Origin of the sequence: Athalassotoga sp. (assembly GCF_049965695.1) — a bacterium.
Classification (GTDB): Bacteria; Thermotogota; Thermotogae; order Mesoaciditogales; family Mesoaciditogaceae; genus Athalassotoga.
The window spans coordinates 1-115343 of the sequence record NZ_JBMFWB010000002.1; the positions used below are offsets into that span (position 1 = coordinate 1).

Consider the following 115343-nt stretch of genomic DNA (forward strand, 5'->3'; position numbering starts at 1 on the left):
AGACATCGAGTGTGGGGCACATGTCGGAGCGATGATTCGAAATTTGAATTTTGTTTGGTATATTTCTTTCAAAGAAGACTCCATCGTCTATACGACAGGGTAGATCACTTTTTTGCATATTTGTCACCTTAGGCAATACATGTTATAATCAGAAAAATTGAGGTGAGTTATGGGCACATTTGTCGCCATAATAGGCGGAAGTGGCGCAGGGAAAACGACAGTCGCTAATAAGATAATAGAAAGGTTTTCCAATAGATCGATATGTCTTAACATGGATAGTTATTACAGAGATCTCGAACCGGGAGTAGATCCAAGAAATGTCAACTTCGATGCTCCTGCCGCTTTTGATTTTGATCTTTTTCTTTCTCATCTTGTAGATTTGAAAAATGGCAAACCAATAGAAGTTCCAACTTACAGTTTTGTAACTTACAGGAGAGACACGTCAAGAACCATTCACGTTGATCCGAAAGAATTGACGATAGTCGAGGGAATTCTTGTCATATACAAAAAAGAGATAAGAAAACTTTTTGATCTGGCTATCTACGTTGATGAAGATGCAGACGAAAGACTTATAAGAAGGATAGAAAGAGACACCAAGGAACGTGGCAGATCTATCGAATCCATAATTTTTCAATACAGAAGATTCGTTGCTCCAGCATTTAGAAGTTTCATAGAGCCTCAAAAATACGATTGTGATATCATCCTGCCACGAGGAGGAGAAAATCACATCGGCCTTTCGATAATAAAAGAAGCACTTGAAAGGATGCTCCAGCAGTCATGATTTCAAATGAAGAAATGAAAATTGTAACCAATCAAATTGGAAGGGTACCTGAAAATGCGTTGAATGTCGCCAAATACTGCTCTTACGGGTTTCCGACGGTGATAAAGTCTTACCCGCTTTTGGACGGGAAACCATTTCCAACCCTTTATTGGCTTACCTGTCCTTTTTTAAGGGATGAAATTTCTAAAATGGAATCCGATGGCTGGATAAAAAGGTATGAAGAGATGATTTCTAAATCTTCCGAATTTTCGAATTTACAGATAAAAGCCCATGAACTTGCAAAAAAAGACGTGATAGATCTTTTACAAGATGATGATTTGAAGATAAAATTCACAGGAGGAATGGGAGGAATAAGAAATTTTAATCATGTGAAATGTCTTCACATGCACGTTGCTTATCATCTGGGTGGAATTGAAAATCCCGTAGGCAGATCGGTTTTATCCAAGATAAGTCAGACAGAATGTAAAAGCGGTATTTGTCTGGAATGGAGCATATAAAATGGAATATTTTTTGATTGTGGATGAAGGAACGACAAGTACAAGGGCTATGATCTTTGATGAAGATGGAAATTTAATTTCATCTTCTAACAGGCCTTTAAAAACGATTTATCCAATTTCAGGTTGGGTTGAACAAAGTGCGGAAGAAATCTTTTCTAAAACAATCGAAGCCATGGAAGACGCAATAGATCAGTGCGGGTGTACTCCCTCAACTGTCGGTATTACAAATCAAAGAGAAACGGTTGTTGCATGGGACTCGCAAAGTGGCCTGCCCCTTTACAACGCAATCGTCTGGCGTGATAAAAGAGGACAGGCGATGTGTGAAAGATTGAAATCGAACGGTTATGAACCTGTCGTAAGGGCAAAGACAGGATTGTTGATTGACCCTTATTTTTCGGCTTCAAAGATGTCTTGGTTGATCGATAACGTACCTGATGTTTCTGATAGCCTCAAAAAGTCTCGCCTTAAATTTGGAACAATAGACGCTTACCTGATCTGGAAACTCACCGGAAAACACCTTACGGAACCTTCAAACGCATCAAGAACCATGATCTACAATATAAATGAAATGAAATGGGACAAAGAACTTTCTGAAGTGTTTGGCATTCCAATGGATTCTATGCCGGAGGTCATCGATTCAAACGGTGACTTCGGCAATTCCAAATATGGGAAAATATCTTCGGTGCTTGGAGATCAACAATCTTCTTTACTTGGAAACATGTGTGTAAAAGTTGGAGATGTAAAATGTACTTATGGAACAGGGGCCTTTGTACTTGCCAATGCCGGTGGTTCAAAGAATCCTCCTTCAGACGGGCTTTTAAAAACAGTGGCATGGTCTGTAAGAGGAAAAACGGTTTACGCTTTTGAAGGATCGGTACTGTCAAGTGGTGAATCGGTAAATTGGCTTAAAAGAATTTCTTTGTTAAAAGATGAGGTTGAGATGGAAGCACTTTCAAATTTTGTAAAAAGTGACGGAATTTATTTCGTTCCGGCACTCGATGGTCTTGGTTCTCCAAGATGGCAGCCAAATGCGCGATCGCTTTTTTTGGGCATCAGTTCTTCTCATACGCGTTCGAATATCGTTAGAGCAGTTTTAGAATCGATGGCTTTTTCGGTTTCTGAAGTTATCGATACTTTTAAAAAAAGCGGTCTTGATGTTTCCAACATCAAAGTGGATGGAGGCGGATCGAAAAATTCACTTTTGATTCAGATACTTTCAAATTCGACAAAGACAAACGTGGAAAGATCTAAATTCCATGAAATGACCGCTTACGGTGCTTTTCTTATGGCAAGGATTAAAAATGAAATTGGAGAGATAGCAAACCTTAAAAAAGACTTTGAACTTTTTAGACCCAACGAAAACATAGATAAAATTTACCAGAGATGGAAAATGGCAGAAGAAATATCCATAAATTGGGCTAATTTGAAAGGAGATGATGGGTATGAAACTCTACCTTGATTCGGCAAAAATGGATGAGATAAAAAAGGCACTTGATCTCGGATATGTGCATGGAGTAACGACGAATCCCACCCTTTTGAAGAGAGCCGAGGTATGGAAAGAAAATAAAAGTCTTAAGTCATTTTATTCAAAGTTACTCGACATGTGTGACGGAGAGGTGTTCGCCCAAATTTCTTCCGCAAAGCCTGATGTCGTAATCGAAGCGCTTGAAAATCTCGATATGTCAAGGTTGGTGATAAAAGTGCCGTCTGTTCAAAATGGAGTCATGGCGGCAAAATCGCTCGTGGATCGCGGCTACAGTGTTTGTGCAACGGCGGTTTACACCCCATCTCAAGCGATAGTGTGGGCATCTTTGGATGTTGATTATGTGGCCATCTATTTCAATAGAATGGAAAGTTACGGAAATGCCGCTGAAAACGTTAAAGCCATCATGAATGTCTTATCAAAATCAAGAACAAAGGTACTCGCCGCCAGTGTCAAAACGCCAGAGCAGTTGAATTTTCTTATAGGCATAGGTATTGATTACATAACAATCGGATATGATTTGCTTGAAAAACTTATCGAATCCGATAGCAGTCAAAAGGATACAAAAACTTTCGACGAGGATATGTCGACAGTTATAAAGGCGTTTTCAAAATTAAATTGAAATAAGGTGATTTTTTACGGCAGAAGAAGTTGTTAAAGAAGAAAAAATCGATTATCAGAAGATGGAAATCGATGAGTTGGTTAAAAAACTTAACACAGACGTTAACAAAGGACTGTCGGCAAGTGAGGTTGAGACACGAATCAAGACTTACGGCTATAACGAAGTCCCTGAGAAAAAACCAAATCCATACCTGAGTTTCGGGAAAAAGTTTTGGGGATTGACGGCATGGATGTTAGAAGCCGTTATCGTGCTATCGGTTATACTTAACAAGATGATCGATATGTACGTCATCATAGCCTTGTTACTTTTGAACGCTGTACTTGGCTTTTTTCAAGAACAACGTGCTTCAAAGGCTGTTGATGCTTTAAAACAGCAATTGCGGGTAAATGCAAGAACCTTAAGAGACGGAAAATGGCAATTGATACCTGCACGCGAACTTGTGCCGGGTGATATAGTCAGGGTAAGGGCAGGTGATTTTGTCCCCGCGGATCTTAAACTTTTGGACGGTCAAATTGAAGTGGATCAATCTGCCTTAACTGGAGAATCTCTTACGGTTTCAAAGGCTAAATCCGATATGCTTTTTTCCGGTTCAATAGTTAAATCCGGAGAATCTAATTCACTCGTTGTGCTGACGGGAAATAAAACTTATTTCGGGAAGACAACCGAACTTGTTCAGGTTGCAAAACCACGGCTTCACACGGAAGATGTCATTTCGACGGTTGTAAAATGGCTTTTGATAATCGTTGGTGTAGCACTTGCGGTTGCATTTGTCGTCGCAATATTTTTGGGAATAGATCTTTTTGATGTCATCACTTTGGCCCTCGTACTTTTGGCATCGTCCATTCCTGTCGCATTGCCTGCGATGTTTACGATAAGTATGGCAATAGGATCTATGGAACTTGTGAAGCGCGGAGTGCTTGTCACCAGGTTAAGTGCATCTGAAGATGCCGCAACGATGGACACGCTTTGCTCCGATAAAACTGGTACGATAACGATGAACAAACTTTCTGTGGCCGGTATCATACCGATGAATGGTGTGGATGAGAACACGGCTTTGATGTACGGTGCACTTGCTTCTCAGGAAGCAAATCATGATGCGATAGATCTTGCCTTTCTCGGTGCCGCATCCGATCGCAAAATTTCATTTGATGGATTTAAACAAAAGTCTTTTACACCGTTCGATCCGAAGACAAGAAGAACAGAGGCGATGATAGAAAAAGACGGTAAAACTTTCAAAGTCGTGAAAGGAGCCGTTAACATAATAGCCGATCTCGTCGGCGCAGATGTAAATGCGTTAAACCAGCAGACCAACGAATACGCAATCAAAGGATACAGAACTCTTGCGGTGGCAATGGGAGAAGATGACAAATCTTTGAAAATTGTCGGTCTCGTCGCACTCTACGATATGCCAAGACCCGATGCGAAAAAATTGATAGGTGAATTGAAGAGTCTGGGGATATCCGTTAAAATGTTAACCGGCGACGCACTCCCAATAGCCAAAGAGACGGCAAGGCAGGTTGGACTTTCCGATTCCATAACCGCTTCAAAAGAATTTGAAAAATTAGTCGAAAGCGATCCGGAAAAAGCATCTGACATAGCCGAAAAAAGTGATGGCTTTGCCGAAATATATCCGCAGGACAAATATTCCATAGTTAAAAGTTTACAGAAGAGAGGCCACATAGTTGGGATGACGGGCGATGGTGTCAACGATGCTCCTTCTTTAAAACAGGCCGAAGTCGGTATAGCGGTGAACAGCGCAACGGATGTTGCAAAGGGCGCGGCAAGTGTCGTGCTGACCGGAGAAGGTTTGGGAAATATAGTCGATCTTGTCAAGGTCGGCAGGCAAATATATCAGAGAATTTTGACGTGGATCTTCAACAAGGTTGTTAAGACCTTTCAAATAGTTGTCTTTGTCGTTGTAGCCTTTTTACTGACAGGCCGTTTCATAGTTTCCGCCTTTGACGTCGTACTTTTGCTCTTTGTCATAGATTTTGTAACACTTTCAATATCAACAGACAACGCTCGATGGTCAAAAACACCGGATACATGGAATATAACAGGACTTGTGAAATCATCCATAATACTTGGTATACTCGTTGTACTTGAATCACTTGCCATTCTTTACATCGGACTTGGGCCTCTTGGAATTTCTAAAGATTACGAATTACTTAAAACTTTTTCTTTCAGCATACTCTTTTATTTTGGCATGATGACCGTCTTTGTGGTAAGAGAAAGAGGCCATTTTTGGAATTCATTTCCGAGCAAATCACTTTTCTACATAACTTTAATAGACATGATAGTTGTCGCTTTGCTCGTTACGTTTGGATTCCCTGGACTTAAGCCAATTCCAATAACCGATACGCTCATAGTTATAGGAATGTCGGCATTTTTCTCTTTTGTGATCAATGATTTTGTGAAATATTTTATTCTCAGAGGTAAAAAAGCATGAAAAAGCCCTACATATTGTTTGATGCCGGGGGCACGCTTGTGTTCCCGGATGTTGTATGGCTTTCAGATTTGATGAAAAGGTATGAGATAAACGTAACGACCCAGGATATATTGAAGCGTGTTTACGAGATCGATTATTTGATAGATAAAAGTATCAAAGATCGTGTTACCCTTTTAGAAGATGGTAATTTGCTGGAGGCACTTTTTAAAGCCTTTACAAATTCTGATGAAAAAGTTAAAGAACTAAAGATCAAAACTGACAATCGTGACAAAATTAAAAATCTATGGGCTTACACCTTTCCGTGGGTTATTCAAACAATTGAAAAACTTAAAAAAGCAGGTTATTCGATCTCCGTTATTTCAAATTCCGATGGCCGTGCATCTCAGGTACTCGAATCGATTGGACTTTCAAAATTTATGGATAAGATATACGATTCGCAAATTGTCGGCATCGAAAAGCCCGATGCCGGCATTTTCAAATTGGCATTAAAAGAATTATCACTTTCTCCTGAAGATGCCATTTTTATAGGTGATATGTTTTACACTGACATTTTAGGATCAAATCGTGCCGGAATTCCGGCGGTTCATCTTGATCCTTTTGATTTTTACAGGAATTGGCCGGGCATGAGGGTTAAAAATGTTAGCGCTGTTCCGGATTTGATCGAAAATTCGGATTTTCGTTCTAAAGACTTTTTCCCCTTCGTTTACGATCTTAAAGAAGTTTAGGATATTTTTGGTACAGATGATATAATTTTTTAAAACGAATTTGAGAGGAAGGTAGATAAGAAAGATGGCCACAAGTCAAGTGAAGGTATCAACGCCAAAACCCTCTATTTCCAAATTTGAGGAGTATATGCTTTATTTCATAACGCTGTTCATTCCAATCGTCACGATAGGACCCATAACCTACGAATACAGCACACAAAAATATGCGTTTTTCACCATATTGATCTTCATGCTGTTCATCGCGGTGATCATGGAGTTCAGAAGGCAAAAGCAGATAAACGTGAATATTCCATTGCCTGCTTTAGGATGGGGACTTTTCACCATCGCAACAGCACTGTCTTTGATAAGTGTTATGATAGAAAACATGCCTTATTTGAGATTCTCGGGCATGTGGGTGCTTTACTTTGCGATGACTTTTCTGTTTGTAATCTACCTTGCAAATCGAGTTAAAGACAAGAGAATAATGATAAATATCCTTGGAATGCTTTTGATAAGTGCGGCATTCATAGTAGTGGATTCTTTCTTGAATTTCTATGCTGGATGGGATATATGGCTCGGTCACATAGGAAATCCTTATTCAAGGGATAACGTAAGGGCAACAATAGGAAACCCTGACTTTGTTCCAGATTACTTGGGTGTTTTGCTTTTTGTTGCCATTTATTTCATTACCTCAAAAACACTCGGTTTTGACACTTCCAAAAACAAAGATAAAACTTACAGGCGTTTGGTGATAATCAAAACCCTTGCCACCATAGAAGCGATATCAATGGTGGCAGTCATAATATTCTCTCAAACACGTGGCGTCTTCATAGCGATTCCTTTGTCTCTTGTGTTTTTCGCTTTGCTTTACACTTATTACCAAAATTTCAAAGTTAAAAAAGAAAACATTTCAAAAAATGTTGATGAAATAGCGAAAAGATCTCAGAAACTTTCAATAATCTTGCTGATCGTCTTTGTGATAGCATCTTTGATCGAGATATTTCTTTACTCAATACCGGGGCCGTTTAACGGAAATTCCTTTTCTGTGACCGGTAGGGTTACTTCTTCAACATCGGCCCTTTCAAACGGTGGAACTGCCCAGCAAAGATTCCTTGCATGGTGGGCATCGGTTTATCAATGGAAGGATCATCCGATAATAGGTCAGGGGCTCGGTACTTACAGAATAGATTTCATACATTATCTTGGAGTTTCGATAGAGCACCATCCAAGTCTTATAGTTGCATGGAACAACTTCATGAAGGCACACAACGATTACGTTCAATTGCTTGGAGAAACAGGCATTGCCGGCATTTTGACTTTGGCTTTTGCCCTTGGCACGCTTTTGTGGTTTGTTTTAAGAGTTATAAAAAAGAAGGACTCCGACGATGCACTCTTGATGATGCTTATGGCAACAGGATCAATGGTCACTTTGATAACGAGTATGTATTCTTTTGCAGAACATCTTATGCCCGATTCGATGACACTTACCATATTGCTATCTTTTCTCGTATCAGATTACTTTAACAAAGATGGAGATCTTACATGGAAAGTGATCTTGAACAAAGCGAAATTCGTCGCTGCAGGCATTTCTTCTTTGATTGTCTCTGCAGGAGTGATGATTTTGATGAACATGTATTTTGTCAGTGAAGTTTATTTTCTTTACGGGAACACAAATTATCAATACATAAGCGCTTATCAAAACGCAGCATCGCAGGCAAACAATCAATTGAATTCCGTCAACACCGAAATAAACAATTTAAAATCATACAGTGGAAATTATTCGTATTTGAATCCGCAAACTTACGTTCAGTCAAAACTTCAACAGTTACTCGCTTCAAATCCAAATTTGAACCAAACTCAGGCCTCACTTCAACTTGAATCTCAAAGACAGCAAGAATATAACCAGATAATGAATCAGTTGAATTCGAATCTTCAAAGCATTCAGACGGCTATAAATCAATTCAACACTTACGAAACGACATCTTACGATGGGGCAAAGTACGATTTTCTCCATTCAGTTGAATGGGACAACACCTACGGTACGTCCGAATTTTACCTTGGCTTGCTTGCAACTTTCCCGCAAAGAGATCAAGAGATAATAAACCAGTTAAACAAGGCTCTTTCATCGGGATCCACATCGGCACAACTTAACGTTTTAAAAGATCTCTTTTACGGTAAAAATGATATAACCCAGTACATCCATCCTAACTTCAAAAATCTCAATTACAAGGGTGACTACGATCTCATAGCAAGTATGGTCAATTCGGGAATTCCACTTGTAGATCTCTGGAACACACTTAACATAAACCAGATTGTTCAAATGCAGATGTACCAGGACGGAATAGATTATCTCAAAACTTCTTTGCAATCCTTTGCCGAGAAGAATTCTTACAGACTTATAGGCCAATTCTCAGCACTTCTATCGAGCATGAACAGATCTCAGGCATCAACATATCAGGATGCAATGAGCAAGTATCCTCAATTCAAATCACAATTTGAATCTTTGATAAAGACCCACGATCAACTTGCACAGGATGCATTCAATCAAATGGAAAACTGGTACGATCAATTGATATTCATCCTGCCAGGTGGCTGGAACAGGTACTCCGGATGGAATCAAATTTACGCAGAATACATAAACAACGTTTTACAAAATGCGCCTCTTGATGCAACAACTTATGCCAAGATAAAAGAAATTGCCGGAAAATACGTCTGGATAGGATACTACATGCAAAAAACGTACTGGGCAATTCCTTTGAACACTATGGATATTTTCACCTCTTTGGCACAGGATTTCATAAACAAACAGATGTATTCCGAAGCACTGACAACCGTAAATGATACTTTGTCCATTTTCAAACCTGCTTACGAGTGGAATGTCGCAGATTTGAACAGATACAAAGGAGATACCAACACATACAACGAAGCGCAAAATTTCATAACTCAATATCAGGCACTTCAGACAAAACGTACCCAGTTCCTTTCGCAGTTAAAGGCAGTTTACGAATATGCCTTTACCAACCCGACTCAGCAGGCAACGGCACAAACATATCTTAACGATTGGAACCACAATATTCTTACGGGTGTTACAACAAATGCGTCAACATCTGATATAATATCTTCTATAACAAGTATGATTTCAACCTCAACGGTCAAATGATCGATCGTGAGGTATCAAAAAGGATACTTTTGTGTATAATAGATACGTATCCCAGAGAACATGAAACAAAAGATCCTTTTCAGGTTCTCATAGGTACGGTTCTAAGTCAGAGAACACGTGATGCAAACACAGCGGAAGCATCACATGCTCTCTTTAGGAGATTCCCAACGGCAAATGCCCTTTCAAAAGCGAAGATTTCAGATGTTGAAAGGCTCATAAAACCGGCGGGAATGTACAAACAAAAAGCGGAGCGGATAGTTCGTATCGCTCGTGAGATTGTTGAGCGTTGGAAAGGGAATGTTCCAGCGAATCTTGATGATCTCATAAAATTCAGCGGTGTTGGTAGGAAGACGGCTAATATCGTGTTGGCTGTTTCTTACGATCTTCCTGTTATTGCGGTGGATGTACATGTTCACAGAATCTCAAACAGGATAGGGATCGTAAAGACGAAGACTCCTTACGAAACTGAAATGGCCCTCATGGATCTTGTGCCGGAATCTTATCGTACGCGGTTGAATGGAGCGATGGTGAAATTCGGCCAGTCAGTTTGTCTGCCAAGAAATCCAAAATGTCAATCTTGCACCTTTAAGGAGGTGTGCGAGTACGGCCGAAGTAATATTAGCGGGAGCGAAGTTAAGCAATTTGGAAGAAAAAGAGGCTGAAATTTGTGATCTGACAACGTTTAAGATGTCAGGAAAAGTTAAGATCGTAAAGCCTCGTGACATTTTGCAATTTGAAGAACTCATACGTTATTTCCTCGAAAGCAAAAAGGATTTTAAGATCATCGGTGGCGGTTCGAACACGGTGATCAAAAGTAACCTTGAAACTCCTTTCGTTTTAACATCCGGCCTTAACAACTTCAAATTCGACGAAAAGTACGTTGTTGCAGAAAATGGCGTTAAACTTTCAGTGCTGCTTTCCGAAGCGATAAAAAGAGGAATGTCTGGACTGGAATTTTCAATTGGCATTCCTGGGACCATAGGAGGAGCATTGTACATGAACACCGGTGCTTTTGATGGGGAAATATCAAAATGCGTGGAAAGTGTCGAAGTCATCGATGAAAATGGAAGATTGTACGAATTAAATGCCGAAGATCTTGATTTTTCTTACAGACATTCTATTTTCCATCAAAAACGCATGTGGATCAAAAAATGCGTTCTAAAACTTGATTTTGCCCAGAGGAAAGAAGATGTACTTGAAAAAAGTTTGAGGAACTGGTCGAGAAAAAGAAGCACACAACCTATAACCTTTCCGAGTGTCGGATGCGTTTTCAAAAATCCACCCGGCGATTATGCCGCAAGGTTAATAGATGCAGCGAATTTGAAGGGGTATCGCGTTGGAGGGATCGAAGTTTCGAAGTTACATGCCGGTTTTTTTGTAAACGTTGGAGGTGCTACTTTTGAGGATTTCAAGGCTGTGTATTCTGAAGTCGTCACGAGGGTGAAAGAGAAATTCAGTGTTGATCTTGAACCGGAGATAACAATCGTAAGTTGAATTCGAGGTGTAAAAATTGAAAGTTTTATACGGCCTGTGCACGTGGGGTTTAGGGCACATGACGCGTAGTTTGCCTTTAATGAGAAGGCTTATCGATGATGGACATGATCTTGTGATATACACGTCAGATAGGCCATTGCTTGCTCTGAAAAAAGAATTCGGAGACAAATGCGAATACGTGGAAAGTGTTGAATATCCCAGCCCTTATGCTAAAAACGGCACATTCGCTTTAAGGTTGACCTTAATGATGCCTGCGATAATAAACGCGATAGTAAAAGAGCATAAAGAAATTTTGAAATTGTCACAAGATCTTGATGTGGATGTTTTAATATCCGATTCTGAATACGGTGTTTTCGATAAAACAAAGCCTTCATTTTTCATATTTCATCAACTAAGGTACGTTCCGCCTGATTTTTTGAGGATTTTGAAAAATCAAACTGAAAGATTCAATTATCATTTTAGAAATTCTTTCACAAAGTTCGTGGTGCCGGATTTTCCAAATGATGGCGGTCTAACGGGTAATCTTTCCCATAACCTTTCTTACATGTCTTCCGATCAGGTAAAGTACATCGGAATACTTTCGGATTATCAAAAGATGGATGTTGATCAAGACATAGATTATCTCATATCTCTCTCTGGAAGAGAACCAAGTAGAAGTATCCTTGAAAAAAAGATCGTAGATCAGATAAAAGTTTTAAAAGGTAACGTTGCGCTTGTAAGAGGAATGCCTGAAAATGCCGAAAAGATCAAAATACCAGGCGTTGAAGTTATAAATTATGCTGGAAAAGGTTTAAGAGACGAACTTATGAATAGATCCAAATTTGTGATAGCGAGATCAGGATATTCGACGATAATGGATATGGCTGAACTCGGTAAAAATGGTTTGCTTATACCCACGCCAGGTCAAACAGAACAGGAATATCTTTCCGAATATCTTTCTGAAAAATTGTACTTTCATTCGGTTAACGAAAATGATATAGATCTCGAAAAAGATATTGAAATTGCAAAGAGTTATAATGGATATAATCCGCCATGGAGAACAGCACAAAGTGTCGAAAAATTCATGGACATAATCAAGATCGCAGTTGGAGGTTAAATCTGTGAAAATCGTATCGATAGTAGGTGCAAGACCGCAATTCATAAAAGAATCTTTGGTTGGAAAAAAATTGAACGAATTTGGAATAAATGAAATACTCGTTCATTCGGGGCAACATTACGATTTCAACATGTCCGATATTTTTTTCAAAGTGCTGGAAATAAAAAATCCACAGTACAATCTCGGAATCGGTTCTGGAACACATGCGGAGCAAACGGGAAAGATCATGATCGAATTTGAAAAGATTTTGATGAAGGAAAAACCTTCACTTGTGCTTGTTTACGGTGATACAAACACAACTTTGGGAGGAGCGTTAACTGCTGCAAAATTGAAAATTCCCGTTGCCCATGTCGAAGCGGGGCTGAGACAGGAACCAAAGGATATGCCGGAAGAGATAAATAGAGTTTTGACAGATAGGATATCCCAATTTAAATTTTGCCCTTCTCAAAAAGCCGTTGAAAACCTTGCAATGGAAGGCATGAAAAGCGGAGTTTATTTCACCGGAGATGTCATGTTAGATGTTTTTTTGAAATTCAAAAAAGATGTCGATATGAAAACAGTACTTGAAAGATACGATCTTAAACCTAAAAGGTACGTCTTTTCAACGATTCACAGGGACTTCAACACGGATATCGAAACAAGGTTAGAATCTATCCTGAAGGGTCTTTCGAGGGTGGCCAAGCAGATGCCGGTCATCTTTCCGATTCATCCGAGAACCAAAAAGAGAATTTCTGAATTTGGTTTAGGAGATCTGCTAAAAACCTTAAAAGTTATCGATCCTGTTGGATATGATGAAAGCGTTGCTCTTACTTCCAATGCTTTCTCGATAGTCACGGATAGCGGCGGACTTCAAAAGGAATCTTATTTTGCGGGTATCCCGGGTGTCGTTGCGATGAAAGATACAGGTTGGATTGAACTCGTTGAATCCGGATGGAATGTACTTGCGGACGCAGATGAGGAAAAAATATATGATGGAGTCTTTCGTCATCCTGAACCTGATGACATCAAAGAAATATACGGGGACGGCAATGCCTCGGAGAAAATTGCGAACATCATAAGGAATATCAAAATATGAAAATAGCAGTTGTAGGTTTCGGTGCGGCAGCCATTGGGTTTATCAACGAAGTTAAGGACAAAGGTCATGAGATACACGTGATAGAAAAATCTCGAGACATATACAGTTCGAGCATCTCCGGAATAAGGTCCGACGGAAAACTTTTCATTTCATCAAGTATGGGCGGAGACATAGAAATACCGCTTGAAACACAAAAAGAAGTTGTCAACTTTTACCTTGATAAACTTGATGAATCAGAAAGGAAAGATGTAAGAACTGGTATCTCTTTCGACAGAAAATCGACATTTTTTGAAAAATTTTACTCAAAGGGATTTGAACCTGTCAACGCCTACTTCTATCATATAGGTACAGATCGGCTCAAAAATCTCCTTGAAAATATCTACAACGAATTCTCCTCTTACGAAAACATAAAATTTCATTTCGGCATAAAGGCTGAAAATGTAAGTTTCGATGGAAATAAGATAAAAATTACAGGATCGAATTTTGAAGATACGTTCGATTACGTTGTCATTTCAGTTGGCAGGAGTGGTCATGGACTTGTAAAATCCATGACGACAGATCACCCCGAAATAGTGACTTCTGGAAATATAGTTGACGTTGGAATAAGATACGAACTTCCGGATCACGCAGTTGAAGAACTCAACGAGGAAATGTACGAGTTCAAAGTCAGAATGAGGACAAAAACGGGTTACATGGTCAGAACCTTTTGTAACAATCCATCCGGTAAAGTTGTGCTTGAAGAATATGATGATTTCGTCACGGTCAATGGTCATTCAAATTCCAACGGAAACAGCGAGAACACGAATTTTGCCGTACTGTGCAGCACATCTTTTACCGAACCTTTCAACGATCCGATAGGTTATGGAACTTACATAAGCAAACTTGGGAATATCCTTGCAGGAGGAAGAAAGGTCATTTTGCAGACTTATGGAGAATTTTTAGAAAATAAAAGAACCAAAAGAATTGGAAGGGTAAAACCCACTTTGAGCGATGAAAGTTATATTTTGGGAGATATAAATCTCGTGCTTCCGCGAAGAATAGCCATATCACTTGCCGAATTTATAGAGAAATTAGGAGAAGTTGTACCGGCGATAGTCTATTCGGACAATCTCATGTATGCAGTTGAAGTCAAATTTTATTCAAAAAAGATAAACAACGAAAAATATAAAAATCTTAAATTCATAGGTGATTGCAGTGGCCATACAAGATCTATAACCTACGCTACATGCCACGGCAAAATGTTGGGAAGATCCATCGCGTGACCGTATCAAACCTTTATTTTAAAACTCAATTAGATCTTTGATCTTATCAACCGTTTTAGGCCCTATTCCATTTACTTTCATCAAATCGGCAGGCGTATGAAAAGGCCCGTGAGTTTCTCTGTAATCAACTATTTCACGGGCCTTAATTGGACCTATCGAAGGAAGGTTTTCTATTTCTTTAGCCGTTGCCTCATTTATCTTTATTTTACCACTTTTTACGTCATTCTTCGAGGTAGATGATGAAAAGCCTGTCACAACACTTGAAATTTTATCAAGTGTCGATTGACCTATTCCTGGGACGTTTAAAAGATCTTCTAACTCTTGAAATGGTCCAAACTTTTCTCTGTAATCGACAATTGCCTTTGCTTTAGTCATTCCTATGTTTGGAAGTTTATCAAGTTCTTGAACTGTTGCCGTATTGACATTTACAACCTTAAAGGTATTTGGTGATGCACTTCTGGTAATTTTATCGCTTTCCGCAAATGCCTCTTTCAAAGGTACAATCGCGGTCAAAAATATTCCAATCACGGAAACGAGAATGATGCTTCCTATTATGATTCTCGTTTGGGTTTTCATTTATCAAGGAATGGTTCTTATAAGCCAAGAAGAAACGGTTCCAATCATGGAAGTCACATTTGGATTGGAAGTTATTGAATTGGCATAATTAAGTGCCGGTGTGTAGCCCGTAAATACTCCTATGAAAAGTGCTGATTGCGTTGAATAATCTATTTTGAAAGCCGGGATTCCCAAATTCCTTAGTGATTTCACAAGTGCAAGCACCCTGTCTGGATAAGGAGAAGATAAAATTTGAATTGAATATGTAACGCCTTTTCCCGGATAAGCAACGTAATACAATCCGTTTTCCTGGGCAATTTCGTAAGTATTGATACCGGACAGCATGGCATTGACGGCGCTCAAACTTGTAGATGTCGTTGTCGTTAAAGTTACATTTGAACTTATGGATTGGGCTGAACTGGAGATCAAAGCCATGAAACCACTTTGACTTTGAGTTTGCGATGATGTTTGTGATGAAACAGGCTGAGATGTTTGTGAAGGTGCTGAAAGACTCTGTAAGTTGGAAATTAAACTTCCAACCTGATTTGTCAGAGAGGTGACGTTAGATTGAGTGTTGGCAATTTTTTGATCTTCCGAAGAGATCTTACCGGCAAGATCTGTGTACATATTTCTGACATAAGCGGTAAGCGATGCCACCGTTGCTTGTTGCGTTGCCATTGATCTTTCGAGTTTAGCCATCTGCATCGACAAAACAGAAGTCGTACTTGCCATATAAGACGTCATTGAAGCAACAGACGTTTGAGTTTCGGATATTTTCTGATCAAAACTCGAAATTTTCGCAGTCAAAACCCCAGCCCATATCAAAGCTATAAGACCTATTATTATTGCAGCAATCAGCAATATAAATCTCAGATCAAAATTTTCTTTTTCCATTTTGCACCTTCAAAAAATTACGGAATTGTCCTTACAAGCCACGATGAGGCTCCAGATCCAGTTATGGATGTGATATTTGGAGTTGAAATCGCATTTGCGTAATTAGATGCCGAGTTGTAATCCGGGAAAACCCCTATGAAAAGTCCCGATTGAGAAGCGTAATCTATCTTAAATGCCGGTACCCCGGCACTTCTCAGGGCTTTAACAAGTGATAACACCCTATCAGGGTAAGGAGAAGAAAGGATTTGAATTGAATATGTAACGCCACTTCCTGGATATGCAAAATAGTAAAGGTTATTTACCTGCGTTATCTCATAAGTTCCGGTTGTCGAAAGAATAGGCTTGAGAGAGTCAAGATTAGTTGCCGTTATCGTTGTTAGAGATAAACTTGAACTTAAAGATTCAGGTGCGTTTGTAAGCAGGAGTGGATAGGTTACAGATTGCAATGAGATGTAAGTCGATTGCAACGTTGGCAGATTTACCGATATCTGCGATGAAAGTCTTGTCACACTTAAAGACTTTAACTTAGTTATACTCGCCGTCAAAGAAGCAACGCGAGTCGTCAAAGAAGCAACGGCAGTTTGGGCACTTGAAGCTTTTTGCTCTACGGTACTTAACTTTCCACTTAAAGAGGCAACCCATATAAGGGCTCCAAGCGCAACGACTATAAACACGACAAGTAGAACCACTCTTATCATAGAGTACATATTCTGCTTATCCATTTTCAACCTCCCTTTATATCAACCCTTTTGAATGGGCCGAATAAATCATTTCTGTCAAGAAACCTGGAAAAATCTGATAATCCATCGTTTTACCGATCTTAACCGGCAGTTTCATCTTTAAAGGTTCTTCGTAAGCAGAGATTTGATCTACCGCACTTGAAAGATCGAAATGTACGTTGGAACATTTTTTCAAGATTGAGTATATTTTATCCATTTCATCTTCTGAAATAAAACCGAGTTTGTGAGAAACGAAAGATTCGATCATAACACCGTAGTAAGTGGCAACAAGGTATGGCATGTTCAACTGGGAAGCGCTCATCAGTGCTTTTGAACTTTCCTCTCCCACGATTTCCCAGTTGCTATTGGCTTTCATCCTGAGACTTTCAAAGATCACGTGAGATATGACTTCATAGTTACTCATGAGTTCTGAATCAAGTATTTTGTCTATCATATCGAAAAATTTTTTCGAATGTGACAACCCAAACGCAATTGCATGTACCATTGAAAGTCCTTTTTCCTCTATTACCTGAGTTTTGGTGAATTCAGTTATGTTTACAAGATGGTTTGGCTGAAATTTAACTTTCATGGCATCCTTAACCCTATCAAAATTAAGATAAACTTCATTTCTGAAAAAGCCTTCAATTTGAGCACTTAAAGTTGTAGGCACAAAAACAACGTCTAATTTCCTTTTGTAGGTACCAAAAGCAAAGCCACATGTGTCAAGCACCGTTCCACCGCCAACAACGACGATGACAGGATCGATAATTTCAGAATTCATGATCATATTTTGGACATCCATCATTCCTATAACGGATTTAGACCTTTCTCCTGCAAAGATAGGCGTGTTATCTATGTTGTAAGCAAAGTCTGTGTGAAAAAGTTTTATTTTTGAGTCGATTATGTACACAAAATGCCTTCCGGGATACAAAGAAACAAGAAAATCTGAAAAGTCATTTTTCTTGTCAAGAATATGGACTGACATCTTTTGCTGTTCACTTTGCGACGGTACAAAATCGGCTACTAACAAATCGTCCTCCTACTCGTTCTGTGTTTGTCCAAACCTAACTTTATCGTATTTTTCAATTAACACCTTACCGCCTCTTATGTAGGCTATAGCATTTTCGATAGGTTCACTTAAATGGATGACATGTTTGGCTATTTCTACGAGTTCTGGCGTCATCAACGTTGCATATATTATAGACCCTTCATCCCCTCTTGATCCAGCCCTTACAACTCCGCGTGCTTCACCTATTATGACAACGTTACCCGAAGAGATGATTTCTCCTCCATCGTTGAGATTTCCTATAAGCATGACATCACCATCATGAACTATTGCCTGACCCGATCTTACGGTCTTTTTTATGACTTTTGTCGGGTTTAACTGGTGCATGTTATTTTCATCTTCTACAAGGCTCAATTTTTCCTTGACGGAAATGGTATTCTGCTTTACTTTCTGATTCATCTCTCCAACGAGTATTTCTCCGACTTTAAACCCCATCTTTTCAACAAAAGAAACTATTTCGGTTATGTCTTTTGAATATTTATCTTTATCTTTGAGCATGATGGATATTTTATCATCCTCAGAGAAAAAACCGTTCAACTGGGAAAATTTGTTTGTTACTTGAACAAAAAGATCGTCAAGATCATCGTAATCCTCAACGTAAAGCACAACTCCTCTTTTCGTCATTCTCAAGTCAACATTTCCCATTACCCCACCTCTTGAATTAAATCATTTTTTCTTACCGTCAAGATAATGAACAACATCTCCAACCGTGACAAATTTTTCTAACTTATCATCTTCAATCTTAACACCGAATTCATCCTCAAGTGCCATGGCAAGGTCTACCACATCTAAAGAGTCAGCACCCAGATCATCTATAAAAGATGAACTTTCCGTGATTTTATCGGCTTCTACGCCGAGTTTGTCTGCAATCGTTTTTTTCACTTTTTCAAAGGTGTCTTCCATTTTTCTCTCTCCTTTCAAAAATCCTCGGGCATTTCATAACTTATTTTACCAAATTTTTCATGTGTTATTTCTCTGTGTAAGGTCAAAAGCGTTCTGTTGATATCTAAAACCCCGCCTTTTATTATAAATCCACGTTGCATTCCGTAACTTTCTATCCTTTTGACTATCGAATCGCCTTCACCTATTTTTTCTATCAGTTCTGGTTTTATCTTCGATAGAAGGTCAAGTTCGTAATATACCAAAGCCTCAAAATCTACCTGTTCAATGTCTATGACGTTGCAAAGACCAAGTTTTGCGTAGAGAGTCTCATTCGAAATTCTTGGATACGTTATTCCCGGTGTATCAAGCAGTTTCATTCTGTCATCTATTCTTATCCATTGAACGGACCTTGTTATACCCGGCTTATCACCTATGAGTGTTGCCCTTCTCTTTTTGATCATGTTCACAAGCGTTGATTTACCAACGTTAGGCATGCCTACCACTAAGATGTTGACTTCATGATCAGATCTGAAAGGATCAAAGATATCGTGAATATTCTGCATTTCTTTTATAGATCCGTAGAGTGTCTGACAATCTTTGGAAAACTTTTCAACCCATCTTTTGGTTACATCGTCTTCGGCGAGATCCGCTTTGTTAAGAAAGATCATTCGCTTTTTGTCTTTGAAATAAGGCTCCATGTCTAAAGGCCTTGTCGCCATTGGCGCACGTGCGTCAACAACTTCCACTATGCCACTGACGAGTTTTATAAGCGATTTTATAGCCCTTTTTGCTTTCTCAACATGAGACGGATACCAGACTTCCATTATTTCATCACTCCAAATCTGTTGAGAGGCCATATTCGTAAGAACGGGGTCCCTATCATGTTTGACATAGGCACAAATCCCCAGTATCTGCTGTCAAAGGAGTCTGTCGTGTTATCACCCATTGCAAAAAAATAGCCCGCTGGTACGTGTATCACTATATTTCCGGAAGCATCTTTTGTAACATAATTTCCCCACTTCGAAACCACAGAGTTGTAATATGTGTTATAGTCCATGTCTTCGTTGTAATAAAGCAAAAATTGATAGTCAGGGCTCGAAATGTATTTCTGCGGATTGGCAAGTTCATAGTAATAATTAGGATCGCTAAAAATCCCTACTTTGGTGTATAGATGATCTTTAAGCGCCGCCGGAATTTTGCCGTCAACTTCGACGTTGTAGAAATAGGGATGTCCTGCCGCCGGAACAAGTTGAACCGTATCTCCTCCGACCGCTACCAATCTTTTGACGTATTTCACGTGACCGGCATAATGCACAGGACTTAAGGCATCCATGAATTTATCGAATGGCCCTAACATTGCCAAAGAAGATTTATCAACAAAAGGCGTCCAAAAAACTATGATATCTCCTATTTTAAGATCTTTGTAATGCCATGATATCTGATCCACAAAGATCCTGTCTCCTGGCATTATCGTCGGAATCATGGAACCGGTAGGAACTATCATCGTATCGAGCACAAAAAGTTTTACCGGAATGACGATAAGGATGGCTATGACAATTGCCTTTATCCATTCCCATGATTCATGCTTTACCTTTTTCGAAAGATCGTTTTTTGGCTTTCTGACGTTGTTCGCCACTTTCAGCACCTTAAGCGTTTGGCAACTGGCGTTTTTCTTTCATTCTTGCTTTCTTCCCCTTCAACGCTCTTATGTAGTAAAGTTTAGCGCGCCTTATTTTGTTGTGTCTTACAACGGAAATTTCTTTTATTGAAGGTGTGTTGAAAGGAAAAATTCTTTCAACGCCAATGGCATTATGAGATATTTTCCTGACGGTAAAAGTACGCCCACCCGAAGATCCGGACATGGCTATAACCGTTCCTTCAAAAATTTGACCTCTTTCTTTTCCACCTTCAACAACAGAGGTGGTAACTTTCACAACATCTCCAATGGATATCTTTGGAAATTCTTTTCTATCTGGCATTTCAATCGCCCTTATGAGTTGATCCATTTTTAACTGCCTCCTTTTTGTACAAATTCTCCTATAACCCTATCTAAGGTTATCGCAACCGCTGATCTGACTGAAAGATGGTTGTAATCAGAATGTCCTCTGATTGATTCAAGAGACACATCGCAAGTTTCAAGAATTTCTTTTGGCATTCCTTGTCCTGTTCCAAAAAGAAACAAAATAGGCCTTTCTTCTCTTAAAACCATTTCTTTCATCTCATCGTAGGGAACCATGTTGGATCTTTTTTTTGCCGATGTAAAAACTTTTATCGGGCTGATTCCCTCTGCTTTTGTTATATCTTCGATCAGATCTTCGTAATAAGAAACCATTTTTACAAGTTCCAATGCTTCATACCTTGACGCATTGTAATTCTTGCCAAAATCGCTTCCCCAGAAATTCAAAACCCTTGTCACTATTTGCTTTTGAACGGGAAGGTTGTTAACAACGTAATACCTTTTGATCATGTAAGTTCTGCAAGTTCTCGCGATATCATGAACATCCATGTTGACAACCGCTGTGGTTAAAATCCTTCCATCTTTACCTGTTATCGGGTAATGCAAAACAGCCACGTATATTTTGTTCAACATTCTTTTTTCTCTCTGAGAAGTGCTATTATGGCGGCCTTTTCTTCAATACTTAAATCTCTTTTGAGAAAAAGGTCTGGCCTTTTTTCGATGGTCCTTTTTATGGCATCTTTAAGGAGATATTTGCCTATCTTGGCGTGATCTCCAGATCTAAGCACTTCTGGTACATCCATATCCCTGTAAGATTGGGGCCTTGTGTAATTCGCATGATCGAGAAGACCTGAAAAAAAAGAATCATTTTCAACCGAAACCTCTTTGCCCACAACACCAGGTATCATTCTTGCCATAGCCTCAACGAAGACCATCGTGATCGTTTCTCCTCCGCTTATAACAAAATCACCTATCGATATCTCCTCATCCACGATGGACATGATCCTTTCATCCACTCCTTCATACCTTCCGCAAATGAACATCACATCATCTTTTTGTGATAATTCGAAGGCTTTAGATTGATCAAATGTTTCTCCCTGCGGAGAGGGATAAACTATCCATGGCCTTTGATGGCTTTTTAAGTATTCATCGAACATTTCAAAAACAGGCTCAACCTTCATAACCATTCCGATGCCAGTTCCATACGCGTAATCATCTGTCGTTTTGTGCAAGTCATGGGCATAATTTCTTAGATTTATGACGTCAAAATTGATCTTACCCGTTTTTATGGCTCTTCCGACTATGCCGTATTCTTTGAACTGATCGAAAAGTTCTGGAATGGTCGTTACGACTTCGATGTTCAATCAAAACCACTCCATTTTTTTGACAACTATTTCGTTATTTTCAACATCGATCTTCACGATGTAATCTTTTATCACAGGTATGAGCACTTCGTCGTCTCCAACGACAAGCACATCATTTGATCCTGTCTGAATTACATCTTTAACCATCCCGACTTTTGATCCGTCTTCGTAATAGACAAAAGCATCGATAAGTTGGTAAAAGTAATATTCATCCTTTTTCAAAGCGGGTAAATCCGTTTCGTTGATGTACACCATCTGCCCTGCGATTTTTTTTGCTTTTTCGGCAGAGTCGAATCCTAAAAGGCCCATTACGTGATGGTTATTCATCTTAGTCACAAAATTTATCTTTACTTTGATAACCCTTTTCGAATTCTGCCCTATCCATACATCTCGATCCACAAAACTTGCAAGGTCGCGATCTTCAACGTAAGAATAAAATTTTACCTTACCATCCAAACCAAAGATCGAAAAAATTTTACCTATTGCGACAAGGTTCATCTGATCACCTTTAATTCAAAATCGCCTTCGCCATTTTTCAAAGATCTTAACGTTAAGTCTATTGATTTTATAGTTCGACCATCTTTACCTATGATTTGACCGATGTCATCATCCGAAGCAAATATCTCGTATATGATCTTTTTGCCTTCAAATTTTTCTTGAACTCTTACCAATTCAGGATCTTTACAAATAGATTTTACTACAAATTCAAGTGGTTCTTTGATGTCCACAATTCATTCCTTCACTTTCGCAAAGCGTTTTTCATGATACGTCTTCATGATCCCATTCTTCGAGAGTAAGGATTTAACGGTTTCTGTTGGTTGTGCTCCACATTGCAACCAATAAAGTGCCCTTTCGTCATCTATTTTGATTTCGAATGGCGATTTCATGGGGTTGTAATACCCCAGAGATTCTATGTAAGCACCATCCCTTGTTTTCGAAGATTCGACGACGATAATTCTGTAAAAAGGTTGACCTCTTTTGCCCATCCTCGTGAGTTTGATCTTAACCATCTTGCACCTCCTTGTTCATTTCATCTGAAATGGAAATTTTCCGATTTTACCTTTTTTATCCATTTTATTAAAACTCTTGATCATTTTTTTCATTTCATCGTAATTTTTCATCAATTTGTTTACCTCTGAAATTGGTCTGCCGCTTCCACGTGCTATTCTTTCTTTCCTTGAGAAATTCATGATCTCGGGATTGCTTCTTTCTTTTTTTGTCATTGAATTTATGATGGCTTCAACATGTCTAACCTGTTCGTCGTCAATTTTTAAATCCTTCATGTTTTGGGCGCCAGGTATCATTTCAAGTATCGAAGAAAGGGATCCCATCTTTTTTATCTGGTGAAGTTGATCAAGAAAATCATCGAATGTAAATTGCGCTTTTTTAAGCCTTTTTTCCATTTCCTCCATTTTTTTGCTGTCGAGGTCTTCTTGAACTTTTTCGACAAGCGATACTATGTCTCCCATTCCAAGAATTCTCGATACAATTCTATCCGGATAAAACAGATCAAACTGATCTAATTTTTCTCCCATACTTGAAAATTTTATCGGTTTTCCGGTTACATACTTCGTTGACAACGCTATACCGCCTCTCGCATCTCCGTCAAGTTTTGTCAGTATAAAACCGGTTAAAGAAAGACGTTTATCAAATTCAACGGCAGCATTTACGACATCTTGGCCAGCCATTGAATCAAGTGCCATGAGGATCTCGTCTGGTTTGACGATTTCTGTTATCGCTTCGGCCTCTTTCATCATTTCTTCATCTATTTGAAGCCTTCCTGCCGTATCAACTATCAGTACGTCGGCTCCTTTTTTGATCGAAAAGTCGAAAGCCTCTTTTGCTATCTTGTAAGGATCTTTTCTGTCTCCTGAAAAAACCGGCACATCTATGCTTTTACCCAGAGTCTCGAGTTGATCGATAGCCGCTGGTCTATGAACGTCATCGGCGACAAGTACGGGTGTTCTACCGTTCTTTTTTTTAAGCCACAAAGCAAGTTTGGCCGCGGCAGTAGTTTTTCCACTCCCCTGGAGTCCTGCAATCAATATGACAGCCGGCCTTGAATGCAAATCAAGGGACGGTTGATCGCCAAAAAGATTCAACAATTCATCATTCACGATCTTGATGAATTGTTGATCTGGCGATATACTTTGGATTACCTTTTCTCCAATCGCACGCTGAGAAATTTTTTCCGTCAAATCTTTGACGACTTTATAATTGACATCTGCTTCGAGCAAAGAAAGTTTAACTTGCTTGACGGCATCCTGAATGTTGTTTTCGGTTATCTTTCCTTTGCCTCTTAAAATTTTAAACGCTTCTGTCAACTTACCCTGTAAACTTTCGAACATTTACACACCTCTGGGGTAAGTATACTCTACGGATGCCTCTCAAGTCAATTAAGAAAAATGAAACAATTTGTGAATGAAGAAAGAAGAGTTACTTTAAATCCTTTGGGAATGTCACTCCGGCTTTTATCTCACCTACCAGTATTTCAACTGCTTTTTGGAATTGAGGATCTGACAAATTTATCTTTGCTGTACTTTGAGTGGACATAACCACACTCTGTATAAGTTGCTTGTAACTTTCCGCTTCCGTTGGCGTTGCACCGGATGAGACGACATAATCAGGTTCAATTCCCTTTAAATTTATATCCTGACCGTTTGGGGTAAAGTAATGATCTGTGACTAACAGGAGCAAACCTCCGTTGCTCAATTGAAATTCAGTCTGGACGGCTGCCTTTCCAAATGTTCTTTCACCGACGAGCACACCGATATCGTTATCTCTCAAGGCTGCCGATACTATTTCGGAAGAAGAAGCGGATCCATTGTTAACAAGCACAACAACTGGAATTTTAGGATCAAGTCCTCCGGCAGATTTAAATGGGTATTCGTATCCGTTTTTGTCTCTCATGGTAATTATAAGTTTACCTTGTGGGAGAAATTGGCTTGCAACGTCTAAAGCAGCGGTGAACAAACCTCCCGGATCATCCCGTAAGTCTAAAATTAAACCTTGAATATGCTGATTTAAAAGGGCTGCAAAAGCACTGTTGAAATCACTTGATGTTGTTTCGCTGAAATTCGTTATACGGATGTAACCGATTTTAGTTCCCGAGGCTTCAAACGTAGTTGACTTTACGGTTTTGAGTTCTATTATGGATCTTTTCAACATCAAAGTCATCGTTGCTTTATCAGAAGGCCTGTAAAGTTGAATTGTCACGGTCGATCCTGGTGTACCGCGCAAGGCATCCACGGCTTTAACGTAACCAAGTGCTTTAACACTTGTACCATCTATTGATGTTATGAGATCTCCGCTCTTTATGCCAGCCTTTTCTGCGGGTGAATCATACATTGGACTTATAACCTCGATAGCGTTACTCGTGGCGTTAAATGTCACTTCCGTACCTATGCCTCCGTACTGAGAAGAGGTTTGAATGCTGAATTCCTTTGCCTCGCTTGGAGAAAAATAGTAAGTAAAATGACCTCCGAGATTTGCTATTATTGCTTCTATTGCGGCATCTTGAAGTTTTTCAAAGTCAACTGATGATTCGTTGTAATAATAGGTTTTTATCAATTTAAGCACTTGACTTACGGTATCTGAGTTTGATTGTGCCAAATTCTCTGTGGCCCATGCAGCACTTACTATGGCGGCAATCAAAAAGAAAGAAACGATGATTTTTTGAAATTTTCTCATTTACTTTCTCCTTTCAACGATATTTGAAGATTGCCTTCAAAAGTGATTCAAGTTTTTCATTTCCGGTTGAAGAAAAATCTCTTAAACAATCGTAAGTATAATCTTTTGTGAGTATCCTTCCCACAGAATCAAGGGCAGACTTTATGGCCGAAATTTCAAGCAAAATGTCCGGACATGCCCTTTCATTCTCTACCATCGATTGAATGCCCCTTACCTGTCCTTCTATTCTTTTGAGCCTTTTTATAATTTTTTCCCTTTCCATCTTTTCCATGTTTTTCCTCCAACGAAAAATCTATGTTTCCCTTTGTTTTATCCGCGGATATTATTTTTGCCCTGAGTTTGTCTCCCATTCTAAAAACTCTTCCGTTTCTTCCCGTAAGGATATTCATTTTCTCATCATGAACGTAATAATCACTCAAGGTTGATAAGTGAATTAAACCGCTTATACTTTTGTCTGGTATTTCAACGAATATTCCAAAATCCGTCACACCCGTCACAACAACGTCAAAAGATTCTCCTATGTGATCTGCTGCATATTCAATTTTCTTTATGGAAATGAGATCTCTTTCTGCCTGATCCGCTACCACTTCTCTTTCAGAACTTTGCTTGGCAATAGACGGTAATAATTTAGAATAATTTTCGATCTCTTCTTTAGAAAATTTCCCATTTTCAATGTATATTTTCAGAAGTCTGTGGACCACGAGATCGGGATATCTTCTTATAGGACTTGTAAAATGAGTGTAATTCAAAGAAGCGAGGCCAAAATGACCAACGTTTGTTTCGGAATAAATAGCCTTTTTCATGGATCTGACGAGTAATCTTTGGATCACAGATTCGAGCGGATGCCCTTTTATCTGCTCCAAAATTCTTTGAAGCATTATCGGTTGGATATTTTCCGTTATTTTAAATTTTATTCCTATTGCCTTTAAATATTCTGAAAGTTCCGAAATCGTTTCAAAATCAGGCTTACCGTGGATCCTGTATATGAAAGGTAAACCGCTTCTATCGAAGAGTTCCGCCACAGACTCATTGGCACTTATCATGAATTCTTCAATCATGATTTCGGCGATATTTTGAACTCGCAAAGTTACGTCTTTGACTTTCCCGTCTTCAATTTCTATCTTCACTTCATCTGAAGTGAATTCTATGGAACCTCTTCCAAGCCTGCTTGTCTTTATGGTGTGGGCGAGTTCTCGCATGAGTTCAAGATCAGGCCTCAGAAAGCCTATTTCTTTTTCCGTTTCCTTGTCTGGATCTTCAAGAAGTTTCGTTACTTTGTTGTAGGTGAGCCTTTTAACGGATTTAATTACGCTCTTTGAAAAATTCTTTTTGATAATTCTTCCGTATTCGTCTATTTCCATTTCAACAGAAAGGGTTAACCTATCCTCGCCTTCCACAAGACTGCAAAGATCGTTCGACAATTCAAACGGTAGCATTGGAATCACGGTATCGATAAGGTAAACGCTCGTTCCTCTCCTAAAGGCTTCTTTGTCAATAGGATCTCCTTCTTTGACGTAATTGGAAACATCTGCTATATGAACTCCAAGCAAGTAATTACCATTTGGAAGTTTTTCTATTGAGCATGCATCGTCAAAATCTTTTGCATCCTCTCCATCTATTGTAAACACATGTTTAGATCTGAAATCTTTTCTTCCAACGATATCTTCCGGTGTAACCGTTTTGGGAAGAGATCTGACGGCTTTTCTGACCGATTTTGGAAATTCTTCTGGTTTTGGCAATTTATATTTTTCTATGATGCTTGGAAGATCTGATTCCGGGGAATCTGCTTTTCCTATTTTCTCGATTATTTCGACGATGCCCTCCGAATTTGAATCAGGATAGTGAGTTATACGGGCAACAACTTTGTCGCCGTCAACCGCTTCGATGGCATCTTTGGAGTAAACCCTGAATTCGTAAATAACTCGAGGATCATCCGGAATAACGTACCCAAAATTTGTCCAAGGCGATTTGTAAACCCCGACGATTCGATCCATAGATCTTTCTATTATCTTTAAGACCCTGCCATGGAGTATGTCATCTCCAACTTCGAAAACTTCGGCAAGCACTTTATCTCCGTTTAATGCCCAAAATGTGTCCGCAACTTCCACAAGGGCCTCTTTGCCGTTAGACGTTATAAAGGCTTTTTTACCGGATCTCGTGAATTTTATGATGCCCACCATCTCATTCGACCTTACACGATGCCATTTGCCGCTTTTCGTTTTGTAAATGAGGCCTTCTTCTTCAAACTGCTCGATTAAGTCAACGATTTCATCCGATTTGACCCCTAATTTTTCGGATATTTCCTTTGTCGTTGAAGGAACATAAGATTGAGAATTTAAATATTTTCCAAATTCTTCACGATTCATTCGATCATTCCTCTCATATTTTGACTTTTAACGATTTTCAAAATCTCGTCAAATTCTTCTTTCATGTAATGATCACCTTTTACGTCTTTGATTTTTGAATTTATAAGATCGACTACCGGCTCTAATTTTTTACCCGTCTTCAAAGGTCTGTGAACTCTCACCGCTTTTGATCCGATCATACCTTCTATCGCTATGATTTTGGAAGTGTTCTCAAAAACTCTTTTTGCCTTCATGGCTGCCGTTGTTCCCATAGACACATGATCTTCTTGATAGGCTGAGGTTGGAATAGAGTCAACGGAAGCGGGATGAGATAAAACCTTGTTCTCGCTAACTAAAGATGCCGCCGTGTATTGCCACATCATCAAACCTGAGTTAAGTCCCACCTTGCCTTCGGCAAGAAAAGGAGGAAGACCCGAAACAAGCGGGTTCACAAGCCTGTCTATTCGCCTTTCAGTTATGTTTCCAAGTTCACTGATGGCTATTGCGAAAAAATCGGCCACAAGTGCTATCGGTTCGCCATGAAAGTTCCCACCACTTAAAACGTCATTTTCGAAGATCAACGGATTGTCCGTTACCGAATTCATCTCGACTGAAAGAATTTTTTCAACGTAATCGAGAGAATCTTTAACGGCGCCAAGAACCTGTGGAGTTGCCCTCAGAGAATAAGCGTCCTGGACTTTTGAACAGTTTATGTGAGACGCTCTTATCTCGCTTCCTTCCATGTATTCGAGAATTTTAGCGGCAACATATTTCTGACCCTCGTAAGGTCTGAGTTCATGTATTCTGGGATCAAAAGGCGTTGTAGATCCCTTAAGTGCATCTATAGAAATGGCAGACGTGATCAAAGCGTTTTCAAAGAGTATCTTTGCATCGTACAGCGAAATGGCCATAACAGCCGTCATCGCCTGCGTGCCGTTGGTTAAAGCAAGTCCTTCTTTCGCTTCATATCTCAGTGGCTTTATTCCTTCCAGATCCAAAGCCTCTTTTGCATTGACGATCTTACCTTTATAAAAGACTTCTCCTTCTCCCATCATGGCAAGTGCAACGTGGGCAAGCGGAGCAAGATCGCCACTGGCGCCGACAGAGCCCTGGGATGGAACAACCGGTGTTATATTTTTGTTCAGAAAATCAGCAATCTGTTTTACGACCGCTACTCTCACCCCTGAATAACCTTTTGAAAGAGAAACGGCTCTGAGCAACATCATAGCCCTTACGCTTTCTTCATCGAGAACAGGCCCGACGCCCACCGAATGACTTCGGACAAGATTTGACTGAAGTTCGTTTATCTCATCTGGAGATATACTGACAGTAGCCATAGCACCAAAACCGGTATTTATTCCGTACATAGCCCGGTCTGAAGAAAGCAATCTTTCCACTATTTTCCTTGAATGGTTTATTCGTGCGTAAGCATCCTGTGATATTTCAACTTTTTCATGATCTCTCGAGACGGCAACGAGTTCTTCCAAACTTATCTTTTCATCTATCGAATACGTCATAACATTTCCTCCTCTAATTGTGTTTTTTCTGATTCGAGATCGTAAATTTTTCCTATTATCTCTTCGGCCTGCTTCTCAAATCCATCTTTATCCTGAACCATCTTCATGAGTTTTACATGATCCACTTCGTTCATCATCTGTAACTCTACTTTCTTTACGCTATTGTTGATATCGGATAATTGCTTTTCGAATTCTGCAATCTCAAGTTCTATTTTTTTTAATCTGTTTCTGACTTTTTTTCTTTTATCAACGTCAGCACCGGCATTTGATGCTTTTTTTCTCAAAATTACAGAACTTTTCAAAAAATCTTCTGCTTTTTGATAATCTTTGAAATGATGCAAACCATTTTCATCCATGACGATAAACCTATCCGCTATATGTTCTGCAAATTCGAGATCGTGAGTTGTAAAAAGTACCGCTCCTGCATATTCCGAAATGGTCTCTTCAAGAGATTCTATCATGTAAAGATCAAGATGGTTTGTTGGTTCATCCATTATAAGAAAATTTGGATTTTTTATCAGCGCTCTGGCAAGTTGATATCTCACGAATTCTCCGCCGCTAAGTGAATTTACACTTTTAAAAACATCTTCTCCTTCAAATCCAAATCTTCCTATGTACCTTCTGACCTCGTAATCTTTCCAAAGTGGCACAATTTCCCATATCTCTTCGATAACGCTTTTTTTAGATCTTTCCGAACCAACGGTATCCACATATGCCATAAAAGTATTCGGGCCAAATGACACGTGTGTTTTGTCTGATATAATTGTCTTCAAAAGGGAGGTCTTTCCAATGCCGTTTTTACCCAAAAGGGATATTTTCTCTCCATTATGAATTTCGAAAGAAAAGTTGCCGATTCGTTTTTGACCGGCAAAGACTTCAAGATCCGTGACTTTTAAAATCACATCCTCCGTGACATTTTCAACTTGAAAATGAAGTGTTTTAAAAACTTTTTGCCTCTCAAATTCGTAATTTGTCCTTTCTTTTTCCAACTTTGCAACGATTTTCTCTTTAGATTTAGCCTGTTTAACCGCTTTATCTCTTCCCCATTGTCTGTAACGATCTATCGATTTTTTAAGATTTACTATTTTCTTATCAAGATCACCGGTTCTATGTTCAATCGATCTAAGGAAATTTTCTTTTTGAATTAGAAAATCAGAATATTTACCGTCGTAAGATTTTATCGTTCCAAAATCTATTTCCCATATTTTATCGGGAACTTTTTCCATCATTTTTCTGTCATGGGTGGCTATTATAACCGCTCCCTTTAAAGAAACAAGCACTTCATTTAAAAATTCGAGGCCGTAAATGTCCAAGTAATTTCCTGGTTCATCTAAGATGATGAGTTCTGGATCCATTATAAGTACTTTTGCTATTTCAAGTTTTGTTATTTCACCTGCGCTAAGTGTCGATAACATTCTTCCAAAATCTTTTTCTTCAAAGCCGACGCCTTTAAGCATTTCTCTTACCCGTTTTTCAGAGGCGTAAATACCATATGCTTCTGCACTTGCAAGGGCATTATCGTATTCATCGATATCGTCTTTTATGGCACTATCGATGGCCAAATTGTAAAACGATATGGCTTTTTCAAAGGCCGATAATCCTTCTTCGTAAAGTGTTTTGTCTTCACCCATTCTGAACTGGTTGATAGATCCAATTTTGTGACCGTAAAACTCGATCCTTCCATCTGTTTGCTCAAGATCACCGTTTAAGACTTTTAAAAATGTCGTCTTTCCAGATCCATTTGGTCCGATTAGGATGATCTTTTCTCCCGCTTTAACCTGAAGATTGACATTTGAAAAAAGCACACGATCTCCAAATTGCATTTCGAGATTTTCAATCTTAAGAATCATCTTTTTCCTCCGGAAGAATTATATCATTCTTTGCTGCACCGATACAATTTATGGGAAAACCTTCAACTGTACTTGAAATGCAAAACATAATATTAGGTGATATCATCAGTTAAACAAAGAAATAACGTGAAAATAGTAGTAATAACATTTTTTTGGCTATTTTTGGCTAAAAATAGCCAAAAATCGGTATAAATTCCTGAATATGCTATATACATGGGTTACAAATAAAATGGTATATTAAAACATATAGGTAGAGCGCAAATTTACGTTTTGGAGGCTTTTTAGATGAAGTACATATTGAAAAGAGTGATGTTTTTTCTCATCACGGCATGGGCAGCGGTAACGATAAACTTCATTCTGCCAAGGCTTATGCCGGGCAATCCGGCCGAAGTCATGATAGCAAAGTTTCAAGGAAGGCTAAATCCTCAAGCAATAAGTGCCCTCGAAATTGCTTTTGGTATAAACACACATGAAAACATGTTTCTTCAATATTGGGATTATCTGGGCAGAATGTTAACTGGCAATTTTGGAATATCTGTGAGTTTTTATCCAACCACGGTGGGACAGGTGCTGTCGCAGGCCATACCTTGGACGTTGGGATTAGCGGGAATCTCCACCGTCATAGCCTTTATCATTGGAACATTGCTCGGCATAAGAGTTTCATGGAAAAGAAATTCGACATCAAGTAGTATAGCCGTTCCATTTGCTTTTTTTCTAAATTCAATGCCCTACTTTTGGTTTGCCTTAATAGTTGAATATGTTTTTGCTTTCATTTTTGGATGGTTTCCGTTGGGCGGTGCCTATTCATCCACATCAGGTCTTGGTGGATTAGCACTTGTATGGTCCGTTTTGTATCATGCCATACTTCCTGCCGGAACAATAGTCATAACGGCAATGGGAGGATGGATGTTGACGATGAGAAACAACATGATAAGCGTTCTATCTGATGACTACATAACTTTCGCTTTCGCTCAAGGCCTTCCCGAAAGTGAAATAGAGTTGAATTATGCCGCAAGAAACGCAATTTTGCCAAGTTTTACAGGCTTTGCCATGGCAATAGGCTTTGTCATAAGCGGTGTGCTTTTAACGGAAATTGTTTTTTCTTATCCTGGAGTTGGATATCTGCTTTATCAAGCGGTTTTAAATATAGACTACCCTTTGATGCAGGCCATATTCCTTTTCATAACGATAGCCGTGCTTATTGCGAACTTCATAGCAGACATAGTCTATGTTTTTCTTGATCCAAGAGCGAGATCGGGTGGTGAATGACATGAATTACGTAAAACTCTTCTTCAGCAATAGAAAGTCAACAATAGGAGTTATAATTTTTCTTTTCTTTGTGGCACTGGCCATTTTTGCTCCATTTATAGCGCCTTATTCTCCGAGTTCAATGGCCTTTACACCGCTCCAAGGACCAAGTTGGAAGCACTGGCTCGGTACAACTGCCGTTGGACAGGATATACTCTCGCAGGTTATATGGGGCACAAGGTTGTCTTTGATGGTTGGTCTCATAACGGGAGCCATAACGACGATTATATCGGTCATAATAGGACTTTCATCCGGGTATTTGAGTGGGCTGACGGATGACATATTGATGACGATAACGAACATTTTCCTTGTCATCCCTGGTCTTCCTCTCATAATCATAATAAGCGCTTTCATAGTTGTTAAAGGAGTATGGACGATAATCTTTGTCATATCCTTAACGGGATGGGCATGGGGGGCGAGGACTTTAAGATCACAGGTTTTAACTTTAAAAAGCAGAGATTATGTGAATGCTTCGGTTGTGGTCGGTGAAAGTTCCTCTCACATAATCTTTTCAGACATATTTCCAAACATGCTAAGTCTCGTAGTCGCAAATTTCTTTGGTGCGGCCGTCTATGCGGTTTTGAGTGAAGCAGGTCTCGAATTTTTAGGTCTCGGAGATTCAAGTGCCATATCTTGGGGTACAATTCTTTACTGGGCGCAGAACAATCAGGCCTTGCTCTTTGGATTATGGGAGTGGGCGGCAGTGCCGGGATTGCTTATAGCATTGCTTGGAATGTCTTTTGCCCTTATGAATTTTGCAGTTGACGAGATAACGAATCCAAGGTTGAGGAAGCGATAAGATGAGCGCATTACTTAAAGTTAAAGATTTGAATGCAGGATACGAATTCACCAAATTCAAGACATGGGCGGTAAGGAATGTGTCTTTTGAGTTAAATCAAGGAGAATTTCTTGGCATAGCGGGAGAATCAGGCTGCGGCAAATCGACATTAGCATTCGGAGTCATAAGGTTGCTTATGCCGCCCGGAAAGATTTTCTCAGGATCGATAGAATTCAACGGTATAGATTTGATGAAGGTCGACGACGAGAGTTTGAGAAAGATGAGATGGAAAGAATTCTCGATGGTCTTTCAGGCATCGATGAACGTTTTGAATCCGGTCTTAAAGGTAAGGACACAGATATACAATTCGATAAAGTATCATGCCAACATGACAGAGTCGGAACTTGAAAAGCGTGCCAAAGAATTGCTCAACTTGGTCAACGTTTCATCCAAATATTTGGACGCGTATCCACACCAGTTATCCGGAGGGATGAAACAAAGGGTTGTCATAGCGATGGCACTGGCACTTAACCCGAAACTCATAATCATGGATGAGCCGACGACGGCGTTGGATGTTGTCGTACAGAGAAGGATACTTCAAGAGGTCGATGAGTTGAGAAAGAAACTCGGCTTTGCGATAATTTTCATAACCCATGATCTGTCCTTGCTCGTTGAGATTTCAGATTCATTGGCCATAATGTACGCGGGACAGATAATAGAAAAGGCGCCGTCTGAAATGTTGTACGCAAAACAGATGCATCCATACACTTACGGTCTTATGCACTCATTCCCGCCTTTGGTCGGGAAAAGGCAAAAACTTCATGGGATAGCGGGACGTCCGCCGGATCTTTCGGGGGAAATAAAGGGATGTCCGTTCTACCCGAGATGCGAAAAGCGAATAAGCGGCGTGTGTGATGTTGAAAATCCAAAACTTGTGGAGATAGAGAGCGAACATTTTGTTGCATGCCATCTCTACGATGGGAAGTGATTTAGGTGGAGACGATGCAGGTTAAAAAAGCGACGAATATGAAAAGCGTCATAGAAGTAAAAAATCTCGTGAAAGAGTTTAGAATAGGATCACTTGGAAGGACAAGAGTGGTACATGCTATAAATGGAATAGATTTTGAAATAGGAGAAAAAGAAGTTTTGGGATTGGTCGGAGAATCCGGAAGCGGAAAGACGACAGTTGCAAGGGTTATAGTCAGGCTGTACGAGCCAACGTCCGGAAAGATACTGCTCAACGGCGAAGAAACTCCTTTAAGGATGAAACACAAAGAACTTGTCAGTTACAGAAAACATGTGCAGATGATCTTTCAAGATCCGTTTTCATCCCTTAATCCTTTGCATTCAGTTGGATATGGCCTGACAAGGCCTTTGAAGATACACAGAATAGTTGAGAAAGACAAGATAAAGAATAAAGTACTGGAAACACTCGAGGAAGCCGGCCTTATTCCGCCACAGCAGATATACGACAAATTTCCGTACGAATTGTCCGGAGGACAAAGACAAAGAGTAGGTATAGCGCGTGCGATAGCGGTTCAACCTCAATTGATACTTGCGGATGAACCGACATCCATGTTGGATGTATCGATAAGGCTTGACATAATGAACCAGATGTTGGAGTTGAAAGAAAAAGAAGGCGTGTCATATCTTTTCATAACACATGATTTGGCAGGGGCGCATTACATGTCGGACAGGATTGCGATAATGTATGCAGGCCATTTAGTCGAAATAGGTCCGTCTGACGATGTGATAAACGATCCGAAACATCCTTACACGCAATTGTTGAAAAGGGCGGCACCTAAACCGGAAGCGGGGTTAGAGCCGGAAAAGGTGGATGTCGGAGGAGAGGTGCCTGATCTGACGAATCTGCCTCCGGGGTGTCCGTTTGAGCCAAGATGCCCATTTGCAAAGCCTGAATGCAAAGAAAGAGTACCTGATATGGTAAAGATAGACGATGGACATTTTACAAGATGTATACTGTACAAAAATCGATCTGAACAAAATGAAATAAAAAAAGTCTAAAAAGTGAAATACCCCTTATCCCCCTTAATAAGACATTAGAACGAGCCGGAAGGCTCGTTCTTTGTTTCTACTCTCCGTTATGCTCGTCTGAGTTTTTGAAAAAATACCAATAGAGGATGGCGTTAACGAATTGAAAGCCAGCCGCAAACAAAATGGGCATTTCGATCAGCGATACATCTATTAAATAACCTCCAGCGACAGGACCAATCGATGATGTGATTTGCTGCGGAAGATTACTCAACGACGCAACGGTTGATCTTTCTTCGCTTTTAGCCTGCCCCATGACGAATGACTGCCTCAGCGGATTGCCAACGGCGATTACCAACATTCTGATGGTAAAAAAAACACCGGCAAGAAAAAAGGTGGGCATAAATGCCATTAAAATTAAACTTGCTACTCCGAATATCCTTGTTGCCACTATGGTTTTAATCGAACCGAATATTTTAGCCAAGGGCGCTGCCATTAAAAATGGTATTATGGCCATAAGATTTACGATTGTGTAAAGGATTCCTATTGCATCCGTTCCGGCGCCGTATTTCACAAAAAACCAATAAACAAGTATTGGCCCCAAGAAACCTATACCCAGACCATTTACGGCATTTGTGATCGAAAGTTTTCCAAGTAATTTCCATGAAAGTTGAAAGGCCTTTTGTCTCTTTGGCCTATCCTTTTTCTCTTTAATGGGTAAAGTGACAAATATCATAACAAAATAAATCAAAGATGCGAGAGCCATCAAAAAGAGATAACCGCCGCGCCATCCCATTCCGAAAAGATCGGGATCATGAGAAGGAATCAATGCCAAAATCGATCCGACGGCACTCCCGACAGTACCAAAAATAGAAAGGTAACTGAAAGCCTGATTTCTAAATGCTGGCTTAACACTGTCTGTTATCAAAGCCTGTTCTGCAGGATAAAAGGGACCAAATGCCCCGCCACTACCAGCCCCACCTCCGCGACCTATCGTACCGGCGGCTATTAAAACCATCAGAGCATAGTAATTCGTGGTGAAAAGAAAGCCAAAAGCACTTACAGCGCTTATGGCCGTCATAACTATGATGACAAGTTTTCTCCCATATCTATCGGCAAAAAATCCAACCAAAATGGCAAATATCAAAGAGACAACGATGGTAACGGTGAAAATAAATCCTATCTGTATGCCGGAAAATCCTATCCTTGAAAGATAAATTGTTACAATTACTATCAAAAATCCCTGTGCCATGCTTCTCAAAAATCGTCCAGCCATTAAAAGGTAAAGATTGCGATTAAGCCATGCTAATTTTTTCAATTGTTTTTTTCACCTGCCGGCTTTAGTTGTTCAAAAACGTTGATGAATTTCTCATATATCTGTATATTGTCTTTTATTTCCAGAGAAAGCGAATTTAGCAATTCAATGCCATCAGGAGTTATTTCATAGACATGTCTTGCCGGACCGGAACCTTGCGTATCCCATCTTGATGAAATATACCCTTTTTCTTCCAGATTTTTAAGCATCTTGTATATTGCCGTTTGATCCGGTAAGTACGATTCAAAACCAAATTCTTTTAGTTTGTCCATAAGTTCATAACCGTAAGAAGGTGCTTTGTAAAGCGCTAAAAGCAAAAATGGCCCTATAAACCTAACTCGCATTCCGCTTCTCGCATGTTTGTTGAATCCGTGACCATAACCATGCATTTAATCAACCTCCAATCAATGTTATTAGTAGTATATCATATATATGAATTATATATCCAATATGTACCCTTTTAAAAGTTCTAAAGAAAACATTTAAAAATATCGCTTGCTTTTCATCCGAAATGGTGGTAAAATTAAATTAGACTTAAATAGTATAGATTTATAAGGAGGCCATAAAATATGGAATTACTTAAAATTGTCGATCTTCATGTGTTGATAGGTGAAAAAGAAATTATAAAAGGAGTAAATGTAACGATCAATTCGAATGAAATTCATGCGATAATGGGGCCGAATGGAGCAGGCAAAACAACTCTCATAAACGTTATAATGGGTAATCCTAAATATAAAATATCATCTGGAGATATCCTTTTCAAAGGTAAAAGTATCCTTAACCTGAATGTGGATGAAAGGGCAAAACTCGGCATATTTCAGTCTTTTCAATATCCGGAAGAAATATCCGGTGTTACCTTTATGAATTTTCTTAAACTTGCTTATGAAAAGGTGCATCCGGAAAATCAGATGAAGGTACTTGAATTTGGCGACATGTTGCTCAAAACTGCCGACTCACTTAAGATCGATCGTGATTTTCTTAAGAGATACGTTAACCTTGGTTTTTCAGGCGGAGAAAGAAAAAAATCCGAAATACTTCAACTTAACGTTTTGAATCCTAAAATTGCTTTGCTCGATGAAACCGATTCAGGGCTTGATATAGATGCCCTCAGGGTGGTATCAAATGGCATAAACCATGCGTTTGAAAGGGGCATGTCAGTCTTACTCGTGACACATTATAAAAGGATATTGGATTATGTAAGGCCAAATTTCGTGCATGTATTTGTAGATGGTCGGATAGTCAAAACCGGTGGAATGGAAGTTGCCGAAGAACTTGAAAGAAATGGGTACGAGGAAGTGAGATCATGACAAAAAATTTCAACGTTATTTTGAAAACAGAACCCGGCTTAAGCAGAAAAATCATAGAAGAGATTTCTCAGGCAAAAGATGAACCTTCATGGATGAAGGAGTTAAGAATAAAATCTCTTGAATACTTTATGAACAGACCAAATCCGACATTTGGCGTCGATATATCTCCGCTCGATCTCAATTCAATAGTAAACTACGTAAGACCCGGAGCGCAAAATGAAAGATCGTGGGAAGATGTTCCCGAAGACATAAGAGAAAATTTTGAAAAACTTGGAATACCCGAGGCAGAACGAAAAGCACTTTCAGGTGTTGGAGCCCAGTATGATTCAGAAGTCGTTTATCACAACATGAAAGAATCTCTTTCGAAATTGGGAGTTATTTTTTTGGAAATGGGAATGGCTGTTAAAACATATCCCGATCTTGTCAAGAAATATTTCATGAAACTTATTCCTCCCAACGATCATAAGTTCGCTGCCCTTCACGGTGCAGTATGGAGCGGAGGCACCTTCATATACGTACCGCCCAACGTAAAAGTTCCGATGCCCATACAATCTTATTACCTTATGGGCTCTCCAGGTATGGGTCAATTCGAACATACTTTAATAGTCGTCGATAAGGGCGCAACACTTGAATTCATAGAGGGATGTTCCGGACAGAATTATTCTGTCAGCAACATGCATGCCGGTGCGGTTGAGATATACGTCGGAGAAGGATCTACCGTTAAATTTTCGACGATAGAGAACTGGGCAAAAAACACTTACAACCTTAACACAAAACGGGCGTCGGTCGATAAAGATGGAACAATAATATGGATATCCGGAACGATGGGTTCGGCAAAAACGATGTTATATCCATCGAGCATTTTAAAAGGCAAAGGTGCGAGAACTGAATATACAACTATAACTTACGCAGGTCCTGGCCAGCATCTCGATACCGGCACAAAGGTCTTTCACTTTGCACCTTACACGTCATCAAAAGTAGATTCAAGAAGTATAAGTTTTGGTGGTGGATATGCGTTTTACAGAGGACTCGTGAGAGTCTCGGAATCGGCTGTTCATTCAAAATCGTCCGTTGATTGTTCTGCTTTAATGGTAGATGATATATCCAAATCAGATACACTCCCTATAATAGAAGTTATGAACAACGAATCCGAAATCGGACATGAGGCCTACGTCGGAAAGATAAACGAAGATCAGATATATTATCTAATGAGCAGAGGACTCAGCGAAGAAGATGCACGTGCTTTGATAGTAAGAGGATTTCTCGAACCATTTATAAAGCAATTGCCATTTGAATATGCCGTCGAATTCAACAGACTCATAGATATGCATTTCAATTCAAAGATAGGGTGATGGATATGTTTGCAAGAGTTGAACCTAAAAGAGAAAATTTTAAAATATCTGATGATTATAAACTTGAAGACATAATCGAAAATGATGAATCGTTAAAGAAACTTTTCTTTGATTATTCACAATATGACTTTCCGAAATGGAAAAGACTTGAATTTTCCGATTTCAAAAAAATGCCTGTTAAAAAATACGTTGGAAACTTCGTAAAAGAAGGAAATGTTTCTTTGTCACGGGATGCCTTAAATGTACGAAAATACAAAGAATTTTTACTTGAAAAGTTCAATGGCGTTGATCCTAAATTCACGCTCATGGCTTTGACCTTTTTTAATTCGGGAATTTTTGGAGAGATTGACGGGAATTCAAAAATAACGCTTCAATACGATATGGGCAAAAATCAAAGTGTTATAGAAAATTCCGGCCTTATATTGCAACCGGATGCTTCCGTCGTACTCATAAGAGAATATAGATCTACCGGTAAATTCCTAAATTCAGCCTCTAAATTGTCTTTGAAAAGGGATTCAAAATTGAAAATATTCAACATCTTTTTTAATTCAAGGACAGATCTTGTGATTTCGTCAAATCTTTATGATCTTGAAGAAAACGCTCAAATTGAAATTTACGACGTTATATTTGGAGGACAAAAAACGGCTATAAATCATGATGCAAATTTAAATGGAAAAAATTCCAAAGCAACGTTCAAATCAGTTTATTTCGGGCGTGGAAAAGAAAGGCTTGATTTAAAATACGCAATCAATCATTTTGGCGAAAAAACCTACGGAAGGATCGAATCGAATGGCGTACTTAACGATGAATCTTATTCCGTGGTGAGGGGAAATATAGACATCAAAAAGACAGCCTACAATGCTGATTCCGAAGAAAAAAGTACGGTCACAAATTTATCTCCCAGGGCACGCGCTGATTCCATACCGTCTCTTTTTGTCGATAACAGTAATGTGGTTGCAAAGCATGGTGCATCTGTTGGAAATATAGACGAAAATAAGTTATACTACTTAATGTCAAGAGGTCTCGATGAAAGATCGGCAATCAAATTGATAATATCCGGCATCTTTGAGCCTTTTATCGATGAAATTCCCCCTGACAATTCGGAATTGAAGGGTGAGATTGAGGATGCGATATCGATTAGGATCTGATTTGAAAAAGGATTTCCCAATTCTTTCGACTGTTTTACCAAATGGCAAAAAGATAATTTATCTCGATAACGCCGCGACAACTCAAAAACCGTTATCTGTCATAGAAAGAATATCGAATTTCTACAAATTCCAAAATGCAAATGTCGCAAGAAGTGCTCATTATTTAGGAGAACAAACCACCATTGCGTACAACGGAGCAAGAAAAACCGTTGCAGATTTTATAAATGCAAGCGAGGATGAAATAATTTTCACTTCCGGAACGACTGAATCTATAAATATGATCGCTTATGGATGGGGAGATGCCAACATATCAGAAGGTGATGAAATAGTTGTCATGACAAGCGAACATCACAGCGATTTTGTGCCGTGGCAACAGTTGGCTATAAGAAAGAAAGGGAAATTCAAAGTTGCGCCGCTCAATTCAGATGGAACAATTAACATGAGTGAATTTAAAAAATCGGTTACTCCAAAAACAAAGATAGTTGCCTGCGCGAGAATGACGAATTCGTTCGGGGTTATAAATCCAGTTGAGGAAATTGGGAAAATAGCGCATGACAACGGTGCTATCTTTGTGGTAGATGGGGCTCAATCTGTTCCATCCATGCCAACCGATGTGAAAGAGATGGATGCCGATTTTCTTTCTTTTTCCGGACACAAAATGTTGGCTCCGATGGGCATAGGAGTGCTTTACGTGAAAAGCACCATCATAAAAGCGCTTGAACCATTTCTTACAGGTGGCGGCATGATAGACGAAGTTAAAACTGAATCCACCACATTTGCCTGTGCGCCGGATAGATATGAGGCCGGCACTCCAAACGTCGAAGGTGCTATTGGTCTTGCAAGTGCAATAGAATATCTCGAAGAAATAGGAATGGAAAATGTGCTCAAACACGAAAGAGAGATCTTAGAATACGCTTATTCAAAATTGGCAGGCGTTGATCGTGTCATACTCTACGGGCCAAAAGATTTTGAAAAAAGGGGAGGAATACTTTCTTTTAACATAAAAGGCATTCATCCTCATGATGTCGCCGCCGTTTTGGATTCAAATGGCGTTGCCATCAGAAGCGGTCATCATTGCGCTCAACCGATTCTGAGGTCTTTGAATATAGATTTCATGGCAACAGCACGCGCAAGTTTTTACATATACAACGATAAATCTGATATCGATGTGCTTGCGGATGCGATAGAAGACGCAAAGAGGCGATTTTGATGGATGATCTTTCAGATCTTTACGCCGAAGTGATAATGGATCATCAGCGACATCCAAGAAACTTTGGTAAACTCGAAAGTTTTGACAGGGAAGTTCAGATGACCAATTCCTCATGTGGAGATCAGATTTCACTTCAGGTTAAATTTGAAAATGAAAAGATAAAGGATTTAAAGTTCACTGGGATGGGATGTGCGATAAGCATGGCCTCGGCATCCGTCATGACGGAAGTCATGAAAGGTTTAAGCATTGAAGAGGCAAAACGTTTTTCCGATGAATTTCTCGAAATGGTCAAAGCGGGAAAAACACCTTCGGATGATTTGAAAGATGCAAAAGTTTTTGAAGGTGTTCATAAATATCCCATGCGCGTCAAGTGTGCAACGCTGGCCTGGCACGCGCTTCAAAAGGCCATGGAGTAAATTAGGATGGTTGAAATATTTCGAATGTTGTGATAAAATAAGAAAGTATGCCGAGATGGCGGAACTGGCAGACGCGCTGGACTCAAAATCCAGTGAACCGGAAAGGTTCGTGTGGGTTCAATTCCCACTCTCGGCACCAAAGGCGGTCTTTAAGACCGCTTTCAATTTATACCTTCAAGGTGGTAAAATTAAATATCGAATATCTTGCAAGATGAGGGGGTCAAATTTCGATGCTTGTAACTAATGTCAAAGTTGTAACAAATGATGTTGAATCCGGAATGATAGAAAATGGCGCAATAGAAATAAAGGATGATGAAATAATAGATGTTGGTGAAAGAGAAGAGATCGAAAAAAAATACGGGAAGACAGAAAAAGAAATTTTAGACGGAAGAAGAGGAATCGTCTTACCCGGTTTTGTAGATACATACGTTAATTTTGAATCCTTCATCTTTCCGGACTTTGGAATAGAAGAAAAAACAGGATTTCCGCCGGAAGATCTTAAAAGGAAAATTTACGATGTACTTCAGTCTTTTTTCGATGATAACGTTTTTTTCACGATTGCAGAAAAGATTGCCATTGAAGGTTTAAGGCATGGCATAACGTGTGTGATCGGATCGATAGACAGATATCTTCATAAAATAGAAGTCGAAAAAAATCTTCAAATTGTTTCTAAAATGCATCCATTCAAATTTGGGGTTGGAGAAAGTGTTCAAACTCCGGAAGATCTGCAAAGGCTTATCAAATCCGGTGAAAAACCCAAGTACATTCCTTTGAACTCTATAACCAACTTTGACGAAAATTCCATGATAACGCTGAAAAATTTTTCCAAAGAGATCGATGCTTTCGTGGCCATATTGCTTTCCGACGAGCAAAAAGAAGAACAGGAAGCCTTTACAAAATACGGCATGTCAAATCTTGAAAGGCTTAGACATCTCAATTTGCTTGGTGAAAGGATGATAATAGTCAATGCACGTCATTTCACGGAAACAGATCTTGACGTTATGGCTGCTTCCGGCACATTAGCCGTTTACTGTACAAGGCAAATGATGACGCATGGAAGCCAATTTCCGAATATAGACGGAATGATGGGCAGAAGCATTAATGTTTCTTTGGGAACAGGTACGATACCGGACCTTTCAATTTTAATGGAAGCACAGGTAACATTCCTTTTAAGAAAAATGCTCAAAGAAGGAGCCGATTTCGATTCTGTTTACCAAACCAAAAAAATGCTGCTTGAAAACAGTTATCGCCTTGGCACAAAACTTTTTGACAGACCAATGGGTAAAATAGCGCCGGGATATGTTGCGGATCTTGCAATATATGACTGCGAATGCAATCTTGGAGATCAAAAGCGTCCTATTTTGAGAAAACTCATCTTCGATTTTCTAAGAGACGCAAAGATCTACATGACCATCGTCAATGGCACTGTTGCTTACGATTCAACTAAAGATTATGAAAATGACCTCGAAGATAGATTAGAAGAAATAAGAAACAAAGTGATATCCAACCTGCGCTGAAACCAAGTAAAAGGCATGTGACAGTGGTGATAAAATGGCAGATTATTTTTTTTCTTACAAAAAAGATCAGGAGACAAAGTCACAACATGAAGATAACGAAGCGATCGAAGAGTTGTTGCACGAGATCACTCATATGATAGCGATGGAAATATTGAATGAATTAAACGGTGATGTCACCACTCTATCAAGACATACGAAGAACGATTTTAAGCACATGCTTGAAGAAGAAATATCGAAGTTCGATTCAATAGAAGAAGTTAAGTATTTGGGTGAATACCTGATAGATCTTTGGAGAAAAACTCATGAATTTTAAATGGAGGTATTTGAATGAGAAAGTACAACAAGTTTTTGTGGATAATGGTTGGTGTGCTTGTGGTTGTGATGATCGTTCAATTCGTTCTGACGACTAACAGAAAGCCACCGTACCAGCAACTTTCTTACCAGGCAGAATATGTTTTCAGTTATGCAACGCCCGTTGTGATAAACGACAGCGTGAAACTTTACTATGCGAATTCTTCCGATCTTCAGAAGGCAATCGATGAATTCAACAAATTGAGTCCACAAGACAAGTTCAAATCTTACCAGCAGATGTTCCAAAATCTTTCCAATTCGACGAAATTATCTTTTATTCCGATAAGTTATGATTCCACGGCAACGATAATCAACCCCAATACGCTCCAATTCAATGAACATAGCGTTGTCGACGGAATAGTAACCGCTAAAGGATCAGAGTACGTCGTTTCCATGGGAAAAGTTGGAATGAAACTCGACAGCGGATCAGTTGTGACTTTAAAATTTCCCGATGGAAGTAAAATAATTTCTGTCAGTCCAACTCCGACGACTTTCAACAATTCAATGTTAACATGGAATGGTCCTATGGACCTTTCTTTTCCAGAAGTGGTTTACACAAAGTGAAATATTTTATTCGTGAAATTACAAATTTTGAAAGGGAGGAATTTTCATGCCAAGGAAAAAGAAAACAGACTATTCAGAAATGAAAAAGGCACTCGAGTTTGAATCTAAAAACGCCTGGAAAGATCTGAACGAAAGAGAAGTCGATGAATTCTCCAAAGAATACGTTGATTTCATGTCAAAGGGAAGGACAGAACGTACCTTTTCAGAGGAAGCGATAAATTTTCTCGAGAAAAATGGCTATAAACCGATTGAAAACGTGAACTACAAAGACGAAGTAAAGGCTTACTACCTTTACAGAGGTAAAACTCTGGCAATTTACAAAATTCCCAAAAAATTCAACGGCGGTCTTAACATCATAGCCTCCCACATAGACTCTCCGAGAATAGACTTTAAACCAAAGCCAATATATGAAGATTCAAACATGACACTTGCAAAAACTCATTATTACGGAGGAATAAAAAAATATCAATGGTTTAACATACCGCTTGCCATCATCGGAGTTGTGGCAAAAAGCGACGGTAGCGTTGTTAAGGTCAATGTCGGTAGTGATCCCAAAGATCCGGTTTTCGTTATAAGCGATCTGCTGCCGCACCTTGATAGAAATGAAAACAAAAAAGTTTCCGACATAACAGGAGAGATGTTGAATCTCATAATAGGTTCCAAACCTGTAACCTTCGACAAAATGGAAGAACCTTTGAAATTGAACGTTTTGAAAATATTGAATGAGAAATATGGAATAACGGAAGAAGATCTTTCAAGCGCGGAATTGGAAATAGTGCCATCTTTTGAACCAAGAGAAATAGGCTTTGACAGAAGCATGATAGGTGCTTACGGTCATGATGACAAGATATGCGCTTTTGCGAGTCTTAAAGCCATAATTGATAGTCCAAAAGTTTCAAGACCAACTGTGATACTTTTCTTTGACAAAGAAGAGATAGGAAGTTATGGCAGTACCGGCGCATCCCATCAATTCTGGATGTTACCTTTGAAGAAGATTTTGAAGACAAGGGGAATCGATCTTGAAGTATCTTTCGACGAGATGATAGAAGACACGGCGGTACTTTCGTCAGATGTAAATGCCGCCCTCGATCCCACATTCAAAGACGTGTTTGAAGCAAACAATTCTGCCTTTCTCGGGAAAGGTGTGGTTGTTACAAAATATACCGGCGCCCGCGGCAAGGCTGGTTCAAGTGATGCCGATGCTGAATTCGTTGCAAAGATAAGGAAAGTGTTCAACGATAACAAAGTTGTCTGGCAAACCGGAGAACTCGGAAAGGTCGATGTGGGAGGCGGAGGCACTATAGCCTTGTTCTTTGCGGAATACGGCATGCATGTGGTTGATGTTGGACCGGCGTTGCTTGGAATGCATTCACCCTTTGAAATAGTGTCAAAGGCCGATCTTTACCAAACATACCTTGCATATCTTGCCTTCATAAAAGACTACGAGTAATTCGTTATGAGTTTTAACCTCTTTTGTTATATAATCTCTTCGAGAGAATAACGAGAGAGGTTTTTTCATTGAAAAGTGAATGGAGGATTGTCGAATCTGACGTTGAATTAGAACAAATTTTAAGTAAAAAATTTGGTATAAATTCTCTGCTTTCACACATACTGTCAAGTAGGGTCAAAAACGTTCAAGAAGCAGAAGAACTTTTGTTTCCAGAAAGAATAGCGCTTGGAAATCCCTATGAGATGGCTGGGATGAAAGATGTCGTTGAAGAACTGATAAAAATAAGGGATAGCAAAGAAAGTTTGGTCATCTACGGAGATTATGATGTCGATGGGGTGACGGGTACTGCTCTTTATTATCTCATATTGAAAAAATGGGGATGGAATGTTGAATACCATATACCAAGCAGGCTCGAGGACGGTTACGGTTTAAGCAAAGAAACCATAAAACGATTTGCAATCGAGGGCAAAAAGAACTTTTTAACCGTCGATTGCGGAATAACTTCAGTGGAAGAGATAGATTATGCGAATTCTTTGGGATGCAAAGTTATAGTCACAGATCATCATGAACCAAAAGAAAAAATTCCTCACGCAACCGCGATAGTCAATCCAAAGTGTTCCGATGATCATTACCGTTTTAAAAGTTTTTCCGGGGTTGGTGTTGCTTACAAAGTTGTTGAAGCGATTAAAATGCGTCTTGGAACAAACGATGATCTTGAAAATTATCTTGATATAGTGGCACTGGGAACGATTGCCGATATAGTTCCTTTGCTTGGAGAGAACAGATATTTCGTTTACAAAGGCCTTCAATTGTTGTCGATGAAAAACAGAGTCGGGATTTCCGCGTTGATGGAAGTTTCTAACGTTAATTTCGAAAATATAAAAACACACGATGTGGGTTTTAGAATAGCCCCCAAGATAAACGCCGTGGGACGCATAGACAATGCCGTTACAGCACTTCAACTCATAATTGAGGAGGATCCTAAAAAGGCCTTTAAATTTGCCGATGAACTTGTAAAGAAAAATCAGGAAAGGCAGTTCATAGAAAACGAGATATATCAGGAAGCAATAGCGAATTTGGACAGTCTAAGTGATTTCGAAAATCTAAAAATTCTTGTCATAGATCACAAAAATTGGCATCCAGGAGTTATAGGAATTGTGGCATCGAGAATTCTATCGATGTATCATAAACCAACGTTGATGATAACCATAGATGGCGATACGGCGCGCGGATCGGCAAGAAGCGTTGAAGGGATCAACATAATCGATATTCTCGGTAAGGCGAGGGATCTGCTCGATGAATTCGGCGGCCATAAAATGGCGGCAGGATTTTCTCTCAAAACAGACAAGATAGAATTGTTTAAATCAAGAATAAACGAAATAATGGCCGATTACGATACCGATCTTCTCAAATCAGAATTGTTGATAGATGATGAAATAACCCTTGAAGAAGTTGACGGCGGATTCATAGATAGCGTTGAAAATTTAAAACCATTTGGAAATGGAAATCCAGAACCTGTTTTTCTCATCAGAAATTTAACGATAGAACAACTAAAGCCTGTCGGTAAAAGCAGTTTTAAGACGATTTTGAAATCCAAAGAAAAAAAATTAGAAGGCATAGGCTTTGGTCTGTTGGATATGACAAATGCTTTCAGATTTTCTCATGGATCAAAGAAAGTTGATGTAATCGTGAACGTTTGGAAAGATTCATGGAATGGAAGCGAAAGGTATCAACTTAACATAATAGACATGGATGTCAAAAATGAAGATAGAATTGTCGTCAAACATGATCACCATTTTGACGATATGGAACTTGAAAATCTCGATAAAAACGGAAATACGCTCGTGATCGGTTCACCCAACATTGTGGAAGAAATCATAATTAGAATGGCTCAAAAATCAAAGAAAATCGTGGTTGTGCTCCCGACAAACTCAATGCTTGCGGATATTTACAATTCCGTGTTTGCCGCTTTGGAAAATTTCAACTTATCGATAGGATACGTCGACGCACTGCATCCTGTCGTTAAAGATGAAGATCTGATCTTCACGAATATTTTCTCATTATCAAAAGTTTTAAAAGAGAAATCAAATCTCATAATTTGCGAGCCACAAATGATTATTCAGTCATCGATGTTTGATTATTTTTCAAAAATCGTTGAGAAAATTCATCCCAAAAGCCTTATCTTCTTTTCTTCTTTTTTCAGCAAAGCGGAAGAAACGACGATAACGGATACTTTTAATTGCAAGATTGTCAACATATTTCAAAAACAGAATTTAGGCGTGATAGACGATAGAAACGTTTCAAATAAAATGGAAATAATAGAAGAACTCATAGAAAACAAAACGAGATCGGCGGTTGTCTTTTCCGATATTCAAAGTTTGAAATCCTTTTACATCAAACTGTGCAAAAATCATCCTGCGATGTGCACGAATCGAGAAATATCAACTTACATTCCGAATGAAGATAAATCAATTGAATTAAAACATGACAGGGTAAATCTTTTGCTTGCCACCGGATCCATGATTCCAAGAATGGAATTTGAAAGGATCATTTACTATGATTTTCCGAGAAATCACAGCGAATTTCTCAAACCCCCAGCGGCTTTGAAAAGGGGAATGAATATGACCGTCCAAATGATTTTTGGAAACGACGATGTTCAAAAAAACATGAGAGATCTTGAAGAACTTTTCCCTCTGCCTCAAAGAATTATCGAAAGCGCCAAAATACTCAAAAATTCATCTGGAGATATGACGGACGCTCTCATACGTTCCGAAATGGCATCTTCAAAAGCAATTGCCAAAATTTACCTTTCCATTCTTTCAGAAATTTCCGCATTCAACGGAAAAACCGTAACGAGGATCCCGGCAGCAGACGAGATTGAAAATTCTTTACGTGAAAGGGAAGGATGGATGGAGAAATTTTCATTGAAAATACTCGAAAAAGATCTTATGAATTCTCAGGTTAAGAATATAGCCAAGATATTTCAAAATCCGTTCGAAGCGCATGAAAAAAGTAGCTATTGATTTTGGAACAAAAAGAACCGGTTTTGCCTTTACAGATCCAACTGAGATGATCGTTTCAAAAGTTAAAACTGTTGATACGGAAGATATATTCAAAGAATTGGAAGAAAATCAACCATTTTCAGAGATAATTATAGGATTGCCCATCAACTTGAAGATGAATTTTACACCCTCAACTTATTTGGCCATTGACAAAGCAATAGAAATAGGAGAAATTTTTTCACCGGTTCCCGTTTATCTTATGGACGAAAGATTTACGACAAAAATTGCCGGTTCAATGCATAAAAAAGAAATAATAGACGGAATAAGCGCTTCAATTTTACTTGAAGAACGTTTAAGGGGCGCAAAGGGAACAAGGGTTTTTTGGTCATTACCCAATATTTCGACTCAAATTGTGGATCTTATTTCATCCATTGGCCCTTTTAAAGATGTTTTGATTCTCGGGAATGCTCTAAGAGGAATTGAAAAGTATCCAATTGGTTCAAACATTGAAATTTTTGAAGATAACCCCGTTTTTTTCAGACTCAGATCGATGTCTTCGAATTACACTTTGAATTTTGGCATGGTTTGGGATATAATTCTAAAAAAGATAGAACATGCAAATCTTGTCATCTGTGAAGGCTTAGATCGCGAAAAAATCAAAAACAGTTTTTCAGACGGCACTTTTGTGATAACAGAAAATGCAAACGTTGAGGGTACTCTGTCAGTAGGGGGAAGATGGCTGAAGATAGAAAAGATAAACAAAAGGTAAATTCAAAAGAATACATTCAACTCTTCAAAAAAACAAATATAATAACATCATTCGGTATAACCGTCATTTCTAACATAGCAATAGGGGGACTTATAGGTTACTATCTCGATAAATGGACTTTCAACAACAAAGTGCTTTTGTTAATTTTTCTTATACTGGGCATTGTTTCTGGTATGTACAACGGCATAAAGTTGCTCATGAAAGAGGCAGAAAAAGAAAATGGAAAGGATAAAAAGTCTTAACTTTACTTTCAATCTTTTTCTTACCTACTGTTTTTTTTCTCCCATTCTTTCCATATGGGGGTGGAAAGCTTTTGCCGGATTTTCGATTGGAATGATCGGTGCCGAACTTTCATGGTTTATGTTGAACGAAGATGCTGTAAAGATTAAAAATGGCAAATTCAGATTTGCGGCATTTGGTGCCATAAAAAGATACGTTGTTTTTTCAATAGCACTTTTGATAGCCTTTTCAAGTTTTTCCATCGAAGGTTTTTTTTCAACTTTCATTGGACTTGAAATGTTAACCTTGACTTTATTCACTTCATCTTATTTATTCAACGATCTTGAATCCAAGGGGGGATTTAGATGAAATTGCACTTTTCAAAGGGAGAAAAAATTTTTTTAGTGATCTTCTTTTCTTTCTATTTTGCTTTTGCGTTATGGAATGCCAGTTCCGTACAATTTCCAGAAGGAGTAGGACTTGTCTGGCAGATAAAGACTCCAATGCCTTCTATTTTGGAGACGATCAATCCCATGACCGTTATAATGACAATTTTGATAGTCATTTTATGGATATTAATAGGCATCAGATTCAAAAGGCAACTCTCGAAAATACCGTCGAAATTTCAATCGGCGATTGAATTACTTTTGTCTTTTCTTTACAACCTTGTCGAAAGTACTATCCCTGTGAGCAAACTTGTAAAACCTGTTTTTTATTTTGTATCAACACTTTTCCTCTTTATAGTCGTTGCGAACGTACTTGGTGGCATTCCGGGCATTACCGTGAGTTATGTGAATAACGGTTTATCCATAAACTTTTTCACGGACACCTGGTATTCTCCTACGGCCGACCTCAACACAAACATAACTTACGCTATCATGGTCTTGATAGCGAGTTACGTATTTTCAATCAAGTACAAAGGATTCAAGGAATGGTCAAAAGGTTTTATTTATCCAAGTCCTTTTATGCTTCCCATGAACATTCTCGGTGAACTTTCAAGGCCTATATCCCATTCTTTCAGGTTGTTCGGGAATATAGGCGGCGGTGCTTTGATCGCTTTGATGCTTTGTTATTTAACCAAATACACGGTTGTTCCAGTGATAATTTGGGGATTTTTTGGTTTTTTCGTAGGGGTAATTCAGGCTTACGTTTTTACGATATTGGCAGTGGCATATATAAGTGCACAACTTGAATAAAATAGGGAGGTAGATTAAATTGACAGATTTAACAATGGCACAGGCCGTCGTTCAGGCGGCAAAGTACATAGGAGCAGCACTTGTAATGGGATTGGGCGCTTTAGGTCCGGCACTCGGAGAAGGAAGCATAGGTTCAAGAGCGATGGAAGCCATGTCAAGGCAACCGGAAATGGTCGGGGCGATAACAACAAGGATGATCCTCGCCGATGCAATAACCGAAACAACAGGGCTTTATGCTTTGCTTATCGCTTTTATGATCCTGCTGTTTTAGGAGACGGATATGTCCGGGATTTTTTTGAACTTTAACGGTACTTCCATTCTTCAATTGATGAGTTTTTTCATACTCATGTATTTTCTCGTTAAATTGCTTTACAAACCTTTTCTTTCCATGCTGGAAAAAAGGCGCAATGAAATAAAAAGTGAATACGATAAAGCCTCAAAAGAGAGAGCAGAGGCCGAAAAGATGAAAGAAATGGCCAAAGCAGATCTCGATGAAATAAGAAAGAACATTTTAAATTACGAGGAAGAATCAAAAAAGAGAGTTGCCGAATACGAATTAAATGAAAAGCGACGTATTGACGAGGAAATAAAGGTGATGATGGAAAACGCAAAATCACAGATTGAAGAAGAAAAAGCCAAAGCTCAAAAAGTTTTAGAAACTCAGGTTGTGACGATTTCAATCGCACTCGCTTCTAAGATCATCCAGCAAGAAATAGACGAGAAATCGAAAAGAGAATTTCTGATGAAACAACTTTCAAAAATGGGTGGAATAAATGAGATCAAGTAGAACTTTGACTTACAAATACGCAATTGCTTTGAATGAGATAAAAGACAGAAAATTGTACATGGCAATCGATTTACTCTTGGATATCAAGGACAGCGATGTTAAAACGTTCTTTTTAGATCCCACAATTCCATATCATAACAAATCTAAGGTTTTGTCAGAGGTTTTTTCTCTTGACGAAAAAGCCGAAAGATTTTTTGATCTTTTGTTCATTCACAAAAGATTTAAACTCTTGAATGAAATAAAAGAACTTGCCGAAAAGATGACAATGCGACAACACGGTTTAGAAAAAGTTTACGTCAGGAGTGCTATTACATTAAACGAAGAAGATAAACAGGCTATAATCGACGCCATAGGAAAAGTTAGAAAGACAAAATCGATTTTGATCGTTAAAGAAGATCCTTCCCTTGTCGCAGGCATAATAATAGATTTCGAAGATTCGATTGTAGACTTAAGTATTTCTGGCGCTTTTAAAAATTTAGAATACTTCATCTTTGGAGGTTGATGACGTGCGTATAAATCCAGATGAAATTTCAAAGATATTACTTGAAAAAATAGAAAATTTTGAGGATATCCCCAATCTAAAAGAAGTTGGACGTGTGATTCAAATAGGAGACGGGATAGCACGTGTTTATGGGCTCGAAAATGTGATGTTTAACGAACTTGTCAAATTTCAAAATCAACAGATGGGTTTGGTCATGAGCCTTGAGCCAGACGATGCCGGCATCGTCATACTTGGAGAGTATAAAAATATAAAAGAAGGGGATCTTGTCGAAAGAACCGGCAAAGTCATTGAAATTCCGGTTGGAGATGAATTGATCGGTCGTGTTGTGGATCCGCTTGGCATTCCTCTTGACGGAGGGCCAAAGATAAAATCTTCTAAAACAAGACCAATAGAAAGAAAAGCCGTTGGAATAATAGAAAGACAACCTGTCAATGTCCCACTTCAAACAGGCATAAAAGCAATAGATGCCATGATCCCGATAGGAAGAGGGCAAAGAGAATTGATAATAGGAGACAGACAAACTGGCAAAACAGCCATAGCGATTGACACCATAATAAACCAAAAAGATCAAAATGTGCTTTGCGTTTATGTGGCAATAGGTCAAAAAAATTCCGAAGTTGCCCGTACGATAGAGAGATTGAAGAAATCCGGATCCATGAATTACACAACGGTTGTCGTTGCCGGTGCAAGCGATCCGGCATCTTTGCAATACATAGCCCCTTACGCTGGAGCATCAATAGCCGAGGAATGGATGTTTGCGGGTAAAGATACCCTTGTAATTTACGATGATTTAAGTAAACATGCAATTTCTTACAGACAATTAGCCTTGCTTTTAAGAAGACCACCGGGCCGGGAAGCATATCCGGGCGATATATTTTACACTCATTCTCGCCTTCTCGAAAGATCTGCAAAATTAAACGATGAACTCGGTGGCGGTTCAATGACAGCACTTCCGATAGTTGAAACTCAGGCAAACGATGTCAGCGCTTACATTCCAACTAACGTCATATCCATAACCGATGGCCAAATTTATCTTGAATCTGCTTTGTTTCATGCCGGATTCAGGCCTGCAATTAACGTTGGACTTTCAGTTTCTCGTGTCGGAGGTGCCGCGCAGACGAAAGCTATAAAAAAGGTTTCCGGAAATTTGAGAATAATGCTTGCCCAATACAGAGAACTGGAGACTTTTGCCCAATTTTCAACGGAACTTGATCCTGCCACTCAGTCCCAAATAAAAAGGGGCCAGCATCTTATGGAATTACTTAAACAGGAACAGTATTCAACCATGACATTTGAAGAAGAAACTGTTTCAATCTATGCTGGTGTAAAAGGATATCTCGATGATCTGCCCATTTCGGAGGTAAAAAGATTTGAAAAAGCGTTACTCGAAAAAATCAAAAAAAATGAAAACCATATTCTCGATCGAATAAACAAAAGCAAAGATTTGGATGCCGATGTGGAAGAACAGTTAAAAATATTTCTGGAATCTTTGAAAAAAGAATTCGGAGGTAAATAATGGGTCGTGGCATTCAATTAGAAATAAAAAGAAAAATATCATCCGTTAAATCAACGATGCACATGACAAAGGCCATGGAAATGGTGGCAACAGCGAGATTGCAACTTTTCAAGAAAAATTTCAAGAATTTTTATGAGTACGAAAAAGAATTGTCTTCTGCTTTTCAAAGAATAAGCAGTTCAATCGAAGATATAGATGAAGTTAAAAACTTTATCTGGAAACACACACCTTCAAAAGTTATGATCGTTGTTATATCAGGCGATATGGGACTTTGTGGTTCTTACAACGATGATATAGTTAACGCATCTTACGAAAGAGAAAAAAATCTTGGAGAATCATTTGACTCTTTTTACGTAATAGGATCCAAAGCCAGCAAGAGAATGAGATTTGATGAGAAAAAAATAAGAAGGTCCATTACCGATATGTATTCAAAACCATTTTACGATGACGCACAAAGCCTTTCAAATGAGTTGATGAGGATATACACGAAAGGTGAAGTTGATTGCATTGAAATCATACACGGGTATTCGAAAACTTCTTTGGTGCAAAATGTTAAAGATGAAGTGTTTTTGCCAATAAAAATTGACAAACAATCTCAAAACATATCATATGATTTCGAACCTTCTGCCGAAGAAATGTTAAAAGTGGTTATGCCGCAATATTTTGGATCAAAGATGTACAGGATATTACTCGAATCAAGGGTATCGGAACAGAACGCGCGTCAGAATGCCATGAGGAACGCAACGGAGAACGCTAAAAAACTTATAGATGATCTTAGTTTGAAATACAACAAAATGCGTCAATTTTACATAACTCAAGAAGTCATAGAAATAACAAACAGTTCAGAAGGACTCAAAGGGGAGGAATGAAATGAAAAAGGGAAAAGTTGTGGGAATTGTAGGCCCTATCGTTGACGTTAAATTTCCCACCGATAGCATTCCTAACATACATAATGCCTTAAAAGCGAAAATTAACGATAGAGAGATTATAATGGAAGCTGAGCAACTTATGGGAGATGATGAAGTAAGATGTATCGCCCTCGATTCGACAGACGGTTTAAGCAGAGGAACGGAAATCGAAGACAGTGAAGGACCCATCATGGTACCTGTGGGAAATGAAAATATGGGAAGAATTTTTAATTTGGTCGGTGAACCAATAGATAAAAAGGGAACGGTCAAATCTAAAGAAAAATGGCCAATTCACAGAGAGCCTCCGTCCCTCGAAGATCAAAGCACAAAGGTTGAAATTTTAGAAACCGGTATAAAGGTTATCGATTTGATAGCACCTTTCCCGAAAGGAGGAAAGATAGGATTTTTTGGCGGCGCCGGCGTCGGGAAAACAGTGCTTGTAATGGAAATGATAAGAAACATAGCGATAGAACACGGCGGCTTTTCGATCTTTGCGGGAGTTGGTGAAAGAACAAGGGAAGGTAATGAACTTTGGAATGAAATGATCGAAAGTGGCGTTATGGACAACACCGTGCTCGTTTTCGGGCAGATGAATGAGCCACCCGGCGCAAGATTTAGGGTTGCATTGAGTGCCCTTACGATGGCTGAATATTTCAGAGATGTTCAAAAGAAAGATGTCTTGCTTTTCATAGACAACATATTCAGGTTTGTTCAGGCAGGATCAGAAGTGTCTGCTCTTCTTGGAAGAATGCCATCCGCCGTCGGATATCAACCGACACTTTCGACGGACATGGGAGAACTTCAAGAAAGAATCACCTCTACGAAGTATGGTTCGATAACCTCTGTTCAGGCCATATACGTCCCGGCAGATGATATAACCGACCCTGCTCCAGCAACGACCTTCACGCATCTTGACGCAACTATAGTGCTTTCCCGTCAAATAGCCGAACTCGGACTTTACCCCGCCATGGATCCACTTGAATCTAACTCAAAATTACTTGATCCGTCCGTAATAGGTAAAGAACATTACGAAGTGGCAAGAGAAGTTCAGAGGGTCTTACAAAGATACAAGGATCTTCAAGATATAATAGCGATACTTGGAATGGAAGAATTATCGGAAGAAGATCGTTTGACAGTGCAAAGGGCAAGAAAGATCCAGCGTTTTTTAAGTCAACCTTTATTTGTCGCAGAGCACTTCAACAACATCAAAGGAGAATATGTATCGATAGCAGAAAACGTTAGGGGATTTAAAGAAATACTCGAAGGCAAGCACGATGACCTTCCGGAACAGGCTTTTTTGATGACCGGCACGATAGATCAAGCAGTACAAAAAGCCAAAAATTTAAGTGGAGCATGACATGTTCAGATTAAAAATTATAACGCCGGAGAAAATCGCGTTTGATAAAATGGCCAAATTCGTTGAATTTAAAACGGTTAATGGGGCGATGGGTACATTGCAAAACAGACTTCCTTTTTTTGTTGCACTTGATATTGCCGAATTCGAAATTGAATCTGAGGACGGTCATAGAATTTTTTTCGCCGTTCACGGTGGAATCGGGGAATTTTTCAACAACGTGTTTACCGTACTTTCGGATGCAGCAGAAAAGCCTGAGGATATAAACGTTGAAAGGGCTAAAAGAAGTCTTGAGCGTGCAAGAGTGGATATTGAAGAAGTTGAAGAAATCAGAAGGAAAGAACTTGAAATGAAAATTCAGAGGGCTCTTGTTAGGCTAAAAATTTCTCAAAAGAAGGAGAGGTGATCGAATTGAAAATTGCCATTTTAACCGGAGGTGGAGATTGTCCGGGATTGAATGCGGTCATAAGAGGCATTGTCAAAGCAAAAAGAAGTGAAGATTCTGTCATCGGATTTAAAAGAGGTTGGGAAGGTGTCATCAACGACGATTACGTTAATCTTACCGAAGACGATGTCGAGGGAATACATCTTTTGGGTGGAACGATTCTTGGAACTTCGAGGACCAATCCTTTCAGCATAACGGATGGATCGAAAAAAGTCGTTGATAATTTTGAAAAAGAGAAGATAGACGCACTTATAGCGATAGGCGGAGATGACACTTTAAGTGTCGCAACCAAGTTCTGTGGTCTCGGTTTGAAAATCGTGGGAGTTCCCAAAACCATAGACAACGATGTTTCAAACACAGATTACACTTTCGGCTTTCACACGGCTGTCAATGTCGGTGCTGACGCAATAGACAGGCTTCAGTCAACTGCCAAGTCACATGGGCGTATAATGTTAGTTGAACTTATGGGAAGAGATGCCGGATGGATAACGCTTGAGGCCGGTCTGGCTGCCGGGGCTCATCTTATATTGATACCTGAATTTCCAAGAACGATAGAAGAAATAGTCGAAATACTCGTAAAACGCATGAAGGTAAAGGGATACGCTGTTGTGGCCGTTGCGGAAGGTTTTAAACCAACCAACCTTGAAAATGTCGTTGGAGATAAATCGACCATAGATCCATTTGGACACATAAAACTCGGAGGAATAGCACATTATCTTTCCGAAATCATAGAGCAAAAGACCGGATATGAAACCAGATCAGTGGTACTCGGACACCTGTTGAGAGGTGGGACCCCTACGGCTTTTGACAGAATACTCGGGACACGTTACGGAGTAGAGGCAATGAAACTCGTACAAAAAGGCGATTTTGGACGCATGGTGGCGTTGAGTGGAAATGATATAATTTCCATTCCGATAGAGTATGGAGTTGCCACGAAGAAACTTGTACCTTTTGATTACTATAAACTTGCGGAGATGTTTTTTGGATGAAAGGTGAACATCCTTACGTCAAATGGGCAATAAAAGTCATAGAATCGAAAATAAGAAAAGGGATTAATCTTGAACCCGATCCAAGCCTTCTGCCTTCCGAACTTTTCCAAAAAAAGGCGGGTGCATTTGTAACCCTCCACACGCTTGACGGCGATCTAAGAGGATGCATAGGTACTTTTTTGCCGACAACGCAGGATCTTGCACATGAAATAGCACAAAACGCGATATCCGCAGCGCTTGAAGATCCGCGTTTTGAACCTGTGAGTCCAGAAGAATTGGATGATATAGTTGTCAGCGTTGACGTACTTTCGATGCCAGAAGAGATAAAATCTGAAAAAGTACTTGATCCCAAAAAATATGGTATTATTGTTGAAAGTGGGTGGAGAAGAGGACTTTTACTTCCGGATCTTGAAGATGTCGATACGGTAGAAGATCAAATAAAGATAGCGATGATGAAAGCCGGAATAAAAAAGTATGATAGAATATATCGATTCACGGTTGAAAGATATCACTGAACGGGGGTAAGACCATGGAAGTTAAACAGGCAGAAGAATTATCAAAAATGCTTTCTACCTTGGATGGTGTGATGAAAGCAAAGGTAATACTCGATCCAGAAAGTGGTGAACTCACCGAAGTTCATATTCTTGCTTATGGAGATAAAAATCCCAAACAAATCGTAAGAGATATCGAAACGGCCATACTTACCATCTCTGGAGAAAGAATAGATAGAAGAATAATAAGCATAGCACAAATGGGTGGTGAAGGCCAAACCGAGGATAATACGGCTGGCTTTAAAGTGCAATCTGCCGGTCTTTCTGAAGATGGAACGGAAATAGAGATTAGCGTTGGAATAACAATGGGTATTTCTTCCAAAGATTCAAAAAGGAGAGGTATAAAATCTTTTAAAAATGTACTCAAATTGTCTGCGGAAGCAACCATGGAAGCGATGGAAAGCGTTGCCGAGTCCAAGTTGAAATTTTCCCTTGACGAGATAAGAGAGGTAACTATCGAAGATAGAAAATTTTTCATAGGCATAATGACCGTTATTTCCAGTTTGGGTATGACAAAAGAACTTGTTTTTTCAGGTAAAATCGAGTTTAACTCGGTTAAAGATATTGCCGAGGCGATAATCGAGAAGGTAAATTCTTCCGGTTTGAAGTTTTAAGGAAGGTGGTTTGATTGTCAAAGGTTTATGTTATTACCTCCGGTAAAGGTGGAGTCGGAAAGACCACCTTAACGGCTAATTTAGGTACGATAATGGCCTCTAAGGGAGACAGAGTTGCCCTCATAGATGCGGATATAGGAATGAAAAATCTTGATGTCGTAATGGGACTTGAAAACAGAATAATTTACACAAGCATGGATGTTGTAAACGGTAAAATAGACGTTTTCGATGCCCTCGTAAGGCACAAACAACTCAAAAATTTAAGTCTTTTGCCTGCTTCTCAGGTTGCCACAAAAGAGATGATCTCTCCTGATGATATGAAAAAGATAGTTTCTCAAATTTCAGAGAAATTCGATTACATACTCATTGATTGTCCCGCTGGCATAGAAAGAGGTTTCAGAAATGCGGTTGCACCCGCTGAAGAAGCCCTTGTGGTTACGACACCGGAATTGCCTGCAATAACTGATGCGGATAGAGTTATAGGTCTTCTCGAAAACATGAATTTCGAGGATTCGAAGATCCATCTCATAATCAACAGATTTAAGCCTCATATGGTAAGACACGGTGACATGCTCACGATTGAGGATATAAAATCCGCTCTCTCGATAGACATAATAGGAATCGTGCCGGATTCTGAAGATGTAATAGTGGCTACAAACAAAGGGATACCGCTTGCCCTTATGGATGGAAAAGACAGGATGGGAAAGATCTTGGAAGGAATTGTCTTAAGACTCAAAGGAGAAGAAATCCCGATCCCGACACTTGAAGAGCTCGAAGAAAAGCAGAGTTGGTGGAAAAATTTCAGAAATCTTTTCAGGCGAGATTGAGGAGATGATCTAAATGGGATTTTTTGACTTCTTTAGAAGGAAAAAAGACGATACCAAAGACTCTGCGAGGGAATCCGCTAAAGAAAGGCTTGATACGCTGGTGGGTGGCGGCAGAAGGTTTATATACAGAATAGACGAATTCGAAGATAAGGAAGATCTTGAGAAAAAAACAGAAGAGATAAAACTGAAGATCCAGCAAGAGGCTTCCGAACTCTTCAAAACTGACATAGATAAAGTAAAAATCGTTGTCGAAGAGCACAACGGATATGTCATAATAATAACGAACATAAATTTTGAATGAAATGCAGCAGATAAAGATTAAAAGTTCGAAACATTTTGAGTTCATAGATTTAACCGAAGAGATCGAGCGGATCGTTTCTGAAAGCAAGTTAATGGCAGGAATGTGTTTCATTTACGTGCCACATACAACTGCGGCTGTAACGATAAACGAAGATGCTGATCCGGATGTAAAAACAGATATAATTTCTTTTATTCAAAGACTTGTTCCATGGAATGGGAATTATTTGCATACGGAGGGAAATTCAGCGGCACATATTTTGTCGACGATTATAGGTGTTTCCGTTGCCATTCCTTTTGATGATGGTGCTTTATCTCTTGGAAGATGGCAAGGGATATATTTTTGTGAGTTTGATGGTCCGAGAGAAAGAAATGTTGATGTAATTCTTACGGAGGCGAAATCATGAGAAGATACTTTTTGGCGATTTTTGTTTTTATCATACCGGTTTTAACCTTTGCCGCTGTATCTTTTCCATATGGTTCTGTTATGAATTTCAATCCTTCATACATGGTTTACAACACGCAATGGTCGGTATCTTATGAAACATATTTTGGTGAGCCTCAGCAAATGGATTTCGTGATCTTTCAACCTTTCAAAAATGGTTTTGCGGGTAAATTGGGCTTTTACACATCAGGAGCGACAAGCGGAATAGCCTATTCCGTCGCGACAAAATCAGGTAACCTTAACTTTGGTTCTGATTTTTTAATATCCGATTACGGTACAAATGTTTCATTGAATTTTGGAGCCGGTATGGTTGAGAAAATCTTACAAAATCTCGATCTGTCTGTGAGATTGCCAAACGTATTAACGTACACCTACGGAAAAAGCATAAACGTTTATCCAAATTTCGAAGTCGGTCTGAATCTTCCTTATGAATACTGGTCACTTGGTGCATTTTTATCCGTTAATCAATTTGTCAGCGGTGGATTCTGGGGAAGTCTTTCCGCTTTTAACATTCAGGCATTGGCACGCATTTATGGCGGGTATATTCCTTCCACTCCTTCGATAACTCAAAACGTTTTCGATTTCAACCTTCAGGGTTCTATCGGATCGATGAGTTTTGCCTACCTTTACAAATATGTTTGGGGTACAACCAAAAGTCAAGAAAATGGTTTCAGAATATCGGCTGAATGGTGATTTGCGATGATCGATAGGGTTAAAATACACGTTGCCGCCGGTGACGGGGGTAACGGTGTTGTGAGTTTCAGAAGAGAAAAATTCATACCTAAAGGTGGCCCAGATGGTGGAGATGGGGGCAACGGTGGAAGTGTCATCGTAGAAGCAACCAATTTTATGAGCACTTTGAACGATTTTAAGTACAAAAAACACTTTAGAGCCCAATCAGGCGCAAAAGGAATGGGATCGAATATGACGGGTAAATCCGGCGATGATCTTATCATAAAGGTGCCGGTTGGAACGGTTATAAAAATAGAAGGTAAGACAATTGCGGATCTTAACGAAGATGGAAAGAAAGTTATAGTTGCGAGGGGTGGAAAGGGTGGAAGAGGCAATTCGCATTTCGCGACTCCAACCCGTCAGGCCCCAACGATCGCCGAAAACGGAGAACTCGGAGAAGAGCATGAAATAGAATTTGAATTAAAACTGCTTGCAGATGTAAGTTTGGTGGGATTACCAAATGTGGGAAAATCTTCTTTGATCTCCGTGATGACAAATGCACATCCTAAAATTGCTGACTATCCTTTTACCACGCTCGATCCGGTACTTGGCAAAGTGGAAATAGGGCACGGAGTTTCTTACGTTATTGCCGACATTCCAGGATTAATAGAAGGGGCACACGGAGGGAAAGGGCTTGGCGATGAATTCTTAAAACATGCCGAGCGCACCCGCGTTATCGCCCATGTGCTCGATTCTTCCAGCGAAGATGTACTAAACGATTATAAAAAAATAAGAGAAGAAATGGTACTTTACAGTCATGATTTTGAAAAAAAAGCAGAGATAATAATTTTAAACAAATGTGATTTAGTCGATGAGCAAAGGATTTCTAAAATTTTAAAACTTTTTCCAAACAGAAAAGTTTTTGTGGTTTCGGCTCTTGCAAGAACCGGCATCGAAAACCTTAAAAACGCACTCTATTACGAAATTCAAAAAGCACCATTTGTTGAATTCAAAGTTGATGAATCGATTAACATTTCAACCAATGAAGAGCCTTCGATCTCCATTGAAAAAATGGAAAACTCATTTTTCGTTAAAGGTAAAACGATCGATCAACTGCTGAGAAAATATCAGTTAAATCAACCTGATGGAATGGAAATATTCATGAAAAAGTTGGATGAATTGGGCCTTGAAAAGCAACTTGTTAAATTGGGCATCAAAGAAGGAGATACAGTTGTGATAAATGATATGGAGTTTGAGTATCACAAATGATTGGGATTTACGGCGGAACTTTTGATCCCGTTCATAACGGTCATTTGATAATAGCAACTGAAATTTTGAACATCACCTCTCTTGAAAAGATAATCGTGATGCCGACAAGAACTCCGCCTCACAAAGACGGAAAAGTATCCGCAAATTTTGAAAAGCGTTTTGAATGGACAAAAACTGCATTTGACGGTTTGGAAAAGATCGAAATTTCTGATTTTGAGAACAACGCCAATCCATCTTACACCATTGATACGATACGTTACTTTCAGAATAAATACGGCAAAGTTGCGTACATAATGGGCGAAGATAGTTTTGTGAATATAGAAAAATGGTACGAATACGAAGAAATACTTAATTTAGCGAGGCTTTACGTCTATCCAAGGTATTGTGATAGAAGTCTTACAACAACTTTGATAAAACGTTTCAAAAATCACGATGTGCATTTTTTGTCCGAAATGCCCGTTATCCAGATATCTTCGACTGCGATAAGGGAAAGGGCACAATCCGGTCTTTCGATAAGAGGATACGTCCCTGAAAAAATTGAAAAAGATATACTCGATTTTTACCAACAAATTGGTAATCAAAAGAAAAACAACGATCGGTGAAAAAACGGCGAATGGCAATTCAGACTGTGGTATGTGATTTTATTTTCCGAGATCCTCTCCAATAGTCGCAGAATAGACGACCGCAAGCATGGTTTGTAAAAGTTCATCGTAATAATTTGTTTTGAAGAGTACCCTGTGCCCATCGAGACGCTTCAATCCCGGAATGAGCATTGATTCGTCTGCCATTTCAGTCGATTTGAAATTGATTTCAACTTCGTAAGGTGCTTCTATTTTATAAGGTCTTACTGCATTTTTGAATGTTTTGGAAAGTGCGATTTTCGTTCCATCGATTAATTCTTTTCTCAAGACATTTTTAGGTTTCATGATGGCGGCAAATCTACTCAATCCCTTTTTTGTTTCAACTAAAACGGTGTCTAACATCTCATTTTTTAGTTCTTCAACAAGGGCATGATCTCCCACGACCAGAGAAACTGGTACATCATGGTTCCCCGCAAAAGCGGCGTTGATCGTCGTTTCGCTCATATGTTTACCGTTTATTTTGAGATCGTAAACATCCGTGGAATACGTGTGATCCATCGTGCCGTGAATTGATCCGACACCTGCGTGATATCCAATGAAGAAAACGGTTGAAAAACTTGAATCAAAGCCTGCCATCATGTAATAATCTCTCAACCCACCGCTTACAAGATATATCCTATCATCGCGCTCTGTGAAATCGTAAGAAAGGTTTTCTCCTTTTGAATGGGAATCGCAGACCAATATCTCATCAATTTTAGAGTTAAATTCAGATGATTTTATACCGTCTATAACCCACCCAACAGTTTCGGCCATGTACTTACCGAGATATCGTGGATCTTTTTCTTCAACTTGATGCCAGGAATTCACACCCGGTAATCCTTCCATGTCGGTAGAAATGAAAATCTTCATAGCATCGCCTCCTTATATTCAATATGTATACCAAACAAAATTCAAATTCCGAATCATCGCTCCAGCAGGTGCCTACAACGGCAGGTAGCGTGTGGCTCGTGGCACTTAAGAATTGACAATTTTCAATTGCCAATTGAGATAACGCGTAATCTGCGATTGACAGAGTCTTTTACTGTTCACTCTTCACACGTCCTCACCAATTGAGGCATCTAGCCATCCGCTTACGGTAAATGACAATTCGGCTTTTAAAGTGAGTTAAGTATATCCGTTTTTGCCAAAACTCCTCCGCCCAAAAGTTCTTTGTCCTTGTAAAAAGCAATTATCTGTCCTGGAACCGGAACGACAGGTTCATAAAAATGCACAATTGCCGTTTCGGGATCAAAACTGCATTTTACAAGGGGAGATGTACTTCGTACCTTACACTCGCAATCTAAAAGGTACGATTTATCTACAAAAAGATTTAAATCTTTCACGTACGAATGATTTTTGAACAGATCGGATTTTTTCCCGACTTTGATCGTGTTTTTTAAAGGATCTACATCAACGACGTAAACTTTTTCTCCTGTCGCAATACCAATACCTTTTCTCTGGCCTACCGCATACATCTGGTATCCTTCATGCTGACCTATAACCTTACCATCTACATCCATGACAGGACCTGCACGTAAATCCACACCATTTGATCTGAAGAAATTGCCCAGATCTCCATCTGGAATGAAGCACACATCCTGACTGTCTGGCTTTGCTCCAACGATAAGATCGTTTTTAATCGCAATTTGCCTTACATCTGCTTTTTGCATTTCACCGACCGGCAATATAAGTCTATCAAAGAGTTTCTTTTCAACAAGGGAAAGAAAATAAGATTGATCTTTTTTAATTTCATTTGCCATAAAGACTTTTCCAGCTTTAACGATGGCATAATGCCCCGTTGCCCACCTGTCCGATCCCATCTTATCACCAAACACTTCAAGAGCCCAAAATTTCATCTTTTTGTTGCACCATGCACATGGATTAGGGGTTATGCCTGCTTTATATCCATCCAAAAATGCTTGTATTATCCTTTCCCTGAATTCTTTTTTGAGATCGACAACATCAAGGGGAATGCCTATTTTTTTTGATATCTTTAAAGCATCCATGGTGTCATCGGGGCTGCAACACACTTTTTTCTTTAAATCGTATTTTGAAAAAAACAGATCATCTTCCATCTTAAAATGAATTCCAACGACATCGTATCCTGCCTTTTTAAGCAAAAATGCACTTACAGCGCTATCTACCCCGCCGCTCATTGCAACTAAAACTTTCAAATTTGCACCACCAATCAGATCACGATCTTGATTTTACATCCTTAATGATGATATAATAACTAAGAAAAATATTTTTAATCATGTTGCCTTTATTGTGAACTATTCTTTCCAACATTCAATTCAATTTTACAACATTTTTTAATTGGAGATCAAAAATGAATCAATTCATCTTTCAAAAACTCAAATTAAAGAATACCATTTTTTTGAGCAACAAGATGTTGCTATCTTTAAAATTGCTGAACACAAATGCTTTAGACCTCGAAGAAGAAATAAACAAAATAGTGGAAGAAAATCCATTTCTTGAAGCGGAAGTACTTACCATGCCAAACGAATACAGAAATGTAAGAAAAACAGATGTTGAAGATGATTACATTGAAAATTACGAACTTGAAAACAGATCTTTAAAAACATACCTCATCGATCAATTTTATGCCTTAGAATATGATGAACTGGAAGAAAAAATTTTTCTTTATTTGGTTGATCTCATCGATCAGCACGGTTTCATAAGATCAGAAGTTAAAGAAATAGCAAAAGATCTGAAAGTGTCTCCTGAAAAAGTGGAAAAGGTTTTAAAAATGCTTAAATCCCTTGATCCACCTGGCATTGGAAGTAAAAATATACAAGAAGCGCTGAAATGTCAAACTGATGATAAAGACGTCATCACTTTGATCGACTTAATTGAGATAATCCAAAAAAATCCACAGGAAGCGCTGAGAAGGTCTGGGATGTCAAAAGAAAGATTTGAAGAAGCGCTTTCAAAAATCAAAAATCTTAATCCTTATCCGGCAAACGGTTTTTACGAATCTTCATACACACAATACGTTGAGCCGGATATTTTTATAACAAAAAAAGACGATCAATATGAAGTCTTCCTTAACGATCGAATTGACATTAAATTTTCATCTCTCGAATTTTACGACAAACTGATCCATTCCGGAAACCAATCTTACATCGAATTCGCCAAATTAAAATACGATCAGGCCAAAAACCTGATAGAAGCATTCTTAAAAAGAAAAGAAACACTTTTAAAATTCGGCCAATTAATCGCCAAAAAAGAATCGGATTTTTTGAATGGTGGCAGATCAACGCCTCTTAAGGTGTCATCGGTTGCGGCAGAACTTGGAATAAACGCTTCAACCGTTACAAGAACAATTTCTTCGAAATACGTCAAGACTCCAAGAGGCATATACCCTTTGAAATTCTTTTTTGAAAGGTTTCTGTACAAAAGCAATCATCAAGAAATATCACGAGACGACATAAAAGAAAAAATTTTGAATTACGTATCAAAAGAGGATAAGAAGTGTCCATTGTCAGATTCAAAGATAGAAGAAATGTTGATGTCCGAGGGTATAAGTTTGAGCAGGCGAGTTATAGCCAAATACAGAGATGAACTCGGAATACCTTCTTCTTCGAAGAGAAAAATGGCATGAGAACGGTTATCTTTGCCGGAGGAGATTACAAAGAGCACGACTTTTACAGATCGACGATTAACTTTTTCGATCTCAAAATAGCAGCCGATTCAGGTGCAAATTTTTTGAAATTCATAAACGTCGTTCCAGATATTTTGATAGGAGACATGGATTCAATCAACGAAGAGACGTTGCACTTTTGCGAAGAAAATGGATCCAAGATCATTCGATTTCCTCCTCAAAAAGATGAGATAGATACAGAACTTGCCATGATCGAAGCATCGAAGATCGGATCTGAAACTATTTTTATCGCCGGTGCATTTGGTACAAGACTTGATCAAACATTGGGCGTTTTCAGACTGATGGAACGTTTTAGGAACAGCATAATTTTTAACGAAGATGTTTGTTCCTTTATCATAGATCATCCGTTAGATCTTGAAAGCATAATTGGAGAAACATGGTCGATAATACCTCTTCAAAAAGATGCCAACAACGTTTCTCTTAAAGGATTTAAATATGATCTGAGCCATAGAAAAATGGAGTATCTCAGACCATACGGAATAAGCAATGAATCTTCTGAAAATAATGTTTTCATAGATCCAGGAGATGGCAAATTGCTTGTTTTCAGATATCACTCAAGATCTTTCGGATGGATAGATGAACTTTCTTTCAAATTGAAATAGAGGTGATGAAAAATGAAGGAGGAAAAAACGATCCGTCAGTTGAAAAAAGAGGCTATGTTGTTGAAGATCAAGGGCTATTACAACATGACCAAATCTGAATTGGCTGAAGTTATTTCACGAAGAAGAATGGAACTTTCCAAAAAGATTCGAGAACTCGATACCATGGAAATCGATGAACTGAGAAAGTTGTCAAAGGAATTCGATCTAAAAGTACCATGGAAATCTGCCAGAAGTACCTTTGTAAAAAAGATAAAAGCCCTTTTCGAAAATCTTAAGTTGAACGGCGAATTGGAAGAACAAAAATTCGAAAAAAATAAATTACCATCTCAAAATGTCTCTTCTTTTGAAACGCAGAGAACGCAAAATGTTAATAAAGCACCTGAAACAGTTATATCACTTCCTGTAAGTTATTTCAAAGACAAGTTTTGCGGTCTTGAGGTAAATCCAAATTGGATTCATTTTTACTGGGATTTTTCACCTAAAAATCTTGAAATCATAAAAGAACATTCAAATCTTGTTCTGCGCGTTTACGATGTCACATACATAGAATTCAATGGCATAAATGCCCACAGAACTTTTGAGATGGAAATAGACGAAAAGATGAAAAAATATTATGTTTTTGTGCCACAATCCGGCGCGGATTACATTGCAGAAATAGGATACAAAGAAAACAACAGATTTGTGCCTCTTTTAAGATCTAACCTTGTTTCGACACCTCCTTCTTCAGCAAAAATAGCGCAGATGGAACTTTGGATGGATCTCAGATCAAAAAGAAAGTTCACGGAAATGAGTCCTTCCAGAAAAGTTTTGAGAATAGAAAAACTCGTAGGATTTGCTTCCATGCCAACAAGTGGATTTAAATCAGGCGGTGGATCGTTTTTCATACTTAGCGGGAGGCGAGGGTCTTGAAGGGGAAAGTACTCTTGATGCTTCATGCCCATTTGCCGTACGTCAACCATCCAGATCATCCTTATTTTCTCGAAGAAAACTGGCTGTTTGAAGCTATAACCGAAACTTACATTCCATTGCTTATGGCTTTTGAAAGGCTTGAAAGAGATAACGTCCCTTTTGGTATAACAATTTCTTTGAGTCCACCTTTGATTGAAATGTTTGCTGAACGTACGCTTGTTGATAAATACAGGAGACATCTCGAATCGCTTATAGAACTCGCAAAAAAAGAGGTCGATCTCACAAAAAAAGAAGAAGCGGCAAAACACGAAATGGCTCTGAAATATCTCAACGATTTTAAGGAAGAACTTGCATTTTTTGACAATTACAATGGAAATCTTTTGACAGCATTTAAGGATGTGGAAAAGACCGGGAACGTTCAATTGATAACGTGCAATGCTACCCATGGCTTCCTCCCGCTTATGAAGATAAATCCCAAAGCGGTTCACGCTCAAATTGCGATAGGTGTTAAAGCATTCGAAGAAAGAATGGGAGATCATCCAAAAGGAATGTGGCTTGCCGAATCAGGATACTATCCGGAACTTGACAAAGAACTTGCCATGCAAGATTTAAACTTCTTTTTTGTAGATTCGCATGGCTTATGGTATGCGGATGTCCCACCTCACTACGACGTTTACAGACCGGTTATGACTCCTTCGGGAGTTTTTGTGTTTGCGCGAGATCCAGAATCAAGCGAGCAAATTTGGTCTGCTCAACTTGGGTATCCTGGTGATCCGAATTACAGGGAATTTTACAGAGATGTGGGATTCGATAGACCTTTTGATTACATAAGACCCTACGTTGATCCATCAGGAGTCAGAACAAATACAGGTATAAAATACCATAAAATAACAGGCAACGTTTCTCTGGGAGACAAAGCACTTTATAACCCTGAAAATGGTCTTCAAACGGCTTTAAATCATGCAAAAGACTTTGTCCAAAAAAAAGCGTCTCAGGTACACAGGCTTAAAGAACAAATGGGAGTTGAACCTGTTATAGTTGCCCCTTTTGATGCGGAACTTTTTGGTCACTGGTGGTATGAAGGACCTAATTTCCTTGAATTTTTTTTAAGGGAATCCGCAAAGTCAGATATTTTTGAATCTTCAACACCGGACAGAGTTTTAACTTCACTCGATGATGTTCAAATTTTAACTCCGGCCAAATCAAGTTGGGGTGCAAACGGATACAACGAAACGTGGATAAACGGTTCTAACGATTGGATATATCCTCACCTTCACGAAGCAGAGAGTAGAATGAGTGAACTTGCAAGTCAATATTTAAATGCCTCCGATTCCCTTTACATACGTGCACTCAACATGTGTGCAAGGGAATTGTTACTTGCGGAATCAAGCGATTGGGCCTTTATAATGACGACGGGCACTTCTGTTGAATATGCAGTTAACAGAACTAACACACATTTATCACGTTTTCTTGAGATATATGATGCAATAAAGTCGCATAATATAGATGAGAGATCGATAGAACTTTACGAGTGGCTCGATCCGATTTTCCCGTACATTGATTATCGAGTCTATGCATGAGTGATTTTGGATTTGGAAATTAAAAGATCAGGAGGTAAAAATGGCAAGGAAAATGAGTACTATGGATGGAAACACGGCCGCAGCTCATGTGGCTTACGCTTTTACCGAAGTTGCCACAATATATCCAATAACTCCATCTTCTCCGATGGCCGAACTTACGGATTTGTGGTCTGCTCAGGGAAGAAAAAACATTTTTGGTCAGAGGGTAAACGTTGTGGAAATGCAATCCGAAGGTGGTGCCTCAGGCGCAATGCACGGAGCCTTGGCCGCAGGATCTCTTGCGACAACTTACACGGCATCTCAGGGTTTGCTTTTGATGGTTCCGAACATTTACAAGATAGCAGGTGAACTTTTACCTGGAGTTTTCCATGTTGCAGCAAGAACGATAGCCGCCCATGCGCTATCCATATTTGGAGATCATTCAGATGTCATGGCTGTAAGGCAAAGCGGAGTCGCATTGCTTGCTTCTGGCAGCGTTCAAGAAGTTATGGATCTCGGAAGCATTGCGCATTTATCGGCAATAAGGTCGAGAATCCCGTTTTTGCATTTTTTCGATGGCTTTAGAACATCTCACGAGATTCAGAAGATAGAGGTGTTTGAATACGATGAACTTGCAAAATTGCTTGACTGGGATGCTTTTAAAGCCTTCAAAGACAGAGCCCTTAATCCCGAGCATCCTAAAACCATGGGGACGGCGCAAAACCCAGATATCTTCTTTCAGGCCAAAGAATCTTCCAACAAATTTTACATGGCAGTGCCGGATATCGTTGCCGATTACATGGAAAAGATATCAAAACTCACCGGCAGAGAATACAAACCTTTCAATTATTACGGAGATCCGAATGCCGATCGTATTGTAATCGCTATGGGGTCTGTAACAGAAGCGGCATCGGAAGTGGTTGACTATTTGAATTCCAAGGGTGAAAGAGTTGGTCTGATCAAAGTGCATCTTTACAGACCTTTTTCAGAGAAATACTTTTTAGATGTTTTACCCAAAACAGCCAAGAAGATAGCAGTTCTCGACAGAACCAAGGAATCTGGTTCTCTTGGTGAGCCACTTTACGAAGATGTAAGAACTCTATTTTACGGAAGGCAAAATGCTCCTCTTGTAGTTGGAGGGCGTTACGGCTTAAGTTCGAAGGATACAACTCCTTCACAGATAAAGGCTGTTTTTGACAATTTAAACCAATCTAATCCGAAGAACTGGTTTACCATAGGAATTGTGGACGATGTGACAAATACATCCTTACCAGTTAAAGAAAAATTGAATACTTCTGCAGAAGGCACTATAAGATGCAAATTCTGGGGATTTGGATCAGATGGCACTGTCGGCGCAAACAAAGATGCCATAAAGATCATAGGCGACAACACCCAGATGTACGCACAGGGATATTTTGCCTACGATTCACATAAATCCGGAGGTGTCACCATTTCTCATCTGAGATTTGGGAAACATCCCATAAGATCAACTTATCTTATAGAAGAAGCGGATTACGTTGCATGCCACAAACAATCTTACGTTTACCAGTATGACGTGTTGGATGGACTCAAAAAAGGTGGTACCTTTGTGCTCAACACGATCTGGAAAGAATCAGATCTCGATCAAAAATTGCCAGGTAAGATGAAACGATATTTGGCCCAAAACAACGTGAACTTCTACATAATAGACGCCACGCATATCGCGATGAATATAGGACTTGGCGCAAGAATAAACATGATAATGCAATCAGCATTTTTCAAACTGACAAATGTGGTGCCGATAGATGATGCCGTTAAATATCTCAAAGAGGCCATAGTTCATTCTTACGGTTCCAAAGGAGAAAAGGTTGTTCAGATGAATTATCAGGCTGTAGATCAGGGAATAAACTCACTTGTAAAGGTTAAAATACCTGATTCATGGAAAAATGCAAAAGAAGACGAAAATATGCCTTCTATTCCCGAAAGACCTGATTTTGTAAAAAATATCGCGGATGTCATGAACAGGCAGGAAGGAGATAAACTTCCGGTCTCTGCATTTGTTGGACGTGAAAACGGCGAATTTCCTCAGGGAACGGCCGCCTACGAAAAACGCGGAGTTGCCGTAGAAATACCTGAATGGCAGCCAGATAGTTGCATTCAATGTAACCAATGCGCTTTTGCCTGTCCGCACGCGGTTATAAGACCATTTTTGCTTGACGATGAAGAGGTCAAAAAGGCGCCTAAAAATTTCGTCACCAAAGATGCCAAAGGCAAAGGACTTGAAGGATTGAAATACACGATACAGATCTCTCCGCTTGATTGTACCGGATGCGGTGTTTGCGTCGATGTCTGTCCAACTCCAAATAAATCTCTTGTCATGAAGCCTCTTGAAGATCAGGAAAAAGAAATTCCGAACTGGGATTTCGCGGTGAAGGAAGTTTCAGATAAATCAGATCGAATACCACCTGATACGATAAAGGGAAGTCAATTCGCACGTCCGTTGCTTGAATTCTCCGGTGCATGTCCGGGATGCGGTGAAACACCTTACGCGAAACTCGTCACGCAACTTTTTGGAGACAGAATGATAATCGCCAACGCCACCGGTTGTTCATCCATCTGGGGCGCATCCGCTCCATCTACGCCTTACACGACAAACGCTGAAGGCCGAGGACCTGCATGGGCAAATTCTCTGTTCGAAGATAACGCAGAATACGCCCTGGGAATGGAACTTGCCGTGAAATACGAAAGAAATAGACTTTCCGATCTTATGAACGAAATGGTAACTTTGAATGTACCTCAAGAGATAAAAGATCCATTCTTAGAATGGCTTGCGGGTAAAAATGACGCCAAATCTTCCAAGATCGCAACGTTGAAGATATTAAAAGTGCTTGACAGACAATTGCCAGACAAAAGGGCAATGGAAATTCTCAAAGCCATAAAAGACAGAAGAGATGTACTGATAAAGAAATCCATATGGGCTTTTGGAGGAGACGGATGGGCTTACGATATAGATTACGGTGGCCTTGATCATGTGCTTGCCTCCAACGAAGATGTCAATGTGCTTGTTTTTGACACGGAAGTTTATTCGAATACGGGCGGTCAGGCATCAAAATCAACTCCAGAGGCTGCAGTTGCACAATTTGCCGCTTCGGGTAAAAAAACAAGCAAAAAAGATCTTGGCCGTATGGCGATGACTTACGGATACGTTTACGTTGCTCAGGTAGCGATGGGAGCAAACATGAATCAGACTCTTAAAGCATTTTTGGAAGCAGAAAGTTATCCTGGTCCGTCTTTGATAATTGCCTATTCTCCTTGCATAAACCATGGAATAAAGGCCGGTATGGGTAAGATGGCAGATCAAGAAAAGCGTGCCGTCGAAGCCGGATATTGGCACCTTTACAGGTATAACCCCTTGCTTCGTAAAGACGGAAAGAATCCGTTCGTGCTTGATTCAAAAGAGCCAAAGGCCTCTTTCGAAGATTTTCTCATGAGTGAAGTAAGATATTCTTCTTTAAAGATCACATTCCCAGAATTGGCCGATCAACTTTTCAAAGTCGCTGCCGAGGATGCCAAGCAAAGATATGAAACTTACAAAAAATTAAGTGAGGGGTGATCTTATGAATGCCATAGATTACGCATTGAAAATGGAAATTGATGGAAAAACATTTTACGAGAAACAATCAAAAGAAAGTGTCGATCCGCGCGTCAAGCAAATTTTTGACATGCTGGCAAAAGATGAGCAAAGGCATTACGATATAATAAATGGATTTAAAAAGACTTTTTACAATTACAAAGGCACCGATACCTTTAAGACGACAAAAAACATGTTTTCGGATATGCTCAATAAAAAACAAACCTTTAACGTCGACGTGAATGTTTTTGAAGCCTACCAGCAGGCCATAGAGATGGAAAAGAAAAGCGTGGAACTTTACTCCAGCGAGGCCGTTAAATCGAAAAACAAAGATGAAAAAAATGTGCTTTTAAAACTTGCAGAAGAAGAAAAAAAGCATCAAATCATTCTTGAAAACTTGATGGATTTCATCCGTAAAGGAGACGAATGGGTTGAATCGCCAGAATTCAGTCATCTTGATGAATTTGACAAATTTTCTAAAAAAGACAAGTATTAAACAAAAATGATAAAATAGAACGGGATGAAATCCCGTTCTATTTTTTTATATTTGAAAAATGATATTTATCATATCATACGAGGAGGGTTTATATGATAAAAGTTTTAATTGCCAAGCCTGGTCTTGACGGACATGATAGAGGTGCAAAAATAATAGCACGGGCGTTAAGAGATGCCGGAATGGAAGTCATATACACCGGAATAAGACAAACTCCAGATCAGATAGTTCAAACTGCAATAGATGAAGATGTGGATGCCATTGGTATATCTATTCTTTCAGGGGCTCACATGAAACTCATACCGCGCATACTTGAACTTTTAAAAGAAAATAGTTCCAATGTACCCATCTTTGTGGGAGGAATAATACCTGAAGAAGACGCAGATAAAATGAAGAAAATGGGAATCATCGAAGTTTATGGACCCGGAACTCCAACATCGGTCGTCATCGAGGGGATAAAAGGATATTTTGAACATGCAAGTGTCTGATTCTCAAATATTAGACGGTGTTAGAGCCGGAGACAGAAAATCTTTCGCAAAATTACTTTCCATTTGCGAAGATGATTCGGTACGGGCAAATCATTTAATTTCAAATCTTGAAAAGCGTACTGCGCATGTTATAGGTATAACGGGCAGCCCTGGAGTAGGAAAATCAAGTATCATAAACGCGATTCTCGATAAGTCTGCCGATAAAAAAATAGGCGTCATAGCGATAGATCCGTCAAGTCCTTTCACCGGAGGATCATTGCTCGGAGACAGAATAAGAATGCAATCTCATGCAACATCAAAAAACTTCTTCATAAGAAGTTTTGCAAGTCGCGGTGCACTAGGAGGACTTTCTCCTTCTATTTTTGAAACGTGCGATGCTTTTGAAACTTTTAAAGTTGACGCTGTTTTTATTGAAACGGTAGGTGTCGGTCAATCTGACGTTGAAATAGCCAATGTTGCGGATACCGTCGTTGTTTTGATTTCTCCCGACGGTGGCGATGAAGTTCAAATGATGAAGGCCGGTCTTATGGAAATTGCGGATTTTTTTGTCATAAACAAAGCAGATAATCCTATCTCGAAAGGATTGTTATCGAAATTAAGAAACATTCTTGAGATGGGGAAAAAAGACATTCCTATCTTTTTGACAAACTCCATAACCGGTGAAGGAATAGAAAATTTAACAAAAGCGCTCGACAAAAGATTTTCATCGATTCTTGAAAGTGGATTGCTTGCACGAAAAAGACAAAAAAGGGTAACAAGCCATGCTCAGTCGATTTTGAGAAAAAAAATCGATGATATTCTCCAAACCGTTAAAACCGATCAATTGGATCTTGAAGAAATACAAAAAGAAGTGATGAAAAAAATTTGCGGCAATTCATGAATTCATCGCAAGACGTATACGATGTAGATCAAATATATTGACATCAAAAGCAAGCCTTTCCATTTTTTTGCTTTTCTTTGTTTGTTTAAGAAGATGAAAAATGCAATTAATCCTATAGCATTCATAAAGATTAAATCGCCAGTTATGGGCGTATCAGTCGTAATTCTACCTGAAAGTGCGGAAAGCCCGAGAATTGCCAAAATGTTGAAGATATTTGATCCCATTATATTTCCAACGGCAAGGTCGTTTTTTGATTTTTTTGCAGCCCTTATAGACGTTACAAGTTCGGGAACACTTGTTCCGAAAGCGATGATTGTGACAGATATTAACGTTTCACTTACCTTAAGTGCTCTGGCAAAATTGATGGCCGCATACACACCCAGTTCACCACCTGCAACAACTCCTGCAAGGCCTGCTATTGTAAGCAATACCGCAATTGAAAGTCTATGAGTTTTTTCTTCAGAAGATATCTTCACATCATTTTTAGATGTAGAAAAAACATAAACCATAAAAATCGCAAAAACACTCAACAATACCATTCCATCGTAGAAATCGAGTGAATTGCTTTTTAGAAATAACATAGTTGCTATGAATTGGGAGACTATGACAAATGGAATTTCAAACTTAAGCGTTTGATTTTTCACGAACACTGTTCCCGAAAAAATTGAAATTCCAAGTATAAAACTTGCATTGACTATGTTCGATCCCACGACGTTGCCTATGGCAACGCTTCCGGCATGCGTAAAAGCACCTGCAAGGCTTACCGCCAATTCTGGTGCACTTGTCCCAAAAGCAACTATAGTCAAACCTATGAAAAGTTCTGAAACCTTGAAATATCTTGCAAGATCAGAGGCACCGCTTACAAGCCAATCGGAACCACGTTCAAGTAAAACAAGTGCTATGATAAGAAAGATCAACTGTAAAAGAATGTACAATTTATCCTCCAAAAGAATTGTCTGAAAGTACAGTCTGGACGTTATTGTCCATCTGAATATACATTAGCCAAGATTTAGGATCTAAAACTGTTTTAGTTTATGCCAAGCAAAACTCAAATTACGAATCATCGCTCCGGCAGGTGCCCCACACTCGATGTCTGGTCCTCGCAGGCTGCGGAGGCCATCGAGAGGGCATCCTGCCCTGCGCTTTGATAAATAAGCATTAGGCTTTTAAAGTGAGGTTAGTATATCATCATTTTAAAAAAAAATCAATTGACCTTTCATCTCCTGAATAAAATCCATATTTTTGCCAATGCTAAAAGATACAAAATTTCAAATATCAAATTAAAAAAATATATGTATTTAGTATTTATAATGGATGTTTTTGTAATTACATTCGTAACTTTTATTTCATTCACGATCCATAACGAATAATCTTTGAATAATTGTTGGTAAAATGATTGTAAATTTTTGTAGCAAAATTTCGATTTTTTCAATTTTCAGATCACGCAATCCCTTGTGTGGCAACTGTTTCCAGCATTTCACTCTAAAATCACCACATTTTCACTTTTGGACACCCCAGGGTATGATCATACTCACCCCTGTCTTACCCCCCCTAAAAAACGCGATCTTGGAAGTCAAAATTTTCCTTATTTTATAATGATTTGTGAATTTAGATTTAAAAGACGATCCCGCATCATGTGCGGGATGACGTTGTTTTATTTTTTCATCCGCTATTGGCTATTAGCCATATGCTGCTTTTTTCTGCTCACTGCTTACTCGTTACTGATCACGCGTCACGCATTACGAACCATCTCTAATGTCTAATCCCTTTCTTTTCCACATGCTACCTGCTACGAGCTACGCACTGTTTTACCGATTACGCGTTACTATTTTTTCTACATGCTACGCGCTGTTTTGTCCCTTATCTTGTCAATTCCTACCATGACTTGTAAATTTGAGGAGTTTCCTTCCCTACTCTATTGCATAGATCTAAGTTGGATGTAAAACCATAGGTTGAATTCAAACCTAATGCTCCGTAATGCGCTTGGTAAAACAGCGCAGAAGTGATTGGTATTTTGTAAGTGTTTGCGTAATTATTTACCAATTGCCATTTGGTAGAATTTTCGAGTATCGATTTTGCCCTTTCAAAGAGCGAACTTGTCCATTCACTGCCGACATCGTAAGAATTGTAATCCGTTGAAGATCCGTAAGTATCCCAGTCCGGCCATGCGGATTCATTCGATTTTGCCGCAGTCAAAACAAGGCGTACATTTGGAAGTGCGTTAAGATTATCTATGAAACTGCCTCCATGGCATGAGCCAAGGAAGAAATTAAATTTAGTAGACGGATGATTGTTTATGACATTTACAAACTGAGAGGCGTAAAACCCTACGCCGCCGAGTCTAATATAATTCACATCTCCGTGCGCTATTATGTAAATGGTAACAACGCTGTAAGCACTTGCCATAGAATTCATTTCCGTTAAAATTGTGTTTGCATTGCTGCCAGTCAGCCAATGTACAACTACTACCCCAGGATATCTGGCTGCTTTGTATGCTAAGAAAAAATTTATGACCTGAAGGTAAGAATTTTCAGTTTCATCGTAAAGATTTTCATCCGGCATGAGACCTTGAACTATGATGATTCCTTCATTTTCTCGGATATCGAGCGGAATAAAATTGTACACAAGCAGTGTGCCGGGTAATGTTGTCATTTTTACATTTGACTGGATGATAAGATTATTTGAAGGCAATTTGTTGTTAAATTCTTGAGGTATTATCCCTCCAATTCGGGGAAGCCATTTCGCCGACATGACCGTTGGAGTGGCACCCGACTTTGGAACTAAAATGTACTGAACCGGATGAGCATAAAATGCACCGGGTTCGAGATCAAGCAGGAAAAAGTAAGAATCTCCTTTTGCGACCATTCTTTCAACGATTATCGAGGAATTTGAATCATTCGCACTTGCCTGCACGAAATCTGGCATTATGATTGTACCGCTTGCGACGACACTCTCGGCCCTAACGCATAGGTAAGAAGCGTTTGGAGTTTTAGAGAGTAATTGCGGTAAAACATCGCTTTTTACCGTATCTATCGCACGATCAAGGTCCGTTTTGAAAAGATCGACAAGAAAACACGAACTCAGAGTAAGAGAAAGCAGAACGACAATCATCAACAATATCACATACTTCTTGGACATGTGAATCCCCCCTTGTTGAATTTTTTCTACCCCCATGTTTTGAAAATTGTATCAATGTTATTTTAACACATTTTGACTGAATTTTAAATTTTGAGTTTGACGCAGGGCAGAATGCCAAGAGATGGCCGGCTCCTTATTTGTCTTCGGAATTCTCCGGAATTATCGGTAATTCGTATTGTTCTTCTATTATCTTTTGCAGATCTTCCGTCTTATAACCTGCTCTTATCGCAAAAACATATATAATACCGTAAATAACAGCCATTAGAAGTGTATCCCATGGAAATGGAATAACACCGTTTCCGAAACTTCCAAAATAAGATACAAGATCTGTTAAAAAGATCAGGGCAAAAAGCCAATAAGAACTTGTAAAGATGATCTTTTTTTCTCCAGATAATCGTTTTCCTGTCATAACCGTTCCGGCCACGAAAATCAAAGCAGATACGATAAGCGTTGAAAGAAATACCGATGTTTTCATTGTCATACTTTCGCCGGCGGGAGCGTATAAAACGTAAAGATAATTGAGTATTATTCCCGTGATCGAGACTATGAGTCCCACAATTCCAAAGGTGTAAGCAAAAAGTTTTGAAATCCCAAGTTTTTTAGTCACATAAACGAAATAAAAGATCGGTATTCCGATAAGCGTTGCGTAAGTGATCATGGTAAGAGTCGTTATGCCGGACCAGTAAACTATAAGTGCTCCTCCTATAAAAGCTATCGGGGCTATTATGCCGGCATACGAAAGTTTAAAGGATCTTTTGAGTTGTGGGGCATTTTTTCTGAAAACTTGCAATGCTACCGGACTTATTATGTAAGTTAAAACCGTTGCGCTGGTTGAAAAGCCAACGAATAAATACCATGACGGAAATGGCAGGAAAAAGAAGATGCCTATTACAAGAGAGGCTATAAGGGCGATGTATGGTACCTTTGTTTTACTGTGAATTTTAAGTAACGCCGAAGGAAGATATCCATCTGCTCCCATGCCGTAAAGTACCCTTGAACTTGTTCCAAGGTATATCCATCCAGTTCCACTTGGAGAGATCCATGCATCGATAAGCAGTAAATTTGCAAAAGCGCCAAAAAGGGCTATTCCACTGTATTTTAATTCCGTAAAAAACGGTGATGTACCCAGATCACTCGATGTCAAATTGGCCCAACTTATTCCTGCCGGCCATTTGATGGCGCCTATGAAAGCAAGTTGAAGTAAGGAATAGAGAGCCATCGCGGCAATTATGGAAAGAATGGTTGCCCGCGGAATATCTCTTTGAGGGTTTTTGGCTTCTCCTCCAAATTCGACTGCCTGACGAAATCCGAGGTATGAAAATATTATGCCCGCTGCCGGTATTGCGTAAAAAATGCTACCAGTGCCCAAAGGTGCAAATCCGCCGTAGGAAACAAAGTTCGATTTGTTGAACATGAAAAGTAAAAATATAAAAGTTGTAACTGGAAGTATGAACTTCCACCATGTTGCGATACTGTTGAATTTGCCAAGAAATTTTATGCCAAACCAGTTGAGTAAGAAAAAGGCCCCAAGCAATCCAACTCCGAAAAGAATTCCTATTGGAGTTAAAACTGAGACTCCAGAAACAGTCCTGAAGAGATCAGGCACGTACGTAGCAACGTATGTCAAAACCGCTTCGGCTTCAATTGTAGGCGTCGTTACGGCACCTAAAAGATAAGCCCATCCAAGGATAAATCCGGTATAACTTCCGTAAGTTAAGTGTGGATATCTGACGATTGCTCCGCTCTTCGGGATAGCCCCTGCAACTTCTGCAAGTGTGAGCGCTATGAATAACACTATAACCCCACCTATTATCCATGAAAGTATTGAAGCAGGCCCTGCGGCACTTGCCCCTGCGGCAACGCCGAGTAACCAACCAGAACCTATTATCCCGCCCATCGAAAGGAAGAAAAGATCCTGAAAAGTCAAAACTTTTTTCAATTTTTTGTCTGATTCAGCTGCAAATGATGCTGCAGAATTACCTTTAGTAACTTTTTGCGAGTTATCCATTCATCGCACCTCCAAGATTTTTTAAATGAAAAAGGCCACATCTGCTCGATGTGGCCCGGTGAATTCACTATGATCAAAGCACGATCAAATGCCTGCTCCTCCACCGGGCAGATACTTGATATGCTTTCTATTCAGTTTTTCAAAGCAAAAAATCTTTTCTACCATTTTAATCTCCATAAATGCTTTTTTGTATGTTATCACTGGCGAGAAGATTTGTCAATTACAAAACTATGAACATACGTTTAATTTTCGTCAAGCCATGCCTTTGCCTCTATTTTGCATTGCGTTTCCTGAACTGCAAATTCTTTTTCAATGGGCATCGAAACGATTTTTTCGAAAGTCTCACGTGCAAGGTCTTTTTTGCCCCATTTCACGTAAAGCATCGCAAGTTCGTAGTAACCGTAAACATATCTGGGATCCAAAGACAGTGCTTTTTTGAAAAGCATCTCTGATTTTTCAAAATCGGCAAACGGCCATGGTGTATCCCTGTACCTCATGGCAAGCGCGACATAAGCACGGTAAAGTTTCGGATCGAGTTTTATGGCTTTGTTTATGTAATTGTCGAAATCTCCGAGCATAAAAAGGCTTTGCACTATTCCTTTGTATTGAGCAAGACGCCCTATTGCCGCACCTGCGACGAAATTCAAATAAGCGTCGTTTGGAGTCATCTTAAGCGCTGATTTTGCGTAATCAAGTGAATCATTAAAATAAACTGCTTTTTTATCTTTCGGTGCACCCCATAAACCGTATTCTGTACAGGCATCCGCAAGCAGTGTCAAAATTGTAGCGCTTTTGGTAAGATTGGGAAGAATTTTAACCTGATCTATCAAATTCAACATGCCGGTCGCGTTTTGAGATGCCCTGTAATTGTAAAAGTCCTGGTCTAAATTTGATCCTAAGACTATCAAAGACAAACTCAAGATGAAAGAAACGATCAATAATTTTCTCATTTCCGCCCCCTAATCGATCAAATTTTTTTCTTTGAGTCTTCTGACAAGATATTCGGATTGCGTTTTCAAATCATCCTTTATGCCAAATTCTTTGGAAGCCATCTTAACAGCCTTTTCAAGATCAAATCCCAAATCGAGAAAATTGAGAAATTCATCTTTGTAATCTCTGTACGCTGGATATGCTTTTAAAACTTTGAATTCCCAATCTTTGTCCGCTTCGTTCATCCATGAGTCTCCGAGCGGGCCTTTAAATTTTTTGATCTTTTTGGGTTTAGGTATATCATCGAAATTGATCTCTTTTTTCAAATAGTCTTTTAACTTTTTGACATCCGCATATTTCGAAAAAGCCTCTAAACTTTTATAGGATCTAAAAGCGATCCAGTTTCTTACCTCATCGTCTCCGTCTGTTCTCAAAAATTTATCGAAAATACGTTGAATCGTTTTGCCGGCAGCATCTTGAGGACCTTCAATTATATCTCCAAGAGTTTCTAAAACGGCCTTTCCTATCCATTCAAACGATTCAACACTTGATTTATCTGGGGTGTCTTGACTTGTGTGGTAATACCTGTCTGGCCACTGGGTAAGAGAGACTGCCTGAACACCCATGGATGAATCCACAAAAATGTAATGGTCCGATCCGCCGGAATAACTTCCTTCTTTTACGCGAAAATGCGGATTTTCAAGATGAACTCCCATCAACTCGTTCACAAAGGAAGGTAAAGACCACGGTGTTGCCGATACATCGAGCGTGGATCCGGTATTGTTCTGATCTTCTCCGACCATGTCAAGGTTTATGTTGAATTCAAAATCATTATTGTGATCTGTAAAGTAAGATATGGTGCCATACATTTCAGGCACCCAAAGTGCCGTTATTTCACGGTTTATCTTGAATTTTCTGAGTACCCTGACAATTTCCGCGAGCAAAGCGGAACCGCTTGCGTTGTCATTCGCACCTGGTTTCGGATGACACAAATGTGCGGTTAAAATTATGGGTTTTTCCTTTCCTTTTTTACCTATTCGCGCTTCCAAAATTTCAAGTTCGTTTGTTCCGCTGTCTACATCTATGAAGGCTTCTATTTCCAAATTTTTCTTTGCAAGTGCCTTTAAATATTTGTATTGATTGTATGATAAGGCAAAACCAAATATACTTTCATCGGCTTCAACGGGAAATGAAGTGTAATTTACGGCCATTGGGAGCATTTCAGGATTTCTGTTTATCAAAGGGTCCTGTGCCCTCATGAAGTAAGAAAGCACGCATCTTGCACCGAACTTTTTTGCCATTCTGTAAACTCTCGCAGGATCTCCGCCTGCAAGGATTGCCTTATCACGCACTGACTTTTTGTAATCCTTTTCATCTTCTCCGCTTTCAACATCGATAACTTTGAGTTTTTCGATCCCGTTTGTCTTTCCGGAAAGAAAAACAGCACTTATAGGAGAAAGTGCAAGAGAACCAACTATGTAACTGCCATTTGAAATTTTCAAAAAACCGTCTTTTAAATTCCACCCGCGTGGCATACCCCATGTTTCGTAAGATTTGTTAAGAGGATATTTTAAAATCCGCGATTCCCCGATGAATTCTTGAATTGTGTTTATCGCCTTCGAAAATCCTATACCGCCTTTTGATCTGTGAAATTTGGACAATTCCCATTCTAAATCAAGTGCATTTTGAGGAAAAAATTCTTTTAGAAATTCTTCTTTCATCATCTCACCCTCTTTGAGAGATTATATCCTAAATCTTTTTTAAAAGTGAAACACAATTTTTGAGTTTGGCAGAGGGCATGATGCCGCGAGGTGGCCTCCGCAGCCTGCGAGGACCAGACACCGAAGGGCGAATGCCAGAGTCAACGATATTTCATATTTAAAGTTGATCAATTATAGCAGAATTTTGGAGTTAAATCGAAGTTCGTGTTAAAATCAAAAAGATGAGTGTATGGAGGAAGGTCATGAAAAAAGTTTTTTTTCTGTGACTCCTTCTCTGGGTACAATAGGAGGAGGAGAAATATATCTAAAAAAATTCATAAAATTTCTATGTTCGAAGAGCGAGATTGATAAAATCACCATAGCATACCCCAACACACAAATTCTAAAAGATTTTTGGGCAGATATTGGATGTACAAAGGTTGAATTTATAAATTACCATTTTGATACACTTACCGTCGACAAGAATTTTCTAAACTTAAATTTTTACAGGCTTCTAAAAACAGAAAGACAAATTGTGGAAAGAAAGGTAAAAAAAGAAAATTACGATTTGATCTTTGCACATGCTCCGACAGATGTGCTCATTTTGAAGAGTTTTTCTGAACGCACAAATGTCATTTTTTACAGCAATATACCTTCATACGCAAGCATTTGGCCGTTCAAACTTGCAATCAAAAAATATCTTGGGAAATTAAATAACGTGATATGTGTAAGCGAATTCTTACGAAATAAGATCAAAAGTATTTTGCCGTCGAAGAAAAATATTTACATGATTCATAACGGAGTGGAAGATATCAATTTAAAATCAGATCCGCCGTTCAGCGTGAAAAACATCGGTGTAGTGGCAAGATTTGAAAAGGAAAAAAATGTCATCTTAGCGATCAAGGTTTTTAGAATTCTCGTAAAAAATTATGGTTACCTTTCTTTGCATCTTTTCGGGGATGGGAGCAAAAAGAAAGCGATGGAAGATTTTGTCATAAGGAATGAAATTAAAAATGTTTATTTTCACGGTTTTGTCAAAAATGCAGATGAAATTTATTCAAAGATAGATTTGCTTTTGGTACCGTCAAAAATGGAGGCACTTTCACTTGTCATCATTGAAGCAATGTCCAGAAACATCCCGGTTGTGGCTTCAAATGTTGGCGGTATTCCGGAGATAATCAAAGATGGTTACAACGGGCTTCTGGCCGAACCAAATGTAAGCAGTTTTGTCACTAAAATAACAAAAATAATAGAAAATCCTCAGTTAATAAGTGCGTTTGCAAAAAATTATGATCAAACTCTTGCACAATTCGATATCGGAAAAAAATTCGAGGATCTTTACAAGATTCTTTTTTATCAGACATAGGCGATGGGGGAGTTTAAATGAAAGTTTCTATCGTAATACCCGCTTACAATGAAGAAGCATCTATCGAAAAAACGATAAAAAGTCTTCTTAGTCAAAGTTATAAGGATTTTGAAATCATCGTTGTGGACAACAACAGCAAAGATAAAACACGCGAGATCGCTTCAAAATATGTTAAAACCGTCAATGAATCGAAACAAGGTTATATCTTTGCCGTGAGACGTGGCATTGAAGAAACGCACGGTGAAATTTTGACGATATGCGATGCCGATTCGATATATCCCAAAAGATGGCTTGAAAAAATGGTAAAGTCTTTCAAAAGAAAAAACGTCGTTGCTGTTTACGGAACGGCGACGTTTTACGATACGAATGAATTCACGGCATTTGCAAGTCTTATCTTTTACACGATCTTTTTATGGTTTTCGAAATTTTTAGGCCTTGATAACACGGCTGGTTTTAATTTTCTCTTCAGAAGGGAATCTTACGTTAAATCCGGTGGATACGATCCAAACTGGAAATGGGGCAGCCCTGATATAGATCTTGGAAGAAGACTCAAAAAATTTGGAAAAGTCAAATTGAGAAATAAAATTGTGTTCACTTCCGCAAGAAGATTTAAAAAAGGTGGATTTTTGAATACCACGAAGATGTTCATCGGCATGTGGAGGCAGATGTTAAAAAACAAAAATCCAGATATGAGTTACGATGAATACAACAAAACAAGGAAGTAACATACTCTCACTATACTTAAATAAATTTAAGCAGAGGGCAGGATGCCTTAAAATGGTGATCGGTGAGTAGTAAAGAGTGAGCAGTATGATTACAGATTACGCGTCACGCGTTACGAACCATCTCTAATGTCTAAACTCTAATCTCTTTTCTACGTGCTACGAGCCACACGCTACCTGCCGTTGTAGGCACCTGCCATCGCTGCGATTCGGAATTTAAAACTGGTTTAGTATACCTACGCATTTTTCTTTAGATGATGGAGAATTCTTTCTCGAAAAAGTTAAAAGGTCTCCTTTTTCGGAGACCTTGTCTTAAATTTCAAGATGCTTTTTGAACCAATCAAGTATAAGATCTAACCTTTTGATTCTATGGTAAGGTTTACCTGATCTTGACAATTCATGGTTTTCGGAAGGGAAAAGTGCAAGTTTTGCTTCTTTGTTCAGATATCTTAATGCCGTAAAAAATTGAAATGCTTCAACCATGTAACATCTGTAGTCTTCCATGGAATGAATAAACATTATAGGTGTTTTGACGTTTTTTACGTAAGTAAGAGGAGACATTTCCGCATATCCGCCAGGGTTCGACCAGGGATCACCGCCTAATTGATCAGGTCCAAAGAAATATCCTATGTCCGTTGTTCCAAAAAACGACACCCAGTTACTTATCGAGCGTTGTGAGACAGCCGATTTGAATCTGTCTGTTTGAGTTACAACCCAATTTGTCATATATCCGCCGTAAGATCCGCCTGTAATTCCCAAACGTTTCTCGTCGACAAAATCAAAACGCTTTATCGCTTCATCCACAACTTCCATTATGTCTTTGTAATCTCTTTTACCGTACGCTCCGTGTATGTAAGAAAATTCTTCACCATATCCGTCACTTCCTCTTGGATTTGAGAATAAGACGGCAAAACCGTTTGATGTCAGCATTTGAAATTCAAGGAAAAAGGCATTACCATAAGCCGTTCTCGGACCTCCGTGAACTTCGAGGATCGTCGGATACTTTTTTCCCTTTTGAAAATCAGTTGGTTTCATGATCCATGCGTCTATCTTTTTGCCATCGGAAGATATCACATCAAAATGTTCTGGAACTGAAATTGAAAAATTTCGCAGATCGTTTAACCTTGAGATTTTCTTTTCTTTTCCGTTTTTGTAAAGATAAAGTTCGTCTAAAGATGTAAAGTTCATAGAAAGAAAGGCTATATTTCCATTTGGGGCAACATTGAATCCGGATACAGATCTCTCTCCGTTGATGATCTCCGAAACTTTTCCATCAAAAAATTTGTAAATTTTGGAGAGAGGGCCATCAGTCATCATGAAATATATTCCAGAATCTCTCCAGAAAATTTTGTTTGGAGAACCGCCGCGCGAATCACTGTTTATAGAATTTCCCTTTGCCAGATCGACATCACAAATTTTTGTGAAGTTACCGTTTAAATTGGTTATCCATAATCTTTCATTTGTGAAAGATCCGTGCTTTAAATCCGAAATGGCGACCGCCATTTCTTTTGAATTTGGGCTCCAGCATATATTCCCAACGGACACATCCGAATTCGTGATTTTTTTAGGTTCTCCAAATCCTATCTTTAAAACAAAAAGGTCAGAGACGAGTGGATTGTGTTCAAGATCAAGTGCTTCAACGAAGGCAACATTTTTCCCATCAGGAGAAGGAGCAAAGGTGAATATGTCTCCTCTTTCTTTTGTCAAGCACTTTTTTGTTCCGTTTTTGCCAACAAGATAAAGTTGAACCTTAACATCGTATGTAAATCCTTCTCCATTTGACCAGAATGGAATTTTCTCTATTTCATGTACATCATCTTTTGGACCTTCGTTTTTACTTTTCCTTTTTGCCTTTAAAGCAACCGAAAGGATTAGTTCATTTGAATTTAGCCATGCGAGGTCCGTTATTTGATCATCAAAATGGGCTATTTTAACGGATTCTCCTCCATCGGATCTTATTGACATAAGATTAGAACCCTTTTCATCTTTGGAAGCAGAGATAAAGGCTATTTCTTTCCCATCCGGAGACCATCTCGGAGAACTATCTGAAGGTCCTTTTGTAAATTGAAATAGATTTCCATCGTACATGTAAATGGATTTGTCATATCCGTCCTGCTTTTCATTTGAATGGCTTAGGGTAAATGCAATTCTGTTACCGCTTGGATCTATCTGTGGATCCCCAGCAAATTTGAATCTTAAAAATGTCTTTGATGAAAATGTGTTCATCTCGATCATCCCTTTCCGTTAGACCTTGCAACAATTATATACCAAACAAAATTCAAATTCCGAATAGTCGCTCCGGGCAGGTACCAGAACGGCACGTAGCGCGTGGCTCATAGCATAATGCCTCACATTTAAAGTTAATCAAGTATATATGAGATTGATCTTGACAATATCTCTCTCAGTTTGTATAATCATCTTACGGATATGACTTGATTTAAGGAGGTTACCATGAAACGTACGTATCAACCTAAGCGCAGGAAAAGAGCCAAAACTCATGGATTTCTTTCAAGAATGAGCACAAGTTCTGGAAGAAGAGTTTTGAGTAGTAGACGAAGGGCTGGAAGAAAAAGATTAACGGTTTGAATGCTTTTGAACCGATGAATCGTCTCAAAAGAGAAAGAGATTTTCAGAGGATTTTTTCCGAAGGTCAAAATGTATCAAACGAGTTATTGTCGATAAAGTATTTTTATAACGATCTTGGACGGCCAAGGATGGGAATAATTGTATCAAAAAAATTTGGGAAGGCTCATGTCAGAAATAGATTTAAGAGATACAGTCGAGAAGTTTTCAGGACAAATAAACCCCAAAATGGAATCGATATGATCGTCATTCCCAAAAAAAGTTTAAGAGATCATTTCGAGAATATGAGTTTCGATACATTCAGATCTTCTTTTCTTTTTTTACTCGGGACTTTAGAAAGAAAGGTTCCAAATGAGATTTAGAGATATTTTGATCAAGCCGATAAAACTTTATCAAAAATATATTTCTCCGTTGAAACCACCTTCTTGCAGGTTTACACCTACTTGCTCAAATTATGCCATTGAGGCCATAGAAAGATTTGGTTTTTTCAGGGGCCTTATACTTTCTGTTTGGCGTGTTTTAAGATGCAATCCTTACAACAAAGGAGGAGAAGATCCCGTGCCAACAAAATTCATCATTGGAGGTAAACACAGGTGACAAAAAAACTGTTTTTTCTTATACTTCTTGTAGTTGCTGTTTCGACTTTTGCCTTTGCGATCCCGAAAGTAAATGTTGCCGTTTCTTCTGATACAGCGACTGTTACGACTAAACTTTACGAATACAGCGTAGATCTTAAAAGTGGTTTTTTAACAAATGAATACAGCGTTTTTTACGAAAATGTGCATGCTTGGTCTAATACCGGCGACGGATTGGTGTTATCGTACAATGGCAAACCTTTAATTCCTACAAGTTGGTCATTCGATAACCATGAAAAAAAGAATTTCCAAACAGTTTCAAATGTTACGATTAACTTTTTTTACGATGTTAACGGTCAAAGTGTTGAAAAATCAATAACATTTGTGAATAATCCAAATTACGAAGTCATGGTATCTGTAAAAGCGCCTGATAACTTGCAATTAGGCTTAACTTTCCCCACTCTTGAATCGAATTTCAACCGTGACGGCGGAAGTGTGTTCGGTTCTTTCTATTCTCAAAAAGGAATTGTAACATTTTCATCGATCACAAACGGAACCTTTAACGGGAGTGGCGAAGCAACTTTTTCAGGCAATCTAACATCTAAAATTTACATGGGTCCTGTGAAAAATACATTGATTTTTTCGGTTTTCCCAAATCAGCAGAACATCATTTCTCAATTCATTGGCACATATCCGGGATCTGAACCTTGGTATTCATGGTTTATGTACATATTTGTGGTATTTCTTAACTGGCTGTACGATCTAACGGGTAATTACGGATGGGCGATAATCCTGTTTGGAATAATAATCAGGGTCGTACTTTATCCTCTCTTTCACGTGCAAATGAAATCTATGTTAAAAATGCGAGATTTGCAACCAAAGATACAGGAACTTCAGAAAAAATATAAAGATCCAAAAAAAGTGCAAGAAGAGCAGATGAAACTTTTCAAGTCCGAGGGTGTGAATCCGGCAGGAGGTTGTTTGCCGCTTTTGATCCAATTTCCGGTACTTGCACTTTTGTATTACGTCATTTTTTATTCCAGAGAAGTTTTTGCTTACAATCCTCAATTTTTGATCTGGAACGATCTTTCAGTCGGTGGAATAAGTGTCAACATTCTTCTGCTTCTGTTAATAGTTGTTTTCACGGTTTGGTCTTCTTTGTGGACAAGCACAAAGCCAAGTCAGGTTTGGTTGGCTGCCGGTATGTCTGCCGTAATGGAGTTCATATTCATAGGATTTCCGGTTGGCCTTTTCCTCTATTACACCACTTTTTCCGGAATGCAAGTTTTAACAAGTTATGTGGCTGCCAAAATATATCACATGAAAGGTATAACATGGCGTGAAGTCTTCGGCATGAATCCAAAGGTTCAGTGGGGGGACAAGAAATGGAAAAAGAATTCGAAGCAAAAAGTGTAGAAGAATCTCTCGAACTTGCATGTAAAGAGTTAAACGTCAGGAAAGAAGAAATAAATTTTTCTGTCGTACAAGAACCTTCAAAAGGATTTTTGGGGATAGGTTCGAAAAGTGCGATAGTGAAAGTTTCTATAAACGATAATTACAATATAAGGATTATCAAAGAATTTCTTGAGCAGATGCTCAAATTTTATGGTCAAGAAGGAGAAATAATCGTTGATGTACTTAAAACGATGTCGTCGTACTCGGTGAAAGTTAAGTCAACAAGTGCGCTTTCTAACTTCATAGGTAAACACGGAAAAACGATGGAATCGGTTGAACATCTTCTATCTGTTTACGTCAACAAGATGAACGATCACAAAATTTCCATTTTGTTAGATGTCAACGACTACAGAATAAGAAGAGAAGCGTTCATAAGAAAAATGGTTAATGATGCCATCATCAAGATTAGAAAGCAAAATGTCAGAAGGATATCTTTAGATCCAATGGACAACAGAGAGAGAAAGATCGTACACGAGATCCTTTCACACAACAGCGATCTTAAAGCCTATTCGGTAGGTAACGAACCATACCGTCATATAGTCATAGAGAATTTAAAAGTTAGAATTTAAGAAGGTGATTAAGTTGAAAAAGTTAATCGAATCAGTTCCAAATTTCAGCGAGGGGCGTCGCAAAGAGGTTGTAGAGGAGATAATAAAAGTATCCGAAGAAACTGAAAACGTATGGGTTTTTGACTGGTCGATGGATGAAGATCACAACAGATCGGTCGTGACTATTGTCGGAGATCCTCAAGCAGTTGCAGAGGCCATATTCAAAATGTCGAAAAAAGCCGTTGAACTCATAGATCTAAGGCACCATACGGGCGAGCATCCGAGAATGGGTGCCGTTGATGTGATCCCGTTCGTTCCGATAAAAGGTACCACTATGGAAGAATGTATCGACATTTCAAAATCGGTTGGTAAAAGAATCGGAGAAGAATTAAATGTTCCCGTGTACCTTTACGAAAGATCCGCAACAAAACCTTCGAGAGAAAATCTTGCGGATATAAGAAAAGGAGAATTTGAAGGCTTTTTTGACAAAATTAAATCTCCGGATTGGATACCAGATTTTGGTCCAAAAGCAGTTCATCCCACGGCTGGCGTTGTTGCCGTTGGGGCAAGGGAATATCTTATAGCCTTCAACGTTAATCTTGGCACGAAGGATATCAAAATAGCAGAAAATATAGCGAAAAGCGTCAGAAATTCATCCGGAGGATACAGATTCATCAAGGCTATCGGAGTTGATCTTAAAGAAAAAGGCGTGGTTCAGGTATCGATGAACATGACTAATTACAAAAAGAGTCCGCTTTACAGAGTATTTGAAACTATAAAATCAGAGGCTGAAAGATACGGAGTACCGGTCGTCGGATCGGAAATAATCGGAATGATGCCGATGGATGTGATGATTCAGACGTGCAACTTTTATTTAAGAATAGATAATTTTTCTGGTGACAAGGTGATAGAAAATAAATTGCTTGACAAACTCAGCGAATCTTGAAATAAGGAATGTAAAGATCGTAACGGCTACCGGCATTTCTCCGGTAACCGATTGTGTTCTTAAATATGTCACCGGAAATATAAAAATTCTGGATGGTAAAATAATTTCGATAAGCAATGAACCTTCTGAATCTGAGAATGTTTTTGAAGGTGATGGCATGCTTGCAATTCCTGGCTTTGTCGATCCTCACACCCATATCCCTTTCGTGGGTGACAGAACCAAAGAATTTTTGATGCGTGCCAAGGGTGCGAAATATTCTGAAATTTTGAAAGATGGCGGAGGCATTCATTCCACAGTCGATTCGGTAAGAAAAGCCTCTTTGGATGATCTTGTCGTGCATGGACTTAAGTATGCAAGATGGTTTTTGAAAAGTGGCGTTACGGCCATAGAGTGCAAAAGCGGATACGGACTTGATTTTGAAAATGAAATAAAGCAACTTGAGGCTATAAGAAGAATTTCTGAAAATACACCTCAAAAGGTGGTTTCTACTTTTCTTGGCGCACATGCGGTGCCATCCATGGGAGAAAAAGCGTATATCGATGAATTGAAATACATGTTGGATTTCGTAAAAGAGAAAGACCTTGCAAAATTCGTCGATATCTTTTGTGATGAAGGCGCTTTCTCGGTTGAAGGATCTGTTAAATATATAAAATACGCGAAATCAAAAGGTTTTAAAGTAAGAGTGCATGCGGACGAACTTTCATCAAATGGATTTGCCGGCATTGCCTCAGATCTCGGTGCCGCAAGCGTCGATCATCTTGCCATGTGTTCAAAAGCAGAGATTAAAAAAATGGCTCAAAACAAAACAATGGCAGTTTTACTTCCGCTAACAAGTTTTTATCTTAAAAATGCTTTTGCTCCTGCACGTGCAATGATAGACGAAGGTGTACCGGTGGCACTTGGTTCCGATTTTAATCCGGGATCAAATACTTTTTATTCGCCCTTTTTGAACATTCACTTAGCCGTCAATTACCTCGGAATGACTCCTGAAGAAGCATTTGTGGCTCACACACTGAACGCTGCATCTGTTCTCGGACTTGAAAAGGAGTGCGGAACAATAGAAGTTGGAAAGAGAGCGGATATAGTTATAATCGATGCACCTGACATAGATTATATTCCATACATGCCAAGCGGTGAACTTTTGAAAGCGGTTTTTGTAAATGGAGTTGAATTTTTTGAAAATAGAGATAATTTCTCCAGGAAAGATTAAAAATGATTTCATTTCCGCTGGCGTTCAAGAATACACAAAAAGACTGCAAAAATTTGTGAAAATCACATTTAAAGATATCGGTTCATCTCATTCCGTTGATCCACGAATATATGTTGAAGAAGAATCAAAAAAATTGTTAAAATATATAGGCACGAGAAAATTCACATTGCTTGACGTAAACGGTGTTGAGATGAACACGCAGGAATTCTCGGCTTTCATGAAAAGAGAACTCGAGAGCAAAGGAGAAATATTTTTTGTGATTGGCGGTATTTATGGTGTTTCCGAAGAAATCAAAAATCTCGCAAGTTCAAAACTTTCTCTTTCGCGCATGACTTTCACACATTCTTTAACGTTCCTTTTGCTTGTCGAGCAAATTTACAGATCCATGAAGATCATTTCGGGTCAACCGTATGATCATTGAAAGGGAGGTTGTTTTAATTGGAGGGTGATCCGCTGAGTAGCACTTACATTTTGTGGGGAATAATCTCAATTTTAATTTTGCTTGGTTTGTCCGCTTTTTTTTCGGCTTCTGAAACTTCCATGCTTAGCGTAAGTAAAAGAAAACTTCGTGATGCCATAAGCAATAATGCAGAAAACATGAATTTCGAAAATCAACTAAAGGTTTCAAACAGATATCTTACCGTTATACTTGTGTTGAATAACTTGGTGAACATTTTACTTTCTTCTTTTGCGACTATCATGACGATTCAGATCTTACCGAAAGGTATCTCGGAAGGTTTTGTGTTGACGATTGTTACGATCGTAGTCACGATTGTCATAGTTGTCTTTGGAGAAATAACTCCTAAACTTTACGCAAGATCCAACGCGACGAAGTTTTTTAATTTGTCCTTTTCAACAATCAAATTCATCGATGTTGTTTTAAGACCTGTCACTTTGGGCCTCAACGGTTTCTCAAACTTCATAAATGGATTGCTCACAAAAGATCGAAACGTTGAACCATTCATTTCAAGCGAAGATATTCTTTTCGAAATAGATACCGGAAAAAGCATTGGCGTGATAGAAGCCCAAGAAGGTGCTATACTTAAAGGTGCCTTGAAACTCAAGAGTACTTACGTCAAAGAAATTATGGTACCTCGCATTGAGATGATAACGTTGGAATCCAAAGAAACGCTTACAGATGCGATAAAGCAATTTGATGAATCAAAGTACTCAAGACTGCCGGTTTACACTGAAAATGTCGATCATATAATTGGAATATGTTACTCAAAAGATATCATTTCCGTGTTGAATTCAAAAGGCAAAGAAGCACTTGACAGGCTTCAGGTAAAAGACGTGATAAGGGCTCCGTATTTCGTGCCGGAAACGAAAAAAATAGATGATTTGCTCCATGAAATGAGATACATGAAGATGCACATAGCCATAGTCGTGGATGAATATGGTGGAACAGCCGGATTGGTAACTCTCGAAGACGTGCTCGAGGAATTAACCGGAGAAATATTCGACGAATACGATGTTGAAGAAGATAAAGTGCCGATAGTTAAAGCGGACCGAAACACGTATATCGTGAGTGGCTTGACTCCCATAAACAACCTTGAAAGAGAACTTGGAATTTCATTTCCGGAAAGTCAATTTGAGACAATAGGTGGATATCTTCTTAAAGTATTCGAAAGGGTACCAAAGCCTGGCGAGATTGTGGAAACGAATGATTTTACCGCTAAAATAGTTGAATCCAACAGGTTAAGGATAATAAAGATAGAGATCAAATTGAAAGGGATGAATGACGTTGACGGTTCAAGAACTGATAAAGAAAGCTAAAGAGGCAAAGGAAAAAGCCTATGCACCATATTCTGGCTTTAAAGTTGGTGCCGCCGTCGAGGCTGAATCCGGAATCATATACACGGGATGCAATGTTGAAAATTCATCTTTCGGATTGAGCATGTGTGCGGAAAGAATTGCCATTTTCAAGGCCGTAAGCGAGGGTGAAAGGAAATTCAAAAAAATAGCCGTAGTTGCAAATACAAAAGGTCCTGTTTCGCCGTGCGGTGCATGCAGGCAGGTCATGTCCGAATTTGGAAATTTCGATGTGATACTTGCCAATGACGACGGAGAGATAGAACAAACCACCGTCGATCAACTGCTTCCGGGCGCTTTCGATTTAAGGAGGGATGAAAATTGAAGAAAATTTCACTTTTCATTTTCATTTTTTTGATCGTCGTTTCTTTTGCCTTTTCAAAAGACGTGTTATTTGCCTATCAAGGCGATGCCAACACCAAATCGGTTGCCGTTATCGGTACTTTTAACGATTGGTCTGCAACAGCCGATATCATGACAAACACTTTTGGGAATATCTGGATGAAAACCATCAATTTACCCGATGGGGTGTATTATTATGATTTTCTTGTGGATGGACAAATTATAAGCGATCCGGCTAATCCCAAAACTGTTCCAAATGACAAAGGCGGTTATTATTCATTGATCACGGTTGGAAATTATACCCTCCCAACCGGAAAATTAGGAAGCGGAATCATTCACAAAAATTACATCCATTTCGATCAAAACTCTTTTGAATATCTCGATCCCGCGTCTACCAAAACGATTTACTTTTCTTTTGAAACACTTCATGATGACGTTGACAGTGCCACATTGGATGTTAACGGTTCTATGTATTCAATGAAAAGAATTGTGATGAATCAATACACTGACATCTTCAGAAGTGAATTTCATCCGACCTCGACATCTTTCAATTACAAATTCTTACTTCAAAATGGAACGACAAAGGTTGAAATCGGATCGAGCGGAATCGCAACATCGTCAAATTTTTTCTTCTTTGATTTTGCATCTCCGACTGTTAGAATTCTCAGCGTTCCAAAGTGGTCTCAAGGTGCGGTTGTTTACGAGATCTTTCCCGAAAGGTTCTGGGACGGCAATCCGTCTAATAACCCTCCTGGCACCTTGCCATGGGGTGGAACTCCAACAAACACAGATTTTTTTGGAGGCGATCTGAGAGGGATAATAGATCATCTCGATTACTTAAAGTCACTTGACATTAACGAACTTTACACGACTCCTATTTTCGAAGCACCGTCAAATCACAAATATGACACGCAGAATTACATGGAAATAGATCCGCATTTCGGAACGCTCAAAACCTTTGAAGAACTTTCCGGAGATCTTAACAAAGATGATATTCACTGGATACTTGACGGCGTTTTCAATCACACGGGCACGCAATTTTTCGCCTTTCAGAATCTTTTGAAATATCAACAAAATTCGCCTTACAAGGATTGGTATTTTGTGCTTAAATATCCCGTTATCGAAATGCCGGGGTATTACAGAACATTCCAGGATTACGCGTCTTTACCGAAATTAAACGTCATGAATCCTGACGTTCAAAAATACCTCAAAGGGGTCATAGATTACTGGACTTCAAAAGGAATAAGCGGTTGGAGAATAGATTCGGCAAATGTCATAGCCAATCAATTCCTTGTCGATCTTTATGGATGGATTCATGAAGTCAATCCGGATTCATTGGATGTTGCCGAGATATGGACTAACACATCTCAATGGTTTGATGAAGGTGCCTTTAACTCTGTGATGAATTATCTTTTCCAAAGTGCCGCTTACAATTTTATAATTTACGGATCCGGTGCAAATGCTTTCGTCAACAACACGAATTCGTATCTTAACACCTATCCACCTCAACTTTGGAATTCACTTTGGAATCTAATAGATAGTCAGGACACTCCGAGGGCTTTGACGGCTGCAAATGGTGATCTTAACAAGATGATGGCGCTTGTCGGTTTACAGATGACCTTTCCGGGAGCACCTATGATATATTATGGAGATGAAATAGGTATGACAGGCGGTAACGATCCGCTGAATCGTGGTTGTATGATTTGGGATAAAAGTAAATGGAACATGAAACTCTTTGACTGGTACAAACTTTTGATAAATATACATGAAACGAATCCGGCGCTAAGATACGGAAATTACCTTCCAATTGTTATGGATAAAGATGTTTTGGGCTTCGAAAGAACTTACGAGGGTCAAACTCTTTACGTTTTCATAAATGGCGGAAGTACGGTTCAAAAGGTCTCAACTCCACTTTATGGAAAATTTGAGAATCTTGTTGATGAAACGATGATCGGTGGCTCTGAGAGTGGTTTGAATTTAACGATGCAACCATATCAGGTTATGATCCTCGAAATTAAATAACAAATAGCATTTGAAATTGTTTCTAATGGTTCGTTGTCAAATTTCAATTGCCAATTTAACTGGAGGTGATTGTGTGAAGAACTTCATCTTTTTGGTTTTGGGAATGATTTTGTTGTTTTCCGTGAGTTTTGCCGCCACGAATTTGCTTGTCTACGATCAAATGGCGCTTGTTTATTCAAATGCCGCAATCAAAAATGGAAACGATTCGTTTATGATTCCGACCACAAATGGTGCGATGCCGGAATCACTTGTCACATCTTCAAGTGTTTCTTACAGGTACCATGCTGCCGAATCTTACAGCCTTGACTATCTTCTTAAAAGGTTTCTTGGTACGACGGTGCAGTTTCAATTTACAGACAGTTCAACGACAGTCGTAAAAAATGTACGCATACTTTCTTCGAATCCTATTATAATTCAAACAATTGACGGCGGAAAGGTATATTTCTCTCCGTCGGGTCAATTCATCTTTCCATCTCTTCCACAAATCGACTCTCAAAACTATTTTCTTGTTTCGACAAATGCTTCGTCCATTTCCTATTCTTACTTGACCAACGGGATAGGCTGGAAAGCCTATTACACGCTCAACGTGGATAACAGTTCTATGAACGGTGAAATAGAAATATGGAACAAAACGGATACGACTTTCAAAGATTTCAACCTTGCTTTTCTTTCTGGAAATCCATTCACATCAAACACTTCTCAGCCTCAAATGACAAAAACTTTCGCTGCCGCGTATACGCCTTCGCCTTCAATGCCACAGGTGCAAAGTGTCGAAGGATATAAAATTTACAATTACGGTAAGGTAGACGAACTTGATTCGAACAATGCGATCTTTCTGCCTTTGTTTTCCAAAAACGTGAAATTGGCTAAATTGAACATCGTCTACAATCCATCGCAAAATCTCACAAATGCCGTTCAAGTTGTAAAAATAGATCATGACTTTGCCATACCGGCAGGTGTGGTCAGCCTTTACACGACAAAAGATGGCATGACTTACTTCCTTGGACAGACAAACATCACCGATACGGCATCGATGGTTTCGCTTGACCTTCAATACGGTCAGAATTTTGATTTGAGTGCAAAACAAGTCGAAACTCAAAGAACGATGGTCACAAAAGACCTTTACGGTTATACCTATCAGATAACGGCCGTTAATTCATCTTCAAATACCCAAAGTTTATGGATATACATTTCAATTCCGCCAGATGCGATTGTAACTTCAACTCCGACAGGCATTCAATTTGAAAGACCATCGACAACGCAGATACGTTTTCTTGTTGATTTAAAACCAAATTCGGAGGAAGTGTTCACTTACGGATTACAAACAAGTTATTGAGGAACTTAAAAGACTCAGAACTTTTATGGTGAGCCGTCGGAGGACGGCTCACATAGAAAGAATGGAAGAAGATGCGGTGATTTTGGCAGAGAAACACAATATCGATCTGGAAAAATTGATGATTTGCGTTGACGCACATGATCTTTTTCGCGATGTCGATCCAGCCAAACTGAAAAAAATGGCCATTGCATGGAACATCGGAATGACACAAATTGAGGAACGCCTTCCAATTTTACTTCATGGCAAAATCTCGGCCGAATATCTGAGAAGACGTTTCAAGATAACAGATGAAGAAATTCTTAACGCCGTTGCTTATCATACATCCGGAATTCCCACCAATTCAACGATTGTCATGGCGATGCTTATACTTGACTCAACCGAATCGGGAAGAGAATTTGAAGGTGTTGAAGAATTAAGATCGATATCGATGAATTCTTTAATTAAAGGATATGAGGCCATAATCAAAAACAAACTCATTTATGCCGTTACAAATGATCTTTTGGTGTTACCGGAAACAGTCGACACTTGGAACAGTTTAAGGGGATAAAATTGAAAAATTTAATTCTTGTCTTATCCGTAATTTCTCTGGCATTTGGAATTTTTATTTTTTCTATTTTGCTTTATCCTTTTTTTCAAATGGGATTTAGCACCATAGCAAATGAATATCCAAACTCTAAAGTTTACATGCTTTCTTTGATAGTAGACAATTCTGGCATTTCTTCCGTAGAGATAGTCGGCATGGATCTTACGACTAAAAATCTTGTAATAGTAAGTGTTCCAAAAGACCTTACGTTTAACGGACAGACTATCTCAAACATTTATCAAACGTACGGGATAAAAAAGATGGAAGAGGCCATTGAAAAAGGAAGCGGAATTAAACTTACAGATTACATGATATCAACGAAAAGTAGCCTTAAAAATTATGAAAGCGGGTTAAATTACAACACCATAGGTGATTTTTTAAACAACCTTGAAAAAAATTCCAAATTAGGAGATCCCATCTCGATCTTTTATGCTTTCAACAGTTTTTCGAATAATTTCACAAGTACCATAACACTCACGAGATTCATAAGACTTTTGAGATTTATCCAGACAAAGCCGGTTATTTCAACCATATCTTATCCTTCGATCTATCTCAACGGTTCTATTGTAACGGATGAAGGAGAATTGAAAAATTTTTCGATGGAAATGGAAAATTGTGCTCCATTTCATAATCCGTTCTCTATAAAACCTGTGATCGTGAATTGTACCGGTGAAGACACGTCAATTTTTTATCAAGATAACTGGGGTAAATGGTCTAAGAACGGCTACAATTTTGAGATAATTCCCGAAACATGTGACGACTTTTCTGGAGAAAACCTTGTGCTTGTCCTTTCAGATGCCGCATGGAAGACGTCTGCGCTTAAGTCTGCTTTGTCAAAGATATACCCTAAATTGGATTTTAAATTTATGAACGAAAATGATCCGAACTTTTTGAAAAATTACTACATGATAAGCAACTGGGCTGCTTCAAACAGGTATTACACGCTCGGAAATTATGATTTTGTAGTTTTGCTTGGATCTTAAACTATACTAAATCTCTTTTAAAAGTGAAATGCAAATTTAATTTTGGCGGAGAGCAGGATGAAGTGCACAACTCAACTTGAATTAGTTCTGATTTTGTGGTAGAATTTTTTTGAAACAGGTTTTGAATAGGGAAGTTCGGTGAAAATCCGACGCGGTCCCGCCACTGTAACCGGAAACGATGTCTGCAAAATGCCACTGGGAAACTGGGAAGGCGCAGATTGAGGATGACCCGGAAGTCAGGAGACCTGCCTGTTTCGAATCGAACCTGATTTAACACTCGGGAAAGTGTTTGGTATGGTAAAAATGGGAACCAGCCGACTTTTTGTCGGCATTAATTTTTTTAAGGAGGGATTTTTGTGAAAAGATTTGTCGTTTTATCGTTGATTTCAGTGCTTTTCGTAATGGCAGTCTTTGCGTCTTACTATCCTGTGACACTCGTTGATGATGCAGGTAATGTGGTAACCATTCAAAGTACACCGATGAGGGTTATCGATGCCGCTCCATCTGTAACGGATTTCATGTTGAAACTTGGTTATGCCGACAGAATAGTGGGCGTTACACAGTATGATGCTTACACAAAGGCACAGAACATAGGGTTACTTTATCCTCTTGATCTTGAAAAAATAATTTCTTTGAAACCGGATATAGTTTTTCTCTTCGGTGGCTTTCAACTTCCCCAATATGCAAGCCTGAAAAAATTAGGCGTAACGTCTTTTGTGCTGAATGCCAACAGCCTTAACGGTGTTTACCGTGACGTCATGGATGTTGCGACTATCATGGGAGATCCACAAAGAGGAGAAATGCTTGTCAACAAATTGCAATCTGTGGAATCAAAGATTGAAAATGCCGCTTATACAATCCCGCTCGATAAAAGACCAACCGTTTTCTATGGAACACCGGGAAAAGAAATATGGACGGCTGGAATGGGTTCTTTTTTAAATGAGATAATATCTTTGGCCGGTGGTGTGAATATAACAGGTAATTATGCCGGACCAAATGGTTGGTTACCTGTCAGTCCTGAATTTGTTGTTGCCCAAAATCCGGATATAATTTTGGTTCCATATTATGTGTCCGGAGGAGAAAAGGCTGCGATAGAACAGTTTGATACATATCCTCCATTTGCAGATCTTAAAGCCGTCAAGATGGGACATGTCTATGCGATAAATGGGAATATCGCATCCCAGCCGAATACCCAACTTATAGATTTGCTTCAGGAGATTTACGATATTTTCCAGAAATGGTGAAAAATTCAAGGGAAAAGATCTTTTGGATCGCGCTTCCCTTTATTTTGATATTCATCCTTGCAAATATCGCGTTTGGCCCCGTTTACATACCTGTACTTGAAGTTTTCAAAGCACTTGTCGGAATGAAAGTGCCGTCGACGGATAAAATCATAATTCTTCAATTGAGACTTCCAAGAATTTTGCTTGGATTGGGAGTGGGAGCGGCACTTTCTGTAACGGGTAATGCTTTTCAAGCCATGTTGAAAAATCCTTTGGCAGATCCTTATATCCTTGGTGTTTCATCCGGTGCTGCCTTCGGAGCAATTCTTGCCAACGTGATAGCACAACTTTATTATCCGAATTTTGTCTTTTACATGTGGATCTTTGCCTTTGTTTTTGGTCTTGTTGCTACCGGCCTAACTTATTTCGTGTCAAGAAGAGGAGGGAAACTTCCAACGACAGAATTGATATTAAGCGGGGTCATAGTCAACCTTATGTTTGGAGCAGGAGTTACATTTTTGATAGTTTACGGATGGAGAGACGTCCAAGTGACTTCTTTTTGGTTGCTTGGAAGCCTTTCCGGAGCCGGATGGCATGACGTAATCCTTGTGGGAATTTCTTCTATTGCCTCTGTGATTTTTTTCATGTCTATAAGCAAATATCTCAATGCCATGGTTGCAGGCGAAGAAGAGGCGGCGTACCTTGGAGTTAACGTTGAAATGATGAAATTGATGATATTTGTCGTAGGTACACTCGTGACGGCCATTGCCGTTTCAACATCTGGCATAATAGGATTTGTAGGGCTTATAATGCCTCACATGTCAAGAAGACTTTTTGGGTCGGATCATAAAATTTCAATGCCTGCATCTGCCATTTTAGGCGGAACCTTTATCGTTGCTTGTGATACGGTTGCAAGAACTGCTTTTACCCCATCCGAAATGCCGATAGGGACGATAACGGCACTAATTGGAGCGCCGATCTTCATATACATTTTGAGGAGGCGAGTGCAGAATGTTTGAATTTTTGAAAATTGAGAATGTATCTTATTCCTATCCTAAATCTTCAAAAAACGCGATCGATAAGGTCAATTTTACCGTTAGAAAAGGAGAAATAATCGGCGTAATAGGTCCAAACGGATCTGGGAAAACGACGCTGATGAAGTCCATCCTTAACATGATCGACTATAAAGGAAATATAAAGTTTTACGATCAAGAGATAAAAAAGATTCCGAGAAGATCGCTTTCAAAAAAGATCGGCGTTGTTGCCCAGGAATTCGCACCGATTTACGATATGAAAGTTTCTGAGATAGTTGAGATGGGGAGAACACCTTACACAAATCTTTTTGGAGATCTTTCCCGGGAAGACAAAAAGCACATTGAAATTGCCTTCGAAGACCTCAACATTCACCATCTCAAAGACAGAATGTTTTACTCTTTAAGTGGCGGAGAACGTCAAATAGTTTACGTTGCGAAAGTTTTTGCGCAAAATCCAGATCTTTTTCTCCTTGATGAGGCTACCGTTCATCTTGACATAGGTAATGCCCAGCATCTGCTTTTGAAGATGAAAGAAAGGGTCAAAAAGTTTGGATCCACGGTTATATCGACATTTCACGATATAAACCAGGCCTCTGCCTTTTCCGACAGAATAATAATCATGAAATCCGGCAAAATATACGCGATCGGCGATCCCGAAATGGTTTTGACAAAAGATATGATAGAAGAAGTCTACGGTGCAAATTGTGAAGTCATCAAAGATCCAAGAAATGGTACAGTTAACGTCTTCATGGATCTCGAAGACAATTCAGATGCTCTCTTTTGCGACGTACTTAAGAAATATTCTTGATACTGCAAAACTCAATGCTATTCCGATCACCACATCTGCTATGTAGTGCTGTTTTATAAGGACTGTCGATGCCACGATAAGGGCAGTCCAAATAGCGACGGGTATTCCTATTCTTTTATCGATTCGAATCCAGTGAAATGCCATCAGCGTGGATAGAGAAGTATGAAGGCTTGGGAAATCGTTGTATGGATGATCGCTTGCGTAAACGGATATTATCATCTTTGTGAGAAAATCATCTCCGGTCAGATTTGGCCTTACGATAAATGATTGGGCAAAAAAATAGAAAGCGTAACTCACAAACCAGACTACGATCATTGAAAACGCAACGGATTTGAACATTCGTATCCTGAAGATCAAAAGTGCTACCAGTGACGCGTAAATGAAATAATTTAAAGACACGTATGGAATTACAAATGGTGGGACGACAGGTATGAAATTGTCAAGATACGATTTCATGAAGATCAAATTTGGCCCATGGTTAAGTATGTTGTAAAGTTCATTTGTGAAATAGAGCGCTACGACAAGCACCACCGCAAGCACGATGTTTTTCCATCCGGAATAAATTACCCCTTGCTTAATCTGCCGATTTAGCCATTCCATGCTATCCACCCCTCTTTTTAACTTTTTTGATCTTTACATCATCGATTATATACTTGATCGATTTAAATGTGAAATATCGTCAGGGCCATTTTTTCAATCCCCAATTTCTAATGTCTCTTTCTTGCCATAGGCTATTGGCCATGTGCCGCTTTTTAGTCTCTATTCCCCAATCTCTAATGTCTTTTTGTGCGTCGGCTCTCGCATTCGCCCTTCGGTGTCTGGTCCTCGCTGCGCTGTGGAGGCCACCTCGCGGCATCATGCTCTCCGCCTCCGTCCGCCATTCCAATCGAAGAACTGGAATCGCCTTTTGCCTTGGGCTGCTTACTCGTTACCGATCACGCGTTACTATTTTTTCTACGTGCTACCGGCTACGAGCTACGTGCTGTTTTTCAATACCCGATCGACATTTCTTAAAATGAAGTTTTTTTTGTATAATTGATTTAAATGCTTGAGAAAAGGATGAATATTTTGGACAAAGATATTTTTTACGAAGCGGCAAAAAAATATGGTACTCCTTTGTACCTTTACGATCTTGGTGAAATAAAAAGAAGGATAAAACTCATCGAAGATACTTTAAAGGATTTAAACTTTAAAATCTTTTTCGCGATGAAGGCTAATTCCAATCCTTACCTTTTGAAATTCATGCGTTCTTATGGCATTGGTGCGGATGCCGTTTCTTTAAATGAGTACAAAATAGCCAGATTCGCTGGTTTTTCACCCAGCGAAATTGTGGTGAACGGAAATGGTAAAAGTATTGAGGATATCTCTTTTTACGCAAATGAAAAGCCTATGTGCGTCAATGTTGATTCTTACGAAGAAATCAAAAAAATTGGTGATTTGCCTATGCGCATAGCGTTGAGAATAAATCCGAACGTTGATCCTAAAACTCATCCTCACATTTCAACCGGTCTTAAGGAAAATAAATTCGGAATGGATTTCGAGACGGCAAAAAAAGTTATAAGATCACTGCCACATAATTTGCGCCTCGTTGGGCTTCATTGCCATATAGGATCGCAGATAACGGAAACGGATCCATTTATAGAGGCTTTTTCATCGTTGAAATCTTTTGCGAAAGAGGAAAAACTCGATCTTGAATTTGTGAATGTTGGCGGAGGATGGGGCATAGATTACATGGATAAAAATGATGGTATCAACCTGAACCGTTATAAAGATGGTATTTTGCCAATACTTTCCTCTTTTGATCTTCCCATATACTTTGAACTCGGGAGATTCATCGTAGGTTCATCAGGATACCTCCTCACGAAAGTTACAGAGGTAAAGAGAACGCCGCACAAAAATTTCGTGATCGTTGATGCCTCAATGGCCGATTTGATAAGACCCGCCCTTTACGATGCCCATCATGAAATAGAGTTTTTATCGGGTAAATCTGAAATGATCGCTGATGTGGCAGGGCGCATTTGCGAAAGTGGAGACGTTTTTGCCCATGAAATAAAAATCAATGTCCCTGAAATAGGTGAAGTTGGTTTGATTCACGATACAGGTGCTTATGGATATTCGATGTCGTCGAATTACAATCTTTCCACAAGGCCATCTGAAGTTGCCTTTGACGGTGATAAGTTCATCTTGATAAGAAAAAGAGAGAATTTTGAAGATCTTTTGAGATTGATCGAGGAGGAGTAATTTTATGAAGAGATTTGATGAAATTTTCGAAAAAGTGAAGAAGAGAAAGAAAACGGTAGTCCTTGTGGGGGCAGAAGATCGTGAGTCGTTGATAGCCCTTGATGAAGCCGTTAAACTTGGTTTTGTCGATGCAATATTGGTTGGAAATGGGAAAATTGTCAAAGACACACTCAAAGATCTTAAAATAAAAGATGACTTTGAAATTATCGATTCAGATCCATTATCATCTTCAGAAGTAGGTGTTAAAATAGTTTCTTCTGGAAAAGCAGACATTCTTATGAAAGGGCTTGTGAAGACAAGTGCGCTTTTAAAAGCCGTTTTAAATCCAGAATGGGGCTTGAGGACAGGATCGCTTTTAAGCCATCTTACCGTCGTTGAAGCCAAAGACTATGACAGATTTATAGGGATAACGGATGGAGGCATGATAATAAGGCCAACACTTGATCAGAAAGTCCAGATCGTAAAAAACGCCGTTGCATTTTTCAAGAAACTTGAAATTGATACACCAAAAGTTGCGTGTATAGCGGCAATTGAGGTTGTAAATACGGATATGCCTGAAACTTTAGATGCTGCGGAACTTTCCGTTATGGGAAAAAGAAAGCAAATAGATGAGTGTATAATAGAAGGGCCTCTTGGTTTTGACAACGCCATAGATGAAAGGGCTGCCAGAGTAAAGGGGATAACAAATGATGTCGCAGGTCATGCGGATATATTACTTGTTCCGGATATACATTCGGGAAATTTCATAGGCAAGACGATGGACTATTGTGCTCATTACACGATAGGAGGAATAGTGCTTGGTGCAAAAGCACCGATAGTCGTCGTGTCAAGGGCTGATGAGGCAAGATCTAAACTTGCATCTATATCTTTAAGCGCACTTGCGTGAGGAGGAAAAAATGAAGAAAAGTGCTGTTATAGCAATAGGAGGAAATGCGATTCAAGGTCCAAAAGAATTACAAACGGCAGAAGTGATGAGAAAAAATTTGAATTCAACTGCCAGATATCTTGTTCAAATGTTAGACGACATAAACGTTGTGATAACTCACGGTAACGGACCGCAAGTTGGAAATTTGATGGTTCAGCAGGATCGGGCAAAGGAATTGATTCCGCCGCTTCCTCTCGATCTTAACGATGCTTACACACAGGGTATGTTAGGTTATCTTATCGTCGAGGCTATGGAAAATCAACTTTTAAATTATAACCTTAAAAGGCAATGCGCCGCGATTGTCACACAAGTCGTTGTGGATCCAAAAGATAAAGCATTTCAAAATCCAACCAAGCCGGTAGGTCCATTTTACGATGCCAAAGAGGCTGAACAATTGGCAAGAGAGAAAGGTTGGAAGATGAAAGAAGATGCTGGGCGTGGATACAGGCGTGTCGTTCCGTCACCCGAGCCTCTTGACATAGTGGAGAAGGATTTGATAAGAGAGTTGATGGAGAAAGGTGTTTTAACCGTGGCCGTTGGCGGAGGCGGAATACCCGTTTTGAAAGAAAAAGATGGAACAATAAAGGGAGTTGAAGCAGTCATAGATAAAGATCGCGCCTCATCTTTGCTCGCAAAGATACTTGATGTTGACATTTTCATGATCCTTACAGGAGTAGATGAAGTTTATCTTAATTATGGCAAGGCGGATCAAAAAGTTTTAAAAACACTTAAAGTCTCGGATGCAAAGGCTTACATTGTAAGCAATCAATTTCCCGCCGGTTCCATGGGACCTAAGATTGAAGCGGCCATCTCTTTTGTCGAAAAGACGGGTCGTCAATGTGTTATAACATCTTTGGAAAAAGTGTCGGAGGCTATGGAAGGTAAAGCGGGTACATTTGTAATTCCAGGATAATCGGGGGAAACGTGAATATACTTGTTCCAGTTAGTTTGGAAAAAAAGGTGAATGGTTTTGATCAGACAACTTACGAAAACATAGAGGATGAAATTTATTCTCATTTTTGGGATGTCGTTGTTGTTCAAAATCCGGATGATTTAAAGGTAGCCATACAATTTCAAAAATTTGGAATTCAAATTGTTTACGTTGGATCTGAAAAAGTAAAAAACGTCTTTAACGTAAACATTGACGATATCGAGGATTTTCTTAACCTTTTAAACTCAATATCCGAAAAAAATAAAGAAATAGACGTGTTGAAGAAAAATCAAGATTTGCTTTTCGAACCAATAAGTCTTAGTTCAAAAATGGCCATGGCATATGGTAAACTTTCCAAAATGGTTCAATCGAGAATAATAACGGTTATAGCCCAAAATGGTCTTTTAGAAGAATGGATACTTTCGAAGACGATCGGATCACATGAAACTTTTGACTTCTCCGTCCTTCAAGAAGAAGAGATAATGCTTAGACTTTTCGGATCAAAAAATCATGTTCCTGCCTTTTTGAAATCCACGACTATAGTTTTGATGAACTGCGATCTTGCAAATCCGCCATCCATATTGAAAGCAGCGATGGCTTCGTCTAACGGATATTTCTCGATTTACGGAGTGAATGAAAAAAAATCGTGCAACGCCAATTTGATCCTTCATTTCGAAAATTCCTCAAATGTTCCGAAATCGATTTTTCAATTGACCGGAAAAAGTATGGTTGAGATACCTCCTTTAAAAGAGATATTGGATGATCTGCCAACGATCTTCAGATATACGGTCTCAGCCATGGCACAAAATACAAAAACTTTCTCTTTTAATTTTTCAGATGATTTTTTTGAAAGTTTAAAAAGGGAAGAATGGTCAGAAAATTGGAGAAGTTTTTTCAAATTTTGCAATGCTTTTATATCGGGAGAAACCATGATTCACAAAGATATTGAAAATGATTCCGAAATTCCTAAAATGAGGGATTACATCAAAAACGTGACAAGTGAAGGAGAAAAAGTTTTGATAAAAAAAGCAATTGAACGCTACAAAACAGACAAGAAGAAAATATGCGAGGTGCTTGGAATAAACGTTAAAACTCTTAACAAAAAAATCAAAATTTACAATTTAAAATGAAGATTATAGTTTATCTTTCGTTAGATCCTCAGAAGGCAAAAACTGATAATCTGCCTGTTTCTCTTCCTTTGCTTGAAGAAGATTTTGAAAATGCCGCCAAAAACAACAGACTCGATCCTGACATGATAATAAGGGGTTTAAGGGCACAGATAGAAACAGGTAAAAAAGTTGAATATTATTTGCCTTACTTTGTTTATTTCCTTTACGATAGGGCGAGGTTTTACATGAACATGGAAAAATTTCAAGAGGCAAGAGAAGCAGTTGAAGAGGCTGCAAGTTACAAACAAGATTACAGGTATCCTCTTCACCTTGGAATAATAGAAAGATTGTCCGGAAATCTCGATAGATCGGAGATACTTTTGAAAGAAGCCATTGCAATGAATTCAGAATATCTTCCCAGTAGAATAGAACTTGGCAGGACACTCATGGAACAATCTCAATTTGAAGAGGTTATCGAGACATGTAAAGAGATAATGGAGATAGATCCGTCTTTTACTCTAACTTATCTTTTAATGGGAGACGCTTACCTTGCAATTGGAGACGCTAAATCCGCCATAACGCTTTACCAGCAGGCATTAACCATCGATCATGATCTACAATCTGTGCACTGGAGAATCGGCGCTGCGGCCAACATGCTTCAGAGATTTTCACTTGCCGAAAATGAATTTAAAATTTCGCTATCTAAAAATGAGGGAGGATGGCATGTGAAATACGATCTTTCTTACTCGCTTTACAGAGAAGGGAAGATTTTTGAAGCCATTCGATTACTTTCAGAGATTCAAAGATCAGGAGTTGAGACTCCTGAAGTTTTAACCGAGATGGTGATACTTCAAAAAATAACCGGCCTTTACGAAGAAGCACTTGAAACAGTTGAAAAAGGTATGGACATGGAGATAAAAGAAGAAGGATTTCTGCTTGCCTCAATAGACGTTTACGCGTTTAACGGCATGATGAATAAAGCCTTAGCGCTTGTCGAATCTTTACCTTCTGAATCTGCCGGCCCAAGAAAAAAGTTACTTGAATTTGAGGATAAATGGCAAAAAAAGATAGATCTCAAATCATTTGCGAAGTTAATAGATACTTCAAGGCCAGAGATAAAAAGTAAAACAGAAGACGTAAAGAATGATCTTGTAAGTGGAAATCAAGTTTTTGACGTTACGATGCTTTCAATTTTAAATGAGATCATAAAATTTCATGGCATACATTTCTATTCCGCCGAATCATCTCTTACGAGATCCGCAATGGCCTTTTCGGGATCGATCGAGACAATAGGACTTTTCATTTTGCTGTACAGAATATATTTTTACACGCATGCACTCGATTATGAATTGGAAGATGCGATTGAAATCGTCATACCGCAAATAACGGATATATCATGGAAAATTGGTTACGAAGTTGCAAAGGTCTTCGAATCTGACGAAATTATAGATATCGAAGATATGTCTCAAAAACTTGAAAATCCTGTTGATGTGGCAAAGTTTTTTGTATCGGCCATGATCTTGGAAAATGAAGAAAACAGAACTGAATTTCTTAAGTCTTTAAACACACCTGAAATTTTGATAACGCTGATCGAAATGATCGATAACCAAAACCAAAGCGGAAAAGAAAAAGATTAATCCGATTTCTTGAAAAAATGCCAATAAAGCGCGGCATTGGCAAATTGAAAAATGGCTGCAATGAATATCGGCGCTTCCATCATTGAATAATCCATGAAGTATCCACTTGCCGTGGGTCCTATTGAAGACGTGATTTGCTGTGGCAGATTGCTCAACGCTGCCATAGAAGCCCTTTCTTCTTCTTTGGTCTGACCCATTGTAAATGATTGCCTTAGAGGTATTCCGGCAGATACAAAAAACATCCTCAAAAGGTAAAAAAGTCCTGCAAGAAAAAATGTTGGCATTAAAGCCATAAAGACAAGCATTATGGCACCTATTGTCCTGACACCCACTATGGTTTTGACGGTGCCGAAAAATTTAGCAACACGTGCCGAAGATATGGAAGAAATGGCACGCGCAATGTTAGAAAGTACGTAAATTACGCTTATAAGATCGATACCTGCACCGTATCTTACAAAAAACCAGTAAACGAGTATCGGACCGCTGAAAAATCCCGTTCCAAGTCCGTTTACGGCGTTTGTCAAAGAAAACTTTCCGAGTAACTTCCATGAAAGTTTGAAAGTATTTTGACGCTTGGGCCTGTTTTTGTCCTCTTGAACAAACAAAGTTATAAAGAAGGTAGAAATGTAGATAACGAATGCGATTGCCATTAAAAACAGGTACCCGCCGCGCCATCCGTCTTTGAAAACATTCGATATGTAAGGAAGAATTATCGTCAGGGCATACCCAATCGTACTTCCTATCGCTCCAAAAAAGGAAAATGTCCCAAAGACATCGTTGCGAAACTTTGAATTCGCGCTTTCCGCTATAAGTGCTTGCTGCGCGGCACCTGCCGCACCTCCGCCTCCTCCGCCACGTATTGTTCCTATTGAGACAAAAAGCATAAGCGGAATGTAACTCGTCGTAAAGAAAAATCCCAAAACGCTTATCGCATTTATTATGGTCATGACCAAAATCACGAGTTTTCTGCCATGCTTATCGGCGAAAAATCCAACTCCTATTGAAAACAATATGCCGACAATAACGGACAAAGTGAAAGCCAGGCCTATTTGAACGCCGGAGAAACCCAATTTTGAAAGGTATATAGGTACGAGAATCGTTAAAGATGCCTGAGCAACACTCCTTAAAAATCTGCTCATCATGAGCAAAGAAAGATTTCTATTCAACCATTTTGCCATTTATCATTCTCCAAAAATAAAAATGCCCCAAAGGGGCATTTTCATGTAAGATCATCTTGCATTTGCTTTAGATGTTTTATTTGATTCAAGACTTGCATCTTTCCAAATAGGAGTTGGTCCTCTCATGTAAGAGATAACGGCCGCACCGATACTTATTATGAAAGACAAGAAAAATGCAAAGCGTAGATCAGATATGAAAGTATCGACGAATATACCTTTTCCTCCAATCTGTGCGCCTATAAAGAGCGCATCCATGGCCTGAGGAGTGAGCCCTGATGAAAGAATGGCGAATGCCATCGCGATGCTTATAACAGAACCAGCATTCATAAGCATTGTTCTTGTACTTCCAGCAATTCCTCTTCTCTCCGGCGGAACAAGTCCCATTATGGTGCTTATGTTTGGTGAATTAAACATACCAGATCCAAATCCCATAATTGTTCCCCAGAGTACGATCTCGAACATTGACATATCGACTCTTGTGAAAAGAGAATAACCCAACAATCCGATACCAGAAATCAAAAGTCCTAAAGAACTAAGCATTCTTGAACCATGCCTATCGGCCAATCTACCACTTATTGGTGCCATCACCATCATGGCTGCGGCAAATGGTATCAGGTAAATGCTTGCCGTGAAAGGATCCATGTTTTTGATGCCGAGTAAGTAGAATATGAGCAAAAACATCAAAGCGCCTCTTGCAAGTCCATTTATAAGATCTGAACTATATGCAAAGAATAAAATCCTTGATTTGAAAAGTCTTAAGTCTAACATGGGATATTTTACTTTGGATTCTGTGTAGACAAATAACGGTATAAGTATCGCCGCCAAAACAAAGAAGGTTATCACGATCGGAGAGGTCCATCCTCCGAATCCGCCTTCAGTTAAAGCGTAAAGTAAAAAGAACAAACCTGACGTGAAAGATATGGCACCGAACCAATCAAATTTTTCTCCTTTCGGTATAGGGGCAATATCTTTTATCTGAATCCATGCCCAGACTGTCACAAGTGCACCAAGTGGCACATTCATGTAGAAGATCCATCTCCAGCCAATAGCCACAGTTAAGATACCGCCTATTATAGGACCTATTGCAGATCCAACGGCAACTATCAAACCGTTTACCCCAAGTGCCATTCCCAACTCTCCTTTGGGGAAGGCATCCGTTACTATTGCCGTACCATTTGCCATCATCAAAGAACCACCGACTGACTGAATAATCCTTACAACTAATAACTCAATTCCATTTTGAGACATACCTGCAAAAAGCGATGCAATCGTGAAAACCGCAGCACCAAGTACAAATAACCTTTTTCTGCCTATCATATCTGCAACACGTCCAATGGACGGAACAAGCACCGTCGTTGCTAACATGTAACTCATCAAAACCCAGATTATTATTATCATCGGAGCCTTAAGACCTTCCGCGACGTTAGGAAGGGCTATCAAAAGCGCCGTACCTGTCATAACTCCGAGTAAAGTACCTAAACTCGTGGCCGAAAGTGCAAGCCATTTGTATTGGATCTTTTTCATGTAATTAATTTCTCCCTTCATTCATCTTACATCATTTTAATTTCGCGAATTATTTCATTTTTGATAATTTTTTTGTTGTCGCGTTAGAATCCGAATCTTTCCAAACCATCGTTGGTCCTCTCATGTAAGAGATAACGGCCGCACCGATACTTATTATGAAAGACAAGAAAAATGCAAAGCGTAGATCAGATATGAAAGTATCGACGAATATACCTTTTCCTCCAATCTGTGCGCCTATAAAGAGCGCATCCATGGCCTGAGGAGTGAGTCCTGATGAAAGAATGGCGAATGCCATCGCGATGCTTACAAGAGATCCGGCGTTGTTCATCATGGTTCTTGTCCCTGCCGCTATGCCTCTTCTGTCAGGTGGTACCATACTCATTATCGTGTTGGTATTTGGAGAGTTAAACATGCCGGATCCGAATCCGACAACCGTCCCCCATATTATGATCTCAGCCAATGACATATCCACTCTTGTGAAAAGTGCAAAGCCGAGCAATCCGATGCCGGTTATCAAGAGTCCTAAAGAACTAAGCACTCGTGAACCATATTTGTCAGACAACCTTCCGCTTATAGGTGCCATGATCATCATGGCCACCGCAAATGGTATCAGGTAAATGCTTGCCGTGAAAGGATCCATGTTTTTGATGCCGAGTAAGTAGAATATGAGCAAAAACATCAAAGCGCCTCTTGCAAGTCCATTTATAAGATCTGAACTATATGCAAAGAATAAAATCCTTGATTTGAAAAGTCTTAAGTCTAACATGGGATATTTTACTTTGGATTCTGTGTAGACAAATAACGGTATAAGTATCGCCGCCAAAACAAAGAAGGTTATCACGATCGGAGAGGTCCATCCTCCGAATCCGCCTTCAGTTAAAGCGTAAAGTAAAAAGAACAAACCTGACGTGAAAGATATGGCACCGAGCCAATCAAATTTTTCTCCTTTCGGTATAGGAGCGATATCTTTTATCTGAATCCATGCCCAGACTGTCACAAGCGCACCGAATGGCACATTCATGTAGAAGATCCATCTCCAGCCTATCGCTGTGGTTAACAATCCTCCTATTATCGGGCCAAAAGCAGAACCCACCGCAAGTACCATTCCGTTTATTCCGAGTGCCATTCCCAACTCTCCTTTGGGGAAGGCATCCGTTACTATCGCAGTGCTGTTTGCCATCATCAAAGAACCGCCAACGGCCTGGATAATTCTCATTATCAGAAGTTCAATACCGGTTTGAGACATACCTGCAAAAAGCGATGCAATCGTGAATATGGCTGCTCCAAGGACAAACAACCTTTTTCTGCCTATCATATCTGCAACACGTCCAATGGACGGAACGAGCACCGTTGTTGCTAACATGTAACTCATCAAAACCCAGATTATTATTATCATCGGAGCCTTAAGACCTTCCGCGACGTTAGGAAGGGCTATCAAAAGCGCCGTGCCTGTCATAATACCAAGCAATAAGCCAAGACTCGTGGCCGAAAGCGCAAGCCATTTGTATTGAACCTTTTTCATACGATCAATTTCCCCCTTCGATCGTTATTTTGTAAAAATCTTTAACCTTTTCTGATGCGTTCGGTTTTAGAGGTATTCCATGCCCGCACAGCATGATGTCATATTCCATCTTTGTCAATTTTTCCATAGATTTTACGGCTGAAGCCATATCAGGTGTGAATTGTTCAGGAGGGCCTTGAAGTTTTCCGTCCATATATCTCAATTCGTCTCCGACAATGATGATTTTTCTGTCTTTGCTGTAAAGCGAGATACTGCCAGGGGTGTGACCCGGATTGTGAATAACGACAAAATCGTCTATCACATCTCCCTCTTTGAGTAAAATGTCGGGTTCGACGTATTTTACCTTTAGAAATGAAGATGCGACTTTCATGGCGGCACCGGCAAAACCTTTTGGCGATGGTAATTTCTCTTTTCCCGAAACGTATGGTGCATCCTTTTCATGGACGTACAATTTTGCATTTGTGAGTCTTTTCAGTTCGTAAGCGTTGCCCATGTGATCGACATGACAGTGTGTAAGCACTATTTTGGATACATCTGAAGGTTTTTTGCCAAGAAATTTTATGTAATCAAGGATCTTGTTCAACTGACCTGGCATACCCGTGTCAACGATCGTAAGATTATCATCTAAAAGGATATAAACGTTGGCATTTGTTCCATCGACAAGATGAACTCCGTTTGCTATTTCCATAATCATCTCTCCTATCTTTCAAAATTCTGTAAAGTATTGACTGTTTCTCTTATAGTTGAAAAAGCATCAAGAAGTTTTTCAAATTGTTCATCTGAAAGCACACTCAACTTTTCATTTACATATTCTCTCATTGACTTTTCTATCTCATTGGCTTTTTCATTTCCTTTTTCCGTTAATTCTATAAAAACTGCCCTTCTGTCCTCATCCGTTCTGTATCTTTTAACGTATCCTGCTTTAACAAGCACATCCGTTGCCGCAGTTAATGTGCTTTTTATGAATCCAGATTTATTTTCTATCTCAGACATTTGAGCACGAGTTTGAGAATGTCTTTTCATAAAAACAAGAACAGATGCAGATGTCTTTGGAAGTTTCGTTCTGGAATAATCGAAACTTTTAAAGACTATCTTTGAAAATGTCGAATAAGCCATGAGAAGATCTTCCGGTACTTCATGCTTCATATTTCATCACCCATTTCAATATCATACAATTCATTTTAGAACCTTTTTGTTTTGAATAATTTTATTTCATATTAAAAGATTGTAAAGTATAGATAATTTAAAGTATTTTTTGAAATTCTTCAAAAAACTGACAATTTAACTTATAAATGGTTAAAAATGACCTAATATGGCTGAAAATTGCCTAAAATCAGATTTAAATATTTTGAGATCAATGTTGTAGAATTAATCGGTATCGATACCGGTATCGATTAGGAGGATGATAATGAGTTACGTGACTGTTAAAGATATAGCGAAAGCCGCAGGAGTTTCAACAAATACAGTTTCCCGGGCTTTAAACGGAAAGCCAGATGTAAATCAAGAAACTAAACAAAAAGTTATAGAAGTGGCCCATAAACTTGGATATGTTTCAAATAGATCCGCACTTTCTCTTAAACGACAAAAAAGTTACA

At 39.1% G+C, this 115343-nt stretch carries 115 protein-coding genes, 1 tRNA gene and 1 riboswitch (1 of these 117 running past the window's edge); of the genes, 80 read left to right on the forward strand and 36 right to left on the reverse strand.

The features are described from left to right. Positions 1-169: 169 nt before the first annotated feature. From udk to ACP5NR_RS00795, 12 genes are all read left to right on the forward strand, one after another. Positions 170-781, forward strand: coding sequence for a uridine kinase (gene udk / locus ACP5NR_RS00740; protein ID WP_428004268.1), 612 nt, complete (start codon positions 170-172; stop codon positions 779-781). After that, positions 778-1278, forward strand: a complete 501-nt coding sequence (locus tag ACP5NR_RS00745; RefSeq protein WP_428004267.1) for a DUF501 domain-containing protein — start codon at positions 778-780, stop codon at positions 1276-1278. Before udk ends, ACP5NR_RS00745 begins: the two co-directional genes overlap by 4 nt. Before the next feature lies 1 nt (position 1279). After that, positions 1280-2737 (forward strand): FGGY-family carbohydrate kinase, encoded by a 1458-nt coding sequence (locus ACP5NR_RS00750; RefSeq protein WP_428004266.1) that lies wholly within the window; start codon positions 1280-1282, stop codon positions 2735-2737. Then, on the forward strand, positions 2721-3383 hold the full coding sequence (locus ACP5NR_RS00755) for a transaldolase family protein (RefSeq protein ID WP_428004265.1): 663 nt from the start codon (positions 2721-2723) through the stop codon (positions 3381-3383). The genes ACP5NR_RS00750 and ACP5NR_RS00755 overlap by 17 nt, the downstream gene beginning before the upstream one ends. 61 nt (positions 3384-3444) lie before the next feature. Further along, positions 3445-5832 (forward strand): plasma-membrane proton-efflux P-type ATPase, encoded by a 2388-nt coding sequence (locus ACP5NR_RS00760; protein ID WP_428004264.1) that lies wholly within the window; start codon positions 3445-3447, stop codon positions 5830-5832. Then, complete coding sequence (locus ACP5NR_RS00765) at positions 5829-6557, forward strand: HAD family hydrolase (protein WP_428004263.1); 729 nt, start codon at positions 5829-5831, stop codon at positions 6555-6557. The genes ACP5NR_RS00760 and ACP5NR_RS00765 overlap by 4 nt, the downstream gene beginning before the upstream one ends. A 127-nt stretch (positions 6558-6684) precedes the next feature. Continuing rightward, positions 6685-9696 (forward strand): O-antigen ligase family protein, encoded by a 3012-nt coding sequence (locus ACP5NR_RS00770; protein WP_428005789.1) that lies wholly within the window; start codon positions 6685-6687, stop codon positions 9694-9696. Further along, the gene (locus ACP5NR_RS00775) at positions 9693-10358 is read left to right on the forward strand and encodes an endonuclease III domain-containing protein (RefSeq protein WP_428005790.1); all 666 of its coding nucleotides are present in this window, start codon (positions 9693-9695) and stop codon (positions 10356-10358) included. The genes ACP5NR_RS00770 and ACP5NR_RS00775 overlap by 4 nt, the downstream gene beginning before the upstream one ends. Next, positions 10339-11190, forward strand: coding sequence for a UDP-N-acetylmuramate dehydrogenase (gene murB, locus ACP5NR_RS00780; protein ID WP_428005791.1), 852 nt, complete (start codon positions 10339-10341; stop codon positions 11188-11190). Before ACP5NR_RS00775 ends, murB begins: the two co-directional genes overlap by 20 nt. Before the next feature lie 16 nt (positions 11191-11206). Next, positions 11207-12286: a glycosyltransferase family protein gene (locus ACP5NR_RS00785; protein WP_428005792.1), complete on the forward strand. Its 1080-nt coding sequence runs from the start codon at positions 11207-11209 to the stop codon at positions 12284-12286. Positions 12287-12290: 4 nt separating this feature from the next. Then, on the forward strand, positions 12291-13361 hold the full coding sequence (gene wecB / locus ACP5NR_RS00790) for a non-hydrolyzing UDP-N-acetylglucosamine 2-epimerase (RefSeq protein WP_428004258.1): 1071 nt from the start codon (positions 12291-12293) through the stop codon (positions 13359-13361). Next, complete coding sequence (locus ACP5NR_RS00795; RefSeq protein ID WP_428004257.1) at positions 13358-14623, forward strand: NAD(P)/FAD-dependent oxidoreductase; 1266 nt, start codon at positions 13358-13360, stop codon at positions 14621-14623. The genes wecB and ACP5NR_RS00795 overlap by 4 nt, the downstream gene beginning before the upstream one ends. Positions 14624-14641: 18 nt before the next feature. On the opposite strand, the gene ACP5NR_RS00800 is transcribed toward ACP5NR_RS00795, so the two are convergent. From ACP5NR_RS00800 to ACP5NR_RS00895, 20 genes are all read right to left on the reverse strand, one after another. Beyond that, positions 14642-15199: a ComEA family DNA-binding protein gene (locus tag ACP5NR_RS00800; RefSeq protein ID WP_428004256.1), complete on the reverse strand. Its 558-nt coding sequence runs from the start codon at positions 15197-15199 to the stop codon at positions 14642-14644. Positions 15200-15202: 3 nt separating this feature from the next. Continuing rightward, positions 15203-16072: a hypothetical protein gene (locus tag ACP5NR_RS00805; protein WP_428004255.1), complete on the reverse strand. Its 870-nt coding sequence runs from the start codon at positions 16070-16072 to the stop codon at positions 15203-15205. Between the two features lie 17 nt (positions 16073-16089). Then, positions 16090-16794, reverse strand: a complete 705-nt coding sequence (locus tag ACP5NR_RS00810; RefSeq protein ID WP_428004254.1) for a hypothetical protein — start codon at positions 16792-16794, stop codon at positions 16090-16092. Between the two features lie 13 nt (positions 16795-16807). After that, positions 16808-17821 carry a hypothetical protein gene (locus ACP5NR_RS00815; protein ID WP_428004253.1) on the reverse strand — a complete coding sequence of 338 codons (1014 nt, stop codon included), beginning with the start codon at positions 17819-17821 and terminating at the stop codon, positions 16808-16810. A 9-nt stretch (positions 17822-17830) separates the two neighbouring features. After that, complete coding sequence (gene minC / locus ACP5NR_RS00820) at positions 17831-18502, reverse strand: septum site-determining protein MinC (RefSeq protein ID WP_428004252.1); 672 nt, start codon at positions 18500-18502, stop codon at positions 17831-17833. A gap of 21 nt (positions 18503-18523) precedes the next feature. After that, a complete protein-coding gene (locus ACP5NR_RS00825; RefSeq protein WP_428004251.1) occupies positions 18524-18760 on the reverse strand; it encodes an acyl carrier protein in 237 nt (78 codons plus the stop codon). A gap of 14 nt (positions 18761-18774) precedes the next feature. Next, positions 18775-19563 carry a GTPase gene (locus tag ACP5NR_RS00830; RefSeq protein ID WP_428004250.1) on the reverse strand — a complete coding sequence of 263 codons (789 nt, stop codon included), beginning with the start codon at positions 19561-19563 and terminating at the stop codon, positions 18775-18777. Beyond that, positions 19563-20375 (reverse strand): signal peptidase I, encoded by an 813-nt coding sequence (gene lepB, locus ACP5NR_RS00835; RefSeq protein ID WP_428005793.1) that lies wholly within the window; start codon positions 20373-20375, stop codon positions 19563-19565. The genes ACP5NR_RS00830 and lepB overlap by 1 nt, the downstream gene beginning before the upstream one ends. Before the next feature lie 10 nt (positions 20376-20385). Beyond that, on the reverse strand, positions 20386-20745 hold the full coding sequence (gene rplS / locus ACP5NR_RS00840; RefSeq protein WP_428004248.1) for a 50S ribosomal protein L19: 360 nt from the start codon (positions 20743-20745) through the stop codon (positions 20386-20388). 2 nt (positions 20746-20747) lie between these two features. Then, complete coding sequence (locus ACP5NR_RS00845; protein ID WP_428004247.1) at positions 20748-21329, reverse strand: RNA methyltransferase; 582 nt, start codon at positions 21327-21329, stop codon at positions 20748-20750. Further along, positions 21323-22060: a tRNA (guanosine(37)-N1)-methyltransferase TrmD gene (trmD, locus tag ACP5NR_RS00850; protein WP_428004246.1), complete on the reverse strand. Its 738-nt coding sequence runs from the start codon at positions 22058-22060 to the stop codon at positions 21323-21325. The genes ACP5NR_RS00845 and trmD overlap by 7 nt, the downstream gene beginning before the upstream one ends. Next, on the reverse strand, positions 22061-22558 hold the full coding sequence (gene rimM, locus ACP5NR_RS00855; protein ID WP_428004245.1) for a ribosome maturation factor RimM: 498 nt from the start codon (positions 22556-22558) through the stop codon (positions 22061-22063). Then, positions 22555-22788: a KH domain-containing protein gene (locus tag ACP5NR_RS00860; RefSeq protein ID WP_428004244.1), complete on the reverse strand. Its 234-nt coding sequence runs from the start codon at positions 22786-22788 to the stop codon at positions 22555-22557. The genes rimM and ACP5NR_RS00860 overlap by 4 nt, the downstream gene beginning before the upstream one ends. 3 nt (positions 22789-22791) lie before the next feature. Beyond that, positions 22792-23070 (reverse strand): 30S ribosomal protein S16, encoded by a 279-nt coding sequence (gene rpsP, locus ACP5NR_RS00865; protein ID WP_428004243.1) that lies wholly within the window; start codon positions 23068-23070, stop codon positions 22792-22794. A gap of 15 nt (positions 23071-23085) precedes the next feature. After that, a complete protein-coding gene (ffh, locus tag ACP5NR_RS00870) occupies positions 23086-24408 on the reverse strand; it encodes a signal recognition particle protein (protein WP_428004242.1) in 1323 nt (440 codons plus the stop codon). 88 nt (positions 24409-24496) lie between these two features. Further along, complete coding sequence (locus ACP5NR_RS00875) at positions 24497-25750, reverse strand: S41 family peptidase (RefSeq protein ID WP_428004241.1); 1254 nt, start codon at positions 25748-25750, stop codon at positions 24497-24499. A gap of 13 nt (positions 25751-25763) precedes the next feature. Then, complete coding sequence (locus ACP5NR_RS00880) at positions 25764-26021, reverse strand: metal-sensitive transcriptional regulator (RefSeq protein ID WP_428005794.1); 258 nt, start codon at positions 26019-26021, stop codon at positions 25764-25766. After that, positions 25933-28116: a ribonuclease R gene (gene rnr, locus ACP5NR_RS00885; RefSeq protein ID WP_428004240.1), complete on the reverse strand. Its 2184-nt coding sequence runs from the start codon at positions 28114-28116 to the stop codon at positions 25933-25935. The genes ACP5NR_RS00880 and rnr overlap by 89 nt, the downstream gene beginning before the upstream one ends. Next, on the reverse strand, positions 28113-29612 hold the full coding sequence (gene hutH, locus ACP5NR_RS00890; protein WP_428005795.1) for a histidine ammonia-lyase: 1500 nt from the start codon (positions 29610-29612) through the stop codon (positions 28113-28115). The genes rnr and hutH overlap by 4 nt, the downstream gene beginning before the upstream one ends. Continuing rightward, complete coding sequence (locus ACP5NR_RS00895) at positions 29609-31462, reverse strand: ABC-F family ATP-binding cassette domain-containing protein (RefSeq protein ID WP_428005796.1); 1854 nt, start codon at positions 31460-31462, stop codon at positions 29609-29611. The genes hutH and ACP5NR_RS00895 overlap by 4 nt, the downstream gene beginning before the upstream one ends. Positions 31463-31747: 285 nt before the next feature. On the opposite strand from ACP5NR_RS00895, the gene ACP5NR_RS00900 reads away from it, so the two are divergent. Genes ACP5NR_RS00900 through ACP5NR_RS00915 form a run of 4 tightly spaced genes read left to right on the forward strand, consistent with a single transcriptional unit; the run spans position 31748 to position 35573 of the window. After that, on the forward strand, positions 31748-32731 hold the full coding sequence (locus tag ACP5NR_RS00900; RefSeq protein ID WP_428004237.1) for an ABC transporter permease: 984 nt from the start codon (positions 31748-31750) through the stop codon (positions 32729-32731). A 1-nt stretch (position 32732) separates the two neighbouring features. Beyond that, a complete protein-coding gene (locus ACP5NR_RS00905; RefSeq protein ID WP_428005797.1) occupies positions 32733-33569 on the forward strand; it encodes an ABC transporter permease in 837 nt (278 codons plus the stop codon). A 1-nt stretch (position 33570) separates the two neighbouring features. Continuing rightward, complete coding sequence (locus ACP5NR_RS00910) at positions 33571-34536, forward strand: ABC transporter ATP-binding protein (protein ID WP_428004235.1); 966 nt, start codon at positions 33571-33573, stop codon at positions 34534-34536. Positions 34537-34550: 14 nt separating this feature from the next. After that, a complete protein-coding gene (locus tag ACP5NR_RS00915) occupies positions 34551-35573 on the forward strand; it encodes an ABC transporter ATP-binding protein (RefSeq protein WP_428005798.1) in 1023 nt (340 codons plus the stop codon). 67 nt (positions 35574-35640) lie between these two features. On the opposite strand, the gene ACP5NR_RS00920 is transcribed toward ACP5NR_RS00915, so the two are convergent. Together ACP5NR_RS00920 and ACP5NR_RS00925 are read right to left on the reverse strand one after the other, a co-directional pair. Beyond that, on the reverse strand, positions 35641-36858 hold the full coding sequence (locus ACP5NR_RS00920; protein ID WP_428005799.1) for an MFS transporter: 1218 nt from the start codon (positions 36856-36858) through the stop codon (positions 35641-35643). Further along, complete coding sequence (locus ACP5NR_RS00925) at positions 36855-37244, reverse strand: PadR family transcriptional regulator (RefSeq protein ID WP_428004233.1); 390 nt, start codon at positions 37242-37244, stop codon at positions 36855-36857. Before ACP5NR_RS00925 ends, ACP5NR_RS00920 begins: the two co-directional genes overlap by 4 nt. A 180-nt stretch (positions 37245-37424) precedes the next feature. Between ACP5NR_RS00925 and sufC the strand changes: the two genes are divergently transcribed. From sufC to nadD, 31 genes are all read left to right on the forward strand, one after another. Then, positions 37425-38162, forward strand: a complete 738-nt coding sequence (gene sufC, locus ACP5NR_RS00930) for a Fe-S cluster assembly ATPase SufC (RefSeq protein WP_428005800.1) — start codon at positions 37425-37427, stop codon at positions 38160-38162. Then, a complete protein-coding gene (gene sufB, locus ACP5NR_RS00935) occupies positions 38159-39514 on the forward strand; it encodes a Fe-S cluster assembly protein SufB (RefSeq protein WP_428005801.1) in 1356 nt (451 codons plus the stop codon). The genes sufC and sufB overlap by 4 nt, the downstream gene beginning before the upstream one ends. A gap of 5 nt (positions 39515-39519) precedes the next feature. Then, positions 39520-40662 carry a SufD family Fe-S cluster assembly protein gene (locus ACP5NR_RS00940; protein ID WP_428004230.1) on the forward strand — a complete coding sequence of 381 codons (1143 nt, stop codon included), beginning with the start codon at positions 39520-39522 and terminating at the stop codon, positions 40660-40662. Then, entirely contained in the window at positions 40640-41872 is a 1233-nt protein-coding gene (locus ACP5NR_RS00945) for an aminotransferase class V-fold PLP-dependent enzyme (protein WP_428004229.1), read from the forward strand. The genes ACP5NR_RS00940 and ACP5NR_RS00945 overlap by 23 nt, the downstream gene beginning before the upstream one ends. Then, the gene (gene sufU, locus ACP5NR_RS00950; RefSeq protein ID WP_428004228.1) at positions 41872-42288 is read left to right on the forward strand and encodes a Fe-S cluster assembly sulfur transfer protein SufU; all 417 of its coding nucleotides are present in this window, start codon (positions 41872-41874) and stop codon (positions 42286-42288) included. The genes ACP5NR_RS00945 and sufU overlap by 1 nt, the downstream gene beginning before the upstream one ends. A 49-nt stretch (positions 42289-42337) precedes the next feature. Beyond that, positions 42338-42427, forward strand: a tRNA-Leu gene (locus ACP5NR_RS00955). A 91-nt stretch (positions 42428-42518) separates the two neighbouring features. After that, a complete protein-coding gene (locus ACP5NR_RS00960; protein ID WP_428004227.1) occupies positions 42519-43805 on the forward strand; it encodes an amidohydrolase family protein in 1287 nt (428 codons plus the stop codon). Positions 43806-43839: 34 nt separating this feature from the next. After that, on the forward strand, positions 43840-44118 hold the full coding sequence (locus ACP5NR_RS00965; RefSeq protein WP_428004226.1) for a hypothetical protein: 279 nt from the start codon (positions 43840-43842) through the stop codon (positions 44116-44118). A gap of 14 nt (positions 44119-44132) precedes the next feature. Further along, positions 44133-44720, forward strand: a complete 588-nt coding sequence (locus tag ACP5NR_RS00970; protein WP_428004225.1) for a DUF4897 domain-containing protein — start codon at positions 44133-44135, stop codon at positions 44718-44720. 46 nt (positions 44721-44766) lie between these two features. Beyond that, positions 44767-46170: an aminopeptidase gene (locus tag ACP5NR_RS00975; RefSeq protein ID WP_428004224.1), complete on the forward strand. Its 1404-nt coding sequence runs from the start codon at positions 44767-44769 to the stop codon at positions 46168-46170. A gap of 68 nt (positions 46171-46238) precedes the next feature. Beyond that, positions 46239-49193, forward strand: a complete 2955-nt coding sequence (recJ, locus tag ACP5NR_RS00980) for a single-stranded-DNA-specific exonuclease RecJ (RefSeq protein ID WP_428004223.1) — start codon at positions 46239-46241, stop codon at positions 49191-49193. After that, positions 49174-49941, forward strand: coding sequence for a RuvX/YqgF family protein (locus tag ACP5NR_RS00985; RefSeq protein WP_428004222.1), 768 nt, complete (start codon positions 49174-49176; stop codon positions 49939-49941). The genes recJ and ACP5NR_RS00985 overlap by 20 nt, the downstream gene beginning before the upstream one ends. Next, positions 49908-50183 (forward strand): AtpZ/AtpI family protein, encoded by a 276-nt coding sequence (locus ACP5NR_RS00990; protein WP_428004221.1) that lies wholly within the window; start codon positions 49908-49910, stop codon positions 50181-50183. The genes ACP5NR_RS00985 and ACP5NR_RS00990 overlap by 34 nt, the downstream gene beginning before the upstream one ends. Then, the gene (locus ACP5NR_RS00995; protein WP_428005802.1) at positions 50161-50529 is read left to right on the forward strand and encodes a hypothetical protein; all 369 of its coding nucleotides are present in this window, start codon (positions 50161-50163) and stop codon (positions 50527-50529) included. Before ACP5NR_RS00990 ends, ACP5NR_RS00995 begins: the two co-directional genes overlap by 23 nt. Continuing rightward, positions 50526-51356: a F0F1 ATP synthase subunit A gene (atpB, locus tag ACP5NR_RS01000; RefSeq protein WP_428004219.1), complete on the forward strand. Its 831-nt coding sequence runs from the start codon at positions 50526-50528 to the stop codon at positions 51354-51356. Before ACP5NR_RS00995 ends, atpB begins: the two co-directional genes overlap by 4 nt. Positions 51357-51390: 34 nt before the next feature. After that, positions 51391-51627 carry an ATP synthase F0 subunit C gene (gene atpE, locus ACP5NR_RS01005; RefSeq protein ID WP_428004296.1) on the forward strand — a complete coding sequence of 79 codons (237 nt, stop codon included), beginning with the start codon at positions 51391-51393 and terminating at the stop codon, positions 51625-51627. 9 nt (positions 51628-51636) lie between these two features. After that, complete coding sequence (gene atpF / locus ACP5NR_RS01010; RefSeq protein ID WP_428004218.1) at positions 51637-52143, forward strand: F0F1 ATP synthase subunit B; 507 nt, start codon at positions 51637-51639, stop codon at positions 52141-52143. Further along, the gene (gene atpH, locus ACP5NR_RS01015; RefSeq protein ID WP_428005803.1) at positions 52130-52645 is read left to right on the forward strand and encodes an ATP synthase F1 subunit delta; all 516 of its coding nucleotides are present in this window, start codon (positions 52130-52132) and stop codon (positions 52643-52645) included. Before atpF ends, atpH begins: the two co-directional genes overlap by 14 nt. Before the next feature lie 4 nt (positions 52646-52649). Next, positions 52650-54161: a F0F1 ATP synthase subunit alpha gene (gene atpA / locus ACP5NR_RS01020; RefSeq protein WP_428005804.1), complete on the forward strand. Its 1512-nt coding sequence runs from the start codon at positions 52650-52652 to the stop codon at positions 54159-54161. Further along, complete coding sequence (gene atpG, locus ACP5NR_RS01025) at positions 54161-55030, forward strand: ATP synthase F1 subunit gamma (RefSeq protein WP_428005805.1); 870 nt, start codon at positions 54161-54163, stop codon at positions 55028-55030. The genes atpA and atpG overlap by 1 nt, the downstream gene beginning before the upstream one ends. A gap of 1 nt (position 55031) precedes the next feature. Next, positions 55032-56426, forward strand: a complete 1395-nt coding sequence (gene atpD / locus ACP5NR_RS01030) for a F0F1 ATP synthase subunit beta (RefSeq protein WP_428005806.1) — start codon at positions 55032-55034, stop codon at positions 56424-56426. A 1-nt stretch (position 56427) separates the two neighbouring features. After that, positions 56428-56829, forward strand: a complete 402-nt coding sequence (gene atpC / locus ACP5NR_RS01035) for an ATP synthase F1 subunit epsilon (protein ID WP_428004213.1) — start codon at positions 56428-56430, stop codon at positions 56827-56829. A gap of 5 nt (positions 56830-56834) precedes the next feature. After that, positions 56835-57857: a 6-phosphofructokinase gene (locus ACP5NR_RS01040; protein ID WP_428004295.1), complete on the forward strand. Its 1023-nt coding sequence runs from the start codon at positions 56835-56837 to the stop codon at positions 57855-57857. Continuing rightward, on the forward strand, positions 57854-58372 hold the full coding sequence (gene amrA / locus ACP5NR_RS01045; RefSeq protein WP_428004212.1) for an AmmeMemoRadiSam system protein A: 519 nt from the start codon (positions 57854-57856) through the stop codon (positions 58370-58372). Before ACP5NR_RS01040 ends, amrA begins: the two co-directional genes overlap by 4 nt. Before the next feature lie 14 nt (positions 58373-58386). Beyond that, positions 58387-59022, forward strand: a complete 636-nt coding sequence (locus ACP5NR_RS01050; protein ID WP_428005807.1) for a hypothetical protein — start codon at positions 58387-58389, stop codon at positions 59020-59022. 14 nt (positions 59023-59036) lie between these two features. Further along, entirely contained in the window at positions 59037-59849 is an 813-nt protein-coding gene (gene minD, locus ACP5NR_RS01055; RefSeq protein WP_428004210.1) for a septum site-determining protein MinD, read from the forward strand. Between the two features lie 13 nt (positions 59850-59862). After that, positions 59863-60150: a hypothetical protein gene (locus tag ACP5NR_RS01060; protein WP_428004209.1), complete on the forward strand. Its 288-nt coding sequence runs from the start codon at positions 59863-59865 to the stop codon at positions 60148-60150. 1 nt (position 60151) lies between these two features. Further along, positions 60152-60553, forward strand: coding sequence for a secondary thiamine-phosphate synthase enzyme YjbQ (locus ACP5NR_RS01065; protein ID WP_428004294.1), 402 nt, complete (start codon positions 60152-60154; stop codon positions 60551-60553). Beyond that, a complete protein-coding gene (locus tag ACP5NR_RS01070) occupies positions 60550-61284 on the forward strand; it encodes a hypothetical protein (protein WP_428005808.1) in 735 nt (244 codons plus the stop codon). Before ACP5NR_RS01065 ends, ACP5NR_RS01070 begins: the two co-directional genes overlap by 4 nt. Before the next feature lie 6 nt (positions 61285-61290). After that, entirely contained in the window at positions 61291-62532 is a 1242-nt protein-coding gene (gene obgE, locus ACP5NR_RS01075; protein ID WP_428005809.1) for a GTPase ObgE, read from the forward strand. Next, the gene (gene nadD, locus ACP5NR_RS01080; RefSeq protein WP_428005810.1) at positions 62529-63134 is read left to right on the forward strand and encodes a nicotinate (nicotinamide) nucleotide adenylyltransferase; all 606 of its coding nucleotides are present in this window, start codon (positions 62529-62531) and stop codon (positions 63132-63134) included. Before obgE ends, nadD begins: the two co-directional genes overlap by 4 nt. Before the next feature lie 39 nt (positions 63135-63173). Here nadD and ACP5NR_RS01085 read toward each other — a convergent pair whose 3' ends face one another. Beyond that, positions 63174-64022 (reverse strand): M55 family metallopeptidase, encoded by an 849-nt coding sequence (locus ACP5NR_RS01085; RefSeq protein WP_428004205.1) that lies wholly within the window; start codon positions 64020-64022, stop codon positions 63174-63176. A 245-nt stretch (positions 64023-64267) separates the two neighbouring features. Then, complete coding sequence (gene mnmA / locus ACP5NR_RS01090; protein WP_428004204.1) at positions 64268-65326, reverse strand: tRNA 2-thiouridine(34) synthase MnmA; 1059 nt, start codon at positions 65324-65326, stop codon at positions 64268-64270. A 155-nt stretch (positions 65327-65481) separates the two neighbouring features. Here mnmA and rpoN point away from each other — a divergent pair, with 155 nt between their 5' ends. From rpoN to meaB, 8 genes are all read left to right on the forward strand, one after another. Next, positions 65482-66756, forward strand: coding sequence for an RNA polymerase factor sigma-54 (gene rpoN, locus ACP5NR_RS01095; RefSeq protein WP_428004203.1), 1275 nt, complete (start codon positions 65482-65484; stop codon positions 66754-66756). Next, on the forward strand, positions 66753-67418 hold the full coding sequence (locus tag ACP5NR_RS01100) for a thiamine diphosphokinase (RefSeq protein ID WP_428004202.1): 666 nt from the start codon (positions 66753-66755) through the stop codon (positions 67416-67418). Before rpoN ends, ACP5NR_RS01100 begins: the two co-directional genes overlap by 4 nt. A gap of 12 nt (positions 67419-67430) precedes the next feature. Next, positions 67431-68327, forward strand: coding sequence for a DUF4912 domain-containing protein (locus ACP5NR_RS01105; RefSeq protein WP_428004201.1), 897 nt, complete (start codon positions 67431-67433; stop codon positions 68325-68327). Continuing rightward, positions 68324-69907 (forward strand): glycoside hydrolase family 57 protein, encoded by a 1584-nt coding sequence (locus ACP5NR_RS01110; RefSeq protein WP_428004200.1) that lies wholly within the window; start codon positions 68324-68326, stop codon positions 69905-69907. The genes ACP5NR_RS01105 and ACP5NR_RS01110 overlap by 4 nt, the downstream gene beginning before the upstream one ends. A 40-nt stretch (positions 69908-69947) precedes the next feature. Then, on the forward strand, positions 69948-73478 hold the full coding sequence (gene nifJ, locus ACP5NR_RS01115; protein ID WP_428004199.1) for a pyruvate:ferredoxin (flavodoxin) oxidoreductase: 3531 nt from the start codon (positions 69948-69950) through the stop codon (positions 73476-73478). A 4-nt stretch (positions 73479-73482) separates the two neighbouring features. Beyond that, positions 73483-73992, forward strand: a complete 510-nt coding sequence (locus tag ACP5NR_RS01120; RefSeq protein ID WP_428005811.1) for a ferritin family protein — start codon at positions 73483-73485, stop codon at positions 73990-73992. A 92-nt stretch (positions 73993-74084) separates the two neighbouring features. Further along, positions 74085-74477 (forward strand): cobalamin B12-binding domain-containing protein, encoded by a 393-nt coding sequence (locus tag ACP5NR_RS01125; protein ID WP_428004197.1) that lies wholly within the window; start codon positions 74085-74087, stop codon positions 74475-74477. Next, complete coding sequence (gene meaB, locus ACP5NR_RS01130; RefSeq protein ID WP_428005817.1) at positions 74464-75357, forward strand: methylmalonyl Co-A mutase-associated GTPase MeaB; 894 nt, start codon at positions 74464-74466, stop codon at positions 75355-75357. The genes ACP5NR_RS01125 and meaB overlap by 14 nt, the downstream gene beginning before the upstream one ends. A gap of 2 nt (positions 75358-75359) precedes the next feature. Here the strand turns inward: meaB and ACP5NR_RS01135 are convergent, their stop codons facing one another. The 5 genes from ACP5NR_RS01135 to ACP5NR_RS01155 form a co-directional block, all read right to left on the reverse strand. Further along, positions 75360-76292, reverse strand: coding sequence for a calcium/sodium antiporter (locus tag ACP5NR_RS01135; protein WP_428004195.1), 933 nt, complete (start codon positions 76290-76292; stop codon positions 75360-75362). Positions 76293-77232: 940 nt separating this feature from the next. Then, positions 77233-78495, reverse strand: coding sequence for a C13 family peptidase (locus ACP5NR_RS01140; protein ID WP_428005812.1), 1263 nt, complete (start codon positions 78493-78495; stop codon positions 77233-77235). Positions 78496-78628: 133 nt separating this feature from the next. Then, a complete protein-coding gene (locus ACP5NR_RS01145) occupies positions 78629-80503 on the reverse strand; it encodes an APC family permease (protein ID WP_428004588.1) in 1875 nt (624 codons plus the stop codon). A gap of 242 nt (positions 80504-80745) precedes the next feature. Beyond that, the gene (locus tag ACP5NR_RS01150; RefSeq protein ID WP_428004587.1) at positions 80746-81453 is read right to left on the reverse strand and encodes a tetratricopeptide repeat protein; all 708 of its coding nucleotides are present in this window, start codon (positions 81451-81453) and stop codon (positions 80746-80748) included. A 9-nt stretch (positions 81454-81462) separates the two neighbouring features. Continuing rightward, entirely contained in the window at positions 81463-83154 is a 1692-nt protein-coding gene (locus ACP5NR_RS01155; RefSeq protein ID WP_428004586.1) for a DUF4910 domain-containing protein, read from the reverse strand. A gap of 229 nt (positions 83155-83383) precedes the next feature. On the opposite strand from ACP5NR_RS01155, the gene ACP5NR_RS01160 reads away from it, so the two are divergent. Further along, positions 83384-84499: a glycosyltransferase family 4 protein gene (locus ACP5NR_RS01160; protein ID WP_428004585.1), complete on the forward strand. Its 1116-nt coding sequence runs from the start codon at positions 83384-83386 to the stop codon at positions 84497-84499. Positions 84500-84516: 17 nt separating this feature from the next. Next, entirely contained in the window at positions 84517-85224 is a 708-nt protein-coding gene (locus tag ACP5NR_RS01165) for a glycosyltransferase family 2 protein (protein ID WP_428004584.1), read from the forward strand. Between the two features lie 309 nt (positions 85225-85533). On the opposite strand, the gene ACP5NR_RS01170 is transcribed toward ACP5NR_RS01165, so the two are convergent. Further along, the gene (locus ACP5NR_RS01170; RefSeq protein WP_428005169.1) at positions 85534-87447 is read right to left on the reverse strand and encodes a prolyl oligopeptidase family serine peptidase; all 1914 of its coding nucleotides are present in this window, start codon (positions 87445-87447) and stop codon (positions 85534-85536) included. 225 nt (positions 87448-87672) lie between these two features. Between ACP5NR_RS01170 and rpmH the strand changes: the two genes are divergently transcribed. From rpmH to ACP5NR_RS01255, 17 genes are all read left to right on the forward strand, one after another. Then, on the forward strand, positions 87673-87807 hold the full coding sequence (rpmH, locus tag ACP5NR_RS01175; protein WP_428005168.1) for a 50S ribosomal protein L34: 135 nt from the start codon (positions 87673-87675) through the stop codon (positions 87805-87807). Further along, complete coding sequence (gene rnpA / locus ACP5NR_RS01180; protein ID WP_428005167.1) at positions 87804-88166, forward strand: ribonuclease P protein component; 363 nt, start codon at positions 87804-87806, stop codon at positions 88164-88166. Before rpmH ends, rnpA begins: the two co-directional genes overlap by 4 nt. Further along, positions 88156-88401, forward strand: coding sequence for a membrane protein insertion efficiency factor YidD (gene yidD / locus ACP5NR_RS01185; RefSeq protein ID WP_428005166.1), 246 nt, complete (start codon positions 88156-88158; stop codon positions 88399-88401). The genes rnpA and yidD overlap by 11 nt, the downstream gene beginning before the upstream one ends. Continuing rightward, complete coding sequence (yidC, locus tag ACP5NR_RS01190; RefSeq protein WP_428005165.1) at positions 88398-89795, forward strand: membrane protein insertase YidC; 1398 nt, start codon at positions 88398-88400, stop codon at positions 89793-89795. Before yidD ends, yidC begins: the two co-directional genes overlap by 4 nt. Continuing rightward, positions 89765-90403 carry an RNA-binding cell elongation regulator Jag/EloR gene (gene jag, locus ACP5NR_RS01195; protein WP_428005164.1) on the forward strand — a complete coding sequence of 213 codons (639 nt, stop codon included), beginning with the start codon at positions 89765-89767 and terminating at the stop codon, positions 90401-90403. The genes yidC and jag overlap by 31 nt, the downstream gene beginning before the upstream one ends. 13 nt (positions 90404-90416) lie before the next feature. Continuing rightward, a complete protein-coding gene (ftcD, locus tag ACP5NR_RS01200; RefSeq protein WP_428005163.1) occupies positions 90417-91328 on the forward strand; it encodes a glutamate formimidoyltransferase in 912 nt (303 codons plus the stop codon). Further along, complete coding sequence (gene hutI, locus ACP5NR_RS01205) at positions 91306-92538, forward strand: imidazolonepropionase (protein ID WP_428005162.1); 1233 nt, start codon at positions 91306-91308, stop codon at positions 92536-92538. The genes ftcD and hutI overlap by 23 nt, the downstream gene beginning before the upstream one ends. Next, positions 92504-92959 (forward strand): 23S rRNA (pseudouridine(1915)-N(3))-methyltransferase RlmH, encoded by a 456-nt coding sequence (locus ACP5NR_RS01210; protein WP_428005161.1) that lies wholly within the window; start codon positions 92504-92506, stop codon positions 92957-92959. Before hutI ends, ACP5NR_RS01210 begins: the two co-directional genes overlap by 35 nt. A gap of 17 nt (positions 92960-92976) precedes the next feature. Next, the gene (locus ACP5NR_RS01215; protein WP_428005160.1) at positions 92977-94314 is read left to right on the forward strand and encodes a hemolysin family protein; all 1338 of its coding nucleotides are present in this window, start codon (positions 92977-92979) and stop codon (positions 94312-94314) included. Further along, positions 94283-94675: a cytidine deaminase gene (locus tag ACP5NR_RS01220; protein ID WP_428005159.1), complete on the forward strand. Its 393-nt coding sequence runs from the start codon at positions 94283-94285 to the stop codon at positions 94673-94675. Before ACP5NR_RS01215 ends, ACP5NR_RS01220 begins: the two co-directional genes overlap by 32 nt. Further along, complete coding sequence (locus ACP5NR_RS01225; RefSeq protein ID WP_428005158.1) at positions 94672-96714, forward strand: alpha-amylase family glycosyl hydrolase; 2043 nt, start codon at positions 94672-94674, stop codon at positions 96712-96714. The genes ACP5NR_RS01220 and ACP5NR_RS01225 overlap by 4 nt, the downstream gene beginning before the upstream one ends. A 73-nt stretch (positions 96715-96787) precedes the next feature. After that, on the forward strand, positions 96788-98050 hold the full coding sequence (locus ACP5NR_RS01230; RefSeq protein WP_428005157.1) for a hypothetical protein: 1263 nt from the start codon (positions 96788-96790) through the stop codon (positions 98048-98050). A 25-nt stretch (positions 98051-98075) separates the two neighbouring features. Further along, entirely contained in the window at positions 98076-98597 is a 522-nt protein-coding gene (gene yqeK, locus ACP5NR_RS01235) for a bis(5'-nucleosyl)-tetraphosphatase (symmetrical) YqeK (protein WP_428005156.1), read from the forward strand. Positions 98598-98599: 2 nt separating this feature from the next. After that, entirely contained in the window at positions 98600-99616 is a 1017-nt protein-coding gene (locus ACP5NR_RS01240; protein ID WP_428005155.1) for a hypothetical protein, read from the forward strand. A gap of 99 nt (positions 99617-99715) precedes the next feature. Further along, positions 99716-99883, forward strand: a riboswitch (cobalamin riboswitch). Positions 99884-99972: 89 nt separating this feature from the next. Next, a complete protein-coding gene (locus ACP5NR_RS01245; RefSeq protein ID WP_428005154.1) occupies positions 99973-100860 on the forward strand; it encodes an ABC transporter substrate-binding protein in 888 nt (295 codons plus the stop codon). Next, positions 100857-101858 carry a FecCD family ABC transporter permease gene (locus ACP5NR_RS01250; protein ID WP_428005813.1) on the forward strand — a complete coding sequence of 334 codons (1002 nt, stop codon included), beginning with the start codon at positions 100857-100859 and terminating at the stop codon, positions 101856-101858. The genes ACP5NR_RS01245 and ACP5NR_RS01250 overlap by 4 nt, the downstream gene beginning before the upstream one ends. After that, a complete protein-coding gene (locus ACP5NR_RS01255; RefSeq protein ID WP_428005152.1) occupies positions 101851-102681 on the forward strand; it encodes an ABC transporter ATP-binding protein in 831 nt (276 codons plus the stop codon). Before ACP5NR_RS01250 ends, ACP5NR_RS01255 begins: the two co-directional genes overlap by 8 nt. On the opposite strand, the gene ACP5NR_RS01260 is transcribed toward ACP5NR_RS01255, so the two are convergent. After that, positions 102640-103281, reverse strand: a complete 642-nt coding sequence (locus tag ACP5NR_RS01260; protein ID WP_428005151.1) for a phosphatase PAP2 family protein — start codon at positions 103279-103281, stop codon at positions 102640-102642. The two genes, ACP5NR_RS01255 and ACP5NR_RS01260, sit on opposite strands and share 42 nt — an antisense overlap. A 468-nt stretch (positions 103282-103749) precedes the next feature. Between ACP5NR_RS01260 and lysA the strand changes: the two genes are divergently transcribed. From lysA to ACP5NR_RS01285, 5 genes are read left to right on the forward strand one after another with little or no spacing between them, the layout of a single operon-like run. Next, positions 103750-104922, forward strand: coding sequence for a diaminopimelate decarboxylase (lysA, locus tag ACP5NR_RS01265; RefSeq protein ID WP_428005150.1), 1173 nt, complete (start codon positions 103750-103752; stop codon positions 104920-104922). A gap of 4 nt (positions 104923-104926) precedes the next feature. After that, positions 104927-105808 carry a bifunctional enoyl-CoA hydratase/phosphate acetyltransferase gene (locus ACP5NR_RS01270; RefSeq protein ID WP_428005149.1) on the forward strand — a complete coding sequence of 294 codons (882 nt, stop codon included), beginning with the start codon at positions 104927-104929 and terminating at the stop codon, positions 105806-105808. A gap of 10 nt (positions 105809-105818) precedes the next feature. Further along, entirely contained in the window at positions 105819-106760 is a 942-nt protein-coding gene (gene arcC, locus ACP5NR_RS01275; RefSeq protein ID WP_428005148.1) for a carbamate kinase, read from the forward strand. 11 nt (positions 106761-106771) lie between these two features. After that, positions 106772-107908 (forward strand): helix-turn-helix domain-containing protein, encoded by a 1137-nt coding sequence (locus tag ACP5NR_RS01280; protein WP_428005147.1) that lies wholly within the window; start codon positions 106772-106774, stop codon positions 107906-107908. Further along, positions 107905-109524: a tetratricopeptide repeat protein gene (locus ACP5NR_RS01285; RefSeq protein ID WP_428005146.1), complete on the forward strand. Its 1620-nt coding sequence runs from the start codon at positions 107905-107907 to the stop codon at positions 109522-109524. Before ACP5NR_RS01280 ends, ACP5NR_RS01285 begins: the two co-directional genes overlap by 4 nt. Here the strand turns inward: ACP5NR_RS01285 and ACP5NR_RS01290 are convergent. From ACP5NR_RS01290 to ACP5NR_RS01310, 5 genes are read right to left on the reverse strand one after another with little or no spacing between them, the layout of a single operon-like run. Then, complete coding sequence (locus ACP5NR_RS01290) at positions 109521-110702, reverse strand: MFS transporter (protein ID WP_428005145.1); 1182 nt, start codon at positions 110700-110702, stop codon at positions 109521-109523. The two genes, ACP5NR_RS01285 and ACP5NR_RS01290, sit on opposite strands and share 4 nt — an antisense overlap. 51 nt (positions 110703-110753) lie before the next feature. Beyond that, a complete protein-coding gene (locus ACP5NR_RS01295) occupies positions 110754-112226 on the reverse strand; it encodes an MFS transporter (RefSeq protein WP_428005818.1) in 1473 nt (490 codons plus the stop codon). A 49-nt stretch (positions 112227-112275) separates the two neighbouring features. After that, on the reverse strand, positions 112276-113748 hold the full coding sequence (locus ACP5NR_RS01300; protein ID WP_428005814.1) for an MFS transporter: 1473 nt from the start codon (positions 113746-113748) through the stop codon (positions 112276-112278). 4 nt (positions 113749-113752) lie between these two features. Further along, complete coding sequence (locus ACP5NR_RS01305) at positions 113753-114436, reverse strand: MBL fold metallo-hydrolase (RefSeq protein ID WP_428005143.1); 684 nt, start codon at positions 114434-114436, stop codon at positions 113753-113755. An 11-nt stretch (positions 114437-114447) separates the two neighbouring features. Then, on the reverse strand, positions 114448-114894 hold the full coding sequence (locus ACP5NR_RS01310; protein WP_428005142.1) for a MarR family winged helix-turn-helix transcriptional regulator: 447 nt from the start codon (positions 114892-114894) through the stop codon (positions 114448-114450). Between the two features lie 262 nt (positions 114895-115156). On the opposite strand from ACP5NR_RS01310, the gene ACP5NR_RS01315 reads away from it, so the two are divergent. Continuing rightward, positions 115157-115343, forward strand: partial view of a LacI family DNA-binding transcriptional regulator gene (locus tag ACP5NR_RS01315; RefSeq protein ID WP_428005815.1) — the 5' portion only. It continues 800 nt past the right edge of the window; only the first 187 of its 987 coding nucleotides appear in the window; the start codon lies at positions 115157-115159; its stop codon lies beyond the right edge, outside the window.

Coding starts and splice junctions, on each gene's coding strand:
- udk (WP_428004268.1), top strand. CDS start 170: ATGGGCACATTTGTCGCCATAATAGGCGGAAGTGGCGCAGGGAAAACG.
- ACP5NR_RS00745 (WP_428004267.1), top strand. CDS start 778: ATGATTTCAAATGAAGAAATGAAAATTGTAACCAATCAAATTGGAAGG.
- ACP5NR_RS00750 (WP_428004266.1), top strand. CDS start 1,280: ATGGAATATTTTTTGATTGTGGATGAAGGAACGACAAGTACAAGGGCT.
- ACP5NR_RS00755 (WP_428004265.1), top strand. CDS start 2,721: ATGAAACTCTACCTTGATTCGGCAAAAATGGATGAGATAAAAAAGGCA.
- ACP5NR_RS00760 (WP_428004264.1), top strand. CDS start 3,445: ATGGAAATCGATGAGTTGGTTAAAAAACTTAACACAGACGTTAACAAA.
- ACP5NR_RS00765 (WP_428004263.1), top strand. CDS start 5,829: ATGAAAAAGCCCTACATATTGTTTGATGCCGGGGGCACGCTTGTGTTC.
- ACP5NR_RS00770 (WP_428005789.1), top strand. CDS start 6,685: ATGCTTTATTTCATAACGCTGTTCATTCCAATCGTCACGATAGGACCC.
- ACP5NR_RS00775 (WP_428005790.1), top strand. CDS start 9,693: ATGATCGATCGTGAGGTATCAAAAAGGATACTTTTGTGTATAATAGAT.
- ACP5NR_RS00795 (WP_428004257.1), top strand. CDS start 13,358: ATGAAAATAGCAGTTGTAGGTTTCGGTGCGGCAGCCATTGGGTTTATC.
- ACP5NR_RS00800 (WP_428004256.1), bottom strand. CDS start 15,199: ATGAAAACCCAAACGAGAATCATAATAGGAAGCATCATTCTCGTTTCC.
- ACP5NR_RS00805 (WP_428004255.1), bottom strand. CDS start 16,072: ATGGAAAAAGAAAATTTTGATCTGAGATTTATATTGCTGATTGCTGCA.
- ACP5NR_RS00810 (WP_428004254.1), bottom strand. CDS start 16,794: ATGGATAAGCAGAATATGTACTCTATGATAAGAGTGGTTCTACTTGTC.
- minC (WP_428004252.1), bottom strand. CDS start 18,502: ATGGGAAATGTTGACTTGAGAATGACGAAAAGAGGAGTTGTGCTTTAC.
- ACP5NR_RS00825 (WP_428004251.1), bottom strand. CDS start 18,760: ATGGAAGACACCTTTGAAAAAGTGAAAAAAACGATTGCAGACAAACTC.
- ACP5NR_RS00830 (WP_428004250.1), bottom strand. CDS start 19,563: ATGGAAGTCTGGTATCCGTCTCATGTTGAGAAAGCAAAAAGGGCTATA.
- rplS (WP_428004248.1), bottom strand. CDS start 20,745: ATGGATCAACTCATAAGGGCGATTGAAATGCCAGATAGAAAAGAATTT.
- ACP5NR_RS00845 (WP_428004247.1), bottom strand. CDS start 21,329: ATGTTGAACAAAATATACGTGGCTGTTTTGCATTACCCGATAACAGGT.
- rimM (WP_428004245.1), bottom strand. CDS start 22,558: ATGAACCTTGTCGCAATAGGTAAAATTTTTTCGATCTTTGGTTTGGAT.
- rpsP (WP_428004243.1), bottom strand. CDS start 23,070: ATGGTTAAGATCAAACTCACGAGGATGGGCAAAAGAGGTCAACCTTTT.
- ffh (WP_428004242.1), bottom strand. CDS start 24,408: ATGTTCGAAAGTTTACAGGGTAAGTTGACAGAAGCGTTTAAAATTTTA.
- ACP5NR_RS00875 (WP_428004241.1), bottom strand. CDS start 25,750: ATGAGAAAATTTCAAAAAATCATCGTTTCTTTCTTTTTGATTGCCGCC.
- ACP5NR_RS00880 (WP_428005794.1), bottom strand. CDS start 26,021: ATGGAAAAGATGGAAAGGGAAAAAATTATAAAAAGGCTCAAAAGAATA.
- rnr (WP_428004240.1), bottom strand. CDS start 28,116: ATGAATCGTGAAGAATTTGGAAAATATTTAAATTCTCAATCTTATGTT.
- hutH (WP_428005795.1), bottom strand. CDS start 29,612: ATGACGTATTCGATAGATGAAAAGATAAGTTTGGAAGAACTCGTTGCC.
- ACP5NR_RS00895 (WP_428005796.1), bottom strand. CDS start 31,462: ATGATTCTTAAGATTGAAAATCTCGAAATGCAATTTGGAGATCGTGTG.
- ACP5NR_RS00900 (WP_428004237.1), top strand. CDS start 31,748: ATGAAGTACATATTGAAAAGAGTGATGTTTTTTCTCATCACGGCATGG.
- ACP5NR_RS00905 (WP_428005797.1), top strand. CDS start 32,733: ATGAATTACGTAAAACTCTTCTTCAGCAATAGAAAGTCAACAATAGGA.
- ACP5NR_RS00910 (WP_428004235.1), top strand. CDS start 33,571: ATGAGCGCATTACTTAAAGTTAAAGATTTGAATGCAGGATACGAATTC.
- ACP5NR_RS00915 (WP_428005798.1), top strand. CDS start 34,551: ATGCAGGTTAAAAAAGCGACGAATATGAAAAGCGTCATAGAAGTAAAA.
- ACP5NR_RS00925 (WP_428004233.1), bottom strand. CDS start 37,244: ATGCATGGTTATGGTCACGGATTCAACAAACATGCGAGAAGCGGAATG.
- sufC (WP_428005800.1), top strand. CDS start 37,425: ATGGAATTACTTAAAATTGTCGATCTTCATGTGTTGATAGGTGAAAAA.
- sufB (WP_428005801.1), top strand. CDS start 38,159: ATGACAAAAAATTTCAACGTTATTTTGAAAACAGAACCCGGCTTAAGC.
- ACP5NR_RS00940 (WP_428004230.1), top strand. CDS start 39,520: ATGTTTGCAAGAGTTGAACCTAAAAGAGAAAATTTTAAAATATCTGAT.
- ACP5NR_RS00945 (WP_428004229.1), top strand. CDS start 40,640: ATGCGATATCGATTAGGATCTGATTTGAAAAAGGATTTCCCAATTCTT.
- sufU (WP_428004228.1), top strand. CDS start 41,872: ATGGATGATCTTTCAGATCTTTACGCCGAAGTGATAATGGATCATCAG.
- ACP5NR_RS00960 (WP_428004227.1), top strand. CDS start 42,519: ATGCTTGTAACTAATGTCAAAGTTGTAACAAATGATGTTGAATCCGGA.
- ACP5NR_RS00965 (WP_428004226.1), top strand. CDS start 43,840: ATGGCAGATTATTTTTTTTCTTACAAAAAAGATCAGGAGACAAAGTCA.
- ACP5NR_RS00970 (WP_428004225.1), top strand. CDS start 44,133: ATGAGAAAGTACAACAAGTTTTTGTGGATAATGGTTGGTGTGCTTGTG.
- ACP5NR_RS00975 (WP_428004224.1), top strand. CDS start 44,767: ATGCCAAGGAAAAAGAAAACAGACTATTCAGAAATGAAAAAGGCACTC.
- ACP5NR_RS00985 (WP_428004222.1), top strand. CDS start 49,174: ATGAAAAAAGTAGCTATTGATTTTGGAACAAAAAGAACCGGTTTTGCC.
- ACP5NR_RS00990 (WP_428004221.1), top strand. CDS start 49,908: ATGGCTGAAGATAGAAAAGATAAACAAAAGGTAAATTCAAAAGAATAC.
- ACP5NR_RS00995 (WP_428005802.1), top strand. CDS start 50,161: ATGGAAAGGATAAAAAGTCTTAACTTTACTTTCAATCTTTTTCTTACC.
- atpB (WP_428004219.1), top strand. CDS start 50,526: ATGAAATTGCACTTTTCAAAGGGAGAAAAAATTTTTTTAGTGATCTTC.
- atpE (WP_428004296.1), top strand. CDS start 51,391: ATGGCACAGGCCGTCGTTCAGGCGGCAAAGTACATAGGAGCAGCACTT.
- atpF (WP_428004218.1), top strand. CDS start 51,637: ATGTCCGGGATTTTTTTGAACTTTAACGGTACTTCCATTCTTCAATTG.
- atpH (WP_428005803.1), top strand. CDS start 52,130: ATGAGATCAAGTAGAACTTTGACTTACAAATACGCAATTGCTTTGAAT.
- atpG (WP_428005805.1), top strand. CDS start 54,161: ATGGGTCGTGGCATTCAATTAGAAATAAAAAGAAAAATATCATCCGTT.
- atpD (WP_428005806.1), top strand. CDS start 55,032: ATGAAAAAGGGAAAAGTTGTGGGAATTGTAGGCCCTATCGTTGACGTT.
- atpC (WP_428004213.1), top strand. CDS start 56,428: ATGTTCAGATTAAAAATTATAACGCCGGAGAAAATCGCGTTTGATAAA.
- amrA (WP_428004212.1), top strand. CDS start 57,854: ATGAAAGGTGAACATCCTTACGTCAAATGGGCAATAAAAGTCATAGAA.
- ACP5NR_RS01050 (WP_428005807.1), top strand. CDS start 58,387: ATGGAAGTTAAACAGGCAGAAGAATTATCAAAAATGCTTTCTACCTTG.
- ACP5NR_RS01060 (WP_428004209.1), top strand. CDS start 59,863: ATGGGATTTTTTGACTTCTTTAGAAGGAAAAAAGACGATACCAAAGAC.
- ACP5NR_RS01065 (WP_428004294.1), top strand. CDS start 60,152: ATGCAGCAGATAAAGATTAAAAGTTCGAAACATTTTGAGTTCATAGAT.
- ACP5NR_RS01070 (WP_428005808.1), top strand. CDS start 60,550: ATGAGAAGATACTTTTTGGCGATTTTTGTTTTTATCATACCGGTTTTA.
- obgE (WP_428005809.1), top strand. CDS start 61,291: ATGATCGATAGGGTTAAAATACACGTTGCCGCCGGTGACGGGGGTAAC.
- nadD (WP_428005810.1), top strand. CDS start 62,529: ATGATTGGGATTTACGGCGGAACTTTTGATCCCGTTCATAACGGTCAT.
- ACP5NR_RS01085 (WP_428004205.1), bottom strand. CDS start 64,022: ATGAAGATTTTCATTTCTACCGACATGGAAGGATTACCGGGTGTGAAT.
- rpoN (WP_428004203.1), top strand. CDS start 65,482: ATGAATCAATTCATCTTTCAAAAACTCAAATTAAAGAATACCATTTTT.
- ACP5NR_RS01100 (WP_428004202.1), top strand. CDS start 66,753: ATGAGAACGGTTATCTTTGCCGGAGGAGATTACAAAGAGCACGACTTT.
- ACP5NR_RS01105 (WP_428004201.1), top strand. CDS start 67,431: ATGAAGGAGGAAAAAACGATCCGTCAGTTGAAAAAAGAGGCTATGTTG.
- nifJ (WP_428004199.1), top strand. CDS start 69,948: ATGGCAAGGAAAATGAGTACTATGGATGGAAACACGGCCGCAGCTCAT.
- ACP5NR_RS01120 (WP_428005811.1), top strand. CDS start 73,483: ATGAATGCCATAGATTACGCATTGAAAATGGAAATTGATGGAAAAACA.
- ACP5NR_RS01125 (WP_428004197.1), top strand. CDS start 74,085: ATGATAAAAGTTTTAATTGCCAAGCCTGGTCTTGACGGACATGATAGA.
- meaB (WP_428005817.1), top strand. CDS start 74,464: ATGCAAGTGTCTGATTCTCAAATATTAGACGGTGTTAGAGCCGGAGAC.
- ACP5NR_RS01140 (WP_428005812.1), bottom strand. CDS start 78,495: ATGTCCAAGAAGTATGTGATATTGTTGATGATTGTCGTTCTGCTTTCT.
- ACP5NR_RS01145 (WP_428004588.1), bottom strand. CDS start 80,503: ATGGATAACTCGCAAAAAGTTACTAAAGGTAATTCTGCAGCATCATTT.
- ACP5NR_RS01150 (WP_428004587.1), bottom strand. CDS start 81,453: ATGAGAAAATTATTGATCGTTTCTTTCATCTTGAGTTTGTCTTTGATA.
- ACP5NR_RS01155 (WP_428004586.1), bottom strand. CDS start 83,154: ATGAAAGAAGAATTTCTAAAAGAATTTTTTCCTCAAAATGCACTTGAT.
- ACP5NR_RS01160 (WP_428004585.1), top strand. CDS start 83,384: ATGGAGGAAGGTCATGAAAAAAGTTTTTTTTCTGTGACTCCTTCTCTG.
- ACP5NR_RS01165 (WP_428004584.1), top strand. CDS start 84,517: ATGAAAGTTTCTATCGTAATACCCGCTTACAATGAAGAAGCATCTATC.
- ACP5NR_RS01170 (WP_428005169.1), bottom strand. CDS start 87,447: ATGAACACATTTTCATCAAAGACATTTTTAAGATTCAAATTTGCTGGG.
- rpmH (WP_428005168.1), top strand. CDS start 87,673: ATGAAACGTACGTATCAACCTAAGCGCAGGAAAAGAGCCAAAACTCAT.
- yidD (WP_428005166.1), top strand. CDS start 88,156: ATGAGATTTAGAGATATTTTGATCAAGCCGATAAAACTTTATCAAAAA.
- jag (WP_428005164.1), top strand. CDS start 89,765: ATGGAAAAAGAATTCGAAGCAAAAAGTGTAGAAGAATCTCTCGAACTT.
- yqeK (WP_428005156.1), top strand. CDS start 98,076: ATGGTGAGCCGTCGGAGGACGGCTCACATAGAAAGAATGGAAGAAGAT.
- ACP5NR_RS01255 (WP_428005152.1), top strand. CDS start 101,851: ATGTTTGAATTTTTGAAAATTGAGAATGTATCTTATTCCTATCCTAAA.
- ACP5NR_RS01260 (WP_428005151.1), bottom strand. CDS start 103,281: ATGGAATGGCTAAATCGGCAGATTAAGCAAGGGGTAATTTATTCCGGA.
- ACP5NR_RS01270 (WP_428005149.1), top strand. CDS start 104,927: ATGAAGAGATTTGATGAAATTTTCGAAAAAGTGAAGAAGAGAAAGAAA.
- arcC (WP_428005148.1), top strand. CDS start 105,819: ATGAAGAAAAGTGCTGTTATAGCAATAGGAGGAAATGCGATTCAAGGT.
- ACP5NR_RS01285 (WP_428005146.1), top strand. CDS start 107,905: ATGAAGATTATAGTTTATCTTTCGTTAGATCCTCAGAAGGCAAAAACT.
- ACP5NR_RS01290 (WP_428005145.1), bottom strand. CDS start 110,702: ATGGCAAAATGGTTGAATAGAAATCTTTCTTTGCTCATGATGAGCAGA.
- ACP5NR_RS01295 (WP_428005818.1), bottom strand. CDS start 112,226: ATGAAAAAGATCCAATACAAATGGCTTGCACTTTCGGCCACGAGTTTA.
- ACP5NR_RS01300 (WP_428005814.1), bottom strand. CDS start 113,748: ATGAAAAAGGTTCAATACAAATGGCTTGCGCTTTCGGCCACGAGTCTT.
- ACP5NR_RS01305 (WP_428005143.1), bottom strand. CDS start 114,436: ATGGAAATAGCAAACGGAGTTCATCTTGTCGATGGAACAAATGCCAAC.
- ACP5NR_RS01310 (WP_428005142.1), bottom strand. CDS start 114,894: ATGAAGCATGAAGTACCGGAAGATCTTCTCATGGCTTATTCGACATTT.